We start from the raw sequence: 115343 nt of genomic DNA on the forward strand, positions 1-115343 counted from the left end.
CCGTGGCGGGCCACGACAGCATGCTCATGAACCTGAGCGGCGCGCACGGCCCGTTCTTCACGCGCAACCTGCTCATCCTGCGCGACAGCGCGGGCAACACCGGGGTGGGCGAGGTACCTGGCGGCGAGAAGATCCGCCAGACCATCGAGGATGCGCGACCGCTCATCGTGGGCCAGCCCATCGGCCACCACAATGCCGTGCTCAACGCCATGCGCGCACAGTTTGCCGACCGCGACGCGGGCGGGCGCGGCCTGCAGACCTTTGACCTGCGCATCACCATCCATGCCGTGACGGCGGTGGAGTCGGCGTTTCTCGATCTGTTAGGCCAGCACCTGAACGTGCCCGTGGCCGCGCTGCTGGGCGAAGGGGTGCAGCGCACCTCGGTGCAAATGCTGGGTTATCTGTTCTACGTGGGCGACCGCGAAAAGACCGACCTGGCCTACCGCACCGAGCCCGGTGCCGATAACGACTGGTTCCGCCTGCGCAACGAAAAGGCTATGACGGCCGAGGGCATCGTGCGCCTGGCCGAGGCTGCATACCAGCGCTATGGCTTTGCCGACTTCAAGCTCAAGGGCGGTGTGCTGCGCGGCGAGGAGGAGGTCGAGGCCATCCGCGCGCTGCACGAGCGCTTTCCTGAAGCGCGCGTGACGCTGGACCCCAACGGCGGCTGGCTGCTGAAGGATGCCATCCGCCTCACGCGCGACCTGCATGGCGTGATGGCGTATGCCGAAGACCCTTGCGGCGCCGAAGGCGTGTTCTCGGGCCGCGAGGTGATGGCCGAGTTCCGCCGTGCGACCGGACTGCCGACTGCAACGAACATGGTGGCCACCGACTGGCGCGAAATGGCGCACAGCCTGGCGCTGCAGTCGGTGGACATTCCGCTGGCCGACCCGCACTTCTGGACCATGGCCGGCTCGGTGCGCGTGGCGCAGATGTGCCAGGCCTTTGGACTGACCTGGGGCTCGCATTCCAACAACCACTTCGATGTCTCGCTGGCCATGTTCACCCATGTGGGCGCTGCCGCGCCGGGGCGCGTCACGGCCATCGACACGCACTGGATCTGGCAGGACGGTGAGCGACTGACCCAGCAGCCGTTTCAGATCAAGAATGGTTTCATCGACCTGCCCGAGAAGCCTGGTCTGGGTGTGGAGCTGGATATGGACGAAGTGGAGCGCGCCCACCGCCTGTACCTGCAGCATGGCCTGGGCGCACGCGACGATGCCATCGCCATGCAGTACCTGATCCCTGGCTGGAAGTTCAACAACAAGTCGCCTTGTATGGTGCGCTGAGGTGGGTGAAAAACACAAAGCCCTCCAATGGAGGGCTTTGTTGTTGATGCAGGGCAGGGGCTCAAGCCATCCGGTCTTCCGCCCGTCGCCGAGGCAACTGGCGCTTGACGGACGGGCGCTGCAGGCGCTGTTTGGGGTCCACCCCCTCGGGCAGGCTGGTGGCGCGCTGCAGTTGCAGGTGGGCCACCAGGCCGCCGGTGCTGGAGTTGGCCAGTGCAAAGATGCCTCCCATGCGCTGCACCGTCTTGTCCACAATCGACAGCCCCAGGCCCGCGCCCGCCGCCGCCGTGCGTGCCGAGTCACCCCGGAAGAACGGCTTGGTGAGGTTGGACAGTTGCTCGGGCGGCACGCCCGGGCCATGGTCGCGCAGCTTGATCAGCACCCAGTTTTCGCGGCTCTTGGCGGCGATGTCCACGTTGGTGATGCCCGTGTCCTCGTTCTTGCCGTAGCGCCGGGCGTTTTCCAGCAGGTTGGAGATCACACGAGCCAGTTCCACCTCATCGGCCAGCACGTTCAGGTCTTCCGGCACCGCCATGGTGATCTGCAGCTCGCGGTGGTCCTGCACGGCATACACACACGATGACACCACCGCATGCAGGTTCACGGGCGTGAGCGTCACGTGGTCGGGCCGTGCGTAGTCCAAGAACTTGTCGATGGTGGCGTCGAGCTGCACGATATCGGCGACCATGTGCTCACGGGCCACTTCGTCGGTCACGCTCATTTCCGTCTCCAGCCGCAGGCGCGCCAGGGGCGTGCGCAGGTCGTGCGAAATGCCTGCCAGCATCACGGCGCGGTCCTGTTCCAGCTTGGCCAGCTTTTGGGCCATGCGGTTGAAGCCGATGTTCACCTCGCGGATTTCGCTGGTCACCACTTCTTCGTCCAGGTGGCTGGCAGCAAAGTCACCGTCTTTGACCCGGTTGGCCGCGTACGACAGCTGCTTGAGCGGGCGGTTGATGAGCCGTGCAATCGCAGCGGCACCGGCCAGCGACAGCGCGGCGGCCGTGATCAGCCAGATCAGCCAGGTGCGCCCGCCTGCCGGGCTGAAGCGCGAGCGGTCCATCAGCAGCCAGTTGGGGTCGCCGTTGATGTTGAAGCCGACCCACAGGCCGTTTTCGCCGTTCACGCTTTGCGCGACGATGGTGTCGGGGCCCAGGCGCATGGTTAGCTCGTCGGTTAGGCGGTTGCCCAAGGCGGTGGGGTCGAGCAGCGCGTACTTGTCCGTGGGCTCGCGCGGCAGGATGCGCACCCCCTCCTGGTCGGCCATGGTCTTGATGAGCGACACGCGCGCGATGGCGTCGGAGTGCACCAGCGCCGCGCGGCTCAGGTTGACCAGCGATGCAATCTGCTGCGCGGTCTGCAGCGTGCGCGGTTCAAACTCCAGCGCGCGCAGGGTCTGCAACCACGCCAGGATGCTGCCCACCAGCAGCAGGGCCAGCAGAAAAAACGTGCGCCAGAAAAGGTTCAGACCGACGCGCGCACGCTGTTCCCGCGCCCGCCGAATGGCCTCCAGCGGGGCAGGGCTGGTGGCGTCGGAGGGGGCGGTGACATGCTTGCGGGACGAAGATCTCGGCTTGCCCTCAGTGTTGGCCATGAACTATCAGCTCGTTCCGTCCGGTACGAACACGTAGCCCACGCCCCAGACGGTCTGGATGTAGCGGGGCGCTGCGGCGTCTACTTCCACCAGCTTGCGCAGACGCGATACCTGCACGTCCAGGCTGCGGTCAAAGGGCTCGAACTCGCGGCCGCGGGCCAGCAGTGCCAGCTTTTCGCGCGACAGGGGCTGGCGCGGGTGGCGCACCAGGGCTTTGAGCATGGCGAATTCGCCGGTGGTCAGTGGCAGCTCTTCGCCGTTGCGCTGCAGGGCGCGGGTGCCCAGGTCGAAGGTGAAGGGGCCAAAGGTAACGACTTCGTTGTCGCCCGAGGGGGCGCCCGGGGCTTCCTGCGCAGGGCGGCGGCGCAGCACGGCGTGGATGCGGGCGAGCAGTTCGCGGGGGTTGAAGGGCTTGCCCAGGTAATCGTCGGCGCCCACTTCCAGGCCCACGATGCGGTCCACGTCCTCGCCCTTGGCGGTGAGCATGATGATGGGGGTGCGGTCGTTGGCGGCGCGCAGGCGGCGGCAGATCGACAGACCGTCTTCGCCGGGCATCATCAGGTCCAGCACGATGATGTCCACCGTTTCGCGCAGCAGCAGGCGGTTGAGGGCCTTGCCGTCTTCGGCAACCATGACTTCAAAACCCTCTTGGGTGAGGTAGCGACGCAGCAGGTCGCGGATGCGCGCGTCGTCGTCCACTACCAGAACTTTGTCGGTGCGATTGGGTGTTGTGGCCATGTTGATCTCAAGTCCAATTTGTAACAGAGCCAATTCTGACCAGTTGGAACGCCGAAGTTCGGGTTTGAAGGCCAGGTTTGACCAACTGTTACAAGTTTTGCCCAGCTTCGCACCTCGTGCGACATGGCTTTGTCAAGGGCGTCGCGCACAGCGGTTAAGGTGGTGTCCCGCACTCCTGGCAGCCAGGACGTGCACCGATGACAAGGACCGCGTGATGATGAAAAACACTACCAAATTGATAGCTGCCAGTGCATTGATTGCTTGCGCTAGCGCCGCTTTTGCCCAAAATACACCCACCCCAGAGCTGCGCAATGTTGTGCAGTTGTCGGCCACAGGCACGGTGGAGGTGCAGCAGGATCTGCTGGTGCTCAACCTCGCTACCAGCAAGGAGGCCGCCGATGCGGCCACCGTGCAGACCCAGCTCAAGCAGGCGCTGGACGCGGCTCTGACGGAGGCCAAGCGCAATGCGCAGCCCGGCCAGCTGGATGTGCGCACTGGCCCGTTCGGGTTGTACCCGCGCTACGGCAAGGACGGCAAGATCAACGGCTGGCAGGGACGTGCCGAACTGGTGCTGGAGGGGCGTGACTTTGCACGCATCACGGCCACTGCCGGCAAGATCCAGACCCTTGCGATCAGCCAGGTCGCGTTTGGCCTGTCGCGCGAAGCCCGCGCCAAGGTGGAATCCGAGGCCCAGACCCAGGCCATCGAGCAGTTCAAGGCCCGGGCCGCCGAGCTGGCCAAGGGCTTTGGATTTGCCAACTACAGCCTGCGCGAAGTGGCCGTGAACAGCAATGAAATGTCGCCCGGCCCCCGGCCCCGCATGATGGCCGCCGAGGCCAAGGTGGCGTCGTTCTCGGACTCTGCTGTGCCGGTGGAAGCGGGCAAGGCCCAGGTCACGGTGAACGTGTCGGGCTCAGTGCAGATGCGCTGAGGGCACCCGGGCCGCTGATTTGCCCTGTTTGAGGTGAAAATGGCTGTAAGCGCTCGTGTAATAAGCGCTGGCAGCTATCAAAAATAGAGCTAAATGCTCTGTGCAGGCTCCGCGCAGGCTTACTGCGCAGCCCAGCCACCGTCCATGTTCCACGCCACGCCACGCACGTTGTTGGCGGCGGGGGAGCAGAAGAAGACGGCCAGTTCGCCCAGCTCTTCGGGTGTGGTGAACTGCATGGAAGGCTCCTTCTCGCCCAGCAGCAGCTTCTTGGCCTCTTCGTTCGAGATGCCATGTTCAACAGCCTTCGCATCTACCTGCTTTTGCACCAGCGGCGTCAGCACCCAGCCGGGGCAGATGGCATTGCAGGTCACGCCCGTGGTGGCGTTTTCCAGCGCGGTGACCTTGGTCAGGCCGACGATGCCGTGCTTGGCGGCCACGTAAGCAGACTTCTGAGCCGAGCCCACCAGGCCGTGCACCGACGCCACATTGATGATGCGGCCCCAGTTGGCGCTCTTCATTGCGGGCAAGGCCAAGCGCGAGGTGTGGAAGGCACTGGTCAGGTTGATGGCGATGATGGAGTCCCAGCGCTCAACGGGGAAGTTCTCCACATTGGCCACATGCTGGATGCCTGCGTTGTTGACCAGGATGTCCACGCGGCCGAACTGGCTGGCGCTGTACTTCATCATGTCTTCGATGTCAGCCACACGGCTCATGTCGGCGCCGTGATACGCCACCTGGGCACCCGCGGCCTCACCGGCGGCCAGCACTTCGGCACGCGGGCCATCCACATCGCCAAAGCCGTTGAGCACGATGTTGGCACCCTGGCGCGCCAGGGCCTTGGCGATGCCAAGACCAATGCCGCTGGTGGAGCCGGTGACGAGGGCAGTTTTGCCTTTCAGCATGGGAGTCTCTCCGAATGAATTACGATGCAACGCAAGAAAAAGTCGGTACCCAAGGGCAAGCAATGGGTGCCAACGACCACGGCATTATCGAGCGCTGCCCCCGGATTTCACACCCATGATTGAACCTACGCTGAACTACGTACTGTGCCCAGGCCCCGCGGCCGCGCCGGAGACTCCAGACCGCGCACCCGCTCCCGCACAGCAGCACCGCATGGCGTACTGGGAGTGGAATGCCACCGGCAACCCGGCGCACCCGCACGTCATCGCCTGCGTGCATGGCCTGTCGCGCCAGGGGCGGGATTTTGATGCGCTGGCCCGGGTGCTCAGCCAGCATGCACGGGTGGTCTGCCCCGACGTGGTGGGCCGGGGCCGCAGCGACTGGCTGGCCGACCCCATGGGCTACCAGATTCCCCAATACGCGGCGGACATGCTGGCATTGCTGGCGCAGTTGCACCAGCAAGCCCCCATTACCACTCTGGACTGGGTGGGCACGAGCATGGGTGGGCTCATCGGTATGGGCATCACCGGCCAGCCGGGCCTGCCTTTGCCGGTGCCCGTGCGCCGGTTGGTGCTGAACGATGTGGGGCCCGTCATCCAGTGGCAGGCGCTGCAGCGCATCGGGCAGTATCTGGGGCAGCCCGCGCGGTTTGCATCGTTGCAGCAGGCGGCCGACGCGATGTGGGCCATCTCCACCAGCTTTGGCCCCCACACGCCGGCCCAGTGGCTGGAGCTGTCGCGTGCCATGGTGCGTGAGCTGCCGCAGTCCGCCGGAGGCGGCTTGGCGCTGCACTATGACCCGGCGATTGCCGTGCCTTTCAAAACGCTGACGCAGGAGGTTGCAGTGGCGGGCGAGGCGGCGCTGTGGCAGCTGTATGACCACATCACGGCCCGGACGTTGCTGTTGCGCGGTGCGCAGTCCGACCTGCTGTCGCGCGAGACGGCGCAGGCCATGGCGCAGCGCGGGCCCCATGCCCGTGTGGTGGAGTTTGAAGGCGTGGGTCACGCGCCCACGCTGGTGGCTGCTGACCAAGTCGCCGCAGTCGCGGATTTCCTGCTGGCGGCAGAAGGTGCTGTGGCCGGATGAAAACCAACCCTCCTGCACCAGCGTCTCTCACCCCCCAGACCGACGCTGTCCCTCAGCTCATCGCAGCCACGGCGCACACCCTGCCGGAGCAGGTGAACGCACTGGCGCGTGCGCGCGCGTTTGCCGAACCGCTGATGGCGGGCGAAACGCTCGACTCCGGCGAGAACACGCTGGCCCACGCCGATGCGGTGGCCGCCATCCTCAAGGGCATTGGCGGCTCTGAAGCCATGCAGGCGGCCAGCTATCTGGTGCATGCCTGCATCCACCTGAACAAGCCCGAAGAAGTGATCGCCAAGGCGTTTGGCGCCAACTTTGCCGCGCTGGCCGTGGAGACCACCAAGCTGATGCGCGTGCAGCAGCAGGCCCGCGCGGCCGCGCCGCTGGACGACCCGGCCGTGCAGACAGAGAACGTGCGCAAGATGCTGCTGGCCTTCTCGCGCGACCTGCGTGTGGTGATGCTGCGCCTGGCCTCGCGCTTGCAAACGCTGCGCTTCCACGCGGCCAGCAAGCGCCCCGTGTCGCCCAGCCTGGCGCGCGAGTCGCTGCAGGTGTTTGCGCCGCTGGCCAACCGCCTGGGCATCTGGCAGGTGAAGTGGGAGCTGGAAGACTTGTCCTTCCGCTTTCTGGAGCCCGACACCTACAAGGAGGTGGCCCGCCTGCTCGACGAAAAGCGCGGCGAGCGCGAGGTCTACATGGAGCAGCTGCGCGCGCGGCTCGAATCCGATTTGCGCGCCCGCAGCATCAGCGCCACCGTCGCGGGCCGGCCCAAGCACATCTACAGCATCGTCAAGAAGATGCGCGGCAAGTCGCTCAACTTCGACCAGGTGTTCGACATCCGCGCGCTGCGCGTGGTGGTGCCCACAGTGAAGGACTGCTACGCCGCTCTGAGCTGGGTGCACGAGCAGTTCAAGCCCATCGTGGAGGAGTTTGACGACTACATCGCCAAGCCCAAACCGAACGGCTACCAGTCGCTGCACACCATCGTGCGGGACGACAACGGCAAGCCCATCGAGATCCAGATCCGCACCCAGGCCATGCACGAACACGCTGAGCATGGTGTGGCGGCGCACTGGGCCTACAAGGAGGCAGGCGCCAAAGGCTATGCGGGCGTGTCTGCGACGGGCGAGTACGACGCCAAGATCGCCGTGCTGCGCCAGTTGCTGGCATGGGAACGGGACCTAGCCGGCGCGTTGCCCAACCGGGGCCTGTTCGAGGACCGCATCTACGTGCTGACGCCCGATGCGGCCGTGGTGGAGCTGCCTCAGGGCGCCACCCCGGTGGACTTTGCCTACTCGGTGCACACCAGCCTGGGCCACCGTTGCCGGGGGGCCAAGGTCGATGGCGTGATGGTGCCGCTCAACACGCCGCTGCAGAACGGGCAGACGGTGGAAATCTCCACCGTCAAGGAAGGGCGCCCCTCGCGCGACTGGCTCAATGCCGAGCTGGGCTATCTCACCAGCAACCGCGCCAAGGCCAAGGTGCGCGCCTGGTTCAACGCCCAGGCCACGCACGAGACCATCGCCCGGGGCCGCGAGGCGGTCGAGAAGCTGCTGCAGCGCGAGGGCAAAACTGCCGTCAAGCTCGACGACTTGGCGGTGCAGCTGGGCTTCAAGTCGGCCGATGCGCTGTTTGAAGTGGTGGGCAAGGACGAGTTTTCGCTGCGCAACATCGAAACGGTGCTGCGCCCGCCCGAGCCCGTGCTGCAGCCCGACGACTACCTGCTGCTCAAGAAAACCCGCACCAACGATTCGGCCCCCAAGGGCGGTGTGCTGGTGGTGGGCATCGACTCGTTGATGACGCAACTGGCCAAGTGCTGCAAGCCGGCACCGCCCGACACCATCCGTGGCTTTGTCACGCGCGGCAAGGGGGTCAGCGTGCACCGTGCCGACTGCAGCAACTTTCGCGAGATGGCGGCACGCAATGCCGAACGCGTGATCGATGTGGAATGGGGAGCGCCCAAGCCTTCAGCATCGACCGCTGTCTACCCGGTGGACGTGGCGGTGGAAGCCGCCGACCGCCAGGGCCTGTTGCGCGATATCTCGGAAGTGTTTGCGCGCGAAAAAACCAATGTGATCGGCGTGCAGACCCAGTCCGTCAAAGGCACGGCCTGGATGACCTTCACGGTGGAAGTGTCGGACTCGGGCCGTCTGAACAAGGTGCTGGGCATTGTGGCGGGCGTGCAGGGCGTCCGCTCTGCCCGCCGCCGTTGAAGTAAGGCGCGCGCGGGCTTGCCTGTGAGCCCGTTCCCCGCGCATTGTGTGATTTGTAGCGCGTCGAGCCCGAAAGGCTGTTTTTATGGCTATAATTGTGGTCTTGATAACGACAGGCGCGTAGCTCAGCTGGTTAGAGCACCACCTTGACATGGTGGGGGTCGTTGGTTCGAGTCCAATCGCGCCTACCAAGTTTTTTCTGAAAGAGACCAGCTTTCAGTCTGACAAAAACTTGGCACAGCACCGCAGCCGGTGTTCACGCAGCAAGCCACCGCAAGGTGGCTTTTTCGTTTCTGCTTCTAGCTTCTTGCGCCCTGGGCTTTTGTTGGGGCACGGAGCGCAAAAGGCTGCACGTCATACGGCGCCTCGCGCATCAGTCGCCCACGCGACACATTGGTGCCCGACATCATCAGGGTATTCCTTTGCCGTTGCCGCGCAGCAGTCTCCCTAGAATGTGCTGCACTGCAATACATGGGTTTTGAGCCCGAGGAGTTCGTTGTGTCCGAACCGAAAAGCGCTGCGTCCAAATCGACCCAGCGTGTCATCAAAAAGTACCCCAACCGCCGTCTGTACGACACAGACACCTCCACCTACATCACGCTGGCCGAGGTGCGCCAGCTGGTGATGGACCACCAGAACGTGGTGGTGCGCGACGCCAAGACGGGCGAAGACCTCACGCGCAGCATCCTGCTGCAGATCATTCTGGAAGAGGAGGCGGGCGGCGCCCCGATGTTCACCGAGGCGGTTCTGGCCAACATCATCCGCTTTTACGGCCATGCCATGCAGGGGTTCATGGGCGCGTATCTGGAGAAGAACGTCCAGGCCTTCACCGACGTGCAGGCCAAGCTAGCTGAGCAGTCGCAAAGCGTGACGCCCGAGATGTGGTCGCAATTCATGAGCCTGCAGTCGCCCATGCTCAAAGGCATGATGGGCAACTACGTCGAGCAATCGCAGACCATGCTGGCCCAGATGCAGGAGCAGATGCAAAAGCAGACGGAGCAGATGCTGGGAGCATTTGGCATCAAGCGCTGACCCTCTGAGCCGCCGACCCGCAGGGGCAATCTTTCCGGGGTCGCCGCCGCGATTTGACGGGTGTCCGGCCCACGCTCCTACGGTGGTCAGCAGGGAACTGAATGGGTCACCTTACCGGCCTTGCGCGGGAACTGGGACAATACGGGGATATGAGCGAAGCAATTGCCCCCACCAAAACACCCAAAGTCGGATTCGTCAGCCTGGGCTGCCCCAAGGCTTTGACTGATTCCGAACTGATCCTCACGCAATTGAGCGCCGAGGGTTACGAAACTTCCAAGACTTTCCAGGGCGCGGACCTGGTCATCGTCAACACCTGCGGTTTCATTGACGATGCCGTGAAAGAAAGCCTGGACACCATTGGCGAAGCCCTGGCCGAGAACGGCAAGGTCATCGTGACGGGCTGCCTGGGCGCGCGCGCTGGCGAGGATGGCGGCAACATGGTGCGGCAGATGCACCCCAGTGTGCTGGCCGTGACGGGCCCGCATGCGACGCAAGAAGTGATGGACGCCGTCCACCTGAACCTGCCCAAGCCGCACGATCCGTTCGTGGACCTGGTGCCCGGCGGCTTTGGTGTGGCGGGCATCAAGCTCACACCCAAGCACTACGCCTACCTCAAAATCAGCGAGGGCTGCAACCACCGCTGCACCTTCTGCATCATCCCGTCGATGCGAGGCGACTTGGTATCGCGCCCGGTTGGCGACGTGCTCAGCGAGGGCAAGGCCTTGTTCGAGGGCGGCGTGAAGGAGCTGCTGGTCATCAGCCAGGACACCTCGGCCTACGGCGTGGACGTGAAGTACCGCACGGGCTTCTGGGAGGGCAAGCCCGTCAAGACCCGCATGCTGGAGCTGGTGCAGACGCTGGGCGAGATTGCCGAACCCTATGGCGCCTGGGTGCGCCTGCATTATGTGTACCCCTATCCCAGCGTGGACGAAGTGATCCCGCTCATGGCCACGGGCAAGGTGCTGCCGTACCTGGACGTGCCTTTCCAGCACAGCCACCCCGATGTGCTCAAGCGCATGAAGCGGCCCGCCAGCGGCGAACGCAACTTGGAGCGCATCTTGCGCTGGCGCGAGGCCTGCCCCGAGCTGGTCATCCGCAGCACCTTCATTGCAGGCTTTCCGGGTGAGACTGAGGAAGAGTTCCAGCACCTGCTCGACTTTGTGCGTGAGGCGCAGATCGACCGTGCCGGCTGCTTTGCCTACAGCGACGTGAACGGCGCCGCTGCCAATGAGCTGCCGGGCATGCTGCCCATGGAAGTGCGCGAAGAGCGCCGCGCCCGCTTCATGGCGGTGGCCGAGGAAGTCTCGATTGCCAAGCTGCAGCGCCGCGTGGGCGCGACCATGCAGGTGCTTGTGGACCATGCGCCTGCTATGGGCAAGAAGGGCGGCCGGGGCCGCAGCTATGCCGATGCGCCCGAGATCGATGGCGTGGTGCACCTGCTGCCGCCCGAAAAGATCAGCAAGCAGCTCAAGGTGGGCGAGTTCACCAAGGTGCGCGTCGTGGGCACGCAAGGGCACGACTTGGTCGCCGTGCCGGTGTGACGGTGCTGCAGGGGCTGAATGCTACTTTTTTGATAGCTTAAGGCGCTTGAACGTCAGGCGCCAGACCCCAAAAATCACCCATAAAAAAGGCTTCCTGAAGGAAGCCTTTTTTGTGGCTGGGGCAGAAGGAGCCTCAGACGCGCTTGCGGTATTCGCCGGTACGCGTGTCGATTTCGATCTTGTCGCCCTGGTTCACGAACAGGGGCACGGCCACTTCGAAGCCGGTAGCGATCTTGGCGGGCTTGAGCACCTTGCCGGACGTGTCGCCCTTGACGGCAGGTTCCGTCCAGGTGATTTCACGTTCGATGCTGGTGGGCAGTTCCACGGAGATGGCCTTGCCGTCGTAGAACACCACTTCCAGCGCCATGCCGTCTTCCAGGTAGTTCAGCGAGTCGCCCATGTTTTCGGCTTCCACTTCGTACTGGTTGTACTCGGTGTCCATGCACACGTACATGGGGTCGGCGAAGTAGGAGTAGGTGCACTCCTTCTTGTCCAAGATCACGTTGTCGATCTTGTCGTCGGCCTTGAACACGACTTCGGTGCCGAAGTTGCCGATCAGGCTCTTGAGCTTCATGCGCACGGTGGCTGCACCGCGGCCGCCGCGGGCGTATTCGGTCTTCAGGACCACCATGGGGTCCTTGCCGTGCATGATGACGTTGCCGGCGCGGATTTCTTGAGCGATTTTCATAGCAAGTTGCTTGGGTTGGGGCCGCTCAACGCGCGGGCTGGCAAACCGCCTGGTTTGCGCGCCGGTGCATGTTCTGCGGCGAAAGTGCGCAGGGCGTGGGCACTGACATGCCGCGCCTGATTTGCGCAAAGCCTCGGATTTTACCGTTTTTCGGCGACAAAGCCCAAAAGTTGCGCTACAAGGTTGTCCTGCGTCAGCAGGCGCGCACGGGCTGCGCGGGTGCAGGCGGCCCACTCGGCCAGGGTGTCGTCATCGGGCCATTGCAGGGGCGCAGCGTCCAGCCCGTTCCAGGTGGCATGGAATCGCCGCAGCGACTCTGGTGCCTGCAGCCAGTCCAGAAACGCCCAGAGCTTGTCGTGGTGGGCGTTGTCGTGCTGCGGATAGATGTGCCACACAAAGGCCTGGCCCGCCCACAGCGCGCGCACCAGGGAGTCCTCGCCCCGCACTGCGTTGAAGTCGCAGGCCCACAGCATCTCGTCAAACTCTGGCTGAGGCCGGTGGGGCAGGTAAGACAAGGAAAGTTGCCCCCGCTTTTCATGTTGGCGTGGTGCCGTTGCGCTGTTCACGGGTTCGGCCAAGGCAGCCCGCACTGCGGCGGCCGGGCGGCCGGGCGTGACCAATAGCTGGGTGGGCCGCTGCGCGCATTGCTGCAGCAGGTCGGCCAGCGCGGGAGGCTCGTAACAGAACAGCGACACCCAGCGCGTGCCCGGCGCTTCGTCCCCCGCCCCGAACAGAGCCCGGTGCTCTGCACGCCAGGCGCTGCGGTCAAACGCCTCGCGCTGCTCCATCAGATGGTGCTCGCGCAGCAGGCCGCCGGTGCCGGCGGTAAAGCCGGGATAGAAAAACCAGCGCGTCCACCCCGACGCCGGGCCCGACAGGATGGGCGAAGGCAGGCGGTGGGTGCGCTCCACGTAAGCCTCGGCAGACAAGTATTCCAGGTTGATCCAGACCGGTTTGGGACGTTTTTGCCTAGAAGCGCTAGTAGAACTTGCGCTATATGCTATGAATTCAGGAGCGATATCGCAGCCGAACGCCTCCACCATCACATCGGGGGGGGGCTCGTGCGGGCCCGGCGGCGGCGCGCCCCATGGGCGTACTTCCACGCCAGGGCTTCCTGCAGGGGCCATCCATTCCAGCGCCGAGGCATCGTCCACCCACAGGCGCACGCGGTGCCCCAGGCCCGCCAACTGCGCCACCAGGCGCCAGCACACGCCAATGTCGCCAAAGTTGTCGATCACGCGGCAGAACACGTCCCATTGCAGGGCAGGGAGAGGGCGGGGCGTGGTCATGGGGCGGAATTCGGTGGTTGCGCGCGCAGGTGGTCCACCAGCAGCCGCGCCACGCTGGAGAGGGATTCTTCCGAGCGCACGCACAGCACCAGCTGCCGGTGCGCCCAGGGCTCGCTCAGCGTGACCACGCGGATGGGCTGCGAGCCCTTGTACAGCGCGGCGCTGCCACGCGGCATCACACCCACGCCCAGGCCGGCGGCCACCATCAGGCACAGCGCGTCATAGCTGGTGACCTGCATGCGCAGGCGCAGCGGCAAGCCGGCTTCCGAGGCCGCGCGGGTCAGCTGGTTGTTGATGGCGCTGCCCGGGTGCGCGCCCACAAAGTCGTAGGGCAGGGCGTCGGCCAGGCGGGCCGACTTGCGGCGGGTCAGCGCATGGCCCGTGGGCACCACCAGCACCAGCTCGTCGGTGCGGTAGGGCAGCTGCACTACGCGGTCGCCGTATTGGCCCTGGTTGAGGATGCCCACGTCAGCCGCGTTCTCGGCCACGGACTGGGCGATGGCCGTGCTGATTTGCTCCTGCAGCCGCACGTCCACCTGCGGGTGTAGCGCCATGAAGCTCTGCAGCTGCGCGGGCAAAAACTGGGTAATGGCCGAGATGTTGGCCACCACCCGCACATGGCCGCGCACGCCCGCTCCGTAGTCGCGCATCTGGCTGGCAATGCCGTCCAGGTCGTTGAGCACACCACGCGCCAGATTCAGCAGCGCATAAGCGGCAGCCGTGGGCTCGGTGCCCTTGTTGCTGCGGGTGAACAGCGCCACACGCAGCGCGTCTTCCAGGTCGGCCAGGCGGCGGCTCACAGCCGATGCGGCGATGTGCTCGCGCGCAGCAGCGGCGGCGATGGTGCTTTCTTCCATCACGGCCACAAACAGGCGCAGGGAGACGGGGTCGAGTTTCATGGGGGCCTGATGGTAACAAGCGCAGCCGCTGCCATGCCGGTTTGCGATGGCATCTTGTTGCTTGAGCGATTTACGGCCCCGCGCGCCCTGCGCATCATTCGCCCCGAGCCGCCCCAGCGTGGGGCTGGCCTCAGGAGACAACCCCACCCATGGATTCCATTGCTTCCCCCGCCGCACTGCAAGGCGTGCGTGTTATCGAAATGGGCCAGCTCATTGCCGGGCCGTTCTGCGGCAAGACGCTGGGCGAGTTTGGCGCCGACGTGATCAAGATCGAAGCGCCCGAGACTGGCGACCCGCTGCGCAACTGGCGTTTGATCAAGGAAGGCACCTCCGTCTGGTGGCAGGTGCAGTCGCGCAATAAGCGTTCGGTGGCGCTGGATCTGCGCCAGAAGGAAGGCCAGGACATCGCCCGCCAACTGATTGCCGAGGCCGATGTGCTGGTCGAGAACTTCCGCCCCGGCACGCTGGAGGGCTGGGGCATGTCGCCCGAGGAGTTGCACCAACTCAACCCCGGCCTGGTGATGCTGCGCATCTCCGGCTACGGCCAGACCGGGCCGTACCGCGACCTGCCAGGCTTTGGCGCGATTGGTGAAGCCATGGGCGGCCTGCGCCACCTGACGGGTGAGCCCGGCCGCGTGCCGGTGCGGGTGGGGGTGTCCATTGGCGACACGCTGGCAGCGCTGCACGGCACCATCGGCGTGCTCACGGCGCTGTACCACCGCAAGGTCAACGGTGGCCAAGGCCAAGTGATTGACGTGGCGCTGCACGAGGCGGTGTTCAACGTGATGGAAAGCCTGATCCCCGAATACAGCGCCTTTGGTGTGGTGCGCGAGGCGGCGGGCAGTGCGCTGCCAGGCATTGCCCCCAGCAACGCCTACCCCTGCACCGACGGCTGGGTGCTGGTGGCGGGCAATGGCGACAGCATTTTCAAGCGCCTGATGGACGCGATTGGCAGACCTGACCTGGGCGCCGCGCCGGACCTGGCGAACAACACCGGCCGCGTGGCACGTGTGGAAGAGATCGACGCGGCGATTGGCGCCTGGAGCGCGCAGCGCACTGTGCAGCAGCTGCTGGACGCGCTGGGCGCTGCGCGCGTGCCCGCTGGCAAGGTCTACACCGCCAAGGACATTGCCGAAGACCCCCACTACCGCGCCCGCGATATGTTGTTGACCCAGCAGACGCGCGACGGCTACAGCGTGGAGGTGCCGGGTATCGTGCCCAAGCTCTCGGCGACGCCGGGCACCATCCGCAGCAGCGCGCCGCACCTGGGCGATGACACCGATACGGTGCTGGCAGAAATGGGGCTCAATGCCGAGCAGATTGCGTTGCTGCGCAGCAAAGGAGTGGTGCAATGAACGCGCCCAGCACCGTTTGGCAAGGCGCAGGCCGCCGCATCCACATGCAGGAAGTGGGGCTGCGCGATGGCCTGCAGATGGAGAAGACCTTCGTTCCCACCGAAGACAAGATCGCGCTGTGCAATGCGCTGTCGGCCGCAGGCCTGTCCAAGATCGAGGTGACATCGTTCACATCGCCCACCGCCATCCCCGCGCTGCGCGACGCCGAAGTCGTGATGCGCGAGATCACGCGCCGCCCGGGCACGGTCTACACCGCGCTGGTGCCCAACCTGCGCGGGGCAGAGCGCGCCATCGAGTCGCGCACGGACGAACTGAATCTGGTCATGTCCGTCAGCGCCACCCACAACCTCGCCAACCTGCGCATGACGCAGGAACAGTCGTTCGCGGCGCTGGCGCAGGTGGTGGCCCTGGCGCAGGGCGCCAACGTGGCGGTGAATGTGTCGCTGTCATGTGTGTTCGGCTGCCCCATGGAAGGCGATGTGGCCCAGGCCAATGTGTTTGGCTGGGTGCAGCGTTTTGTGGACCTGGGCGTGCGCGGCATCACGCTGTGCGACACCACCGGCATGGCCTACCCCACGCAGGTGCACCAGCTCACGGCGGCAGCCCGCGCGCGCTGGCCGGGGGTGGAGTTCACCCTGCATTTCCACAACACGCGCGGCATGGGGCTGGCCAATGTGCTGGCGGCCATCGACGCGGGTGCTGACCGGTTTGATGCGTCCTTGGGCGGCCTGGGCGGTTGCCCCTACGCGCCGGGCGCCAGCGGCAATGTGTGCAGCGAAGAGATCGTGCATGCGCTGGCGCTGATGGGTTATGAAACGGGCTTGGACCTGGCCCGACTGGTGGCCGCCGCGCAGCAGTTGCCTGCGCTCATCGGCCACGACATTCCGAGCCAGATCGCCAAGGCGGGCCCCCGGTTGACGCTGCACCCGGTGCCTGCCGATTTCGATGCCATCCGCGAAAGAGCGCTGTCCCGCTGAACGCAGGCACGCCTGCATTCCCCATCACCACAGGAGACAAAAACCATGAGCTTCCCCGCCCCACTGTCCCGCCGCCTCTTCACGGCTGCCGTGTTGTGCTCTGCCGCCTTCGCGGCGGGCGCGCAGGACAAGTACCCCTCCAAGCCCATCACCGTGGTCGTGCCCCAGGCCGCAGGCGGTGCCAACGACGCCATTGCGCGCGTGGTGGCGCAAAAGCTGGGTGAGCAACTGGGCCAGAGCGTGATCGTGGAGAACCGCCCTGGTGCGGGCGGCACGCTGGCCACGGGCGCCACGGCCCGGGCGCGCAACGACGGCTACACGCTGCTGCTCACGGCCGATAGCGCCCATGTGATCGGCCCTGCGCTGTACAAGAACCCCGGCTTCGATCCCGTGAAGGACTTTGCCCCCGTGGCACCCGTGGCGACAGCGGGCTATGTGCTGGTGGCGCACCCTTCGTTCCCCGCCAACACCGTGGCCGAGATGGTGGCCTTGGCCAAGGCCAACCCCGGCAAGTATTCGATTGCCTCGGCGGGCAACGGCACGCTGAACCATCTGATTGGCGAAATGCTGCAAAAGGCCGCAGGCATCCAGTTGCAGCACATCCCCTACAAGGGCTCCGCCGCTGCCGCCACCGACGTGGTGGGCGGGCAGGTGCCGCTGTCGGTGCAAAGCCTGCCGTCGGCCATCGCGTTCATCAAGGCGGGCAAGCTCAAGGTGTTGGGCGTGGTCAATGAAAAGCGCGTGGCGGCGCTGCCCGACGCTCCCACCATTGGCGAGACGATCAAGGGCTTTGGCCAGGCGCCCTGGTATGCGCTGTTTGCCCCGGCCGGCACACCCGCGCCCATCGTCGCGCAACTGCAGGCCGAGGTGGCCCGCGCGCTGGAGCACAAGGATGTGGTCGAGAAACTGGCCACCGTGGGTTGTGAGCCCTTCAAGGGCACGGCGGCGCAACTGGCGGCGCTGGTGCAGTCCGACCTGCCCAAGTGGAGCCGCGTGGTCAAGGAAACGGGCGCCACGGTCGATTGACCGCGCTTCTTTCTTTGCACCCAACGGTTCCTCGCTTTTCAGATTTTTGACAACAACGACAACGGAGACATCGCTTTCATGACAACCACCCGCAAGCAGTTCACCACCCTGGCCCTCGCCGCGCTGGCCACGGGCTTTATCGGCCACGCAGCGGCGCAGGGCGCCTACCCCTCCAAGAACGTGACCCTGGTGGTGCCCACCGCCGCAGGCGGCACCACCGACCTGTCGGCCCGCATGCTGGCGCAGGCCCTGGCGCCGGTGCTGGGCCAGTCGGTCATCGCAGACAACAAGGGCGGGGGCAACGGCAACATTGCGGCCAGCGCCGTCAAGCGGGCTGAGGCCGATGGGTACACGCTGCTCATGCAGTACTCGGGCTACCACGTCATCTCGCCCCACATCACCAAGCAAAAGCAGTGGGAGCAGAGCGACTTCCAGCCCGTGGCCAACGTCATCTCCGCCCCGCAGATCATTGTGGTGCGGGCCGACCTGCCAGTGAAGACGCTGCCCGAGCTGATCGCCTACGCCAAGGCCAACCCCGGCAAGCTCAACTACGCCTCGTCGGGCAACGGCTCGCTGCAGCACGTCACGGGTGCGATGCTGGAGCAGCAGGGCGGCATCAAGATGGTCCACGTGCCCTACAAAGGCACGGGCCCCGCGCTGCAGGACCTGCTGGGCGGCCAGGTAGACCTGACCTTTGGCACTGCACCGCCGTTCATGCCCCACATCGCCAGCGGCAAGCTGCGCGTGCTGGCCGTGACGGGCAAGCAGCGCCTGCCCAGCCTGCCCGATGTGCCCACCACGGCCGAGGCGGGCTACCCCAAGGTCGATGCCACCTCGTGGTTTGCGGTGTTTGCCCCGGCCGCCGTGCCCAAGGCCGTGGTGGACAAGCTCACGGCCGATATCCGCACCGTGGTGCAGAACCCAGCCTTCCAGCAAAAGGCGCAAGAGCAGGGCGCCACGGCCGACTACCAGACCCCGACGCAGCTGGGCGACAAGGTGAAGGCCGATCTGGCCAACTGGGCACAGGTGGTGAAGACCTCGAAGATCGAGGCGGAGTGACCGAGGGGCAGCGTTTTTGATCAAAATGGCTGCAAGCGCTAGTTGAATATGCGCTGGCAGCTATTTTTTTGATAGTGAATGGGGCAGGCGGCGCCCGAGGCCACAATACGCGCCATGTCTGATGTGCATTCCGAAGAACTCCTCGCGCAGGTGGCTGCGCTGCCCGCGCTGCCGGGCGTGTACCGCTATTTCGACGCGCAGGATGCGCTGCTGTATGTGGGCAAGGCGCTCAACCTCAAGCGCCGGGTGTCCAGCTATTTCCAGAAGAACCATGGCGGCACCCGCATCGGCCACATGGTCAGCAAGATCGCGCGCATGGAGACCACCGTGGTGCGCTCCGAGGCCGAGGCGTTGCTGCTGGAAAACAACCTCATTAAGACGTTGAACCCCAAGTTCAACATCCTGTTCCGCGACGACAAGAGCTACCCCTATCTCAAGATCACCGGCACGCCGGGCGCGCACACACGGGGCGATGCGCCGGGGCAGGTGTTTCCGCGCATGGCGTACTACCGGGGCGCGGTCGATAAAAAGCACCGCTACTTCGGCCCGTACCCCAGCGCCTGGGCCGTCAAGGAAACCATCCAGCTGCTGCAAAAGGTCTTCCGGCTGCGCACCTGCGAAGACACCGTGTTTGCCAACCGCACGCGGCCCTGTCTGCTGTACCAGATCAAGCGATGCACTGGGCCCTGCGTGGACCTGATTTCGCCCGAGGCCTATGCGGCTGATGTGCAGCATGCCGAGGCACTGCTGCGTGGTGAAACGCAGGAGCTGCTGCAGGCGCTGGAGGTGCGCATGATGGCGCACTCCGACAAGCTCGAATTCGAGCAGGCGGCCGAGGTGCGCAACCAGATCCAGGCGCTGTCGCGCGTGCTGCACCAGCAGTCCATCGAGACGGTGGATGACAAGGATGTGGACATCCTGGCTGTGCGTGTGCAAGGCGGCCGCGCCTGCGTCAACCTGGCCATGGTGCGCGGTGGCCGCCACCTGGGGGATAGGCCGTACTTTCCGGTGCACGTCGAGGACGCTGCGGCGGTGTTTGAAGAAGAAGGCGGGGAGGGCGCGGATGAAACCGTGGCCACCCCGTCTCGCCCGGTTCGCCCTGTGGAGGCCCTGGTGCTGGAGGCCTTCATTGCCCAGCACTACATCGGTGTGCCCGTGCCACCGCTGCTGGTGACCAGTGTGCCGGTGGACAAGGCCTTGCTGGACGCGCTGACCGAACAAAGTGGCTTGCGCGTGAACGCTATCCACCAGCCGCGCGAACAGCGCCGCGCATGGCTGGACATGGCGCAGAAAAACGCCGATCTGCAACTGGCCCGTCTGCTGGCCGAGGAGGGCTCGCAGCAGGCCCGCACGCGGGCGCTGGCCGAGGCGCTGGATTTGCCGCCCGAAGATTTGGACCAGCTCACCATCGAGTGTTTCGACATCTCGCACACGGCGGGCGAATCCACGCAGGCGTCGTGTGTGGTGTTCCACCACCACAAGATGCAGAGCAGCGAATACCGCCGCTACAAGATCGAGGGCATCACCGGCGGCGATGACTACGCCGCCATGCGCCAGGTGCTCACACGCCGCTACAGCAAGGTGGTGGAGGCGCAGCGCGAGGAGCGGGGCATCGACTTTACCGCACCCGACGCGGAAGCTGGCGCGCCCACCCGCAAAGGGGCTGCGCGCCTGCCCGACCTGGTGCTCATCGACGGCGGCAAGGGCCAGGTGGGCGTGGCGCGCGAGGTGTTCACCGCGCTGGGGCTGGATCTGACCCGTATCGTGGGCGTGGAGAAGGGCGAGGGCCGCAAGGTGGGGCTGGAAGAGCTGGTGTTTGCCGATGGGCGCGAGAAGGTGTACCTGGGCAAGGACTCGGCCGCGCTGATGCTGGTGGCGCAGATCCGCGATGAGGCGCACCGCTTTGCCATTACCGGCATGCGCGCGGCGCGCGCCAAGGTGCGGGTGGGTGGCGGGCAGCTCGAAGAAATTGCGGGGGTTGGCCCCAAGAAGCGCGCGCGGCTGCTGCAGCGGTTTGGCGGGGTGCGCGGCGTGGCGGCCGCCAGTGTCGAGGACCTGGCGACCGTCGATGGCATCTCACGCGAGTTGGCAGAAGAAATTTACAAGGCCCTGAGATAGGCTCCGCACCGTTCCACGGCTGCGCCGTGACACAATCGCCGCCATGTTCTGGACTATCCCCACCTTGATGACCTGGACGCGCATCGTCGCGATACCTTTGATCGTGGGGGTGTTCTACGCGCCGCTGGAGCCAGCCACGCGCAATCTCATCGCCACGGTGATGTTCATCGTGTTTGCCGCCACGGACTGGCTGGACGGCTACTTGGCTCGCAAGCTTAACCAGACCTCGTCGTTTGGCGCGTTCCTGGACCCGGTGGCCGACAAGTTTTTGGTGTGCGCATCGCTGCTGGTGCTGGTGCATCTGCAGCGTGCCGATGTGTTCGTGGCGCTCATCATCATCGGCCGTGAGATTGCGATCTCGGCCCTGCGCGAATGGATGGCGCAGATCGGTGCGAGCAAGAGTGTGGCCGTGCACATGATCGGCAAGGTGAAGACCACGGTGCAGATGCTGGCCATTCCCTTCCTGCTGTACGACGGGCGCCTGTTCGGCGTGATCGACACGGGCGTGTGGGGCACCTGGCTTATCTGGGCCTCGGCGGTGCTCACCGTCTGGTCGATGGTGTACTACCTGCAGAAGGCGTTGCCCGAGATCCGGGCGCGCGTCAAATAATTTTCAAGTCTTTGATGTCTGAAGCGCTAGTGAGATAAGCGCAGGCAGCTATATTTTCAGGAGCATCTGAATGGCGAAGCATCGCATTGCAGTCATTGCCGGTGATGGCATTGGCAAAGAGGTCATGCCCGAGGGGCTGCGTGTGCTGGACGAGGCAGCGCGCAAGTTTGGCATCGATCTGCACTTCGACCACTTCGACTTTTCGAGCTGGGACTACTACGAAAAGCACGGCAAGATGCTGCCCGACAACTGGAAGGACCAGATCGGCGGCCACGAGGCCATCTACTTCGGCGCCGTGGGATGGCCCGAGAAGATCGCCGACCACGTCTCGCTCTGGGGTTCGCTGCTGCTATTCCGCCGCGAGTTCGACCAATACATCAACCTGCGCCCCGCGCGCCTCATGCCCGGCGTGATCGCCCCCGTGGTGCGCCGCGACGGCAGCCCGCGCCTGCCCGGCGAGATCGACATGCTGATCGTGCGTGAGAACACCGAGGGCGAATACTCCAGCATCGGCGGCCGCATGTACGAAGGCACGCCGCGCGAGATCGTGATGCAGGAGACGGTGATGTCGCGCCACGGCGTGGACCGCGTGGTCAAGTTCGCGTTTGAACTGGCCCAGTCGCGCCCCAAGAAGCACCTGACCAGCGCCACCAAGTCCAACGGCATCGCCATCACCATGCCCTACTGGGACGAGCGCGTGGCCGAGATGGCCAAGGCCTATCCCGATGTGAAGGTGGACAAGTTCCACATCGACATCCTCACGGCCCACTTCGTGCAGCGCCCCGACTTCTTTGATGTGGTGGTGGCCAGCAACCTGTTTGGCGACATCCTTTCCGACCTGGGACCGGCCTGCACAGGCACCATCGGCATCGCGCCCAGCGCCAACCTCAACCCCACACGCACCATGCCGTCGCTGTTCGAGCCCGTGCACGGCTCGGCGCCTGACATCGCAGGCAAGGGCATCGCCAACCCCATCGGGCAGATCTGGTGCGGCGCCATGATGTTGGACTTCCTGGGGTACCGCGCTGCGCACGACGCTGTGCGGGCCGCGATTGAGGCCGTTTTGCAACCCGGTAGTGGTGCTCCTCGCACCCCTGATCTGGGCGGCACGGGCAGCACGCAGGATGTGGGCAAAGCCATCGCGCAGGCGCTCGCAGCCCGTTGAGTACGGCTGGCTGCGGGGTGTCAATACGGAATGCTGCCCATACGGCGTGTTTGAGACAAAAACGCCCGCCAAGCCCTGTCGCAGCGTGAAATACGACTAGAATTCAAAACATCGCTGACGCAAAACAGCGTGTTGTATTGACACTCTGAAACTCGATGGCTTTAATCTGATGCAGCAGCCACTGCTGTGTATGCCAGTCATTCCCCCGCTTGTTCTCCACCAGCCCCCGGCTGTGCTTGCAAGCGTGTGAAGACCAGATATCCGCGAGACATTCCGTTAACTCTTTTCCGAGAGGCTTCTTGTGAACAAAACCGAATTGATTGAGCACATCGCTACCAACGCCGACATCTCCAAGGCCGCTGCTGCGCGTGCCCTGGAATCCACGATCGAGGCCGTCAAGAAGACTCTCAAGAAGGGCGGTACCGTGTCGCTCGTCGGTTTCGGTACTTTCGCCGTGGGCAAGCGTGCTGCCCGCACCGGTCGCAATCCCCGCACTGGCGCTACGATTAAAATCAAAGCTGCTAAAGTTCCAAAGTTCCGTCCTGGCAAGGCATTGAAAGACGCCTTGAACTGAGGATCAGTTTAGGTAGGGTCCTTAGCTCAGTTGGTAGAGCGGCTCCTTTACACGGAGTAGGTCGGCGGTTCGAGACCGTCAGGACCCACCACCACCGAACAAAGGCGAACGCAAGTTCGCCTTTTGTTTTTTGTCTTCTGAAAGATCGACCATGTTTGAATCCATCCGCAAGCACTCCAAGATCGTGATGATCTTCTTGTTCTTGCTGATCATTCCTTCGTTTGTGCTGGTAGGCATCGACCGCAACTATTTCTCTGAAAAGAGTCCCGTAGTGGCCCGTGTCGATGGCAACAACATCAACCAGACGGACTGGGACAATGCCCATCGCATGGAGACCGACCGCATCCGTGCCCAGTCTCCTTCGGTCGATCCCAAGTTGCTGGACTCTCCCAGTGCCCGCTATGCCACGCTGGAGCGCCTGGTGCGTGACCGCGTGCTGGCAGCTGCGGCGCAAAAGATGCACCTTGTGACCAGCGATGCCCGTCTGGCCCGCAGCCTGCAGGAAATCCCTGCGATTGCAGGGCTCAAGCGCCCGGACGGCACGCTCGATGCCGACGCCTACCGCGCCCTGGTGGCCGCGCAAGGCCTGACACCCGAAGGTTTTGAAGCCAATGTGCGTCGCGACATCTCGGTGAACCAGGTGATGGGGGGGGTGATGAGCACTGCTTTTGGCACCGATGCCCAGGTCAAGCTCGCGCTCGACGCTTTGTACGAGCGCCGCGAGATTCAGGTTGCGCGCTTCAATGCCACCGATTTCGCCAGCAAGGTCACCCCCACGGATGCGGATCTGGAGGCTTACTACAAAGCCCATCCTGCCCAGTTCCAGCAACTGGAACAGGCAGCCATCGAGTACGTGGTGCTCGATCTCGACAGCGTGCGTGCTTCCATCACCCTGGGCGAAGACGACCTGCGCACCTACTACAAAGAGAACGTGGCTCGCATGACGGCGAAGGAAGAGCGCCGAGCCAGCCACATTCTGGTGAATGCTCCCAAGGATGCATCCGCGGCAGACCGCGAGAAGGCCAAGGCCCGTGCTACCGAGTTGCTGGCCCAGGTTCGCAAGGCGCCAGGCACCTTTGCCGAAGTTGCGAAGAAGTCCTCTGACGACAAGGGCTCTGCCACTGCGGGCGGCGACCTGAATTTCTTTGCCCGGGGTGCCATGGTCAAACCCTTCGAAGAGGCTGCTTTTGCGCTGAAGAAAGGTGAAATCAGCGACCTGGTGGAGACCGAGTTTGGGTACCACATCATCCAGCTCACCGATATCAAGACACCTCGTCAGCCCACGTTTGAAGAACTGCGCCCCACCATGGAGGCAGAGCTCAAACAGCAGCAGGCGCAGCGCAAGTTTGCCGAGGTGGCAGAAGCCTTCACCAACGGTGTGTATGAGCAGGCGGACAGCCTCCAGCCCGTGGCGGACAAGCTCAAGCTCAAAATCCAGACGGCCAAGGGCGTGACGCGGACCCCTGCCGCAGGTGCCAAGGGCCCGCTGGCCAATGCCAAGTTCCTCGAAGCACTTTTCGCCACCGACTCGCTGCAGAACAAGCGCAACACCGAGGCGGTGGAAGTGGGCCCCAGCCAGATGGCTGCTGGCCGTGTGACCGCGTACACCCCTGCGCTGACACTGCCGTATGACGAAGTGAAGGCCCGTGTACGGACCTTGTATGTGGCTGAGAAATCTGCCGAACTCGCACGCAAGGAAGGCGAGGCCAAGCTTGCCGCATGGAAGGCGGCCCCGTCTTCTGCCACTGGCCTGGCTGCAGCGACCGAGGTTTCTCGTGAACAAACCCAGAACCTGCCGCGCGCCCTCATCGACGCCGCGCTGCGAGCCCCCGCCGAGACACTCCCCGGCTGGACGGGCGTGGATTTGGGGACTGCCGGTTACGCCGTGGTCAAGGTCAACCGCGTGGTGCCGCGCCAGGCGCCGGATGCACAGCGTGCGCAGCAGGAGCGCCAACAATACGTGCAGTGGTTGGCCACGGCCGAGGGCTTGGCGTACTATGAACTGCTCAAGCAGCGCTTCAAGGTGCAGATCAAGGCGCCGCGCCCTGAGGCTGTGACGGCAGTCACTGCAGAAAATTAAGCGATTTGATGTCCGGGGCCAAAATCCCGGGCTATAATACAAAGCTACGGTGGCTGTAGCTCAGTTGGTAGAGTCCAGGATTGTGATTCCTGTTGTCGTGGGTTCGAGCCCCATCAGCCACCCCAAAACAGCAAAGCGCTGCAACAGAAATGTTGCAGCGCTTTTTGCTTTGGGGCTCAGGTTGTTGTCGTGCGCTTATCTATTTGCAGCCTCGCGGACTAAATAGGTTTTCTCCATCAATAACCCAGCCTTCAGCGCACCACAGTCCCGCACGGCGCATACTGCGTGCTTAACCTTTCGGGAGTTTCTGATGAGCCTTGTGATTCGCGACGCGTCGCCCAGTGAAAAACGCGGCAACGCCATGTCTGCGGCCTTGGCCAAAGAGCAACTTCAATACGCAGTCCAGATCGTGCGCGACGTGTTGCCGCAAAGCGCCGGCGATACGGCTCTGATCGGCGCCGTGGTCCAGGCCATCGCCATGAATTACGCTGCTGTGCCGCAGCCCAATCGCTAGGGTTGGGGCTGAGCGCGACGAAGTGTTTGATCCGCATCCGTCATCCAGCGGACGCGGGCATTGCCCGGCCGTTCCACGCTCGTCAGAACGGCTTGATTGGTACGCAAGAGAGCTTGAAAGCTGCCAGCCAAGAGGCTGGCCTGCCCGGAGGGACTCGAACCCCCGACCTATAGCTTAGAAGGCTATTGCTCTATCCAGTTGAGCTACGGGCAGATGGATGTGGTCGGTTGTGTGGCCGACCGGCTTGCGGAGTGTCCGCAACTGCTTGGCGCAGGGCGCTAATCATACCCGCCCTGACCGGTGCTCCTGGCGCTGCCGCCGGGGCGATTTTGCTGCCGGGACGGTGATGCGGTTATAACCGGGTCATCCCCCCGTTTTGCCTGCCCTCTGGAGCATTTGCCCATGCCACACAGCGTCACGCTGATTCACACCATTGCTGCCGCCTTGGGCTTAGCGCTGGTGCTGGGCTTTCTGGCCGCCCGTTTGCGGCTGCCAGCCCTGGTGGGGTATTTGCTGGCGGGGGTGGCCATCGGCCCGTTCACTCCTGGTTTTGTTGCCGATGCAGCCTTGGCCAGCCAGTTGGCGGAGATCGGCGTGATGCTGCTGATGTTTGGCGTAGGGCTGCATTTTTCTTGGGGCGACCTTCTGGCGGTGCGCAAGATTGCCGTGCCGGGCGCCGTGGTGCAGATGATGGTGGCGACGTCGCTCGGTATGGCATTGGCCCTGTGGTGGGGCTGGGGCATGGGGGGGGCTCTGGTGTTTGGTTTGGCGCTGTCGGTGGCCAGCACGGTGGTGCTGCTGCGTGGGCTGGAGACGCTGGGGATTCTGGACAGCTACACCGGACGCATTGCGGTGGGGTGGCTGGTGGTGGAGGACCTGGCCATGGTGCTGGTGCTGGTGCTGCTACCACCGCTGGGGGGATGGCTGGGAGGCGGCTCCGGGGCCGACCTGGATGCCGCGCAGCTCTGGCGCACGCTCGGGTGGACGCTGCTGCAGGTGGGCGGGTTTGTGGCGCTGATGCTATTGGTGGGGCGCAGGTTGTTTCCTTGGCTGTTATGGCAGGTGGCACGCACCGGGTCGCGTGAACTGTTCACGCTGTGTGTGGTGGCTGCGGCGGTGGGCATTGCGTTCGGCTCGGCGGCACTCTTTGGCGTGTCATTTGCGCTTGGGGCTTTCTTTGCAGGCATGGTGATGCGGGAGTCCGAGTTCAGCCACCGTGCTGCGCACGAATCACTGCCGCTGCGCGATGCGTTTGCCGTGCTTTTTTTCGTGTCCGTCGGCATGCTGTTCAACCCGGCGGTCTTGTGGGAGCGTCCGCTGCAGGTGCTGGCGGTGGTTGCCATCATCATGCTGGGCAAGACCGTGGCCGCAGCGGGTCTGGTGCTGGCGTTCCGGTATCCGCTCAACACGGCGCTCACCGTGTCGGCCAGTCTGGCGCAGATCGGGGAGTTCTCATTCATTCTGGTCGCACTGGGGTCTTCATTGGGCCTGTTGCCGCCGGAAGGAGCTAGTCTGGTGCTGGCCGGCGCGTTGTTCTCCATGGCGCTCAATCCGCTGTTGTTCCGTGCCATTGCACCGTTGCAAGACTGGCTGCGCGCCCGGTCCGCGTGGGCCAGACGGCTGGAGCAGCGTGATGACCCCCTGGCCGAGCTACCCATGACCACCGACTCGCGCTACCTCGCGCGGCAGGTGGTGCTGGTTGGCTACGGCCGGGTGGGGCGGCGCGTGGCGGCGACGCTGGCGGCCAACGATATTCCGTTTGTGGTGGCGGAGCAGAACCGGGAGCTGGTGGAGGCCTTGCGTGCCGATGGCGTGGCCGCCGTGTTTGGCGACGCGGCGGAGCCCGCAGTCCTGATCCAGGCGCACATCGCGCGGGCCGCGATGCTGGTGGTGGCCACCCCGGACGCATTGCAGGTGCGTCAGATGATCGAGACCGCGCAGACTTTGAACCCGGGCGTGGACATCGTGGTGCGCAGCCACAATGAGGACGAGGCCCAACGACTGGTGCAGGAATGCAGCCACGCCCAGGTGTTCCTGGCAGAAGATGCCTTGGCGCAGACCATGACCCGCCACGTGCTGGAGCGTGCCCGGGAGCGTCAGGCCCGCGCCACGCGGCCTGCGCCACTACATGGACCGGCATGATGTGAGTCAAATCTGCCGGTAGCGCCAGAAGAATATGCCTGAGCAGCTATCTGATTGATAGCAAAGTGGGGATAGCCCACAGGGGGGCGCAGCCTCCGGACGGCGTATTCGCGGAGTGCCCCATCTGCTCCCGTCCAAGCAACAAACCCCAGTCTCGGGCCCTGAACAGGTCTGCCTCAGGCGAGGGTCAATCCGTTTCTTCAAACACCAGAGAGGGCACAGCCATCACGCGTGCGCTCTGGCCCAGCTCCTGGATCAGGTGGTTGGCAAAGTAGCTGTTTTGCGTGTCGGGCTCCAGCGCAGCCACGGCCAGGTTGGCACGCGGCTGATTCAGCGGCACATAGAAGCTGCCAGCGGGCGCGTCGATGGCGCTGCGTAGGGTGGACACCTGCACGCGAACGATGTCGCCGCTGCCAGCAATGGTGCCGATCACATCCTGGCGGTTGCCGGCTTCGCGCGCGGTTTCGCGGTAGCTCTCGGCCAGCACGGAGCCAGGCTCTGCCACCCGCATGACCTGGATGCCCAGTTGGCGCAGGCGTTCCACGGCCGCGCTGGCATCCGCCGACAGCCAGTAACCGCAGGGCCGCGCACGCACCTTGGTGTTGCGCAGCGTCAGCGATGAGTTCCAGTCCACGCGAATACTGCGGTCGGCGCCGGTCTCGGGGTCCAGAAAGTCCAGGTCGCGCTGGGTGGGGGTGGCCTCGGCCTCGATGACCACCTGGTCACGGCAGGCCAGGGCACTCACGTCGCGAGCCACGAACGAGCGCACCTGCTCCAGGTTGGCGGCGCGTTCGGCGGTGGTGCGCAGGGCGCTGGTGATGGCGGTGACCTGCGCATGCACGCGGCGCTGGATGTGCATGCGGCCAATGCCCACGCCCCGGGTCTCGATCAGCAGGCTGACCGTGTTCTTCAGGCCGTGGACGTTGCGCCCCGTGTCGGGCTGGGTGCCGCCCATGGAGATGCGCTTGTCCTGCAGGTTGGTCGAGGTGGTGTAGTACCAGTCACTCGTCAGACCCTGGGCCTTGAGGGCGGCCACCATGGGCTGGTGAAACCACTCCTGCGACGCCTTGGTGAGGAACTCGGGGTAGTTGGCGGTGGTGGTGTATTGCAGCAGCGCGTCGTAGCGCTGGATGGCGTTGAACTTCTGCAGATAGCGGCCCACCACGGTGTATTCGTGGGCGTCCACGACGAGGATGGGGCGGTAGTCGTTGATGACCTGCGCCAAGGCGCGGGCTTCGGGGGTATTGAGCAACAGGTGGTCGCGGTTCATGTCCACGCCGTTGGCAGTAACGCGCGTGCCCACCTCGGCGCCATCAGGGTTGGCGCGGGGCACCACCACCACGTTGATGCGGTCCAGCAGCGGTTCAAGAAGGCCCTGGGCCAGTTCGCGGCTGATGACCAGCAGGGCTTCACTGCCGGCGGGTTCGTCGCCATGCTGCTGCCCGATCAGTACGACGGTGGGGCGGCCGCTCTTGTCCAGGCTGGCAGGGTCTGTGCCGGCAGCACGTGTGACCAGCAGGCCCTGGATGGGCTCGCCGCGCTGCGAGGTGCCGATCTGCAGCAACTGGGTGCGCGTGCCGCCACGGGGCACGCTGTCGCTCAGGCTGCGCAGCCATTGGCCCACCTCCGCATTGGTCGTGAAGGCCCTGCGGTCGGCCCCCAGACCGGGGGTGCTGTAGACCACCGACGGGTTGGGGAACCGCGCGGCCACTGCATCGCCATAGGGCGGCGCCATGGGCGCTTCGTCGCGCACCAGAAGCGGTGCGGATTGGGGCAGGGGGCTGGCCACCACGGCGGCGCGCTGCGGTGGCACCTGCGCGGGTGTCTGTTGTCCCAGCGGCGCGGGGACCACGGTGCCTTGCTGGACGCGCGGCAGAGGCGCAGGGGCGCTGCGCTGCTGGGCTGTTGGCGTGGAGGGCCAGGGCGGCAGCGGGGTGCTGCCGCAGGCTGTCAGCAGCAGCGCAGCCAGTGTGGCCGGGGCGGCCCAGCGCGTGATCCGTGGTTCAGGACGTGAAAGCGGGGTGGCATCGGCGCGGCCGCGCTGGAAATGGTGCTGGGTCATGGTGTGGGCTGCCAGAGAGAGCCCCGGATGTGGGGCGAGTAGGGCGCTTTGTACGTGGATGTTACCTGCGCGCACCCGCCTCTCCTTGTCAGCGTACATCCCGTTGCAAACGCGTGGCGGCTTGGGCGGACCCCACGATCAGCGGGGGAAGTCGCTGGGGACAGTGGCGTCGGCGGGCGGCAGGGATGCGCTCTGAGCCGGAGGCGGACTGGGCAGCTTCAGCCGTAACAGGGCGCGCACAAAGCCGTGGTCCGAGCGCGTGCGGTCGCGCCCTTCATGCAGGTGGTCGTTGAAATAATCCACCCGGCGCACATCACCCACGCTGTTGCGCCCGTTGGGCAGGAACTCCTCGCTGACCAGGATCTGGTCCAGCACATAGGGGGCGCCCTGGTGGATGTGGGAGTAGGCCACGTCCTTTTTCAAGGCGAAATCTCCCTGCAGGTCGTACGCATTGAACAGTGCCACGTCGCGGGCCGTCCTGTCGTAGGCAATGTCGTTGGTCGCGCAGATCAGTTGCGTGGTGACGCTGTCGGGGGTGTCGTTGAAGTCGCCCAGGACCACCAGGGGCACGCTGGTGCGGTGCAGCAGATCGATCACCAGGCAACGCAGGGCCATGGCCTCGGCGCCACGCATGATCAGTGAGCGCAGTGAGGCCAGGGCGACCACCTTGCGGTCGTCCCGGTCCTCGGTCGGCTGGCCCAGGGCATCCTGCAGAAACTTGGGGCGCTTGGATTTGAGGTGGGCGGTGAGGACGTTGAGGGTCTGGCCATGCTTCATCCGCAAGGTGGCCACAAGGGGCGGACGCTCAAAGCGCGTGTGTTGGCCAATGCCGGGCACGTCCACCTGAAAACCCGGGGGGAAGTCGGCGAAGGACTGCACAGCCTCCACCTTGAGCCGCGTAGCCAGGCCCACCCGGGGTGTGCCCTGCGCACCTTGCTGGGTGTCGTTGTTCTCGGCTCCAGGTACGGCGACGAAGTCGTAGCGCATGCCGCCCCGGCCCAACGCCCCCTTGAAAGCCGCATCGTCCCAGACCTCCTGCACGGCCAGCACATCGGCGTTCAGTGCCCGAAAGCGCTCCCCCAGCCAGGTGATCTTGCGCTCAAACTCGGTCTGGCTGTACGGGTCCTGGTTCTCGTAGAACAGGCGACCCGGGTTGGCCAGGTTGAGCACATTGCAGGTGGCCACCATCAGGGTGTCCAGCGGTTGGGGGAATTCGGTGGGGCGCATGGAGGGCGGGCAGCGTCGTTGTGGTCACACGGGCTGCAGCCGCCTGTCAGCGAGGCTGCAGCGCACGGCCGGACAGCACTTGCAGGCCGGGCCGGCCCGACTGTACGGCATGGACCAGCGCCCGGGCCACATCGGCGCCCGGGCGGGCGCGGTAGTTGGCGGGCAGGAGGGGGTTCAGCCACTGAAACAGCTTGAGCGACAGCGACTCAGCGGGCCGGTGGGCCTGCTGCAGCGCCCGGCGCTCGCCCATGAGCAGGGAGGGGCGCGCGATGACCAGGGTCTCGAAACCCAGTTGCTGCAGGTCGCGCTCCACCTCGCCTTTGACGCGGTTGTAAAAAATGCGCGACTGCGCGTTGGCTCCCATGGCGGTGACAACTCCGCAACGGGTCGCGCCGGCCGCACGCGCAGCGCGGGCCGTGGCCATCACGGCGTCATAGTCCACCGCGCGGAACGCGCTTTGGCTGCCTGCTGCAGCCATGGTGGTGCCCAGGGTGATGTAGACGTCATCCACCGGGGGCAAAGCAGGCATCGCCGCAAAATCCACCGCATGCAGTTGCAGGCGGGGATGGGCCAGCGCGGGGGCTCGCCGCCCCTTGGCATGCAGCACATGGACTGTCGTGCCCGAGGTCTCGGGCGCGCCCGCTGCGGGGGCAGAAGGCGCCTTGCGTGACTCAGCGGTTAAAAGAGCCGCGAGGACCGCCTGGCCCACGAGACCCGTTGCCCCGGCCACCACCGCCACCCGCGCCTGATCCGCCGCCATAGCCACCACCTCCAGAGTTGCGATACCCACCGCCACCACCACGGCGACCGCGTTCAGCCATGCTGTCCACGCTGGTGCGCATGGGGTCGGGCTGACCGCCCGCACCATGGCCCGAGCTGCGATGGCCTGGATTGCTGTGACCCAGGTGGGTGCCCAGGTGCGCATTGGCGCGGGGGGGTTGTGCGTCATCGTAGCGATGGCCGCCACCGCCCTCTGGGCGTGGGCCCCGGCTGCGTGCTGGTGCCTGGGATGCGCCGTCACGCGGGCCGCCGCGACCACCGCCTTGTCCGCCACGGCCGCCACCGGCCGGGCCCTGGGCGTTGCGGGGCGCGCCGCCGCCGGAGCGGCCACCGCCGCCATTGCCGGCACGAGGGCCGCGCTCGCCGCCGCCACCCTGGCCGCCGCCTTGGCTGGCCTTGTTGGTGCGGATGCGTTCCATCATTTCGGTACGGGCGGCCTTGGCGGCAGCCTGCATCACGTCACGGCTCGGGGGCTTGCCTGCGCCGCCCCAGATGGTCTGGCGGCCCATGGCGATGGGCTCGGCCTTTTCACCAGGCTCGGGGCCAAAGCCTTCGATGACTTGCACGGGGATCTGCTGCTTGGTGAAGCGCTCGATGTCCATCATGAAGCCTTCTTCGTCCATGCAGACCAGGCTCACGGCCTCGCCGGTAGCGCCAGCACGGCCCGTGCGGCCAATGCGGTGCACGTAGTCTTCAGGGACGTTGGGGATTTCGTAGTTGACGACGTGCGGCAGGTCATCAATGTCGATGCCGCGCGCAGCGATATCGGTGGCCACCAGGGCGCGGATCTCGCCGCTCTTGAAGCCTGCCAAGGCCTGCGTGCGGGCGCTCTGGCTCTTGTTGCCGTGCAGTGCCATCGCCTGCACACCGTTCTTGGTCAGGAACTCGGCTACGTTGTTGGCGCCGAACTTGGTGCGCGTGAACACCAGCACCTGGCTCCAGTTGTGCTGCTGGATGATGTGCAGCAGCACCTGCTTTTTCTTGCCGCGGCCCACGGGGTGGATCACCTGCGAGATGCGCTGCACCGTGGTGTTGCGCGGGGTGACCTGAATGCTCTGGGGGTTCTTGAGCAGGGTGTTGGCCAGCTCGCGGATCTCATCGCTGAAAGTGGCCGAGAACAGCAGACTTTGCTTGTCCTTGGGCACCAGGGCCAACACCTTCTTCACATCGTGGATGAAACCCATGTCCAGCATGCGGTCGGCTTCGTCCAGCACCAGCACTTCTACCGTGGACAGGTCCAGGAAGCCCTGTTGCTGCAGGTCCAGCAGGCGGCCGGGAGTGGCCACCAGGATGTCCACGCCACGCTTGATGCGGTCGATCTGCGGGTTCATGCCCACGCCGCCGAAGACCACCGTGGAGTTGATGTCCAGGTACTTGCCGTATTCGCGCACAGATTCTTCGACCTGGGCGGCGAGTTCACGGGTGGGGGTCAGCACCAGGGCGCGGATGCCCTTGCCACCAAACTTGTTCTTGGGTGCCGTGCCTTGCGAGAGGCGGTGCAGCATGGGCAGGGTGAACGCGGCGGTCTTGCCGGTGCCAGTCTGCGCGCCGGCCAGAAGGTCGTGGCCTTCCAGAACAGCGGGAATGGCCTGGGCCTGAATGGGCGTGGGGGTTTCATAGCCCGTTTCGTGCACGGCCTTCAGGATGGCAGGAGCCAGGTTCAGTTCGTCAAATGTCATGTCATTGGATGCGCCCGTCCGGGGCGCTGGGTATCCGCCTGTCGTGCAACCGGGAGGTTGCCGAGCCAGTCTCAGGCTGATGAGGTTCAGGATTGGGAGCCCGGAAGCGTGGCTTCCTTCGTCCCCAGCAGTGTGCTGATGTGGCGGGCAACTGGAGCCCACAACGGGGGTATTGTCGCATGGACCGATAATCCAAGGTTTGAGAGCGCGTTCGGTGCCTTTTTGGATTGCTCCAAATGGTCCTCCAAACCCGCTCGGATGCAGACTTCCTGCCCACTTTCGCGAGCTAGAACCCTCCATGGCCCAATACGTTTATTCGATGAATCGCGTCTCCAAGACCGTGCCGCCCAAGCGGCAGATCTTGAAGGACATCTCCCTGAGCTTTTTCCCGGGCGCCAAGATCGGCGTGCTGGGTCTGAACGGCTCGGGCAAATCCACGCTGCTGAAGATCATGGCAGGTGTGGACAAGGAGATTGAGGGCGAGGCCATCCCGATGCCGGGCATCAAGATCGGCTACCTGCCCCAGGAGCCGCAGCTCAACAACGAGCACACGGTGCGCGAAAGCGTGGAAGAGGCCATGGGCGAAGTGTTTGCCGCCAAGGCCAAGCTCGAAGAGGTGTACGCAGCCTACGCCGAGCCCGATGCCGACTTTGACGCCCTTGCTGCAGAGCAGGCGCGCCTGGAAGCCATCATCGCCACGGCCGGTACGGACTCCGAACACCAGCTCGAAATCGCGGCCGACGCACTGCGCCTACCCCCATGGGATGCCAAGGTCGGCCTGCTGTCGGGTGGCGAAAAGCGCCGCATCGCGCTGTGCCGGCTCCTGCTGTCCAAGCCCGACATGCTGCTGCTGGACGAGCCCACCAACCACTTGGACGCCGAGTCGGTGGACTGGCTGGAGCAGTTCCTGCACCGTTTCCCCGGCACCGTGGTGGCTATCACCCACGATCGCTACTTCCTGGACAACGCCGCCGAGTGGATTCTGGAACTGGACCGGGGCTACGGCATCCCCTACAAGGGCAACTACAGCACTTGGCTGGACCAGAAGCAGGCCCGCCTGGAGTCCGAGCAAAAGGGCGAAGAGGCCCGAGCCAAGGCCCTGAAGAAGGAACTGGAGTGGGTGCGCCAGAACGCCAAGGGCCGCCAAGCCAAGAGCAAGGCGCGTATCGCACGCTTCGAGGAACTGAGCGATTACGAATACCAAAAGCGCAACGAAACGCAGGAAATCTTCATTCCTGTGGCCGAGCGCCTGGGCACACAGGTCATCGAGTTCAAGAATGTCACCAAGTCGTTCGGTGACCGCGTGCTCATCGACAACCTGTCCATGAACATTCCGGCCGGCGCCATCGTCGGCATCATCGGCCCCAACGGTGCCGGTAAGTCGACCCTGTTCAAGCTCATCGCGGGCCGCGAACAGCCGGACAGCGGCGAGGTCGTGATCGGCTCGACCGTGAAGATGGCCTTTGTGGACCAGCACCGCGACGCCCTGTCGGACGACAAGACCGTGTGGGAAGACATCTCCGGCGGCCTGGACATGATCAATATCGGCAAGTTCACCATGGCCAGCCGTGCCTACGCTGGGCGCTTCAACTTCAACGGCGGCGACCAGCAAAAGAAGGTGGGCATGCTGTCGGGCGGTGAGCGCGGCCGACTGCACCTGGCCAAGACGCTGATCGCAGGCGGCAACGTGCTGCTGCTGGACGAACCCTCGAACGACCTGGACGTGGAAACGCTGCGCGCGCTGGAAGACGCTTTGCTTGAATACGCGGGCACAGTGTTGGTTATCAGCCACGATCGCTGGTTCCTGGACCGTATTGCCACGCACATCCTGGCCGCCGAAGGTGACAGCCAGTGGACGTTCTTTGACGGCAATTACCAGGAGTACGAGGCCGACAAGAAGAAGCGACTCGGTGAAGAGGGTGCGAAGCCCAAGCGGATGCGTTTCAAGGCCCTCAAATAAAGGCCGAGGTCAAGTAGGATTGCATCTGGAAACCTCTTGCCCGATTCCTCCCTCCCACCATGTCCCTGCCCGCATCGCGTCTGAGAACCGTTTTCCGCGCCTGCGTTGTCAACGCCGTTCGCGGGGGCGAGGCACTGATGGGGCAGCTCGTCAAGGTCACCCAGAGTGCCTTGACCAGCGAGGAGTCGGCTAGCCGCAACATCCAGCAGCGCAATTTGCTCAGCGATGCGCTGCGCCTGCTCAACGAGCACGAGGCAGCGCTGGTCAAGGGCTATCCCATGGCCCTGCTCGAAATCTTTGCCGAAGGCCCTGCGGTTGCCAAGGGGCGCAGTTCGGCCGACGACACCGGCATGGACTTTGGCGAGCTTTCGCTCATGGACGAAAGCGAGATGCAGGCCCAGGTGGAGCTGTCCAAGGCCCAGCAGTCTGCGCTCCATGCCACAGACGCCGTGCTGGCGGAACTCAACACCCTGGTGAGTGCTGCCCAAGGTTTGCGCAGTGTGCAGCCTGAACGCAACCCGCTGCGGCCCGAGAGCTACATCCGCGCGCTGCAGAAGGTGGTGGGTGAGACCGGCGTTTCCGCAGAGGTCCGCCAGCTGTGGATGCAGCACATGCGCGACCTGTTGGGCAAACTGCTGGCCGAGGAATACAAAAAAACCGCCCAGAGCCTGCGCGAGCATGGCGTGCAGCCGGTGGGCTACGCGGTGCTCGGCACGCCTTCGGGCGGCGGACGCGGCGCAGGCCCGGGCACCGGTTACGGCGGGTCTGGCTACGGTGGCCCTGGTACGGGATACGGAGGCGGCTATTCGGGCTTTGGCCCGTCAATGAATGCGCCCATGGGCGACTACGGCAACACCGGCTACGGGCGTGGCATGGGCCCCAGCACGGGCTGGAGCGGCGACTCGCAGCAAGGTGCCATGGTGCCCATGCCTGTAGATGCTGCTGAAGAGGCGCTGCTCACTGTCGGCATCCTGCGTCAGATGCTGGCGGGGGGTGATCCGTTTGCCCCGGCTCCGGTCTACGGAGCCGTGCCCGCACAGGCAGTGGTGGTGCCCAGCGGCGCGGGGCAGCCAGGCCGGGTGGACCCCCGTGCGGGAGCCGTCAGCGCCCAGTCATCGCTGGCAGGGGGCTACTACCCGTCAGGCGCAGCCGCCGAAGCGATTGAAGACATGGCCCAGCTGGAGCGGCTGGTGGGCCGACTGGCCGGGGGCGGCACGGTCAGCCAGCCCGGGTCCTTGCCCGTGCCTTTGGTCGGCTGGCGGGGGCCTGGTGTGGCACCGGTGGTCTATGCCGCCATGCCCATGGAGGCCGCAACCCAGTCCACCGCCATGGCGGTGGAGGTGGTGGGGCGCATGATGGCCAACATCGCGCAGGACGCCCGCTTGTTGCCTCCCGTGCAGCAGGCGGTCAAGAGCCTGGAGCCCGCGCTCAAGCAACTGGTGCACCACGACGGACGGTTTTTTACCGATAGCAATCACCCTGCGCGCCGCCTGCTCGACGAGCTGACGCAACGCAGCCTGGCATTCACTGCAGAGACGGAGCCTGGTTTCAGTCGTTTCATGCGGCTGGTGACGGAGGCGGTGGGCCACCTGTCCGCCCATGAGGTCAAGGACGCCGGGCCCTTCGATACCGTGCTCAAGGCGCTGCAGTCGGCCTGGGACACTCAGGAACAAAAGATCAAGGCCCATCAGGAGGCCGAACAGAAAGCCAAATTGCAGGCCGAGCAGCGCGAACTGCTGGCCGAGAAGATCGCAGCCGATATCCGCAAACTGCCCGATGTGGACAAAGTGCCGTCGGACGTGCTGGATTTTGCGGCGGGCCCCTGGGCTGACGTGGTGGCGCTGGCGCAGGTGATGCGCGGTGACGATAGCCAGGACGATGACCCCAGCGGTTACCTGGCGCTGGTCCCGGTGCTGCTGTGGACGGCGCAGCCGGACCTCACCCGCCAGGAGACGGACCGCCTCAATGAGGCCATCCCTGGCCTGCTGGCCAAACTGCGCAAGGGCCTCAAGACCATCAACTACCCAGCGGTGCAGACCAGCGCGTTCTTGCAGCGGCTGGTGGCGTTGCACCAGGCCGCTTTTGAAAAGCCGGCGCCTGCTGCCCCCGCACCGGCCCCTGCGGCCGAGCCCGAAGCGGTCTCCGAGGTGGCAGAACTGGCTGAACCGCCCGAGGCGTCCGCTGCTGCTCCTGCCCCGCAGGACAGCGCCCAGGCTCCGCTGGACACGCCGGACCCTTATGCTGACTTTGTCATCGGGGCGTGGGTGGAACTGGTGACCAATGGCCGGGTGGTGCGCACCCAACTCACCTGGGCCAGCCCGCACGGCACCCTGTTTCTGTTCACTGCGCCCGATGCCAGCACCCAGTCCATGACCCGCCGCATGCGAGACAAGCTGGCGGCTGAAGGCTCGCTGCGCGTGGTGCCGGCCCAGCTTCCCAAACCCGCCAAGCCGGCGGCCCGCGCTTCGGGCGTTGCGGAGACGGGTGGGGCAGACCGCAAGTCGTCTGAGGGTCGTACGGGCTCTAGCTCCCGAATGGCGCCGCTGTCCAAGTCCGCTCCCCTGGCCCCGGCTTCGGGTGCCAAGACCCCCAAGAATCGCTGAGCGGAAAGACGCCTGCGCTGCGGGCGGCGCTTTGAGTGCTGCCAGCGCCTCGTGCCGCTGAAGCCTGAGTCAATACCCAGTTCCTGTTGCGCTCCCTGTTCCCTTCATGCTGTTTTCAGTCATCCCCTCGCCCGGAGTGCTGTGGTCAGCCGATCCGCCAGCCCCTCCCGACGCGCGCAGCAGCTTTTTGCGCACCAGGTGGATGTGGTTGCGCAGGGCATACAGCTCGTCCGCATACGACAAAGGCACGCTCACCTTTTCGGCCTGGGCTTCCAGGCTGTCCAGGGTGCGCAGCAGGCTTGCAGGGTCGCTCTTGCCCATCTCCAGGTCATTCTCGATTTCGCGCAGGCGGCCATACCAGCGGAATACCCGTGATCGCACCCGGAACTGGTAGAGCGGCGGGACGATGCGCGACAGCGGCAGCATGATGGCCAGCAAGATGCCCAGCACCAGCCACATGCGCTCGATCAGGTTGGCCAGCCAGAACGGCAGGTAGCGTTGCAGCATGGGCACTGGCTCGTTCATGGCCCGGTCGCCCTCCTTGGCAATCGGCAGCTCGCTACCGCGCGTGTTGGGGAACTCACGCGCCCGGTTGAACCAGCCTGCGCCGCTGTGCAGCTTTTGGGCGTTCTGGGCAAACAGGGTGAGCAGGGCGGGGTGTGTGCCGTCGCGCGCCAGCAGGGACGTGGTGGTGGCCACAAGCCGGACATCGCGCTGGGGCACGTTGGCTGCAAGGTCCACCACGCCGCGTGGCAGCGTCACGGGGGTGAGGAACGGAAAACGCCGCGCGTAAGCCTCGTGCTGCGCAAAATCCAGCAGTTGCACACCAGGTGTCTGCAGCAGCATCTGCACCATCAGCGATTCGGGCGCCGAGGCAAATACCAGGGCATCGAGCCGGCCCGCGAGGAACTCCACCGTGGCAGGCGTCTGCTCCAGTCTCGACAGCTTGACCGACCCTGGCTCCACCTTGTTGGCCTGCAACAGGCGCTCAATCAGCGTGGGAACGCCGCTGCCCTCTGATCCCACATTGACCCGCCAGCCGCGCAGCTGCCTCAGGCTGTCGAGCCTGGGGGCGTTGTGCATGCGCTCTGCTGCGTCGGTGCGGTAGAAAAGCCACAGCGGCTCCACAAACAGGCTGCCCAGGGACACGAGGTTGTCCGGGTCATCGGGCTGCAGCTCAGCCGTACCGCCCTGCACAAAGGCCACGTCAGCCTGGCCGTCCCTCAGCAGCTGCAGGTTGTGCGACGAGCCCTCGCTGGGCAGCAGTACCACATCAATCCCGTCGACAGCCAGTGCCTTCTGGTAGCGCTTGCCAAACTCTTCATAGGCACTTTGGGCAGGGCCGGTGGCCAGGGTCACCGTCTTGGGGGGATTGGGGTTGAGCCACCAATAGGCCAGCACCAGCAGCCCGACCGCCAAGAAGGCGAGGGGGCCCGCCGACACAATCAGATCGCGCAGGGTGAGAAAGGTGTTGCGAAAGGCCTGGGGCATGGGGGATGGACCAACGGAGCGAAAACAGGGCGAAAGTGGCGCGGCAGCCAACAGGGATGACCCGCCAGCGCAACAGGGTCGTTCCGGAGCCCTGTCGCGCAATCAGCAAGCCGGTGGATTATCCGGGCAGGAGCTATAGCGCCGCGTATCAGCACTTGTCTTCACGTTTCACGCCCCAGGAGTTGCTCCGGCTTGGATTGGCGGGAGAGTTGAAATCGTCGGCGCAGCCTTCTACTGCGGCAAGCGCCTGCGCTGGCGCTCGTAGGCCATGCATTCCTGCAGCGAGAGCATATCGTTCTGGTCCACATCTGCCGCTTCGAAGTAGGCCATGCGAGCCTGCACCACCTCGGTGAACGACAGCCTTCCGTCCCCATCCTTGTCAGCTGCAGCCAGCCGCCTCAGCTGGCCTTTGCCAATGCGGGGCAACTGGCTGAGGTGGGCGAGATGGACGTAGCCCTCTGCATCGGGCCCCAGGCTGTGCCAGCCCTGCACGATGTCCTGGTGAAACTCGTCCAGCGACACGTTGCCGTCGTGGTTGAGATCGGCTGCCGAGCAGATGGCTTGCAGCCTGTGGGTGAGGGTTGGGGCCACCGGTTTGTGGGCCTTGGCAGGGCGGGGTGGCGTGGTGGGTGACGATACCGCCGTATCGGCTGCGTTGGCTGTGTGGGCCGCCAGTGCCAGCACGAGGGCACAGGCGCTTGCAGAGATCCGTTGCAGATTTTTTTGCATGGGGGCTCCTTACCACCACCAGCGTTGGCTGGGGCTGCGGTTGCAGGGCCACACCATCGTGTGCGCCCCGGGGCGGACCTGGCCGGCATCCACATCCAGGCATTTGCCGGTGAGCTGGCTCACAATCTGCCCACCCCGTGTCGACCAGCTCTGGCTGCGCGAGCCCGAGCAGGACCACAGCACCACCCGGGCGCCATCCCGTGGGTCGCCACGGTCCACATCGACGCACAGGTCGCGTACGCGGATCTCGCCGCCGCGCCCCACTGCAAAACGCTGGGATGCCGTACCGTTGCATTCGTACACCTGCAGGGTGGTGCCAGGCTGGAACTTGCCACCCCGCACATCGAGGCACAGGCGGCCGTCCACGCGGATCTCGCGCCCCCAGTCGCCACCCTGGCCGGGGTAGCCCGGGTACTCGGGGCGTCGGTCGTCGTCATGACGGTTGTGGTTGGCCAACAGGGCAATGCCTGCAATGGCGGCCACGGCCGCTACCGCCGCACCGGCATTGGAGCCGCTGTTGTTGCCGGAGGCATAGGTCCGCGTAATCTTGAAGCGGCCGCCGCAACCACCGTTAGTCCACAGCTCGCGGTTGGTCAGGTCATAGCCCCAGGTGCGGTTGAAGCGGCACGCTCCCTGGGTTTGTTCCACCAGGTCCACCTGGGTCACATCGTCCGCCAGACGGTAGGAGGTGTAGCCGCCGCTGGACTGCAAATCCACCAGCTGGTCCTGCGCCAGTGCGGGCGGTGTGCCCACGAGCAAGGGCAGGCACAGCAGCCATGCACGTTTCTGCAACGTATGGTCTCTCATGGGTTGACTCTCCTTGTTCCGATCCGGAGCCTTATGAATAAGTGCGGGGTACCAGGGGCCAATCCCCACGCACCTCTCACCAGTCGCATCATAGGGCGGTCAATCGTTCAAGAGGTTGGTCACAGGTCGCCGACTCCTCGCGTCATTACGATGGCCTGAACGCTCCGATTGGCACTGCTTGCTCACGGGAGCTGACGAAGAATCAGGTTGGACCTTCTGATAACGGGAGGTATGCGCCAGGCCCATGGCTGTGAACACGCCAGCCGTTGGGGAGTCTGCTGGCGCAGTACCTTCGCCGCTGTCACGCCTCCAGAATCTATTCCTTCTATTCCTGTCTGCGCCGGTACTTCAGTGACTTCAGCTCACTTGATTAGCAAAGCAGACCCGCTGCCGTGAATCCGAAAGACTGCCACTGCATTGACGAGGTCGTCGGCCTGACCGCGAAGGCTGGCCGCTGCGGCCGCCATCTCCTCCACTAGAGCAGCGTTCTGCTGAGTGGCTTGGTCCATCAGCGTGATCGCTTCGCCCACCTGCGTGACCCCCGCACTTTGTTCGGAGCTGGCGGCGCTGATCTCGCCCATGATGTGCGTGACGTTACGGATGCTGGCCACGACCTCGGTCATGGTTTGGCCTGCTTTGTCGACAAGGGCGGTGCCGTGCTCCACGCGGCCTACGCTTTCGGTGATCAGTTGCTTGATCTCCTTGGCAGCGGCGGCACTGCGTTGGGCCAGGTTGCGCACCTCGCTGGCCACTACAGCAAAACCTCGGCCCTGCTCGCCGGCGCGGGCGGCTTCCACCGCAGCATTCAGCGCAAGGATGTTGGTCTGGAACGCAATGCCGTCAATCACGCTGATGATGTCGTTGATCTTTCGGCTGGAGTCGTTGATGTCCTTCATGGTGGCGACCACCATGGCCACCACTTCGCCCCCTTGCTGTGCGACGGTTGAGGCCGAATGCGCGAGCCGATTTGCATTGACCGCGTTGTCCGCGTTCTGCTTCACGGTCGAGCCCAGCTGTTCCATCGATGCCGCAGTTTGCTGCAGGGCACTGGCCTGCTGCTCGGTACGCATTGACAGGTTCTGGTTGCCTTGCGCGATTTCTGCGCTGGCGGTGGATACGCTCTCCGATCCCTGGCGCACTCCTGCCACCAGGTTGGACAGGCTCCGTCGCATGGCTTCCATGGAGGCAACGACCGAAGCGATCTCGTCTTTGCCATGCGCTACCAGCGGGTTGGCCAGGTTGCCCCGCGCAAACTCCTGCGTCGCCTGGCTTGCCTCGCTCAGGGGCCGGACGATGGAACGGGTGGTGGCAACGCCCAGCACACAGGCAAACACCACCATGGTGATGCTGAGCAGGATCAGCTGAAACCGCAACGATTCAAACTGATGCATCGATTCCTGGCTGGCGCGTTTGCTGATGGCGTCGCTCTCGGCCAGGAAGGCTTCGATGTCTGCCACCAGCTTGTTCAGCAGGGGGCGGCATTCTTCGTTAATTTTCTTGATGGCCGCATCTTTTTCTCCCAGGCTCCCCAGCCGGGTGATCTCCAGCGCCACGGGGCCATAGGCCGCCTCGGTTTTCTTGATCTCGGCCAGCAGCTTGTTCAGAGGAGCGGTTTCCGGGGGGCCTGTCTTGAGGGCATCTTCCACTCCCTGTAGTGCTTTACCCATGCCTTCGTGGGCCACCCCTATGCGCCGGGTTTCTGCCTCAGCATCCTCCTTGGAGCCGGCGATCACCAAGTTGCGCGCAGACACGGCCCTCGCATTGGCCATATCAAGAACTCGGTTGCCCAGACTTTTGATCACGTTCAGGCGATTGACCTGGTTGTCCAGGCTCTCCTGCGTCATGGACTCTCCACGGATGCCCATGACGGCCACCAGAATCAGTGCGCAGGTCAGGACAACATAGCCAATGCCAAGACGCGTCTTGATGCTCAGGTTTTGCAGGACATTCATGCGATGGGTCCTCCAGCTGGTGGCAATGATGATGCACTTTTATGGACTAATGCACCATGTTTTCCATCTTTTGTGAGCACGTAGACACATGCGCGCGGGCGGAGCAGGTCGCCGCGGCGCGTCACAGCCTCTGATGCTGAGCCACTTTTTCGCCCCGTCAAGGTTTTTTTGACCGCGCACGGCAGGGCCTTGCGCGCCGTCCGCGGGGTTCCTGGAGTTCTTTCAGCGCATCGGGGGCGTCCAGCGCCGCCCTGTGGGTGTCAGCCCAGCTCCGCCGCCGATGGCAGGTACAACCCCTCGGCGGTGGTGATCGCGCGCGCAGCGCGTGCCGCCCGCGCGGTGGCGATGGCCGTGGCCTCGGCCGCCATGGTGGCCAGCACCATCATGCCCAGGCTCTTGCCGCTGCGGGCCGTACCCAGGCTGAAGAGGGTGTCGCCGTCGGACATGGTGTGCACCGGGTTGATGCTGCGCGCCAGGCCGTCGTGTGCGGCCACGGCGAGGCGGTGGGCCTGTACCTTGGTGATCACGGCGTCGGTGGCGACCACGCCGATGGTGGTGTTGGTGCCCGCCAGCAGGGGCTGGGGCGGGTCGCCGCGCAGCAAGGCGCGGCGTGTGTCGCGCAGGCGCAGGCCGTCGTCGGTACGGGCTCCGGCAATGACCTGGGCGGTGTCGGGGTCGATCACGTCGCCCAGCGCATTGCAGGCGATGAGCGCGCCCACTGTGACCCCGTCCACGGTGACCGAGGCGGTGCCGATGCCGCCCTTCATGGCACGCTGGATGCCGAAGATCTTGCCCAGCGCCGCGCCGGTGCCCGCGCCCACGTTGCCTTCGGCCGGGTCGGCGGTGGAGGCTGCCTCGCACGCCGCGTAGCCCGCTGCCGCATCGGGGCGGATGCGCATGTCGCCCACCAGCAGATCGAACAGCACGGCGGCAGGCACGATGGGCAGGCGGCCCACGGCCACATCAAAGCCCACGCCGCGCTCTTCAAGCCAGCGCACGGCGCCGGTGGCGGCGTCCAGCCCCCAGGCGCTGCCGCCCGCGAGCATGATGGCGTGCACCTTGTCCACCAGGTTGGAGGGGTGGAGCAAATCCGTCTCGCGCGTGCCGGGGGCGGCACCCCGCACATCCACCCCGGCCACGGCGCCCTCGCGGGTGATGATGACGGTGCAGCCCGTGGGGCGGCGGGTTTCGGTGAAGTGGCCGACCTCGATGCCGGCCACGCGGGTGATGCTGCCAGCGTCGCCAGCCAGTGTGTTGGAGGAACTCATGGCCGTTGATTATGGTGCCCATGCGTCGTCCGACAGTTGCGCAGCATCAGGGCCCCGGCGCTGCGCGTGGAGTCGCTTCAGGGCGCTTTCTCGATCCGCTGGACGTGGTATGCGCCGCTGATCTGCTCGGCCCGAAAACGCACCTTGTCGCCGGGTTTCAGATCGCCCACCACGCTGGCGTCGGCCACGCGGAACACCATGGTCATGGGCGGCATCTCCAGGTTCTTGATCTCGCCGTGCTTGAGGGTGAGGCGCAGGGTGCGTGGGTCCCACCGGGTGATTTCGCCTTCGCTCAGCTCCGCCTGGGGCGCGGGCGATGCGGCGGCTGCGGGGTGGTGGCTGCTGTGGCTGTCTGCGGCGGCTGCTGCGGGGGCTTGGGCCAGGGCAGACCCCGTGCCCAAGACAAGCAGGCTGGCAGCCAGCGGGATGCAGAAGAGGTGCTTTTTCATGTCGATGCCTTTTTGTTGTAGCTGTTGAACACGCGCGTGCTGCCGTCGTGTGCCACCAGCAACACGTCGTATGGGTCGCGCCGGTCGCCGTACACGGCGCCGTCCATGCCTGGCGAGCCCACCGGCATGCCGGGCACGGTCAGGCCCAGGGCCTTGGGCTTTTGCTGCAGCAGCTTGCGCACGTCGCTGGCGGGCACATGGCCTTCCACCAGGTAGCCGCCCACCAGCGCGGTGTGGCACGAGCCCAGCTTTTGCGGCAGGCCCAGGCGGGCGCGCACGGCGTTGTTGCCGGTGGCGTGCACCTTCACGGCAAAGCCGTTGGCTTGCATGTGGTCCACCCAGTCCTGGCAGCAGCCGCAGTTGGGGTCTTTCCACACTTCCAGAGGCGTGGGTGGGCGGTTGCCGGCGCGGGACCCACCCGGCAGCAAAGCGACAGCCAAACCCGCGCCCAGCAGGGGCAGGGTGGTGGCGAGCCATTGGCGGCGGGCAGGGCTGGGGAGCGCGGTCATGGATGCGGATGCAGCCCGAGGGCGTTGGAGGGGCATGGTGTTTCTCCTGGCGTTATGGATGGCGGGGCAGCACGGTGATGGTGCCGGTCATGCCGGCCTGGTAATGGCCGGGGATGAGGCAGGCAAAGTCAAAGCTGCCTGCTCGGTTGAAGTGCCACACGATGTCGCCGGCCTTGCCCGCCGCCACATGGGCCATGTAAGGCTCGTCGTGTTCCATGCCCGGGTGCTTTTTCATCATCTCGGCGTGCTGGTCCAGCTCCGTCTTGGTGCCGATCACGATCTCGTGCAGCACCTGGCCTTTGTTCTGGGCGCGCAGCCGCACGGTGTCGCCCTCGCGCACTTCGATGTGGCGGGGGCTGAACCGCATGTCGTCGCCCATGCGCACGGTGATCGTGCGGCGCACCTGCTGGGCGTCGCCTGCAATGCCCCAGTCTTTTTGCTCTTTGACCACGGGGGCTGTGGAGGTGCGGTGGGGCATGTTTTCATGCCCATAGGCAGAAAAAGTGCCGAATGCGCTAGTGCACATTGCCCAGGCAGCTATGAATTTAATAGTGTTCATGGTGATCGTTGGCATCAATGTTGGTGGCCGCTGGCAGCGGGCTTGCGTGCATTGGCCGCGCCTGGGGCGGTGCCTGGGGTGTCGGTGCGTGCAGGGCGTGGTGTGGCGGCCGGGGCGCCTTGCCATTCAAAGGCCTGGGTGCCACGTGGCTGCCTGAAGTCGCCGGGGTCGGCATAGCTGCCTGCGGGTTGGTCGGCGCGCACCTTCAGGGTGGTGAACATGCCGCCCATCTCCAGCGGGCCGAAGGGGCCGGTGCCCGTCATCATCGGGAAGGTGTTGTCGGGCAGCGGCATCTCCATGGCGCCCATGTCGGCCATGCCGCGCTCGCCCATCACCATGTAGTCGGGCACGATCTTCTGGATCTTGCCGACCAGGCCGCGGTGGTCCACGCCGATCATGGTGGGCACGGCGTGCCCCATGGCGCCCATGGTGTGGTGGCTCTTGTGGCAGTGCAGGGCCCAGTCGCCGGGTTCGTCGGCAATGAACTCCACCTGCCGCATCTGGCCCACCGCCACGTCGGTGGTCACCTCGGGCCAGCGCGCGCTTTTGGGCACAGGACCGCCGTCGGTGCCGGTCACTTCAAACTCGTGCCCGTGCAGATGGATGGGGTGGTTGGTCATGGTGAGGTTGCCCACGCGGATGCGCACGCGCTCGCCCTGGCGCGCCACCAGCGGGCTGATGGCGGGGAACACGCGGCTGTTCCAGCACCAGATGTTGTGGTCCAGCATGGTGTTGACCTTGGGGGTCATGCTGCCGGGCTCCACGTCAAAGGCGTTGAGCAGAAACGCGTAGTCGCGCTGCACCTTGGCGATCTGTGGGTGGCTGCCCTTGGGGTGGGTGATCCACAGGCCCATCATGCCCATGGCCATCTGCACCATCTCATCGGCATGCGGGTGGTACATGAAGGTGCCGGGGCGGCGCGCCACAAACTCGTACACGAAGGTCTTGCCGGGCTGGATGGCGGGCTGGGTGAGGCCGCCGACGCCGTCCATGCCGTTGGGCAGGCGCTGGCCGTGCCAATGGATGGTGGTGTGCTCGGGCAGGCGGTTGGTGACGAAGATGCGCACGCGGTCGCCCTCGACCACCTCGATGGTGGGGCCGGGGCTCTGGCCGTTGTAGCCCCACATGTTGACCATGAAGCCGGGCGCCACCTCACGCACCACGGGCTCGGCCACCAGGTGGAACTCCTTGACGCCCGCGTTCATGCGCCAGGGGGCGGTCCAGCCGTTCAGGGTGACCACGGGGTTGTAGGGGCGGCCGGTGGGCGGGTGCAGCGGTGGCGCGGTGTCGGCGCTGGACTGTGTGGCGGGCTCGGGCAGCGCGGCCAGGGCCACGCGGCTGACGGAGGCTGCAGCCACGGCCGTGGCGGCGCCAGAAAAGAAATTGCGGCGGTTCATGTCAATGGCCTTGTGGGGTGGTGGAGGCTGCGGCGCCGGAGGTGAGGCCCTGCAGGGCACCGGGCGAGGTACCCGTCAGCGCCAATTGCAGGTCGGTCTCGGCCAGCCAGAAGTCGCGCTGCGCTTCGATGGCGTTGGCCACGGCCTGCGTGCTGTTGCGTGCTTCGGCCAGCATGTCCCACACGCTGGCCAGCATGCCGTTGTAGCGCAGCGTGGTCTCGTCGGCGATGAGCTGGCGCAGGGGTACCACTTCAGCCTGCTGCTGGCGCGCCAGGTCGAGGGCCGTGCGGTAGGTGAGCCAGGCGGCACGCACCTCGCTGCGGGCGCGCACGGCGGTGTCTTGCAGCTGGGCGGCGCTTTGCTCCACCTCGGCCTGGGCGCGGGTGCGGGCTGCACCACCCCAGTCGAACAGGGGCAGGGGCAGCTCGATCTCCCAGCCGCGCTTGATGTCGCTGCGGCCGGTGTCGCGTTCGGTCGCGGTGTTGCGGCTGTATGCCAGCCCAATGTCACCAAACACGGCGCCCGCACGGCTCCAGCCCTGGCGCGTTGCCTGGGTGTCCAGCTGGCGGCGGGCAGCTTGCACGTCCAGCCGCTCGCGCAGCGCGGTGGCTTCGATGCCATCGGCGGGTAAGGCGGTGGCGGGCAGGGGCGGCAGCTGCTGGGCCAGCTGGTATTGCGCCTGCGCGCCCCACAGGCCCATGCGGCGGTTGAGCTGCTCACGCTCGGTGGCGGCGGCCAGGCGGGCGCGGGCACGCTGGCGGGTGGCCTCGTGCAGCACGGCCTGTTCGCGGGCTTGTTGCAGGCGGCTCCAGTTGCCCACCTGCGCCATGCGGTGCGCCAGCTCGGCCCCGGCCTCGGCGGCTTCCACCATGCGGTCGTGCGTGGTGGCCACCTGCTCAGCGGCCACCGCCCGCAGCCAAGCGCGGCGGGTGTCTGCGGCCAGTTGCACCACATCCTGCGCGGCCTGCAGCGTGGCAATCTGCAGGCGCTCGGCCTCGCGCTGGGTGCGCCAGGGCAGGGTGATGAGGTCCATCAGGCCAAAGGCCAGGGTGCGTTCGATCTCGCGTTCCTGGCTGTTGGTGAAGCGCCCCAGGGTCAGGTGCGGGTTGGGCAGCGTGATGGCCTGCACCCGCTCGGCATCGGCCACGCCCAGTGCGGCCAGCCGGGCTTGCAGGCCTGGGTTGTTGAGCAGGGCAATGCGTACGGCGGCGTCTTGTGTCAGGGGTTGTGCGAGCCAGCCGTCAATGGACTGCTGGGCCTTTGCGCGAGCGCTCGGGTCTATGGCGGGCAAGGCCGCCTGGGGCGCACCGGCGGTACGGCCCGCCGTGAGGGCCGCGACATCACTGCGCAGGCCATCGGGCGACACGCTGGCGCAGCCCGCCAGCAGGGTGGCGGCAGCCAGTATGGAGAGGCGATGTGCGCTGATCATGGCTTGCCCTTCTGCTCGGGGTGGTGGGCGGGGTGGGCACTCCCTGCGCTGCCGTGGTGCATCTCATGGGCTGTGCCAGGCGGCTTTCCATGGGGCATGCCGTGTTGCATGCCCTGGTGGTGGTGTGGCATGGGGGCCGCTGCGGAGGATGCGGGCGCGGGGGGCGGTGCGGAACCGCGCTGCGCCTCCCAAGCCACGATGTCCGCATGGCCGCGCGGAAATGCGCCCACGGCCTCGTGTGCCTGGCGCCAGGCCTGGGGAGTGGGCAAGGCGTCCACCAGCGGGGGCTGCGGCGGCATGGCCGTGTAGGGCAGGGGAGCGGTGGGTGCATCGGCGCGGGTGGCGTCGGGTGCAGATGGGCTCTGGGCTTGCGCCAGCAAGGGCGACAACAGGGCGAGGCAAGCCAGTCGCATGGGCCACGATGGCCCGGGCGACGGCGAGGAGAGAAAAATAGCAGGGGCGCGCATGGCGATCTCCAGACAACGAACGAAAAACACGGCGCTGCCGCCCGATGGGCCCCGTGTCTCGGAGTCAGTCAGGCAATGGCAGACGCACTTCGGGCGTCGGAGATCAGGCGATGGGTGGTTTGATGGTCAGCGCTGCGGGGGCGCTGTCAAACTGCGCGGAGGCCAGGGGCAGCAGGGCTCTGGCCGGCAGGGGGGCGGGGGTCAGCGATGCGGGCAGGCCCAGCATGGCCGAATGGCAAATTTCGCAGGCCGAGCAGCTGGCGCTGTGGTGGTCGTGGTCGCTGTGAGTCGGGCAGCCCGTGCCGTGGTCCTGGCACGCTGCAGAGTGGCTGGCAGTAGTGTGGTCGATGGCGGGCTCGACGGCCGGACCATCATGGTGGGCGTTGGCGTTGGCGTTGGCGTTGGCGTTGGCGTTGGCGTGCGCGTGGGCAGGTGTCGAGTCCTCGGCCTGGGCAAGGGTTGCGGAATGATCGTGGACATGGCTGTGGTCGTGGGCCATGCTTTCCGCCACGGGCTGATGCGCCCCCGCGTGCTGCGCCGGGCCTGCAGGCAGCAGCGGCGCCACGATGCCCGCTGCCATGGCCGTGCCTGTCAGGCCCCGAAGGACCAGCACCACCATCAGCAGGAAGAAAAAGCCGCGACGCATGCTTCAATGATACGGCGGGGCGGCCCAAGGTTCCAAAGGCACGCCCTTTTCTGGCCCGGCGCGCCGGGGCAACCGGCCAAGGACCCTGAGGGCAAACCCGCGCAAATCGTGCATGCCTTTTTGGAACATGGGCAGTACCATGTGACGAAACACGTCGGTTCCCACCTGTCCATTTTTCCGCAGGTCCCGGCCAACGTGTTTCCAAGCGTCTTTCTCTTGCACAGAAAGGTCGGTATGCCCCCATGGGTCGCTGGAATGTGGAGCACCTTGTCCGCGCGGATTCGCTGGCTGGTGCTGTGGGCCACGCTGCCGGCGGTGCTGCTGGTGGTGTACCAGGCACGGACCCACCGCACAGACGCGATCGCCGCCGCCGAAGAGCGTGCGCTGCAGACCTTGCAGTCGGTGGCCGGCACCCAGCAACGGCTGATTCAGAACACCCGCCAGTTTCTGCAGCAACTGGCCGCCATGCCGCCGGTGCACGACCCCGCCGCCCCCCAGTGCGGGCGCTATTTGGCCGAAGTGCTGTCGCTGAACACCACCTACGTCAACATTGGCGTGCCACGGGTGGATGGCGAGCTGCTGTGCAATGCGCGGCCGCTGAAGGCGCCCGTCAATGTGGCCAACCGCCCGTATTTTCAGCAGACGATCTCGGGGCGGGACTTTGCGGTGGGCAGCTTCCAGGTGGACCGCGCCGCCCAGGTGGCCAGTGTCAACTTTGCCTACCCGGTGATTCCACCGGGCACGCAAGACGTGGTGGGAGCCGCCGTGGCGGTGGTGTCGCTGGAGTGGTGGAGCCTGCGGCTTACCGACCTGGGGCTGCCGGACGGCGCGGTGGCCCGCGTGTCCGACCCCGACGGCCGCGTGCTGGCGCGCTACCCGCCCGATGCCAGCGAGCTGGGGGCTCCGTTTGCCGATGGCGAGTTCCGCGCCCTGGTGCTGCAGACCCCGCAGGGCCAGCGCCAGCGCACGCGCGCGGATGGCACCCCTGAGCTGGTGGTGTTCCAGCCACTCATCGAGGCGGGCGGGAAGCCCGTGGCCACCATGAGCCTGGCCGTGCCGCTGGACAACCTGTACGCCACAGCCAACCGCCGCATGTGGACCGAGATGGCGTTCTTGCTGGGTGGCCTGGTGCTGTCCTTTGCCGTGGCGCAGGTGGGGGTGCGGCGCGGCGTGATGCGGCCCCTGCGGCGCCTGCTGCACGCCACGGACGAGTTGGCCGAGGGGCGCTATGTGTCGCGCGTGCCCGCCACGGGCCTGCAGGAGCTGACCGAGCTGGGCCGCCGGTTTGACCGCATGGCGCTGACCCGCCAGAAAGCCGAGGCCGAACTGCGCCAGAGTGAGGAAAACCTGGCCATCACGCTGCACTCCATCGGCGATGGCGTGATCGCCACCGATGCGCAGGGCCGCATCACCCGCATGAACGCGGTGGCCGAGCGCCTGACGGGCTGGCCCCTGGCCCAGGCCACGGGGCAGCCCTTGCCCGAGGTGTTTCGCATCGTCAACACCGGCACCCGCGAGCCGCAGATAGACCCGGTGCAGCTGGTGATGGACCGGGGCCAGGTGGTGGCATTGAGCAACCACACCACCTTGCTGGCCCGGCATGGCGCCGAGTACCACATTGCCGACAGCGCTGCCCCCATACGCAACGCGCAGGGGCAGATCGTGGGCGTGGTGCTGGTGTTCAGCGACGTGAGCGAGTCCTACCGGGTGCGTCGCAAGCTGGAGGACAACGAGGCGCGCTTTCGCACCCTTACGGCGCTGTCATCCGACTGGTACTGGGAGCAGGACGCGCAGTTTCGCCTCACTCATGTCGAGGGCCGGGCCGATGACCGGCTGGTGCAGGAGGCCGCGCTGCACATGGGCAAGACCCGCTGGGAGCTGGCCGCACCGGGCATGAGCGATGCGCTGTGGGAAGAACACCGCGCGCTGCTGGAGCGCCACCAGGAGTTCCGCGACTTCGAGTTCGAGCGCCGCGACCAGCAGGGCTGCTCGTACTGGGTGTCCATCAGCGGCACGCCCGTGTTTGATGACGACGGTGTGTTTTGCGGCTACCGGGGTGTGGGCAAGGACATCTCGGCCCGCAAGCGCGACGAGAACGAGCTGCGCATTGCAGCCATTGCGTTCGAGTCGCAAGAGGGCATGATCGTCACCGACGCGGACACCCTCATTCTGCGCACCAACCGCGCGTTCAGCCGCATCACCGGCTACAGCGCCGATGAGGTGGTGGGCCGCCGCACCAGCCTGCTGGCCTCGGGCCACCACGACAAGGCGTTTTTTGATGCCATGTGGGCCAGCCTGGCCAGCACCGGCGAGTGGAAGGGCGAGCTGTGGAACCGCTGCAAGAGTGGCGAGGTGAACCTGCACTTCATGGCCATCACCGCCGTCACGGACCAGCACGGGGTGCTGACGCACTACGTGGCCACCCTCAGCGACATCACCCAGCGCGCGGCGGCAGCGCGCGAGATCGAGCACCTGGCGTTCTACGACCCGCTCACCCACCTGCCCAACCGCCGCCTGATGATGGACCGCCTGCAACAGGCGTTTGCCACCAGTGCGCGCGCGGGCCTGCAAGGGGCTCTGCTGTGCCTGGACCTGGACCACTTCAAGACCCTGAACGACACCCTGGGCCACGACATGGGCGACGTGCTGCTGCAGCAGGTGGCCCAGCGGCTCACGGCCTGCGTGCGAGAGGGCGACACCGTGGCGCGGCTGGGCGGCGACGAGTTTCTGGTGCTGCTGGAAGACCTGGGCGCCCTTGCCACCGATGCGGCCGAGCAGGCGCAGGCGGTGGGCGAAAAGATTCTGGCCGCGCTCAACCAGCCCTACCAGCTCGCATCGCACCATGTGCACAGCACCACCAGTGTGGGCGCCGTGCTGTTCAGCGGCCAGGGGCAGACGGTGGAAGATGTGGTCAAGCATGCCGACTTGGCCATGTATGCCGCCAAGACCGCAGGGCGCAACGGCATCCGGTTTTTTGACCCCCGCATGCAGGCCGCTGTCACGGCCCGCGCGGCGCTGGAGAACGACCTGCGCACGGCGCTGGAACAGGGCCAGTTCACGCTGCACTACCAGGTGCAGGTGGGCTGCGGCAAGCACGTGGTGGGGGCCGAGGTGCTGATCCGCTGGAACCACCCGGCACGTGGCATGGTGCCGCCGTTCGAGTTCATCCCGCTGGCCGAAGAGACCGGGCTGATCCTGCCCATCGGCCTGTGGGTGCTGCAGACGGCCTGCACCCAGCTGCGCCGCTGGCAGGACGACCCGGCCACGGCCCACCTGCAACTGGCGGTGAACGTGAGCGCCCGCCAGTTCCGCCAGGCCGACTTCATGGAGCAGGTGGTGGCCGTGCTGCGGCAGACCGGGGCGCGGCCCGACCGCCTGAAGCTGGAGCTGACGGAGAGCCTGGCGCTGGACAACGTGGACGACACCATCGCCAAGATGAACGCGCTGCGCGCGCTGGGCCTGCGCTTTTCGATGGACGACTTTGGCACCGGCCAGTCGTCGCTGTCGTACCTCACGCGGCTGCCGCTGGACCAGCTCAAGATCGACCAGAGCTTTGTGCGCAACATCGGCATCCAGCACACCGACGCGCTCATCGTGCAGACCATCATCGGCATGGCGCAGAGCCTGGGCATCGACGTGATTGCCGAGGGCGTGGAGACCGAGGCGCAGCGCGCGTTTCTGGAGCGCCACGGCTGCACGCTGTGGCAGGGCTACCTGTTCAGCCGCCCGGTGCCCATCGAGGCGCTGGAGCAGCGGCTGCACAGTGGGCTGGGCTGGCAGGTGTCGTCGTAGTACTACACCACCCTAAACCGCCATGTAGCGGCCCGGCCGGTGGTTCATGGCCAGCACCAGGTTGAGCGCCACGGCACCCGCAATGGACCAGGCCACGCGCAGGGGCTCCACCGTCCACAGGGCCAGCAGCACGATGACGCAGTCCACGGCCATCTGCACCTTGCCCGCGCGCCAGCCGTAGCGGTCCTGCAGGTACAGCGCGGCAATGCCCACGCCGCCCAGGCTGCAGCGGTGGCGGAACAGCACGAGGAAGCCCGTTCCCGTAATCAGCCCGCCGGCAATGGCCGCGTACAGCGGCTGCAGCTGCGCAAATTGCAGGAACTGCGACTGCAGCTCAGTCAGCAGCGACAGCAGCAGCACCGCGATGAAGGTCTTGACCGTGAACGCCCGGCCCAGCTTGCGCAGCGCCAGCCAGTAAAACGGCAGGTTGAGCACAAAGAAGATCTTGCCAAAGCCGATGCCCGTGGCGTAGTGCAGCAAAAACGCCAGCCCCGCCGTGCCACCTGTGAGCAACCCCGCGCTGGTGAAAAACGCCACCCCCACCGAGATGAGCAACACCCCGGTGAAGATGGCCACGGCGTCTTCCGTCAGGCTGTGGGGCACGACCAGCGGGGCAGGGGTTGCGGGGGCGGCAGGGGCGCGGGAGGGCATGGGCAAAAAGCAAAAGGAATGAAGGCTGTGCCCGCGGCCCCCGGGGCAGAGGGCGGCGCACAGGCAGTGGATTGGACCATGCAAGCCCCATGCCGGGCTTGTCGTGCGTCAACTTCGGGGTGCCAGCTTGCCATCGCACCAGTCAACCGGTCACTCCTGATTTGATAGCTGCCAGCGCATATGATTCAAGCGCTAGCATCGGTTTTTGACTGAAATTGGGTGGCCGATAGGCTGGCAGCCGCCAACGCCCCGTCGATCAGCTGCGTGATGTGCGGCTGCGACGCCATGGGCGCCAGCGCACTGACCTGCGCCCGGCCCGTGTTGCCGATGGGCAGCCGCGCCAGCGCGTGGCCCAGGGGCACCAGGGCCAGTCGCAGTACCTGTCCACCGGCCTCGCGCCAGTCGCGCAACTGCAGGGCGTAGCGCAGCATGGCTGTGTGCGACCGCCAATGCAGGGACAGCGTGGTTTGCCCCAGCACATGCGCGGCCTCCAGCCAATGCCAGCGGGTGGCAGGCGGTGCGTCGGCATCGCGCGCAAACGCTGCCAGCAGGTGGTCGAATGCGCGCTCCCTGTGCAAGGGGTCAGCCATGGGTGCTGCCGCGTGGTGCGCCGCCAGCTGGCGCCAGCGCCGTTGTCGGTAGAACACCTGGGCAAACGTCGCGCTCAGGGGCGTCATCAGCCAGGGCAGGTGGCGCGCGACCACGTCAATGTCGTCGGTGTAGAGCGTGTGGCCGTCCGGTAGCGGCTGCAGCGTGATGCGGTGGTCCCAGCGCCGCATCAGCGTGCCCTCGCCGTTGTCGCGCAGCGTGGGCCATGCGTCGTCCTGCCCGGCGGGCTCGATGGAGATGCGCACGGTTTGCGAGCCAATGGGCAGCAACCCCAGCAGCCACATCTGCAACGGCAGATCCCCGGGAGACCAGTGGCTGGGCCAGGGCGCGCCGCCGGGGCGCGTGAACCGCACCAGCGGCGCCGTGATGTGGCGAAAAACGGCAGTGCTTTGCAGTTGCGCAGCCACCCATTCGGGCGGTGCGTTGAGCGGAGTGGACAGGCGTACGCGCATAGATCAGTGCCCGTGTGCTGCGGGGGCGCCGGCGGTGCTGGCCAGCTCTTGCCGTGCGTGGCGGATCACGCTCCAGCCGCCGCTGATGGCCAGGCCCGCCATGATGGCCGCCACCGCCAGGTCGGGCCAGGCCGTGCCCGTGCCCAGTACCCCCAGCGCGGCCGCCATCACGGCCAGGTTACCGAGCGCGTCGTTGCGGGTGCACAGCCACACGCCGCGCATGTTGGCGTCACCCTCGCGCCAGGCGTAGAGCAGGGCGGCCACCCCCAGGTTGGCCGCCAGCGCCAGCAGGCCCACGCCACCCATGGTGAAGGGCTCGGGCGGCACCCCTTGCCACACCCCCCACGCCACCCGGCCGATCACGAACACGCCAAAGGCCAGCATGCTGGCCCCTTTGAGCAGCGCGGCACGTGCCCGCCAGGTCAGCGCCATGGCCAGCACCCACAGCGACAGCCCGTAGTTGGCTGCATCGCCCAGAAAGTCGATCGCGTCGGCCAGCAGCGACGCCGAGCCCGACTGGGTGCCCGCGCCCAGTTCCACCACAAACATGGCGGCGTTGACGACGAGCGCAATCCACAGGATGCGGCGGTAGCGCGGGTCTGCGCTGGCGGGGGCGTCGTGACTGTGGCCGGGCGCGCCGTGCTCGTGGTGGCCGTGATGGCAATGGGCGGACATGGTGTTTTCTCCTGGCGGTTTTGGAAAGCGATGGCATCATTGGAAACCTTGAAGTCACTTGAAGGTCAAGCCCATGGATCCCCACGCTGCACAGTTCCGCATCGGCGAGGCCGCCCAGCAGTCCGGCGTGTCGGCGGCCAACATCCGGTATTACGAAAAAGAGGGGCTGCTGCTGCCCGGCGCGCGCGGCGACAACAGCTACCGCCTGTACAGCAGCGCCGACGTGCACCAGCTGCGTTTCATCCGCCTGTGCCGCGCCATGGACATGTCGCTGGACGAGGTCAGGACCTTGCTGGCGCTGGACTGGGACAGCAAGACGGCCTGCCATGCCGCCTGCGACACGCTGGATGCACATCTGGTGCATGTGCGCACCCGCCTGGCCGAGCTGCAGGCGCTGGAGGCCGACCTGCAGGCGCTGCGCAGCCGCTGCGACGGCGCTGACGCCACCTGCCACATCATCGAAGCGCTGCATGCGCGGGCCGACGCGCAGCCCGTAGGCGCCGCCGCCACGCCCAGCCAGGGCAAACGGCATGTGTGAGCAGTTGTTGTGCGGTGTGGCGGTGTGCGTGCTATTTGCTATTTAATTGATAGCTACTCAGGCATATTCTTCTAGCGCTACCGCCAGAAAATGGCCCAAATATCTCCAGCAACCTGCCATGGGCTGCCCTGGCGCATGCCCCCGCTATGATCCGCCCATGATCTCGCGCCTTCCCGGCCTCTCCCTGCCCGAACGTGTGTGGAACACGGCGCGGCGCTGGGCGGTGGCCTGGTGGCGCATCCTGTACCTGGGTGCGGTGGTGCTGGTGCTGGTGTTGTCGCCGTCCAGCTACGGCAAGGGCACCCGCCGCGCGCTGGCCCGGCACCTGTATCTGGACACGGCGCCGGTGCTGCTGGGCTTTACGGTGCTGGCCGCGCTCATCAGCCTGGTGCTCACACGCATCGTGGTGGTCACGGCGCTGAGTTACGGCCTGTCGCGCTACGCGCTGGAGATGGTGATCCGCGTGCTGGTGCTGGAGCTCATCCCGCTCACAGCCGCCTTGTTTGTGGCCATGCGCTGCACCATTCCCAACGGCTCGCAACTGGCGCACCTGCGGCTTACGGGCCGGTTCGAGGCGCTGCGCCGCCAGGGCTCCGACCCCGTGCGCATCGAACTGCTGCCCCGCGTGATTGCCGGGGTGTTTGCCTGCGTCACGCTGGCTGCGCTCAGTTGCGTGGTGGCGCTGGTGCTGGCGTACCTGGGGGTGTACGGCTTCAACATGGCGGGGCTGCCGAGCTATACGCGCATGTTCGGCCAGGTGTTTTCGCCCAGCGTGACCATGGTGTTTGTGCTCAAGACCCTGTTCTTCAGCCTGGCCGTGGCGCTGATCCCCATGGCTGCCGGGCTGTATGACAGCGGCGAACGCACCCAGCCCGACTCGGAACTGGGCGGCCTAGCCCGCATGTTTGCGGTGCTGCTGCTGATCGAGGTGGCATCGCTCATGGGCAATTACTACTGACGGCCTGCGCCAGTCGCACCCACCCGGACCCACCCGCACAACCCCACGACATGAACGACCACCCTCCCAAGCCATCGCATGGCCCCGCTGCACCTCCTGCCGGGGCTGATATTCTCCCGGTCGAGACCCTGCGCCCGGTGGCCTATCTGGAACTCAAGGCTGCAGCGCTGCTGCTGTTCACCCTGGCGCTCATCGTGGGTTCGGGCCTGTACCTGCTGTACGCGCGGGGCGCTTTCGAGCCCACACAGACGCTGGTGCTGACGGCCGATGACTCCGAAGGCGTGGTGGTGGGCATGGACATGACCTTCTCGGGCTTTCCCATTGGCCGCGTGCGGCGCATCGAGCTGGCCGAATCGGGCAACGCCCGTATCCTGGTGGACGTACCCCGCAAGGACGCACACTGGCTGCGCGAGTCCAGCGTGTTCACGCTGGTGCGCGGCCTGGTGGGGGGCACCAACATCCGGGCGTACTCCGGCATCCTCACCGACCCCGCACTGCCCGATGGCGCCGTGCGGCCGGTGTTGCGCGGCGACGCTACGGCGGAGATCCCGCAACTCATGGCCACCGCACGCGAGCTGCTGACCAACCTGAACGCCCTCACATCGCCCGACGCCGCGCTGGGCAGCACCCTGACCAACGTCAAGGCCCTCACGGAGCGGCTCAATGGCCCGGGCGGTGCCTTGGGCGTGCTGATGGGCAACGAAACCGACGCGAAAAAGATCGTGGCCACGCTGGAGCGCACCAACGCGCTGCTGGCACGGCTGGACGGCATGGCCGCTCGCGCCGATAAACAGGTGTTTGGCAGCGAGGGCAACAAGGACGCGCTGGTGCCCGAGGTGCGTGCCACCGTGGCACAGCTCAACGGCTTGCTGACCGACACCCGCACCAGCCTGAAGAGGGTGGACGCGGTGCTGGTGGAGGCCCAGGCCATCGGCGCCAATGCCCGCGAAGCCACCACCGACCTGGGCGCGCTGCGTGCCGAGGTGGAAAGCAACCTGCGCAAGGTGGAAAGCCTGGTCAACGAGATCAACCGCAAATGGCCCTTTGCACGCGACACGGAGCTGAAGCTGCCATGAACCCCTTTGCTGCATATCGTTTGCGGGCTGCCTTGCGGCTCCTGTCCGTCGGCTGCGCCTTTGCGGTGGCAGCGTGTTCCAGCCAACCCCCAGTGCCTGACTGGCAGATGAACGCCCAGGGTGCGGCCCAGAAGGCCATCGAGGCCTATCTGTCTGGCAATGCGCGCGTGGAAAAGCTTGAATGGGACCGTGCTCGCGCCGAAGTGGCGCGCACGGGCCGCCTCGATCTGCTCGCCCGCCTGGAGCTGATGCGCTGTGCGGCCCAGGTGGCGAGTCTGGTCACCGAACCCTGCGAGCGTTTTGAGGCCTTGCGGGCCGATGCCGCAGCGCCCGAGCAGGCCTACGCCGACTATCTGGCGGGCCGCGTTCAAGCCGGTCAGGTGGCTCTGTTGCCACCCGCACAGCGTGCCGTCGCTACGGCGGGCAACACTACCAGCTTGGCGGGCATTGCCGACCCTCTTTCACGCCTGGTGGCGGCGGGTGTCTTGTTGCAGACAGGGAAGGCCAGCCCCGCAGTCATCGCCACAGCCACCGAGACTGCGTCGGCACAGGGCTGGCGCAGGCCGCTGATGGCGTGGTTGCTGCTACAGGTGCAACGGGCTGAAGCCGCTGGAGACGCTGCTGCAGCCGACGCCTTGCGCCGCCGCGTGAGGGTGGTTGAGGAGTCGGCGGGCTTGCCCCGTTAGCCAGTCACGCCACGCGGGGGCGATGGGTAAGGCATTGGATACCGGACGCGAGGCGCCATCAAAGTGGCTGCTTCAACAGGCGCGCTCGCAGTGACTTTGGGCCCGTAACAGGGCTCTGGTCGCCGCCGGTAGCGGCTTCTATCAGCGCAGGCGGGCCTGCAATTGGGTCTCGATGTCGTCCCGCTCCATCGCGAACTGCTGGGGGCTGATTTCGTTGGACTCCAGCTTGCGGGCTACCGACAGCAGCAGCACGGTGTTTTCAAGGCGCGTGTCCTGCTGCAGCGAGGGGGGCAGGGCGGTCAGGCGGTCAAAGCTTTGCTTGTAAAGCTCGCTCCAGCTCATGGCCCCTGCCTGGGCCTGGGCCCTGGCACCGTCATACCAGCGCGAGAACTCGTCCAGGGCGTTGTCGCGGGGGCTGGAGCAGCCAGCCAAAACGGCCAACAGCGCCATCGATCCCCAGAATTTTGGGTAATGAATCAAGGAAAAACGGTTTGCAGAGATGCGAAAACGTGTGGTCACGATCGTCCTCCATTCCAGAATGCCACCGAAAACTCCCGGTGTGCAGCGCCGAATGGTACTCCGATGCTATGCTTTTTGCTACTGTGTTGCTCTTTGGACCCACATACTCTGCAACGCAGCGCCAACGATGCCGGCTCGCTCCGGCGCTCAGTGATCCAGAAAGCTGGTGGACAAGATCTGATCCAGCCCCGTGAGCCCGTTCGACATCGAGTCCACAGACTGCACAGCCACGTCCGGCATCAACAACGACACCGCCGCCAGCACTGCCAGCACCACGGTGCCGATGAACGCGACCAGCGCGCGCGCTCCCGGCGGTAAGGAATGGCGTTTCATGATGAAGTCCTTTTCAGCAAAAAGGGGTGAGGGGCCGCAATGACCTCCCAGGGCAACCTCAATGGCTGCTGGCTAGGATTTCAGCAAAGTGCCGCAGTTCCGCGTGTAAGACAAGTGCGATACCGGGTGTCTATCGGGAACTGTTACGGGCTGTTGCCTTTACAAAGAATCCGGAAACCTTCGGCTTCCCGTCAGCTGGGGGCGTGCACTGAATAAGCCCGCTGAGCAGCGCCTGGAGTGCGCTGTGGACGTGCTGCGGAAGATGCCATTGGAGCAACCAACTCGTGTCCTCCCCGCCGGATAGGGTTCAAGGCTTGGGCGCCTGAATCCACGCGGTAATTTGTCCAATCGCTTCCTGCTCCATGCCGATGAACCCATGCCAGTGCTGCGCCGCGCACTCGTCTCCCACCGGGTTGGAACCGCCATCCACCACCATCAGCTTTTTGACGGGTGCCCGCGTCAGCCCTTGGAGGATGGCGGACGTGCCGCTGGCCTGGCAGTGTTTGCAACCGTCCTGGGCGTGGTGGTAGACCAGCACCGGCAGCTCGATAGTCTGCAGATTTTGTGCGGGCACCGCGCCCGGTGTGCTTCGGCGCACGATGCTGGAGGTCAGCACCAGTCCTGCAATCACCGGGTCTTTGACATGAACGGCCATGGCTGTCGCGGACACCGTGCCTCGGCTGGTGCCCACCACCCACACCGGCAGGTCACTCTGGCGCTTCACAAATTCCAGCACCTTGGCGATGTCGGTCATGTGCGCCGCACCTGTGCGTTCGGTCCAGCCCAGCTCCATGTCGCTGGGCCGCCCAAAGATCGCCACGTTGTATCCATGCGCTGTGAAATACGGCGCAGACCGGACGAGAAAGTTGCCGCCGGTGGCGCGACCATCCTCCACTTTGCCGAACCCGCCCGCGCCGCCTGGAAAAAGAAGTACCGTGGCCTTGGCTTTCGGCGCAGCCTCCCAGAACAGCGTGTGGGTCACCCCGTCGCGGGTGGGCACTTTGAACAGCATCCCTTCCGCCCACGCTGGCACCATCAGGGTTGCCAGCCCCCAGCAGATACCGAAGAACTTCCAACGCATCAGCATGTGCAGACCTCCAGGGGGTTCATTGACAGCACATCAACCGGAGCGCCGCGTGGGCAAGGTTCAGCGCGTAGCCGAGGCGCACAAAGCCAACGTCCGCAAAAAAGGCCCGCCAGACAACAAAAAACCCAGATGACCGAAATCATCTGGGTTGATATATGGCGGAGAGGGCGGGATTCGTCCAATCCGAAGAACTTTTTCAATAAAATCAAAGGCTTACGGAAATTGGCAGCTTCGTCACCGTATGACCTCCCGTATGACCTAGAAGATTCACGGTGAAGTTTACCGCGTCTGGTTCGCGCCAGAAGTGAATCCAACTGGTCTGACCGGACGATATTCAGTTGTTCGTGGAGGCAACTTTCAAGCGCCCACCGCCCGCGCTTTCTTCCACGCCCGCCGTGTAATCGGATGGAGCCCGGGTGGCCCCTGAAGCGTTACCCATCCTGCATGAAGTCCCACGAAAGGCTCGCATACCAGAATCCCGCGACAACCATCCCACTGTGAAGGCCAAGACATGGGGCCGACCTTGCTCCATCGACTCAATTCGGCGGCCTGAGGGGCATCGCATCCGCCGGGTTCGGTAAGAGTCGTTCTGGCTGGCCAGGGGCTTCGCTGTCCGGTGCGGGCATCTGGACCCGATGGTTATTGCGGCTCCAGAAACTGCGGGAGGTGCACCCCACCCCGTGGAGCTGTCTCAGGTGGGTACTTGCCCGCTACGGAAAATTTTGCGGCTCATTGCAAAGCCGAGAAATGAGTATCGTGTTACAGTTCAAGTCCTCATCAGCGCAATATCTCGCGCAAGAACACGACTCCACCTGCATATCGCTGCGGGCGTCGGATTGTCGTGTTCTTTAAAAAATCCCGCCGTCCAGGCAGCCATCGATAACGCGCAGACTCGCAAACTACCCTGCCACGACCGATGGTGGCGCCTATTACGCAATCCATTTCTCCTTGTTGACCTAATGTCAACAGACTTTCACACGTCCTCTTTTCAAGCCCCGCTCGCCGGGGCTTTTTTATTTCTGAATTCAAAATGCAAAACAAATTCCAAATCTCTTTTTATGAAAATTCGCAAGGCGTCACTGTCGGCTCCTTGAGCATCGGCCACCAAAAGCTGCTCGATACAACGCACCCTGCGACCATTGCCTACGCACTTCAAGCAATGAACGCAGAGTCTGTCGAAATAACACATGAATCCACGAGCTTTGAGATTCCCCTCCCCGGCGTGATGCTGATGTCCCGTCAATTGGAATCGCTGGGTAAACATGCGCACTGGGTTTCGCATTTTTTGATGTTCTCGCAGATTGATTCATTCAACCCGCCAGCGATTGATGACCGGGCAGACATTCACCTCCGGACAGCCATCCACTTTCTACCTAAGGGACTCGTCAAGCGCAAGCCGACAAGTGCAAAGCCCCAGGATTGGACGAAGAAGCTGAATTTCCGAAAGGGCTTCATCTACTTCCCCTTTTGCTGAAAGGCCTGAGGAAGGCCTGTTCGCTCAGGGATAGGCGGGTTTGACTTCCGAAGCTAAAACTAGATTCGAATCAATAAACACCTAAGAAAATAATTGTGATTAAGCTAACACCTATCAAAACGCCCCTGCTCTTTGAAAATGCCGGTGAGATTGAAAATTGGAAAAAAACTTTCTCAAATCACGGTGGATTAGATATAGAGACTGGTGCCTTCGTTCCATTGAGAAATGTCAAGAAGATGCTCGAAGAAAGCTCCTGCGCAGTCAGTTTTATTATGGATTCAATTGCGGGAGCTTCTGAATATGGAAGCATCGCGCTTTGCGACTATTCTGACTTTAAAGAGCTTTTCGCCAAACTAAAAGAAATCGGAATTTTCCTGCAGGCGCTTGCAGAATACGGGGAATGCTTTTGGCTCAATGAGCGACATCTTCACGCATTCTTTAATAATCTTATATACGACGAAATGGATTGCATCTCCTATGCCAGCATTGCCAACTGGCTCGAAGATAATGCTGAATGAGTTTGTTGTTGCTGTTAGAGCAACGTCACATTGCCCCCCATAGAGGAGACCGGGCAGCGCTCCCAACTGGCGAATAGGTCTTGAGATGTCAGGTGCAAACGCCCAAGCGTTTCCAATCTCCGAATGGCCGCAAGGCAGCGAATGCCTCGCGGTTCAGCTTCACCATTTCATACCGCCGATATCGGAGGAATCCGTGCTGCTGTACGCATCGCTGTCAGAAAGTCCAGTGCTAGCGTGATGGTCGAATGACGTACCGGTATCGCCGTAGGTTTTTCCCATCACGTCCACCATGCCTCCATCGAGCATTGGTGTGCCATCTACGTTGGCTGTCGGCCCGCCGTAGCCCGCGATACCTGCCGCAGCTAAGGCACCTCCTGCCCCCAGCTGGTCGACCACACTTTTGCGACGAAGGCGTTCTTGCTCATTTCCCGCCTCGTCCACCCAACGACGCGCAGCCCCTGCCCTACTCACACGGCGGATAACAGCTTGGATGACACCGATGGCGGCTCCGAGCCCAAAGAGCAGTTCCCCCGCACGAATCGGCCACACATAAAAAGGTTTTCCCCACACCTTGTGTTCGGGCGCAAAAAACAAGCCGATGAAATAGAGGAGCAATCCGCAGGTTACAAGAACGGACCAGATGTAAATACCACGTTTCATGGAGCTGATTCTTTCAGGTGGGATGTGGTGCTGCAACAATATGTTACATGGAGCGCATGGTGATGCCATAGAACAAATCCGCTCCGGAAGAAAGCCCTGTGAGACTTGAAATCTCACAGGGCGAATCAGTCTTGGGCTTGTTACCTGGTTACCTCCGCCGCCACAGAAGAGGGCTTGGCAATCTTTGCTGCCTCAAAGGCGATGATGAGCAGCGTGCCCGTTGGCCTGCCTTCACGTGACAGATAGAAGTCCGTCTTGAGTTTGCCCGTGACCTTCACGAAATCGCCCTTGTCGAGCAACGGCCTGCTGTCTGTCATGACCCGCACCGAGTACCAAGTGGGCTCGGTACCGACGCCGCGCTGACTCTCAGCCAGGCGAAATTCGAAGTACGCCTTGCCGCTGGCCTTGCTCTTCTTCACCTCTGGTTGGGTGGCAACGTTTCCAAAAACTTGCATGCGATGTCCTTTGTGAACGCAGGGCGGATGCCCTGTCTGGTTCGTGTAGCAACCTGGCTCGTTCCGGGTCAGTGCACGGTCTCCTGCGGTGAAGCCTCGGTAAGCGCATGACCGGAAGTGAGCATGGAGACACTCACATCAGTCACCTCATGCCCCATCACGAAGCTCGGGATGGCATCTGCGCGACCGAGCGTCAGCATCGCCATAAGCATGTCGCCAAGACCCGCTTCTGCAGGCGGCCTTTGGGCGCTTGTGCACAACCGCAGCAGTGGCTGAATGTCCTCCTCGCCGGTGGGTTGACCCGGTATCACCACCGCCTGCAGCTCTCCGGCGCGCCCCAGCGAGAAACCATGGCGTGCCTCGGGCATCGCACGGAAGAACGCTGCAGAGGCCGGTTCCCAAAGAGGCAGAACGAATCGATGTTGGTGGCCTTCGATTTGGTGCGTTACCACTCCCCAGCGGCTGCCAGGTGTCGAAGTAAATGCGCTCACGCGAAACGGAATAGCGATAGCTGGAGTGCGTGAAAAAAGCTCATAGGTTGCTGCCTTGACGTCTCCGCAGAGCATCCAGCGCTGCTCGTAGCACTCTGTCTCATGATGAGGGCGATGCCGGGTGGCCGCGGCGACTTCTGCAGGAGACATCAGGCGCCCCATGGCAAACTGCGTCTCCAGGTTGTGCTTCGATGGCTCGTATGTGAGCTGTCTCAATCTGTTCATGGTTGTCCTTACAAAGCGCGGTATCGCGCAGTTCGTATAGACACCAGTCACACTTGCCTCGAATCCAGGCGGCTGGCCGCTGCGGCCCCCACTGCGCGCATGTCATTTCTTGACCGCAGGTGGGTCGCGTGACTCGCCATGGATGCGCGTAGCGCTATCAACCGGGTGCAATAACCCGATGGGGTGTGGCCACGGGGTCATGCCCGGCGGCCTGCGGTAAGGCAAATAGTTGTCGGCAAACCAGCCTTGCGTGGAGAAGCCGCCGCGCCCATCCATGCGCACGCGCGGCAGCCAGATGGGCAACTCCTGCACCATCACATGCCCGGCGACAACGTCCACAAGCCGCAGGCGCCCATCCTTCATCCGCTCCTCAACCGTGAGCCAGACCTCGAATCGCTGACCCTCTGTGAGCACCAGCCGGCGGCGCCCCTCGGCCAGCGAGTGCCGCGTCGTCTCTGCGGCGAGGTTTGCCAGCGTCGCGAGCACGCGGTTTTTGATGCGCTCGGTGCGGGTGTAGACGACGACCCGGCGCAGCACCGGTCCGAGCGTGGTAGCCGCGCCCACCGAGAGCACCAGCGATTTGAGGGAGGCGGCACGGTCTGACCCGCGCGCGCTGCGGTCCACCTCGAACCACGTCACTCCATCGGACTCGATGGCCACCGCGTCAGGTCGAAGGTTCAGGACCCTGCGCTTCCCGGGTGATTTGGTTGCCGCCTGCAGCAGGCCTTGCGCGACAGAGCCGTCTGAGCCGAGTCTTGTGCTGAGAACCTGAAGCAACTCCTGTTCAGCCATCGCTGCCAGCCCTCGCGCCTCCGAGCAGAGTGTCAGAAACTGGGCCCACAGCCGATGCTCCGGGTTCGTCATGTCCGTGACGCGTCGCACAGACGCTGCGGCATCAACGTCACGTTCCTCCAGCCATGCCGCCCCACGTTCGGTGATGCCGTAGACAGTCATAAAGCGGCTGGTGCGGTACCTGGCAAGCAATCGTGCCTTGCACATGCCACGGACCGCTCTTTGCGCCGCACTCAGAGCCGCTTTGAACGGTCGCTCTGCAAAACAGCGCACTGCAATATCGATGGTTCGGATGACCCGAAAGCGGGTGGCCAAGGTCAGCGAGCGCAGCCAAATGGCCTCCTGCAGAGGCCATGTTCCGATGCGTGCCGTCAGCCCTCGGGGAACCTTCCGGGAGGCCTCTGCTGTCGCAGGCAGGGATTCTTGCATCTCAGGGACAGGCGCAGCTCTCCCGTGGGTGCATTGCATCTCTGCACCTGTGGCAGTCGTGGCCGGTTCTGGGGTGGAGTCGGGCGTGTCGTCGGGGTGTGTTGTCATTGTCAGGGCTCCGGTGGTTGGTTCCACCGGCCCCCTGAGCAACCGTGCGGTGCCGTCGGGCCTCGTGCCGGTGGTTCCCTCGTGTAGCGAACGCATCGCTGTCGCGCTGCCCGTTCGCACCACCCAGCACACCTCGCGAGACCCGCAAGTGCTTGGTGGCACCGATGTTCGACTGCACGGCCTCCAGCGGGCATGGGGCAGGTGTATCTCCCCGCTGGAGGTCTCGCACGCCACGGGCGCGCGTCAGCCGCGTTTTCGTCGCGACGTGCTTCCAAAGCCACTGTTCCGTCGCCCGGCTTCGCCGGTGCGAACCGCCGCCGTCCGCAGATGTTTTTTCGAGGGCGGATGTATCTCAGGACGGCTTGCGCAACTGTGCTCACGGCGTGCCCTGCGGCCCCGGCTGACCCTAAGTCCGCCAGAAGCATCCGTTCTTTCGGGCGGCCCAGGGGCCCCGGCCGGTTGAGGTGCTGTGCACCCCGTTCCTCTAATGACGGCACGCGCGGGGACGGCGGCGGTTCGCACCGCCTCACCGGCCCTGTCGCGAGCAGCTGTACTCCCACAGATGTCCACCAAAGCTATGCGTGCCTCTTGCACGCAGCAACGGCTCCACGAGGGCTCGGGCTGGACGCCCGTCCGTCCGCCCGCTGGTGTCATCGAGCGCACCCTGTAGCGCCCTCGGGCCGGGCGTTTCAGGATGCCGTTCGGACCAATGTCGAGGGAGCTCCCAACCTTCGCCCCGACCATGGTGCAGCCCGGCCGCACCCCGTGGTCAGGTCTCCAACTGTCTCGGGTGTGCAGGCCTACCTGTCCCCAGGGGCTGGCGCCCGGTGTCTATACAAGACAACCCACCTGTCCACAAAGGAGACCCCATCATGAAAATCAACCTGCGCGGCCGCCGCGCCTACTTGTACCGCCGCCGTTGGGTGCCAGCAGGCCCCGACGTTCCCCACGCTCATCCTGCCGAGGACTACCTCGGCGCCATTGATACCAACGCTGAGTCCATCCCGCCTGAGCTGCTCACAGTGCTGACAGAAGCCGAGCAGGCCCAGCTCCAAGAAAAAGTCCTTCTGCCAGCAATCCAGGCGCGTGCTGCGGCCGCAAAGCGTGAGCAAGACCCTCTGTGGCGCATCGCTGAAGCCAGCCGTTTGTTGACAGAGGCTGCGCATTGCAGCCAATCCGCCTTGGTGCCCGGCTCCACCCTCACTGCCGCCAGAAAGGCCCTCGACAATATCCGCTTGATTGACCACATGCCCACACGTCCGGTGGCTCCGCCACCTCGGACCGCTGATGACAAATTGGCTGAGGCCCTGGTTGCCATCAAAGCGGCTGTCGAAGCTGTGCGCAACGGTGACTACGGAAGAGCTCCAGTCGAGGGTGCTCGAAGCACCCGGGCTTACCGCTTGTGGTCAGAGCTCTACCGGGCTGTCGAGGGGGGTGAGCGCAGCTTGCTTAGGGCGCTGCAGGAGAAGGGGTTTGTGAAGACCCGAAAGTCTTGAATTGCGGCCCGATGAGCTCAGTACACTAATTTAAGTTAATAAAGAAGAAGAGCGACCCAATTCCAGATGCAGTTCAGCGGTTCCCCCCAACTTCTGCCAGCGCAACATGGGGCTTTGCAGTAGTCCCGCCGGATTGACATAGTCCAATTCGACCTGAGTTGTCCGTCGCCTTCTGGGGATGCCGGTCGGTTCACTAAGAATTTTTCTGGGAGGGCGTTTTGGCATTTAGTTTAGATTTCACCCGCATCCGCGAGCATCGTGGCACCCAGATGGGAGGTTTCGAAGAGCTCTGCTGCCAACTGGCTGCCCTTGAAGACCCAGTCAAGGACTCGCACTTCATCCGAAAAGGACCCGGGGCAGACCAAGGCCTGGAGTGTTATCGCGCCTATGTGGATGGGCATGAGGTGGGCTGGCAGGCTAAGTACTTCATGAACGGATTTGAGGGAACTCAGGTTTCCCAAATCACCGAATCCTTGAAGCGGGCACTTGCTGCTCACCCGAAGCTGACGAAGTTCATCTTGTGCCTGCCGGTCGACCTCCAGGACAATCGGTCTGGCAGCAAGCTTAGCCAGTTGGAGCGGTACGAGACTTGGCGTGGCAAAAGCATCGCGGAAGCTGCAACGCACGGCCGTACTCTGGCAATCGAACTCTGGAGCGCATCAAGCATCACGGAGCGGCTTGGGCGCGACACACCGGCCTACTCGGGACGAGCACGTTACTGGTTCGACACCCTACGCTTCAACTCGGCCTGGTTCCGCCAGAAGTTCGAGGTACAGCGGCAAAATCTCGGCGAGCGATACAGCCCCGAAAGCCACGTCGACCTACCTATCGAGCAAGCCTTGCAAGCGCTTGCGCGCGACTCAAAGCTTTTGGAGGAGCCAAGCGCCTGGGCGGCGGAGATTACCTACCGGATTGACGGGGCTGCACGGAGCTTGGCCCGGGAGTGTTTGACTCAGGCGGCTGACCAAGTGAAGCAAGCCTGCACGCCGTTGGTGGACGCGCTTGCCAGCTCGCCAGCTACCCTCGACGTGCCGATTCCTTTGGAAGCGTGGCTCGCGTTGTCGGCGGCAGGCACGCAGAGCGTTTCGTCCGCCCTGACCGAGCTCCAGGAGAAGGTCCCGGACAAGGACCGCGCCCTTGCTCGCAAGGACCTCTTCGACTTGTATGCATCCGTGGACCACGTGCGGCGCGAGCTCGCCAGCACAAGGTGGCGGTTGGCAAACAAGCGGGAAATTGTCATCACGGGTCCGGCCGGCATCGGCAAGTCCCACTTGGTGGCCGACTTCGGTGAGAAGCAGATTCAGCTGAACCGCCCCTTTGTGCTGGTGTTGACTGGAACCCTGACGGAAGCCGAGCCTTGGGAGCAGATTCGAAGCCAGCTGGACGTCTCGCAGGTGAGCACGAATGAGTTCCTCGGCGCATTAGATGCAGCTGCAGAGGCTGCCGGCTGCCGGTCAGTGCTTGCAATCGACGCTTTGAACGAGAGGCACGGCGTCGACCTTTGGGAGTCCCGACTGCAAGGCTTCGTTGCCCAGATGCAGCAGTTTCCGCGCCTAGCCTTGGTTCTGACCGTACGCGACACCTACCTGAACTACCTCCCCCTGAAGGGTCTTGAACGAATCGTTCACCGCGGCTTTGCTGGTCACTCAGGCGCTGCCGCCAAGGCATACCTGGACCGCCGCGGTATCGCCCGTCCCAGCTCGCCAAACCTGGCCCGCGAGTTCGAGAATCCTCTTTTTCTTCGAACTTGCTGCGCCTACTTAGATGCCGAGAATCTCAAGCAGTTACCCAAGGGGCTGGAGGGCGTCACAGCTATCTTCGATTTCTACCTTGCGGCGGTCGCCAAGAAGGTCGAGCGGCAGCTTCGGCTGGTTCCCCTGCAGAAGATTGCGCGCAAGGCACTCGACGGATTCCTTGACGCCTGCAGCGCCCATGGTGACGGGGGGAGCTTGCCGCTCGACACCACGATTGAGCTGCTAGACAGCTTCCACAACTCCGGCGGCAGTGAGGAACGAAGCCTGCTGTCAGCGTTCCTGTCCGAGGGCGTACTGACCCAGGAAGTCGAGCGCCATAACGGCAAGGTTGTGGAGACCATCAGGTTCACTTTCGAGCGACTGTCTGACCACCTGCGTGCCGAGCGCCTTGTCGCCCAAGTGGACCCAGCCGACCTCAAAAGCTCGTTCGGGCGCGTGCCGCTCTCTAGTTACTTCGGGCCCGATGCATCCTGGCGCTTCGCCGGCGTGGTCGAAGCACTCGCGGTCCAGGCCCCAGAACGTTTTGGGTGTGAGCTGTTTGATGTTCTGCCGGAAGATTCAATTGACGATACGACCCTCTGTGACGCGTTCGGTAGTTCTCTGCTTTGGCGCGCGCCGACAGCGTTCACAGAAGGCACAGTGAGCTGGATAAGCAAGGTGTGCGAGCTCACCGGGCGGTCTCCATACGGACTGCTGCTACTGGTCTGCACTGAGCCTGAAAACCAGTTCAACGCCGAGTGGCTGCACGGTGAGCTGTGGAAGCTGCCCATGCCACACCGTGATGCGCGATGGTCTGTATTCCTGGCGGAAGACGACCTGAGCGAAGGCGGCGCGGTCGAGACGCTCGTCGAATGGGCTTGGCAGGTTGAAGCCGGCGAGGTGGAAGAACAGCGTCTTCGACTTGCTTGCCTCACACTCACATGGTTTCTGTCCACCAGCAACCGAGCCGTGCGGGACCGCTCCACGAAGGCGCTAGTCAATCTCCTGGCGCCCAAGCTCACCATCGCCTCTGAACTGCTCGACAAGTTCGCCGATGTCGACGACCCCTACATCACAGAGCGCCTGCTGGCGGCCTGCTATGGAGCGATGATGCAGGGGGACGACAAGCTAGGTTGCAAAGCAGTCACGTCGGCGGTATGGCGAAACCACTTCGCGTCGGGGCGCACACCACCGGTGCACCTGCTTGCACGCGACTATGCGCTTGGCACGTTTCTTTACGCTCAATCGGCTGGCCAGCTATCTCATGAAGTGGACATAGCAGCCGCAGAGGCCAGGTTCTCCTCCCCGTGGCCCTTGGAAGAGGTGACAGAGGAGAGCTTGAAGGAGTACCGAAAAAATGGCTACGGCGACGACATCTACTCGTCGACCGAAGAGTACGGCGACTTCGGCACCTACACCTTGCGTGCTTGGCTCCACGACTTCGTCGACGTTCCTCGGAGACTGGTCGGGCAGACCACGCCGCGGCTTTATTTGCGCTGGGAAGTTGACTTCAGAGGCAAGGCAGAAGAAGCCCAGGTGCGGGCGTACGTAGACCTTCTTGAGGCGAGTTTGCGGTACCGCCAGCGGCCAGACCAGTATTGGCTCAGTGGCGAAGGCAACGACGAGTCCGAGCAGCTCTGGGAGGCGCTTGCCAATGCCAACTTCGTGTTCAAAAGCTTGCTGACTCCCGAGATGCGGGCGGAGTACGCGAACTTTGCCGAATTGCATCTGCTTGAAGCCACAAGGATGGACGACGACAACCAGCGGCCACCCGAGTTCGACCATGCAACGGTCAGGCGCTGGATTTGTGCTCGCGCGCACACGATGGGGTGGACCGAAGAACTCTTCAAGTCGTTCGATGATGGCCCTCATATCTCCCGCGAGCGCATGGGCAATCACCGCGTCGAGCGTATCGGCAAGAAGTACCAGCACATCGCACTTGCCGAAGTCACTGCTCGGTTGGCAGACAACCTGACTGTTTGCTCCTATCAGGACGAGGGAGCGCTGCGGGCCTTTGAGTACGGACCGAGAGGCCGGGACATGAAGAAGGACATCGACCCCTCGCTTCTTGTCCGCGCAACGCAAGAATCCGGCTGGTCCCCCACGCCGGTGACCTGGTGGACTCCCTCCTCCCCGCGGCTGCCAGTTGGCGACACGGAGTTGCTCTTGGCATGGCTCCCGGTGGAGGAGGACCTGTGCAATGGGATGGACCAGATTGAGGTTGTCGACCCCAAAGGTGGCAAGTGGCTTGTTGTGCGCGCCTTTAGGCACTGGAAGGTTCCAGGACAGAACAGGCGCAATCATGCCGACGCGTGGTCCCACATCACTTGCTTGCTGACGAAGCAAGGCGCTGGCGCTGCGCTAGCAGCAGACCTGCTGAAAAATCAGCGCGGAGACTCTTCACGCCTCTCAGGAGACGGCGGCACAGACAGCTTCTTGGGGGAGCATGGTTGGCGCGACGCCAAGGACATCGAGCTTTCGGGCAACGCGTATGCAGGCATCGGTACTCCATACGCCGGAATAGTTGAATCGCTTAGAGCTGAAGGAAACACCGAAGACAACTCGGTCCAAGAGTCGTTCACGCTCCAGGTTCCCTCGGCGGCCGCCATGAAGCTACTCGGCCTGCACCTGCGTAGCGGGAAGAAACCGGAGTATGCCGACTCCTCAGGGGTCGTTCGGTGGCAGGACCCCTCCTTACACACATGTGGCTCTGGGGCCGGCGTGGTTTCGCGGGAATATTTCCTGCAGTGCCTGGCGCAGGCTGGGCTTGAGCCCGTCTGGGTGATAGCTGGTGAAAAGAATGTCTACGGGGGTCAGGATGTTGGGCTCAGCAATGGGTTCGGAGGCTGTCTGTACCACACCACAGTTTTCACCATGAGTGGAAGTGACGTGAAGCAGTTCGGGAAGAGAACGAAGTATCGCCCGGGCAACAAGGAGCAGTTGGCCGCGCTACGAGCTATTTCGAGTGTTTTCGTGCGGAGCTCCGGCACTTGATTTCTTGCCCGCACTGGAGGGGGACGCGCCGGTGGGGTGCCCCTTGCAGCCGTCGTTTTGACAGGTTCAGCCACATCAAAAAATGATGGCCCGCAGGTCGCCACTGGCCACGAGCTGGATTGCTCGGCTTCGTCAATTTCAACGTCAACTCAATTTCAAAGACTCGTGTGCCTTGGGCACAAACCCTGCAGAAAACGTACGCACAATCGAGGCAGGCGTCAGCACATCGACCGTGGTATTGCTATCCAGCGCTACGGCAGGACCATAGCCTGCGAACGACCAAGGCTGGACGCCATCAAAACCAACAGCATAACGAAGGCACGTACGTGTGTGCATCGTGGTTCACTGCGACGCTCGACCCTATAACCTCAGCTGCGACTGCAGAAGCTTGGCACTCACTGCTGCCTCAAAAGTGTTGATGAGTAACGTCTTTGTGCGGATTCGCTTAGCGATGGGTACGCAGAATCCTTCATGAAGACACCCAAAGCCAAGCACCGGTGACTACACGTAAGGCATGCATGTGCATGCGCTACAGGACACTCACCGATGAATTCCAATATTTGCTTGCAAGTCAACCCAGCCGCTTCTCAAAGGGAATACACCCCGTCTCCCGCTGCGGCGGAGGAATCCAGAGAAGAGCGAGTCAGTCGTTTGTACGCATCGCCTGGCGGCCCGCTCATCGGCTGGCTGTTTGATGAATGTCGCCGACGCCGACAGGAGTACCGCGAGATGGCCGCCTGCCTGGGTGTGACCTACGGCTACGTCAACCAGTTGCGCAGCGGCCTGCGGCAGGCACGGCACATCAGCGATGAATTTGCCGTCAGTTGTGCTCACTACCTTGGTGTACCGCCCGTCGTCGTCAAGATGGTTGCCGGTCGCATTCCAATGTCGGACTTTGTGACGCCACGGGAGCCTGAGGAGGACGCATTGGACCGCGCCATGGCGCAAATGCTCGACGACCCGGTCGCGCGCAGGAACTTGCCAGCGGACATGAGCGAGCTCTCCCTGTCTGCGAAGCGTGCGTTGGTGGCTATGTACATCGAAGCTTCTGGCCGCGATGTTTTTGGCTTGCACCAACTGCCCGAGATGGTGCGCTGGCTGCAGCGAGCTGCAATGATTCATGACGAGTCAGAGGCGGAGTTTCTGAGAGGACATCGCGATATTGCTGACTGACATGGATGGGCGTTGGACTCACCGGCATTGAGGCGATGGACGTGATTGATTGACCAAAAGGGGCAAGCCATGGCTTGCCCCTTCTTTTTTGCCGGCAGGGAATAAACAACCGACCTAGACGTGCCAGCTGGAGCCGTTTTGTGGCGCCAGCGGGCACGAGAGGGCGCCGCCGGTCGCTCTCGTGCTCCGACCATCGGCGTGGAGCAAATTAATGTCAGAAACGAAGTCGGTCCTCGCACTGCGAGACCTCGCAAGCCTCTTGGGCCGGAGCCCGGAAACCATCCGCAAGGACCTGCGCCGCAGCCCGGCAGCGGTGCCGCCGCGACTGCGCATCGAAGGAACCCGACTGCTGCGCTGGCGCGTGGCCGATGTGGAGGCCTGGCTTGCTCAGCGTGTGGAGGGCCTGAGCCATGACTGAGGCAATGAAGAACGTGTTTTCTCGACCACTCAACATCGGGTACATGCTGCGCCATGAGCCACCGGCGTTGGACCATGTCCTTCCCGGACTGCTGGCGGAAACGGTGGGCCTTGTTGTCGGTCCCGGCGCGGTGAGCAAGACGACGCTGGCGTTGCAAATGGGTATTGCGATGGCAACCGGCACGCCACTGCTGGGCGGACTGGTCGGTGGTATCTCGGGACGAGCACAAAAGCCAGAGCGCGTGGTTCTGGTTCTCGCCGAAGAATCTGCCAATGTCGTCTGGCAACGCTTGCACGCCATCATGAGCGTCCAACTTGCGGCCTTGGACATCGACCCTGAACTGGCAGCGGAGCTTCTTGAAAAGAACCTGGGCATCCACGCGCTGGCAGGAAGCGACCAGGTCAACCTGCTCGGCGACAACTGGGACAAGACACCCGCCGGTGACCTGCTACGTCATGCCTGTGAAGGTGCTCGGCTGGTGGTCCTCGACCCTGTGCGGGATTTTCACAACGCCGACGAGAACGACTCGACAGCCATGAAGGCCCTTGCTCGTCATATTGCGAGCTATGCGAAGTCGACAGGTGCGGCTTGGCTGCTGGTTCACCATGCCAGCCGTGCCGCAGCCCTGAGCGGCTACGGCGGTAGTGCGGATGCGGGGCGGGGGTCCACGGCGCTGACCAACGCGGTGCGTTGGCAGCTCAATCTAAGCCGACCCACTCGAGACTCGGCCAAGCAGCATGGTCTGTCCCTGAATAGTCTGCACCGGCATGTACTGCTCGATGTACCGAAGGCGAACTACATCGAAACACCCAGCACGATGGTCGTCGCACGAGGTCCGTATGGCGTGTTGGTGCCTGCGGGGGAGGTCGCATGAGTCGAAAGCCCGTAGCCCCCATTGCAGCTGCGCCACGCGTTGTTCGTCTCGCGCAGCCCTTTGGGCTGTGCGAGCTGTTCCGGCCGCTGGCCAAAGATAGCAAGTCCCGCCCGGTGCTCAACGAGCAAGTCGAGTACGCCGGCGTGAGCCTGAGATTCAGTGCACGAGAGGCACTGGGCGCGCCAGAACAGACCTTGCTGCTGGCGCTGCTCGAAATCGCACAGGAGCAGCACCGTCGGCGCCCGGCAGAGCACATGCTGAATGAAACCGACCGCAGCGAAGTCGGAGCACAGTTGTGGTCTGGGCTGCACGTCGGTACAGCTGCACCGCTCGTGGACGCACCTTCGACCCTCAAGCTGCACTGCAGCTGGAGTGAACTGCACCGCCGTTGCGGCGGCAAGAGCGTGGGAGGTCAGGTAACAGAAAGCCGACGACAGTCGCTGATGAGACTGTGCGAGGTGACGGTCTGGGAGCGGGTCGAATCGACGCGAAAGGTGCGCTCGTGCCGATTGGTGAGCTGGCTGCTCGGAGATGACCAGCGCGTCCATGTCGCTTTGAATCACCGACTGGCCGCTGCATTGCTGGCGCCGAGTTACGCTCAGGTGCTCCTGTCCGAGCGGCTCTGCCTGCCTTCGCAGACGGCGATGTTGGTCCATGCCTTCTTGTCGACCTGTCTTGGCGTCGGCAAGACGATGGCTATCGGGCACGAAACGCTGGTTGCTCGGCTGTGGCCTCCAGGAAGCGGACTGACGCCCGCCAGTACTCTGAGGCGCCGCCTGAGTGATGTGCGTGCTGCACTGCGGGCCATCGGTCGGCTGCAGCAGTGGCGGGTGGAGTTGGGAGCCACAGTCGCGACCGTCACCCGTACTCTTTCGAAGGCAGGCGTCGATTCTGTTGCGCCGCAAGAGTCTCCCGCTCCCACCTCAGCGCCTCGGCCGGCTGCCGGACCGCGCGCCCGCGATATGACGAGGGCAGGACATTTCGTGGTCTCCGACGCGTCATTTGGTGAGCAGCCGTTCTGGAAAAAGTGGAACGCCCACAATTACTTGCCGCGAAATGACGAGGGCAGTACTACTTCTTAATAAGGAAGACTCCCTTAGAGGCAGGGCAGAGCATTCGCTGCCCGCCCTGCCATTGCGTGTAGGGGTGCCTAGCTCATCAAAGGCGGTTGACCAATCCTTCCTTGCCCAGCCTGCTGCGCTATCTTGCCTCGAGGCTAGAGGCCCGCCGTTACCCCGTTACCTTGGTTACCGCGCACGCTTCATAGAAAGAGGGGCTGCCAGTATGACAGCCCCTCCGTGAATCAGCCGCTTCGCGGCCCTTGTGCAAGGTTTATTGAATGACCTCGTCGGCCCCGGTCGAGAGCGCTTGAGCCGCCTGAGTTGCAGCGAAAAAGGTGTTCATCAAGAGCACCGCATTTGCACCACGTCCGGCAACCATGACCCGGCTGTCCAACGGAGGCTCCTGGGTACGGGCGAATTTGCCAGATGTATCGTTCATAAGGTACAGGCCTGCATTGAGCATGTGAAACAAATGCTCTTTGCCTATCAGCTGCTTTTGCACGGTGGCCGCCCTGAGGAGCGCTTCGTCATTACGCAGCATGTCGCAAGCGGTCATCATGACCATGCTGACCGACGCATCGAAGGCGTTGAGCATCAACGTGATGTGGCCTCGTTCGACCGAGTCGCGCAACCATAGTTGCGCATCCTTTTCCCACATCGGCACAGCCCACTGGCATTGCAAGCCGTTGACTTGAGTGGTGAGGATAACGACGGGCAGGCCGCCATCGAAGTCCTGCACCACCAACCGAGCCGGTGGCTTGGGGTGCTGCGTCAGATGTTCGATATCTTCGCTTGAGAGTTCGGCATGAATGACCCAGCCTTGTGGGGTTGCTTCTAGCCCTGCATCGGCAGCCATTTCGGCCACCTCCGTGGGACTCAGCAATTCGGCGTAGCGTGCCCGATGGCACCCGAGGAGCAGGGAAGGGACGTTGCCGATTTCGCCGCTTGCTGTGTTGTTTGTGACGTTCAAATGGTTTCCTTTTATTGACCTGGAAACCTGTGTAGCGAACATGCTTCGTGAGAGATGCGTTCTGCCCCTGAGACAAAAATGAGCTTCTACGCTGGTTTATGTCCATAATGCCCGTATACATTTGATTACGTAGACTTAAAGCCGTGTTCAGGGAAAACAAGGAAAGTTGCCCGTTGGGCTCGGTAGAGAAAAGGCTACTCCCACTGAATTCGGCCTTCAAGCTCGCTGTTACACACGGTGTGCTCGCTTCCATACGCCTGCACATCAGTCGCAATGATTCTCTAGATGCACGCGATGAGGCAGGTCAGACGCCTTTGATGATTGCAGCAAGAAAAAATAAGGCAGAGGCTTGCCGCTTGCTGCTTAATGCGGGTGCGGACGAAAGTCTGGTCGATTCGAATGGCTGCACCGCGCTGGATTTGGCTCTGGCGGCAGGTGCGCACGAAACGTTGGCGGTGTTTGCTTCGCGCTGCCGTGGAAGTCAATTTCCGTCCGTTACCGAGCCAGTCCCACTGCCAGTTGCTAGCAGCCCAACGCTCGTGAAGCTGTCCTCGTGCCCCTCTACAACCACAAGCGCCGCCCTTGAAGACTCCGATGAAGGCTCATGGACTCCTGTAGAGGAAAAACCTCCGCCTGAGGATTTTCCGGCACTACGAGAGCTTGCGCGGGTGGCACAGACCAAGATGTCTGAGCATAGGCCAGAGGACACGGGTGCGGTTCAATGGGACGATGTGTCTGGCTATCTCCCGACCGACGTCGACATACCGGGTATCCCTGACCTGGTTGAGAAGGGTCTTCGCGAAATAGTGCTGATGGGTATTCGGGAGGGTGAGGTTCGGAGCGCTCACTTCAACGACCTGCTGACGGAGGTGGACACCTCGACACCGGATAGCCTGTTCAGGCTGATTGTTCAGATGTTGAACGACCTGGGTGTCGAGGTTGAAGATACATTTGGCCCCTCTGAAGAATGGGGCAGTTCACGGCCATCCATCCTGCCTGAAGCAACAGACGCAGAGGCAGAGTTGCAGGATGAGTCGCTGCAGTACCTGAAGGGTCTTTTGCAAGGTAGGAACGAACCCAGTCGCATCTTTACCAAGGAAGCGTACGTTCATCCGCTGTTGTCACAAGAGTCCGAGGTTCGGATTGCGCAGCTCATGGAGCAGTCTGTCGAGGCAGCGATTGAATACCTCTCAGTATGGCCGTCCGGGCTTCGCTCCCTGCTCACACGTTGTGAAGAGTTGAAACGTGGAGTGCGCAGTCTGCGCTCCATGCAAAGCAGCGGCACGTCAGAAGTAGGGGAGCCAGAAGTAGGGGAGTCGGAGGCCGAATCATACGAAAGCTTCGACCTTTCTTTGGCACCCTCGCCGCATAAGCACGATGCTAAAGAGGATGAAGAAGCAAGCGTCGAGACCGAGGAATCTTCTGACCATATGGAAGGGTTCATCCTGCTTGCAGGCGCTCTGCAGCAGTTGGTCAACTCATCAAATGACGGTTCGCCTGAGGTCGCTCGGAAGACTCGGCAGATTCTGTTGCAGATGCGGCTTGCCGGCTCGTTTCTCTGCTCGTTGAGCGACCCTACCGACACAGCCCCCGCAGCTAGAGGTTTTGCGATTAGCACTGGCAATTTCTTGAAATCTAGAGACCAGTTGGTGCTCTCGAATCTGAAGCTTGTCGTGCAGTTTGCAAAGCGATATGTCAGGCCGGGAGTTGACTATCTCGACCTCCTGCAGGAGGGGCATATCGGCCTCATTCGGGCAGTCGACAGGTTCGACTGGCGGCGGGGCTTCAAGTTTTCGACTATGGCGACATGGTGGATTCGGCAACAGGTGCAGAGAGCTGCGCCAGAACTAGGCTTCCACATACGACTGCCGGCCCATGCGGTAGAGAAGTCGTGGCTCATGAAAAGGTATCTGCGAGAGTTTGAGGATGAGCATGGTCATACGCCAACCACTGCTTGGTTGGCTGAAAAAATGGATATGCCCGTGCGCAAGGTTGAACCGGTTCTACGATGCATATCCGAAGCGGTCTCTCTTGATGACCTTGAAAAGCACGAGTGGCTCGTCGAAGTTCCGGAAAGCGACCCGGTCGAAGCTGCTCACACCTTAGAAACCACCGCAGGTGCAGAGAAACTGCTTCAGGCCATCGGTGCGAAAAGAGGCAGACGAATGGCTGAAAAGGTGTTACGTATGCGGTATGGAATCGGCGTTCACCAAGAGCTGACTTTGGGTGAAATCGGTAAACGATATGGGCTTACCAGAGAGCGCATCCGGCAGATTGAAAGTAAGGGCATCAAGCTTGCTCGTATTCACTTGGGGCTGCAGTCACCACAGGGAATGACAGAAAAAGTAGATGACAACCTCGATTTGTCTGAGGCCGGAGATGAACCTTACAGGACTGACAAGGGATGAGCAAAACCAGAAATGCCCCTCCTCGCGCTGGAGCACTTCTCGAATCGATGCGGGGACTGGGCTATACGACAGGTACTGCTCTGGCAGATATCGTAGACAACAGTATCTCGGCTGGTGCATCACTGGTAGATATCCAGTTCACTTGGTCGGGGGGGGGAGCTGGATATCTGTGCTTGACGATGGTTCCGGCATGTCCGATGGTGAGCTTGAAAGCGCAATGAGACTTGGAGACAAGAATCCCCTTGTCGTACGCCATACGTCGGACTTGGGGCGTTTCGGCATGGGTCTCAAGACTGCCTCGCTATCCCAATGCAGACGACTGACAGTCGCATCTGCGAAGAACGGCCAAACCTCCTGCCTGCGTTGGGACCTTGATGCGTTGGCCGATGCCCCTGATGCAGGGTGGTTGTTGTTCGAAGGTGCAGCTGAAGGCTCGGAGCAACTGCTCAAACAGTTGGCTTGTGACAAGCCCGGAACCCTGGTCCTCTGGGAACGTCTCGACAGGGTGGTCACTGCAGGATTCGCATTGGACGACTTCAATCAGTTGATTGACCGGGTGGAAGCTCACCTCGCCATGGTCTTCCATAGATTGCTGGAGGGACCCGCTCCCCGCTTTGTTCTGAAAATCAACGGGCGACAAGTTCGCCCTTGGGACCCGTTTCTCACGGGGCACCCGGGAAAGGCTTGGGCATCCCCGGTTGCTCGAACTGTGACCTCCTCAGGAGAAGTTTCAGTCGAATGTCACGTGCTCCCATACAAGGACCGGTTGACGACCCGCGAGTTCGAAATCGCAGCTGGCCCCGCAGGATGGAGTGCTCAGCAAGGGTTCTACGTCTACCGCAATCGTCGTCTGCTGGTCGCTGGCGGTTGGCTCGGTCTGGGAGCAGGCAAGGGGTGGACCCGCGAAGAGTCTCTGCGGTTGGCCAGAATTCGGTTGGACTTACCAAACACCGCGGATGCAGATTGGAAAATCGACATCCGGAAGTCGACAGCGCGACCACCGGTATCGCTACGCCCCTGGCTAACGCGACTGGCCGAGGAAACGCGAGACAGAGCACGTAGGGTGTTTGTGCATCGAGGTACTCCCGGCATTCTTCCGGGGGACAAACCGATTGGTCAGGCTTGGCGGTCAGAGAATCTGAAGGATGGCGTGAGGTATCGCATTGACCAAGACCACCCGGCCATTGCGGGTGTGCTTGACCGTGCAGGTGAACTTCTACCAGCTATCAAAGCGATGCTCAGCGTCATCGAGGCCACTGTTCCGGTGCAACGTATCTGGCTAGACACCGCTGAGCACAAAGAGCCGCCAAGGAATCGTTACGAAGGAGCTCCGTCTGCCGAAGTCCAGGAAGTCGCTGCGACACTTTTCGAAGACATGGTCACAAGGAGAGGAATGAGTGAAGAGTCTGCCAAGCGAATGCTGCTGGCAACCGACCCATTCCAGAACTTCCCGACCGTCATCAATGGATTGGGGCAACGGGACTGAATTTGAGAGCCGATGAGAGTCGGGAGGACAGATGAACGACAAAGAAAAGCAATTTGCAGATGTGGTGTCGGTCGCTCAGACACTGCTGAGAAAGCAGAAGGAGAAGGGGGACATCACCCCGTTCGTCATCAAGGACAAGGTGCTTTTGGCTGCCAGCATGTTGGCAGGTGAGTCGGAGGAGCCATTCGATGTGGACCGCGCCATCCAGGAGCTTGTCCGACGGTTCAGTCATTGGATAGGAAAAGACTCGTCACTGCAGGACGATGAGGGACACATTCAGTGGCTGAACGCTGCCAGGAAGAAGGATTGGCGCTATTGGCAGAGGTATCAGACCTTCCTCGAGAAGAAGATGGCGGTTGAGGTCGTCGGGGCTCTTGACGAGTCGACCGACAACATTTTGGGCCGTCTCGAGGACCCTACCCGTCAGGGGATATGGGACAGGAGAGGTCTGGTTGTAGGGCATGTGCAATCAGGCAAGACGGCGAGCTACACCGGGCTGGTTTGCAAGGCAGCAGATGCCGGCTACAAAATCATCATCGTTCTGGCTGGTCTGCATAACAACCTGAGAGCCCAGACACAGATTCGACTTGAAGAAGGCTTTCTCGGGTACGAAACCTCCGCCAGTCGAGACCCCGGAAAACCCATTGGCGTCGCTGAAATCGACAGTGACCCATCCATCCATCCGCATTGTGCAACCACGCGGGCCGACAACGGGGATTTCAAGCAGGCTGTAGCAGCCCATTTCGCCATCTCCCCCGAAGAGCGACCATGGCTATTCGTAGTCAAGAAACAGAAGACGGTCCTGACGCAGTTGTTCAAGTGGATTCAGCACCATGTTGCCGACACGGTAGACAAAGACACGAAGCGCAGACTGGTCTCCAGGTTGCCCTTGTTGGTCATCGATGACGAGGCAGACAACGCATCGGTGGATACGGGTGAACAGCTGTTTGACGACAACGGCAACCCTGATGAGGAGCATCAGCCTAAGACCATTAATAGCCTGATTCGAAAAATTCTTCACGCCTTCGAACGTAAAGCCTATGTCGGCTACACGGCTACGCCATTCGCAAACATCTTCATCCACAGACAGGGAGAGACCAAGGACGAGGGACCGGACCTCTACCCGAAGGCCTTCATCATCAATCTTGCTGCGCCGTCAAATTATGTTGGTCCCGCGAAGATATTTGGACTTTCTACGCCAGAAGGGCGTACCGAGGGCCTCCCCCTCATGCGTCCCATTGATGACCACATCAACAAGGAGACGCCCGGCGGTTGGATGCCGTTGAAACACAGCAAGGAGCATGTGCCCCACTTCAATGGGCAGGAAACTGTTCCGACCTCGCTCAGAAAGGCCTTACAGGCCTTTGCCCTTGCCTGTGCGGCGCGAGAGCTTAGGGGGCAGGGGAATGAGCATTCGTCCATGCTGGTGCATGTCACGCGCTTGGTTCAGGTCCAGAAACATGTCACCGCCCAGGTCGAGAATGCGCTCAGAAAACTCAAACAGGGCGTCACGCGAGGTACGGACCCGTCTCTCCTTCTTGAGCTTCAGGAGCTGTGGGAAGCCGATTTTGCGCCTACCACGCGGGCAGTGAATGAGCTGTCGGCGGACACAGATGGCTCCCTGCCTGCTCTCTCTTGGTCGGACATTGCTGTCAAGCTGCCAGATGTGCTTGAAGACATCGTAGTCAGGATGATTAACGGTTCAGCGAAGGATGCACTCGACTATGCGCAAGAAACAAGTCACGGCCTAAAAGTCATCGCTGTCGGTGGCGACAAGTTGTCACGTGGGCTGACGCTAGAAGGCCTCTGCACCAGCTACTTTGTCCGGACCACCAAGATGTATGACACACTGATGCAGATGGGGCGTTGGTTTGGTTACAGGCCTGGATATGTAGACCTATGCCGTCTCTACACAACGCCCGACCTCGTGGAGTGGTTTGGTCACATTGCAGACGCCTCGGAGGAACTGCGCGCCGAGTTCGACAACATGGCGGAGCGGGGTGCCACGCCGATGGACTACGGATTGAAGGTGCAGTCCCACCCTGTCATGCTGGTCACTTCGCCGCTGAAGATGCGGACCTCAAAGCCTCTTTTGCTCTCGTTCAGCGGCGAGGTGCTGGAAACTGTTTCACTTCACACCGATGCCAAGATTCTGGACAAGAATCTAGATGCCACAAACCGGTTGATTGAGCGAATGGGTGCCCCGGCCAAAGGTCCCAGCTTTCCGCTCGACCGCGGTGAGCTGAAGCAACAACACAAGGGATGGCTGTGGGATTCCGTTCCTGTGGACCACGTAGTTGACTTTTTCGACGACTATCAGACACATCCCGAAGCTCGCAAGGTCAACAGCAAACTACTGTCCCGATTCATCAAGGACATGGCGACCAAAGGCGAGCTGACGACATGGACGGTCTATCTGGCTTCCAGTTCTGGAGGGAATCCCGCCACCTTCCATGGTGGTCTGGGCATCGAAAGCATGCTGACTCGAAAGTCGAACACGGGTAAGCTAGACCGATATTCGTTCGGACGCCTGCTTTCTCCAAGAGACGAGGCCGTAGACATGGGCCTTCCAGCCTGGGAAGCTGCGCTCGCTCTCACTAAGGCGAAGTCGGCAAATGCAACCATACCAGCGCAGCAACAAGGGGACTCCAAGACGCCCGAACACCCCAGCGGCCCCGCCATCCGAAAAATCAAGGGCGATGGCGCAGCAGGGGTACCTCCATGCCGCAACCGCGGCCTACTGCTCCTCTATCCACTTGACCCGACGGAGTCGGGTAGTGAGAACTCTGCGTTTGTCACAAGGACTACTCCGGCGATGGGTATCGGCGTGAGCTTCCCGGTTAGTGATTCGGGGGTGAAGGTTGAGTATCTCGTGGACCATAAACTCTGGAGCGAATATGGCGCGAGCGAGTGAAGAGTTTCTCCTTGCCTGGCAATCGCTCCCTTGGTCCGGAGCAGAGAGTGGTTGGCAAACCATTCCCGTGACTGCTCCATCCGCTGGTTGCGCCATTCGCGCCGGTCGAAAGCACCCTGCAGGGCAAGAGGCTGTGCTGGCAGGGTTTAACCAAGCGCTGTTACCCGCCTCCGAGAAGCTGCCGGATGGGCAGGGCTTTTTTGTCGAACAGGTGGCAATGGACGACGGCTGGACATGGCTCGCGATGACGCGTAGCGAGTCTGGACAGTTCGACCTCTTTGTTGCGATGGTTTGTGATGTCGTGGGCCTGCTTGATGCTGCAGGCCAAACTGACCAGCAAACCCAGATGCGACTATTCATCGAACGTGTGCGGGCTTGGCAGGAGTTTATGAGAAAGGGCGTGACCGCCATGGGGCCGGAACGAGAGGTAGGTCTCATCGGAGAGTTGACCGTGCTTGGCAGACTGCTGGACGAAGGCCTTGGTTGTGGCTTGGTCATCGACGCTTGGAAAGGGCCTCTAGACGGGGAGCAGGACTTCGAACTTGGCATGGGGGCTATCGAGGTCAAGTCGACCGTTTCTCAGACCGGTTTCCCGGCAAGGGTGGGGTCCCTGCAACAACTGGATGACTACATTCGTCAGCCTCTTTTCTTGGCGGGTGTGAAGTTGCGGTTGAACTCGGAGGGCTTCAACCTCCCTTCGCTGGTCGCCCAAACGAGGGAGCGGCTCAGAGAGGCGCCCGCGGCAGCAGTCACATTCGACCGGCTGCTGCGCGATGCAGGTCACTACGACGGTCACGCATCGCAATACACAAGGCGCTTCGAGCTGGCAGAGTTTCGCGTGTGCGAGGTAACCGGTAACTTCCCTCGACTTACAACCGGGAATGTGCCAGCAGGGGTGACCGCTGCGAGCTACAGCATCGACCTCGACCACACCAATGAAGCTCGTCTGTCGCTAGAAAAGGCGCTTGAAAAACTAGGAATGAAATCGAAATGACACTGCAAGAGTTTCTTCAGGAAACACAGGCTCAAGTCCGTGCACAAATGGTGGACGGCTCCCCCTTCGAGGAGAGCGTCTTTACCGAAATCGTGATGAAGCACATGTCGGAGGTTGGCATGACCGTCGAGCCTGTTTCTTGCGACTACCGGGGCAAGGTTGGCAATGGTGTCCTTAGGCTGAGCGGCTACTCAGTTTCGGAGGATGGCGACCAAGTTGACCTCTTCGTCAGTCTTTATGACGGCGCCAGTGACATCACGTTCATTTCCGACACTGACACCAAGAACGCAGCCGAGCAATGCATCCGATTTCTCCGGTTGTGCGCTGAGGGTAGGGCAATTGACACACTTGACCCGTCGCACGATGCAAGTTCGCTTGGGGGAATCCTGCATTCCATCTACAAGGATTTGGACCAAATTCGCATCTTTGTCCTCACCGACCGGGTAGCCAAGTCAAGGCAGTTTGCAGCTCGAGAAATTGGCGGCAAGCTAGTCCACCTTGAAGTTATGGACATTGAGCGCCTACATCGACATCTGTCGGAGGGGAAGCCCCGCGACGAACTCATGGCAGATTTCACGGAGTTGGCAGGCTCAGCGCTGCCTTGCATCTTCGTTCCTGGTAGCAAGGATGACTACGGCTACGCACTGACTGCCATGCCTGGGGAGGTCTTGAGGATGCTCTACGAGAAGTTTGGAGCGCGACTGCTGGAGGCCAATGTCCGTTCTTTCCTAAGCGCCAAGGGGAAGGGGGTCAATGCCGGAATTCAGAACACGCTTCGTAACGAGCCCAGCCGCTTCATGGCGTACAACAACGGCATTGTTGTCGTCGCTGATGAGGTGCATCTTGGAAAGGCAGAAGACGGCTCAATTGGCATCTCGTGGCTAAAGGGCCTCCAGATAGTCAACGGAGGACAGACCACCGCATCCATTTTCTTTACCAAGCGCAAGTACCCGGAGGTGAACCTTTCCAGAGTCCGGGTGCCCGCAAAAATCATTGTGATGAATCAGCAGGACCCTGCTGATGAAGAGGCTCTTATTTCTGATATCTCGCGTTTTGCAAACAGTCAAAACGCCGTCAAGCAATCGGACCTCTCTGCCAACAAGCCATTTCATATTGAAGTCGAGCGTCTATCCATGTCCGTCTATTGTCCGGACGGAGTATCTCGCTGGTTTTATGAGCGTGCGGCTGGCAGCTACAACACAATGCTTACCCGCTTGGGTACGACACCAGCTCGTCTGAAGGCTTTGAAAGATGAGATGCCTGTATCGAGAAAGATTACCAAAACGGACCTCGCGAAGTACCTAATGGCATGGGAGCAGAATCCGGATTTGGTCAGTCTTGGTTCGCAGAAGAACTTTGACCGCTTCATGGAGCGTGTCTCAGAGCAGTGCCAGAATGGCTGGCTTCCCAGTGTGGATGACTACAAGGCTATGGTTGCCAAGGTCAAGCTTTACCGAGACATGGAGAAGCTCATCCGTCCAATGTTTCCGGCTTTTAAGGCGAACGTGGCAGCTTATCTTGTCGCTCTGCTATCGAGGAAGCTTGGAGACCGAATCAACCTCGAGAGAATTTGGCTGAAGCAGGGCATTTCTCCAGAGCTTTCACAGCAGCTCAAGGTATGGGCAGATGAGGTTAATAACATATTGCACGCCACGGCAAACGGCAGGATGGTCTCGGAATGGGCCAAGAAAGCGGATTGCAAAGAAGCTGTGCTTGATGCAGCTTACTCCGCTCCGATGGCCGGCATACCCGAAATCGGGTAACCGTGGGTTTACCGCCTGCTCAGGCGTTTTCCAGTGCCATGCTCGTCTTCCTGCTCGACGGCTGAGCCTTTCCCGTAAGGATGGAGTACACCACGTGTGCAATCTTATTAGCCAGCAGTGATGGGACTGCGTTGCCTACTTGATGGAACTGCTGTGTGCGGTTTCCCTGGAAAAAGTAGTTATCCGGAAAGGTCTGTAGTCGGGCGGCTTCGCGCACGGTCAGACTTCGACACTGGGCTGCGTCGTAGTGTATGAAGTAGTGCCCATCCTTGGCGATGTGGCTCGTTACGGTTGAGCTCGGATGTTCCCGAAGTTGAACCCTGAAGCGGTCGATAAACTTTCCCGATTCCCAGTTTGCGTGCTCGGGCGCTAATCCCGTCAGCGCAAACTCAAGATGACCTTTGGGTGTCCGCCCATTCGCCTCGCCATACGCCGAAGTGTAGAAGTAACGACCGAGGTCGCTCGCCATGTGAGACCTAGATTCGTGATTGAGCCAGACCTCGAGCTTTGGGTCCTTGACCCACTGCAGGTAAGCCGTGAGGGCCTTCTCTTCTACAGGCATCCGATATCTGAGCTTCCCTGTTTCCATGGATTTCCCGACATCCCCAAGGGCTCGCAGCATAGCTTCGCCTAGGGTGAACATTTCCTTGTCCAAGGCTTCTGCAATCAGGCGCAATCCTCGAGTTGTGACTTCATTGCGCCAAGCATTAGGGCTGTCATCCTTGCTCAGCCTGCTGCGGAGTTTGGGGAGAGCACCGATGGCATGTTCGACGCTCAAGGCGGTGCTTGGTTTCAGATACTTGCCACCATCGTAAGCAATGTCTGCCCTGACACCGAGAAGGATGACTCGATGCCTTGCCTGGGGAATGCCATACCTTTCTGATTCAATAATGAACGCATTTGCATCAATTGCTCCCGGGTCGTCTCCATGAGAGAAGCACACAGGCTCGACGAGTGAGTGGATGACATATCGCTCCCCGTCAGAGCTACGCAGTGCAGCTCCTGGGTTCGAAAGGTCTCTCAGGATGTCGTGGAAAACCTTTTGCCCTCCTACTTTGGAAGACAGAATGCCTTTGACGTTCTCCATGACGAAAACGGCCGGCTGCGTCTTGTGTACGATTCGCAGATATTCTCGGTAGAGAAAGTGACGGTGGTCGTCTTCGGCCTTGTAGTCTTTCTCGCCTTTGTTTCGTGCTCTACCAACCAGTGAATAAGCCTGACACGGTGGGCCTCCGATGAGCACGGTCCGGTCAGCATCCAGCGTTGATTTTTCGAGCAACTCATCCAGTTTTAGATTGTCCTCTGGCGCTCCCAGAGTGAGCTTCCAAGCCTCGCGCGTCGCGTCAGCCCATGCAGACCTTATGACGGTGGATGGATGTGGAGCATCCTCCGAGTGGCAGAAGTTGTAGTAAGCGGCGAGGGCCTTTTGGTCGCCCTGGATGCGACGAAAAAAGCTGCGCATGGTGAGTGTTCTGTGGGCGCTATCTTCCATCTCGGCAGAGATGGCAATCTCGAACTTGTCGCCGCCTCCGTACCTAGCAAAACCTTCGCCGAGTCCCCCCGGCCCTGCGAACAGGTCAACTACCCTAAAGTTCATTTCTTACCTGTTCGAAACACTGCGGGTGCACCAACGTCACCTTGCAAAAAGTCTGCATTTGCGAATTCGCCCAGTCCCTGCTTACCTTCAACCCAGGCTGCCAAACTTGCTGCGAGAGCCGCATCATCTTTATTCTCTCGCAGGAAACACTCCCAGACCAGTAGCACTCTCCATCCCGCTTCCCGCAGGGCTAATACAACGGCGGCATCACGTTTCCGATTGCCAAGCAACTTTGGTTCCCAAAACTCTTTGCGCGAGCGGGGCATCTTGGCCAGGCGACATCCTTGGTGGAAATGCCAGAAACATCCGTGGACAAAGATGACTACTTTGTGCCTCGGTAGTACCACGTCAGGAGAGCCAGGTAAGTCCTTGCGGTGCAGTCTGAATCTGTACCCAAGCCTGTGAAGAACCCGTCTGACCCTCAATTCGGGGCCAGTGTCGCGGCTACGAATACCCGACATCATCAGGCTGCGCTTGTGCGTGGAGACGATGTCGTTCATTCGGTGGAAGCAGTGTGTTGTCCAGCGAAAAAATCGACTGCACCATGGCACTAAATTGAGACAGGTGTGTATGGTACCAGGACAGGAGAAATACCTCGCTCCTACTGTGTAGGGAGCGAGGGATGGCGCGCTTTTGGTCTTTTCTGTTACCGTCAAGGAGCATACGCCCCATGCCACCTTAGCGTAGTCGGCCCCTTGCCTGAGGGCTCGGCTGATAGCTGGGGCCTGATGGACCGGAAAACTCCAGGCTTGTGTAGGCCGGGTCCAAATCCAACGAGTCCGTGGTCGTTCACCCCTTGGACATGGTGATGAACCCTTTCCCGGGGTCAAAGCCACTTTCCAGATTGAAGGCATCGATGACCTTCTCGATGGTGGACAGCACATCAGAGGCGCCTTCACTGAGTAGGTCGAGCTGGCACATCACTTCCTGATATTGCTCTGACTCGGCCGTGAGGCTCTCGAGTTCTTCCCAGAGTTTGGAGCGTTCCGAGGCGACCAAGCGCAGCTGCCGAAAACCTTCCTCAAGCGCCTCGCATGCTCGTTCATCACCTTCTAGGCGACTGAAGTGCGATGCTGCGCCAATGAAATCATTGGCGGCCATGGCGTGGAGCTGTGGCAGCGAATCTTCAGCCAACGTCCTCATCTCGACATAGTCGAAAGACTCGTCGCTGATTCGTACCGTGCGCCGGCAGTACATCGCTGCGTTGGTGTAGCTGTAGTGCAGACCTGCGTTGAGGTCAGCAGCAAACGGCATGAAATGTGTCGCGTTCGGGAGCAGGTTGTACTTAGATGTCATGGCTTGATTCCTGATTGGTTGTGGAAAGGTTGCAGTGAAAGCACTGGTCCTTGATGTAGTCCGGTGTTTTAGCCATCCGAACATGAGCCAGATGCAAAAGAATAATGTTTCGTTACTTACATAACGTTACATTTGGCCCTGTCCCCTCAAAAAGCGCAACGGAAAGCTTTCTTCCTGTAAGTGCAACCTCGAGCGCTGCCTGCGAGCTGCGTGAACCCAACCACAAGGACAACCTAAAAATGATGTTTTTGTTCAATGGCATCCGTGCCCAAGTCGAGCCCGTTCCTGCGAAGACAGGCTGGTACCAACTCACGGGTAAGCACATCGAACGCTGGACGATGGATGTAGGGGACACCTTGAGCGACTTGGAAAATGGCGGTGCCCAGGTCGACTACCAGGCAAAAATTCTGGGCATCCACGACCGCGATGCAGAGATTGCTGAGCGGGACCCGCGTTTCAACGAGGAGAACAACCCGGAAGATGGCGCCACTTTCGGGGTCTACACAGAAGCTGGCCGCACTTACATGCTGCTCGCAGTCAACCAAGCGGAGTACGCTCTTTTCCGGTTCCTGTGCCCGCATGAATCCGGCGACGACGACGCGTTCGACCCCATCAGCGATTACCGCCTCGACGCTGCTGCAGCGAACGCTACAGACGCCGCCTGACGCTCAGCTTTTCTGTTGTGCCATTTCCTGGGGTTGGGCACATAAGCTCTCCCGTGTTCACATGGACCTGACTTGATGCGAAAACCAGATGCACTTGAAGCTACGAGCGCTCGAACTCCGCCCAAGGCTTGGGCCAGACCACGTTGGCAAAGGAAATTTGGTCCAGGTAGGGCTTCATCAGACTGGGGGGCAATTCGCCGCCGTAAGCGGCCGATGACCCCTCCACTTTCTCGAGGTGAGCCTGCGAGCGGCCACTGATTCGCTCGACCATACCCTTCGGCCAAGGGTGGCCACTTCGCGAATCGGAAGCCACGGTTTTGCGAACCGCGTCCTCCCAGTAGTGCCTGAAACTGTGAAAGGTGTAGCCACTCTCGAATGCCAGGTCTTCGCGCAGGAAATCGTTGAAGCGCTGCAGGAGGGTGTTGGACTTCCGCTCGAATTTGGTGTGGAGCTCTGGGAAGAGGGCGCCAGCCTTCTTGGGACGAACATACCGTTTACCGGGGCCCAGTTCCACAAACATATCCGCCGCTTCAGGCACTTGCTGCTTTTTGCGCTGCGACTCGACGTATTCGGCGAAACCAAGGTCCAGCAGAACTTTGTGAACTGGCACCCAGCGCTGACTGTCTTCGTTTTTCACACGACCGGACTCGACGGTGATGTGAATCGAAAAAACACCAGATTGCATACCTACATCGACCAGAGTGAGTTGGCATACTTCCTCGGCGCGAAGCCCCTGGCAGCAGGCGATGAGCGGTACCCAATACCGAGCGTTGCCTGCAAGGACGGTTTCCGTCCTTAGCTTGCCAACGGGCTGATTGCGACCGCTGTACCAGACGGATGCAAATATCTCGCGGATGTAGATGGAATTGAAGGTTTCGCGCGGCTTCTTCCGCGCAGCTGCTTCCACTTTGTCCAGCTTGGGCGCCTGAATGCCGAGGGCCGGGCTCTGCTTGATGCCAAATTTACCCGACAGAACCGCATAGTCGAACAGGGAGCGCAGAGCTGGAAGGTAGCCATCTGTGATGGTCTTTTCGGCGAGCTTGTCCACGCGCAGGAGCTTGTTCAACCAGTCCCACACGTCCTTCTTCTCCACGGCTACCACGAGCTTATCGTTGGTAAATTCGATGAAGTTCTTGATGCGGCTCGTGTAGCTGCTGCGCGTCTTTGGGTCTGTCGGCGCATGTTCTTTTTCCCAGCCTTGCAGAAGTTCGCCGAGCCAGGGACCGGACTCACCTTCAGCCAAGTCAGCAAATTCGCCTTGGCTGCGCCGCTGCATCAGCTCGTAGGCGCGTTTCTCCACCTTGACCATGGCATCGATGAACTCCGCCAGCATAGGGTCTTGCTTGTCGATGTCGTAGCCCATCATGTGCGCGAACTCGATGACCGTTTCCACGAAGCGTTCGTACCCGGGGGCCGACTTGCGACGGGCAATGAGCTTCTTCAGGTCGTCCAGGCTGAGCTCGATGAGCTCGTCATGCTCATCCCACTGCTCGGGCTCATCAATCAAGCTCCGTTCTTCATCGTCGAAGCGCACGAGGCTTGCAAGGCGAATGTGCGCGATTTTCTGAATGAGGGATGCATCGAGCACGACCGTCTGAGGCTGCTCGGTTGTGTACCCCTTCAGCAACTCCCGTTTGGAAAGAAACTCGCGACTTTTTTCAAGCACGAACGCAGCTGCCCGTGCTTCGGCGAGCACGCGGTCAGTGGTTCGGGTTGATTGCTTGAAATCTGACTTCTTGTAGAACTCAAGAAGTTCGGCTGGCACATAGACGCGAACATACCAATTCTTCGTCTTGCCGCCTGGGGGCACAAACAGGTTCATTTTTACCTCGCCGTATGACGTTTCCGTACGACTTGGCTGCTGTAACCTGTTGATTCTCATGAAAGTCCTTGGAAATCAAGGACTTATTTTAAGTTGGCGGAGAGGGCGGGATTCGAACCCGCGGTGGGGATTAGCCCACACACGCTTTCCAGGCGTGCGACTTAAACCGCTCATCCACCTCTCCGAAGCCCTCGATTATAGCCACAGGATTGGGGCATTCCGGTCAGAGGTCGGGATCGCCTGAAAATTTCCGCTGACCGATGCGCCGTCAGCCTGCCTTTTGGGATGTCTGCACCATCTTCATGGCCGAGCCGATCAGCGCTGACACTTCGGTCATGTTGCTGGGCACGATGAGGGTGGTGGTGGCATCCGACGCGACCTGGCTATAAGCATCCACGGCTCTTTCGGCCACCTTGAGCTGCACGGCCTGTTCGCCGCCGGGCTGGCGGATGGCTGCAGCCACGCGCTCGATGGCCTGGGCGTTGGCCTCGGCCACGGCCTTGATGGATTCGGCCTCGCCCTGGGCCTTGTTGATGACCGCCTGTTTTTCGCCCTCGGAGCGGGCGATGAAGGCCTCGCGTTCGCCCGTGGCGATGTTGATCTGTTCCTGGCGGCGGCCTTCGGAGGCGGCGATCAGTGCACGTTTTTCACGCTCCGCAGTGATCTGGGCCTGCATGGCGTGCAGGATTTCCTTGGGTGGCGTCAGGTCCTTGATTTCGTAGCGAAGCACCTTCACGCCCCAGTTCAGGGCAGCTTCGTCGATGGCCTGCACCACCTGCGCGTTGATGATGTCGCGCTCCTCAAAGGTTTTGTCCAGCTCCAGCTTGCCGATGACCGAGCGCAGCGAGGTCTGCGCCAGCTGGGTCACGGCCATGATGTAGTTGCTCGACCCGTAGCTGGCGCGCATCGGGTCGGTGACCTGAAAGTACAGGATGCCGTCCACCTGCAGCTGCGTGTTGTCGCGCGTGATGCACACCTGGCTGGGCACATCGAGCGGGATTTCCTTCAGGCTGTGCTTGTAGGCGACCTTGTCCACGAAGGGGATCAGAAAGTTCAGGCCCGGGGTCAGCGTGCCCGCATATTTACCCAGGCGTTCCTTGACCCAGGCGTTTTGCTGGGGCACGACCTTGACCGAGCGGGCGATGAAGATCACGGCAATGATCAGGAGGACGATGGCAATTTCCATGAGAAGCCTTTCTTGACGGTTCGGTGAAGGATTTGCAGTGCTTACAGCGGGTCAACCAGCAGGCGGTTGCCCACCAATTCGGCGACCCGGTGCATGCCGGTCGAGGGGGTGACCCCGGGGCGGTGGATGGCCGTCCATTGGGCGCCCCGGTACTTCACGGTGGTGGTGCCGTCGGGGCTCCAGCTTTCGATGAGGATGGTTTCGCCCACATCCATGTTCACGCTGCGGTCCGCGCGTGCCGACGGGTCGCCAGGTCGCTTTTTGCGCACCAGGTAGCAGGCCACAACGGCCCCGCCGCCCACAATGGCGGCCGACACCATCTGCAATGCCGACGCCAGACCGAGGTGGGCGGCCAGGGCGGCGGCCACCAGCCCCAGCGCCACCATCAGTAAATAGAACGTACCGGTCAGCAGCTCTGCCACGACCACGGCCCCCGCTGCCAGCCACCAGATGGTGGATGCCTCCATGTCGAACCTCCTCGTGTGGTTGTGTTTGTTGCACCACATTCTGGGTCAAAAGAATGGCAGTTCAAAGGCGCGTCAACGTTATTCCTTACACTTCGCGCCTATTTCGTTTTTTGGCCGGGCAGGCCACGGCTCCCTGGAGGCTGCGCATGAAGTTTCGCTTTCCCATCATCATCATCGATGAAGACTACCGTTCCGAGAACACCTCGGGGCTTGGCATTCGTGCGCTCGCGCAGGCCATCGAGGCCGAGGGCTTCGAAGTGGTTGGTGTCACCAGCTATGGCGATCTGTCGCAGTTTGCCCAGCAACAAAGCCGTGCCAGTGCGTTCATTCTGTCCATCGACGATGAAGAGTTCACGGTGGGCGAGGGGCTGGACCCCATCGTGCTGAGCCTGCGCAACTTCATTGGCGAAGTGCGCCGCAAGAACGCCGATGTGCCCATCTATGTGCATGGTGAGACCAAGACCAGCCGCCACCTGCCCAACGACATCCTGCGCGAGCTGCACGGCTTCATCCACATGTTCGAGGACACCCCCGAATTTGTGGCGCGCCACATCATTCGTGAGGCTAAGAGCTACCTCGAAAGCGTGCAGCCGCCGTTCTTCAAGGCGTTGCTGGACTACGCCGAAGACGGCTCGTACAGCTGGCACTGCCCCGGCCACTCGGGCGGCGTGGCCTTCTTGAAAAGCCCCGTGGGCCAGATGTACCACCAGTTCTATGGCGAAAACATGCTGCGCGCCGACGTGTGCAACGCGGTGGAAGAACTGGGCCAGCTGCTGGACCACAACGGCGCCATTGGGGAATCGGAGCGCAATGCGGCACGCATCTTCAATGCCGACCACTGCTTCTTCGTGACCAACGGCACGTCCACGTCCAACAAGATGGTGTGGCACCACACCGTGGCCCCCGGCGATGTGGTGGTGGTGGACCGCAACTGCCACAAGTCCATCCTGCACAGCATCATCATGACCGGCGCCATCCCGGTGTTCATGAAGCCCACGCGCAACCATTTCGGCATCATCGGGCCCATCCCCCAAAGCGAGTTCGAGCCCAAGGCCATTGAGGCCAAGATCAAGGCCAACCCCTTGCTCAAGGGCGTGGACGCCAAGAAGGTCAAGCCACGCGTGCTGACCCTCACGCAATCGACCTATGACGGTGTTCTGTACAACACCGAGACCATCAAGGGCATGCTCGACGGCTATGTGGACAACCTGCACTTCGACGAGGCCTGGCTGCCGCACGCGGCGTTCCACCCGTTCTATGGCAGCTACCACGCCATGGGCAAGAAGCGCACGCGGCCCAAGCATTCGGTGACGTACGCCACGCAGTCCATCCACAAGCTGCTGGCCGGCATCAGCCAGGCATCGCATGTGCTGGTGCAGGACTCGCAGACCACCAAGCTCGACCGCCACCTGTTCAACGAGGCGTACCTGATGCACACCAGCACCAGCCCTCAGTACAGCATCATCGCCAGCTGCGATGTGGCCGCCGCCATGATGGAGCCGCCCGGTGGCACCGCGCTGGTGGAAGAAAGCATCCTGGAGGCGCTGGACTTCCGCCGCGCCATGCGCCAGGTGGAGGACGAGTTCGGCAAGAACGACTGGTGGTTCAAGGTCTGGGGTCCTGAAAAGCTCACCGACGAGGGCATCGGCCGTGCAGAAGACTGGATCATCCGCAGCGACAGCAAGAGCAAGAAGGGCAGCAAGTGGCACGGCTTCGGCCAACTGGCCGACGGCTTCAACATGCTGGACCCGATCAAGTCCACCATCGTCACGCCTGGCCTGAGTCTGGACGGCAAGTTTGACAAGACCGGTATCCCTGCGTCCATCGTGACCAAGTACCTTGCTGAGCACGGCGTGGTGGTGGAGAAGACGGGCCTGTACAGCTTCTTCATCATGTTCACCATCGGCATCACCAAGGGCCGCTGGAACACGCTGCTGACGGCGCTGCAGCAGTTCAAGGACGACTACGAGAAGAACCAGCCGATGTGGCGCATCCTTCCCGAGTTCTGCCAGCAGCACAAGCGCTACGAGCGCATGGGCCTCAAGGACCTGTGCCAGCACGTACATGAGATGTACGCCAAGTACGACATTGCACGCCTGACCACCGAGATGTACCTGTCGGACCTCACGCCCGCCATGAAGCCTTCGGACGCGTACGCGCACATCGCGCACCGCACCACCGAGCGTGTGGAGATCGACCACCTGGAAGGCCGCATCACTGTGGGCCTGGTCACGCCGTACCCGCCGGGCATTCCGCTGCTGATTCCGGGCGAAGTGTTCAACAAGAAGATCGTGGACTACCTCAAGTTCGCGCGCGAATTCGCCAAGCTGTGCCCCGGTTTCGAGACCGACATCCACGGCCTGGTGGAAGTGGAAGACGAGAACGGCCAGGTGCGCTATTACGCCGACTGCGTGGCAGAACAAGGCAAGCCCGGCAAGAACCCCAAGCCGCTGGCAACTGCCAAGAACCTGGTGCAGGTGGGCGACGACGGCCCGTACGGACGCAACGTGTAAGCGCCCGTCTTGGCGCAGGTGCATCGGTGCACCAGCTCTTCAAAAATCGCTCCCCCGGCTTGGCTGGTGGAGCGATTTTTTTATGCGCTTGAATCCGTTGTGGCGTTGGGGGCGTATTGACTATCAGCCGCGTGACTCTCACACGGTGACTGTCTTCACAACACCCTCAGGAGATTTTCATGCCCCTTCGATTCAACGCCCGCTTGGCCACCATCGCTCTGACGGCTGCCATGGCAGCTGCCGCAATGCCTGCCATGGCGCAGGTCATGGTGGGCGGCGCGCCCATGCTGGCCAGCAAGGACATCATCGACAACGCTGTGAACTCCAAGGACCACACCACCTTGGTGGCTGCGGTCAAGGCGGCTGGCCTGGTGGAGACGCTCAAGGGCCCTGGCCCGTTCACCGTGTTTGCTCCCACCAATGCGGCATTTGCCGCACTGCCCGCCGGCACGGTGGACACGCTGCTCAAGCCCGAGAGCAAGCCCACATTGACCAAGGTGCTCACCTACCACGTGGTCGCAGGCAAGTACGATGCTGCCGCGTTGTCCAAGATGATTGCCGATGGCAAAGGCATGGCCAGCCTCAAGACCGTGGCGGGCGGTACGCTCACCGCCAAGGCCAGCGGCAATGCCGTCATGGTGACGGACGAAAAGGGCGGTACGGCTACGGTGACGATTGCCGACGTGTACCAGTCCAACGGCGTGATCCACGTGGTGGACAAGGTGTTGTTGCCCAACTGATTGGGCAACGGATAGGAGCGAGGCGGCATGCGCTGCCGCGCTCAGCTCGCGTATCGCCACCTCGTCGAAATCAGCTCGGGTTTGCGGTGGCCCCGTCAGCGGGTGGGCGGCATGTCGTCGCGCACCCGCACAAAACTCGCGAAGCGTGGCACGCCGCTGTCGTGGGTGCCTCTGAAGCGGTAGGTCACCCAGCTACCCACGGGCGGCGGGTGGTCGCGCTCCGCGTCGGTCAACCCTGCGCCCAGTCGAAACCGCTGGCCCGAAGGCATCTCCACCACCAGGGCGCCCAGCCGCCCGGCGTGGCGGCCTTGGCCGGGCAGATGGGCGACCACCTTGGCCTCGGTGTCTTCGTGGGTCTTGACCTTGATGAGATCGTCACTGCGACCTGCGCGGTACATCGATGCGCCCCGGTGCAGCATCAGCCCTTCGCCGCCCGCGCGCACAGTGCGCAGCAGCAGCTTTTGCAAAGCGGCGTCGCTGGCTACGCGCTGCTGGGGCACCGCCTGCACCCATGGCTGGTCCAGCGACTCTACGAGCTTGTTCAATGCGGGCAGGCGCTGGTCAAACGTGCCGCCGTGCGCAGGCAGGTCAAACACCATAAAGTGCATCTCGCGCCAGGCGGCATCGTCCGGCTGCTGCTGGCGCACGGTGGACTGGGCGTGGCTGAATCGGCCGCGTCCTGCCCACAGCTCGCCGTCCATGGGCGTGTCGGGCCAGCCGGCGGTGAACCATGCCGGGGCCGCCACGGTCTCTCCACCCCGCGTGCGCAGCGTGTGGCCGTCCCAGTAGCCGCGCACGCCGTCGTATTTTTCGCTCACCCAGTAGTCCGCGAGGCGCATGCCGGGGCGGTACACATTGGCCAGCAACAGGGCGGGTGCGTCGGCGGCCCAGGCCTGGGGGGTGGTCAGTGCGGCCAGGGGCGCGAGGCCCAGCCAAGCCAGGCAGTGTCTGCGGAGCATTCGATTTGCTATCAAAAAAATAGCTTCTAGCGCATGTTCTATCAGCGCTAGAAGCCTGTTTGGTTCAAAAATGCGGTGAGCCCGCTTGGCGGATTACACCTGGTCGGCGCTCAGGCCAGCGGTCTGGCTGAAGCCGCCGTCCACATAGGTGATCTCGGCCGTCATGCCCGATGCCAGGTCCGACAGCAGGAAGGCCGCCACATTGCCCACGTCTTCAATCGTCACGTTGCGGCGCAGGGGCGAGGCGTCGGCCACACGGCTCAGCAGCTTGCCAAAGTCCTTGATGCCGCTGGCAGCCAGGGTCTTGATGGGGCCCGCGCTGATGCCGTTGGCGCGGATGCTGCGGCCGTCTTCGGTGCGGCCCACGGCTTCGGCCAGGTAGCGCACGCTGGCTTCCAGGCTGGCCTTGGCCAGGCCCATGGTGTTGTAGTTGGGGATGGAGCGCAGCGCGCCCAGGTAGCTCAGGGTCAGAAGCGACGACTTGTCGTTCAGGTAGGGCAGGGCCGCCTTGGCCATGGCCGGGAAGCTGTAGGCGCTGATGTCGTGCGCAATGCGGAAGCCTTCGCGGCTCAGGCCGTCCAGAAAGTTGCCCGCAATCGCTTCGCGCGGTGCAAAGCCGATGCTGTGCACAAAGCCGTCAAACTTCGGCCAGGTCTGCGACAGGTCTGCAAACATGCGCGCGATCTGCTCATCGCTGGCCACGTCGCAGTCGAACACCAGCTTGGAGTTGAACTCGGCCGCAAAGTCGGTGATGCGGTCCTTGAAGCGCTCGCCCACGTAGCTGAACGCCAGCTCGGCACCTTGCACGTGGCAAGCCTTGGCAATGCCGTAGGCAATGGAGCGGTTGGACAGCACGCCCGTGATGAGCAGCTTCTTGCCGGTCAGAAAACCCATGTGAAATCTCCTTGTGGAATAGCGGAATGCAGGCTTGGCGCCCGGTGCATGTGGATATGCGGCTTTGGCTGCAAGCCCCTGCGAACGTAGTGCAGAATTGTCGCATGCGGTTTTGGCTGGCTTTGTTGCTGATGGGGAGTGCTGTTCCAGCGTGGGCAGCGCATGCGTATGCCTTGTGGGGCGCGCCGCGCTATCCGGCGGGCTTTGCGCATTTCGACTATGTGAATCCCGAGGCCCCCAAGGGCGGTGAGTTGCGGCTGGTGAGCAACCTGCGCACGTCCACCTTTGACAAGTACAACCCGTTCACCATCAAGGGCAACGCACCGGCCTACCTGTCGTCGCTGATGTTCGACTCGCTGCTGGTGGGCTCCATGGACGAGACCGCAACCGGCTATGGCCTGCTGGCCGAAGATGTGGAAGTCGCCCCCGATGGACTGTCGGCCACCTTCCGGCTGCGGCCCGAGGCGCGCTTTCACAACGGCAAGCCGGTGCTGGCCCAGGACGTGAAGCACAGCTACGAAACGCTGGTGGGCCCCTTCACCTCACCCTCTTACAAGACCTTGCTGATCGAAGTGGCGGGCGTGGATGTGATCAACGACCGCACCGTGCGCTACCGCTTCAAGCAACCCAACCGCGAGCTTCCCATCACCGTGGGTGGCTTGCCGGTGTTCAGCCGCGACTGGGGCGTGGAAAACGGCAAGGCCAAGCCCTTTGACCAGGTGGTGATGGACATCCCCATCGGCAGCGGCCCCTACAAGATCGGGCCCGTGCGCTTCGGCAAGGACATCACCTATGTGCGCGACCCCCAGTACTGGGCACGCGACCTCAACGTGCGCAAGGGCACGGCCAACTTCGACCGCATCCTGGTCAAGATTTACAAGGACAACACCGCGCGGCTGGAGGCGCTGAAAGCGGGCGAGTTCGACCTGATGCGGTTCTTCAGCGCGGGCGATTGGGCCCGCCGCGTCACGGGCAAGAAGTTCGATAGCGGCGAGCTGGTCAAGGGCGAGTTCAAGCACAAGCTGCCGTCGGGCTTTCAGAGCTACGTGCTCAACACCCGCCGCCCGCTGCTGCAGGACGCGCGGGTGCGGGAGGCCCTAGGCCTGGCGATGGACTACGAGTGGATGAACCGCCAGATGTTCTACGGCGCCTACCAGCGTGTGAACGGCCTGTTTGGTAACACGGCCTGCGAAACCAAAGGCAGCCCGTCGCCCGAAGAGCTTGCGCTGATGGAGCCCTATCGCAAAGACATTCCTGCGGCCGCCTTCGGTCCCATGACCGTGCCCCCGCGCACCGACGGCGATTCGTCACTGCGGGCCAACCTGCGCCGGGCACAGTCACTGCTCAAAGAGGCAGGCTGGGAGGTGCGCGATGGCGCCCTGCGCAACGCGAAGGGCGAGGCCATGGTGCTGGAGTACATGGACAGCAACGAAGGCGGCGTGCGCACCATCACCCCCTGGATCCGCAATCTCGAAAAGATCGGCGTCACGCTGCGCTTCCGCTCGGTGGACTTTGCGCTGTACCAGCAGCGCCTCCAGAAGTTCGACTTTGACATCACCACGATTGCCTTCCAGGGCACCAACAACCCTGGCCAGGAGTTTGCCGATATGTTCGGCAGCCAGGCCGCCGACACGGAAGACTCCGGCAACTTCGCGGGTGTCAAGAACCCGGCGGTGGACGCCATGATCAAGGCCATGACCTCTGCCAAAACCGAGGCGCAACTGCTGCCTGCCTGCCATGCGCTGGAGCGCATCATTGCGCACAGCCACTACCTGATTCCGCAGTGGACGGCGGGCACCCATCGCATGGCGTACAACGCCTGGCGCCTGGCCAAGCCCGCCACGGTGCCACCGTACTCCAGCGGTGAAAGCTGGGTCATTGACACCTGGTGGGCACGCATTCCACCGCAGACCGCGCCCGACAAAAAATAACCACCCGCCAGCCCACCCATGTTTGCCTACATCCTCAAACGCGTGTTGCTGATGCTGCCCACCCTGCTGGGCGTGCTGCTGCTGACCTTTGTGGTGATCCAGTTCGTGCCGGGCGGCCCCGTGGAGCAGTACATGGCCGAGGCCAAGGCTGGCGTGGGCGGCGGCGGTGCCGAAAGCGGTGGCCTGAGCTACCGGGGCGCTCAGGGCGTGGACCCCAAGCGGCTGGAGCAGATCAAGGCCCTGTACGGCTTTGACAAGCCGGCGCATGAACGTTTTTTTCAGATGCTGGGCCAGTTCGCGCGTTTTGATCTGGGCAAGAGCTTCTTCCAGAACAAGGACGTGTGGCAGCTGGTGGTCGAGAAGCTCCCGGTCTCCATCAGCCTGGGCCTCTGGACCTTCTTCATCAGCTACCTCGTCGCCGTGCCGCTGGGCGTGGCCAAGGCGGTGCGTGCCGGGTCGCGGTTTGACCTGGTGACCACGCTGCTCATCCTGCTGGGTTATGCCATCCCGGGCTTTGTGCTGGGCGTGGCGCTGCTGGTCATTTTTGGCGGGCAGCTGCAGTGGTTTCCGCTGCGGGGGCTCACGTCGGCCAACTGGGACGAGCTGAGCTGGGGCGCGCGCATCGTGGACTATCTTTGGCACATCACGCTGCCCGTCACGGCCATGGTGCTGGGCAGTTTTGCCGTCACCGCGATGCTGACCAAGAACGCCTTCCTCGAAGAGATCCGCAAGCAGTACGTGCTCACGGCCCGTGCCAAGGGGCTGAGCGAGCGGCAGGTGCTGTGGAAGCATGTGTTCCGCAATGCGCTGATCCCCATCATCACGGGGTTTCCCGCCGCCTTCATCGGCGCGTTCTTTGCGGGCTCGCTGCTCATCGAGACCCTGTTCTCGCTCGACGGCCTGGGCCTGCTCAGCTACGAGAGCGTGATCCGCCGCGACTACCCCGTGGTGCTGGGCACGCTGTATTTGTTCACGCTGATCGGGCTGGTCACCAAGCTCATCAGCGACCTTTGTTATGTGTGGGTGGACCCGCGCGTGAAGTTTGACTAGCCCGAACGCACCGATGGCCCCGATGAGTCCTGCTGCTACCCCGATTTCACTCTCCCCGTCCCGCCGTGCCTGGCTGCGCTTCAAGCGCAACCGCCTGGGGTACTGGAGCCTGCTGATCTTCAGCGCCCTGGTGCTGGTGAGCCTGTGCGCCGAGCTGGTCAGCAATGACAAGCCACTCATCGTGCGCTATGAGGGGCAGACCTACTTCCCCCTGCTGAAGGACTACCCCGAGAAGACTTTCGGCGGTGACTTCGAGACCCCGACTGACTATCTGGACCCCTTCATCCAGCAGCGGCTGAGCACGGGCAGCAACTGGGCGCTTTACACCCTCAACCGCTACGGCCCCAACACGCTCAACTACTTTGCCAAGGCGCCCAACCCCTCGGCCCCCACGGGCGACAACTGGCTGGGCACGGACGACCGGGGGCGCGACTTGCTGGCGCAGTTGCTGTACGGCTTTCGGGTGAGCGTGCTGTTTGGCCTGGCGCTCACCACCACGGGCGTGCTGCTGGGCGTTATCACAGGGGCCATCCAGGGCTTTTTTGGCGGCAAGACCGACCTGGCGTTCCAGCGCTTTATCGAGATCTGGGGCTCCATGCCCGAGCTGTACCTGCTCATCATCTTCAGCGCGGTGTTTGCGCCCAGCATTGCGCTGCTGCTCATCTTGCTGAGCCTGTTTGGCTGGATGGGCCTCTCGGACTATGTGCGTGCTGAGTTCCTTCGCAACCGCCAGCTCGATTACGTGAAGGCAGCCCGTGCGCTGGGCGTGAGCAACAGCCAGATCATCTGGCGCCACATCCTGCCCAACAGCCTCACGCCCGTGGTCACGTTCCTGCCGTTTCGCATGAGCGGCGCGATTCTGGCGCTGACCTCGCTCGATTTTCTCGGCTTGGGGGTGCCACCGGGCACGCCCTCGCTGGGGGAACTACTGAGCCAGGGCAAGAACAGCATTGATGCGTGGTGGATCTCGCTGTCCACCTTTGGCGTGCTGGTGGTCACCCTGTTGCTGCTGACCTTCATGGGCGATGCGCTGCGCGATGCGCTCGATCCCAGAAAGGCGGACCTGTGACCATGACCGCATCGGCCATGAAACCCGTGCTGCTCGAAGTCCACGACCTGCATGTGCGTTTTGGCGCCAAAGAGGTGGTGCGTGGCGTCAACTTCACGTTGGCCGCAGGCGAAAAGCTGGCACTGGTGGGGGAGTCCGGCTCGGGCAAAACCATCACCGCCCTGAGCCTGCTGCGGCTGGCGGGCAATGCCGCCATCACCGGCCAGGCCCTGCTGCAAGGGCGGGGCGACCTGCTGGCGATGACCGAGCGCGAGATGCGCGGCGTGCGCGGGGGCGAGATCGCCATGGTGTTCCAGGAGCCCATGACCGCGCTCAACCCGTTGATGACAATTGGCCAGCAGATCGCCGAGATCCTGCTGCTCAAGAAAGGCCTCACCGGTGCCCAGTGCGCGCAGGCCGCCATCGATCTGCTGGCGCAAACCGGCATCCCCGAGCCTGCGCGTCGCGCCAACAGCTTTCCGCACCAGCTCAGCGGCGGCCAACGCCAGCGCGCCATGATCGCCATGGCCCTCGCCAGTTCGCCCAAGCTGCTACTGGCCGACGAGCCCACCACCGCGCTCGACGTGACCTTGCGCGGCCAGATCCTGGACCTGCTGAGCGACCTGCAGCGCCAGACCGGCATGGCGGTGCTGCTGATCACGCACGACCTGAACCTGGTGCGCCGCTTTGCCGACCGCGTGGCGGTGATGGAGCAAGGCGTGCTGGTAGAGCAGGGGCCGGTGGCCGAAGTCTTCGGCGCACCCCAGCATGCCTATACCCGCCGTCTGATCGCCAGCCAGCCACGCCGCGATGTGATCGAGGCCGACCCGCCCGCAGGCACCGCGCCCGTGGTGCGGACGCAAGACCTGCGCGTGGTCTACCCCACGCCGCTGCCGGGCATCAAGGGCTGGTTCAAAAAAGGCGAGTTTGTGGCGGTGCAGGGCGCCACCTTGCAATTGCTGCCCGGTCAGACGCTGGGCGTGGTGGGCGAATCCGGCTCGGGCAAGTCCACGCTGGCCCAGGCCATCCTGGGGCTGTTGCCCTCGACGGGACAACTGCAGGTGGGTGGGCAGGCGTGGCAGCAGCCCGCCATGCGCAACACGCCCACCAACCAGCAGTTGCGCCGCCGGGTGCAGGTGGTGTTTCAGGACCCGTTCTCGTCCCTGTCCCCCCGCCTCACGGTCGAAGAAATTGTGGGCGAGGGCCTAAAGGTGCACGAGCCCTCACTCAGCGTGGCCGAACGCCGTGCGCGCGTGGAGGCGGTGTTGGCCGAGGTGGGCCTGGCCGAAGCGCAATACCCGCGCCTGCTGGAGCGCTACCCGCATGAATTTTCGGGCGGCCAGCGCCAGCGCCTGGCCGTGGCGCGCGCCCTCATCGTGCAGCCGCAGGTGCTGGTGCTCGACGAGCCCACCAGCGCGCTCGATGTCACCATCCAGCAGCAGGTGCTGGGCCTGCTGCAACGCCTGCAAAAAGAAAAGGGCCTGAGCTACCTGCTCATCACCCACGACGTGGACGTGATCCGCGCCATGGCGCACGATGTACTGGTCATGAAGGACGGCGTGGTGCTCGAAAGCGGCAGCGTGACGGAAGTGCTGGATGCGCCGCAGCATCCCTACACCCAACGCTTGGTGGCAGCCGCCACAGTGCCTGGCGGATAGTTTTTGGGCTCTATGGGCTACAGGCGCCAGTGGAATATACGCTGGCTGCTATCAAATTTGAGTATTTTGCGTCCGTGTAGCGTGGCGCAGCGTAGAGCGGCTAACAAAACTCAGCGAAGCGGTTCTGGCTAGGCGCTGTGTCGCAGGCAGTACGAGCAGTACGACAAGACACAGCAACGACGCCAGAAGAGTTTTGTTGGCCGCTCTTAGTGTCCGCACCCCGCATGGGGCCATGTCCCTTTTCCTGCGTACGGTGATCAGGTTCTGACCGCTGGGCGCCGCGCATGTTGCTCCACGCCGGGCTGGGCCCAGACGAGCTTGCGCATATCCACGCCCAGGGCCTGTGCCCGCTCCATCAGGTGCTCGCGCACATGCCAGGGCAGGGTGGGTGTGCGGGACAGCACCCACACATACTCGGTGCTGGAACCCACCACCAGGGCCCACTGGTAGTTCTCATCCAGCGCCACCACGTTGTAGCCGCCGTAAAACGGCCCGAAGAACGACACTTTGAGCGCTGCGCGGTCGGGGCTGTCCACAAACTCGGCGCGGCCCTCCGCTTCCTTCCACTGCTTGCGCACCGGGTCGTAGCCCCGGTTCACCACCTTGATGGTGTTGTCTGCGCTGCGGCTGTAGGTGGCGGTGGCCTGCGTCAGGCCGCGTTCAAACGAGTTTTCGATGCGGGCTACCTCGTGCCATTGCCCTGTGTAGCGGTCCACGTCAAAGCCCGAGACGGGCTGCACGCCTTCGGGTGTGCGCGGGGTGGAGCAGGCCGACAACATCATCACCCCCATCAACGCGGCGGCACCCACGATCCAGGGCCAGGGGGAGCGGCGGGGCGTGGTGCGGATGGCTGGCATGGCGAGTTCTCCTGAGGGCTGTTGTTGTGGGGGAGGGGCGCTGGCTGCAGCGCCTGCCTGGCAACCGACTGTAGGTACGGCGCCTGATGCCCGGTGTAGGAAGGCGCTGGCGCGTGGTGTCGGCGGCGCGGCGGACCTTGCTCGGCAGGCGCGTCCCTCTGTACCCTTTGAGCGGTCACGCGTGCTGCCTGAACCGTGCGGGGTTAGAGTGCAGCAGGGCAATCGCGGGGTGCCTCTGCACCCTGGCGCGTTTGGCCGTCCAGCCGTTTAGGAGTCCCGTGAACCATTCCAGCTTTCCATACACCTCTGCATCGGCCTCGGTGCAGGCGTCGCGACAAGACCTGCCCGGCGAGGACCCGGCAACGCGCAGCTATTTGCAGGCGCGGCGCCATGCAGCGCCCGGCGCATGGAGCAGCGGGTTGCATCTGGGGGCGCAACAGGTGCTCTGGGCGGCGGGTGCCGATGCGCCCGCACCTTCCGTGAAGCTGAGCCTGCCCTTGGGCGGCGCGCGCACAGCACACCAGTTCTTCCGCCATGCCGTGCCCACTCCCCTGGAACTGGAAAACGCCATTGCGGTCGTGGAGGATGAGGTCTACGTGGCCCATCGGCAGCTACAAGGCTTGTTGCCCGGCGGGCAGGGGTGGGCACCATGGTCTGCAGATGCAGCACTGCATGAACTGGCCACCTTGGCGGGCGTGCCGCCCGGGGCTCAACGCGTGCTGACGCTGGAGGCCATGGAGCGCCTGTTCAATCGGCTCGCCGCTGTGGCCGAGCGGCGCCCCGCGGCGCACGAGGGCCTGCCGGAAGACCCCGTCTTTGCCGGCACGCTGCTGGTGCAGCGCGAGCTGATGCACCACCTGCCGTTCGCCACCATGACATTGGTGGAGACGCCGTAGTCGCCATTCGGAAATTCGCCTGATGTGCGAGGCGCTTTCGCATGGGCTCTTGCACGGTGCCAGGGCATACAGCGAAGGTATCGGCGGGCCCTTGCAACCCAGGCAGGCGCCGTGACGCGTCAACGCGATTGGCAAAGGCAGCCGGGCCTGCCGTCGGTCATGTACGCGGCAGTGCGGCGAACCAGTCCCGCAGAAAGTCAGCCAGCGCCCGCGTCTTGGCCGACAGGTCGCTGCGCGTGGGGTAGACCAGCGTCACATCGGCGGCGGGCAGCGACCAAGCCGGCAGCACGCGCACCAGGCGGCCCGCAGCCAGGTGGGCCGCCACGTCCCATTCGGAGCGCATCAGCACCCCGTGGCCTTCCAGCGCCCAGGTGGTGGCGGCCGCGCCGTCGTTGGTGCTGAGCATGCCGCGCACCTTCACGGTCTCCTGCCGCTCGCCCTGGTGCAGGTGCCAGGTGCCATAGGTCTCGTCGCTCTCGCGGATCACGATGCACTGGTGGGCCAGCAGGTCGGACGGTTGCTCGGGCTCGCCGGCCTGGGCCAAGTAGGCGGGCGATGCGCACAGCACGCGCCGGTTGGCCAGCAGCCGCCGGGCCGTGAGGCGCGAGTCCGGCAGGTCGCCAAAGCGCACGGCCGCGTCAAAGCCTTGCTCCACCAGGTTCACGGGGCGGTCCGTCAGGTGCAGCTGGACCTCCACCTCGGGGTAGGCACGGGCAAACGCCGACAGCGCGGGCGCGATGTGCACACGGCCAAAGCCCAGCGTGGCGGCCAGCTTGATCAGCCCCCGGGGCGAGCTGCGAGCGCCGGCCACCGTGCGCTCCAGCGCCTCCAGGTCACCGAGGATGCGGGCACCGTCCAGCAGATAGGTCTCTCCCTCGGGCGTGAGGCGGATGCGCCGGGTCGTGCGGTGCAGCAGGCGCACGCCCAGCCGGTGTTCCAGCTGCGCCAGGCGCCGGCTGACCGCAGGCGGGGTGATGCCCATCTGCTGCGCGGCTGCGGCCAGGCTGCCCTCCTTCATCAGCAGGGCGAAAAAGCGCAGGTCCGAAAAACCGTCCATGAAGATACCTGATTCGTGCTTTGAATTTATGAATGAAGTAATTTTGACGGTATTTATGGCTTTGAACATCACTCCTAAGATCACATCCACAACAAGTATCCGCAGGAGACAAACCCATGACCGTCGCTTTCACCACCACCGTCCCGTCCCGTTCGCACCGTCTGTCCCGTCGCCTGGCGGCTGCCGCAGCGGCACTGGCCGCGCTGGCCCTGCTATCGCCGGCTCCAGCCCTGGCGCAAGCGGCCGGTTATCCCAACAAGGCCATCAAGCTCGTGGTTCCGTACGCACCGGGCGGCAGCGCCGACATCGCGGCGCGCCTGGTGACGGACGAATGGGGCAAGGCCCTGGGCGGATCGCTGTTCATCGAGAACAAGGGCGGCGCGGGCGGCAACATCGGCGTGGACATGGTCGCCAAGGCCCAGCCCGACGGCTACACCATCGGCCTGCAGACGGTGTCGCTGGCCATCAACCCCGCCCTCACGGCCCGGATGCCCTACGACACCTTGAAGGACCTGGCGCCCATCGGCATGGTGGCCAGCTCGCAGCATGTGCTGGTGGTCAACAACGCGGTGCCTGCCAAGAACCTCAAGGAGCTGCTTGCGCTGCTCAAGGCCAAGCCAGGGCACTACTCCTACGGCTCGGCGGGCCCGGGCAGCACCTTCCACATGTCGGCCGAGCTGTTCAAGGCTGTGGCGGGAACACCCATCGTGCACATCCCCTACCGTGGCGGCGGCCCGGCCATGATCGACACCATGTCGGGCCAGGTGGCCATGAGCTTCCCGGTGCTGTCGGCCGCGCAGCCGCACGTGCAGGCCGGCAAGCTGCGCGCCCTGGGCGTGACCGGCACGAAGCGCTCGGCGCTGATGCCCGATGTGCCCACCATTGCCGAGGCAGGCCTGCCGGGCTATGCGTTTGAAACCTGGTTCATCGTGTTCGCGCCGGCCGGCACGCCCAAGCCCATCATCGACAAGCTCAACGCCACGCTGAACCAGGCACTGGGTACCCCCGCGCTCAAGGAGCGCATGGCCAAGGACGGGTTCGACCCCATCCCCTCCACCCCCGAGCAGGCCCGCGCACGGCTGGAGCAGGAAATGCCCCAGTGGGCCAAACTGATCAAAGAGCGCGGCATCACTGCAGAGTGAGCGGGTTCGCCTTCCACTTCGCCCCACGGCCAGGACCACCTCGCCCATGACCACTTCACTTTTCCCCGGTTTCATCCCTCACCGCGTGCCCACGCCCGACGGCCAGCACATTCACGCGCTGGTCGGCGGCACGGGCCCGGCCTTGCTGCTGCTGCACGGCCACCCGCAGACCTCGGCCATCTGGCACAAGGTGGCGCCTGTGCTGGCGCAGCACTTCACGCTGGTGCTGGCGGATCTGCGGGGCTACGGCGACTCGGCCAAGCCCACCGGCGATGCCGAACACCTGCTCTACAGCAAGCGCACCATGGCCGACGACATGCTGGCCGTGATGCAGCACCTGGGCCACCCGCGCTTTGCCGTGCTGGCCCACGACCGGGGCGCGCGCGTAGCGCACCGCCTGGCGGCCGATCACCCGGATGCGGTGCAGCGCATGGTGCTGCTGGACATCGCGCCCACCCTGGCCATGTACGAGCAGACCAGCAACGCGTTCGCCCGCGCCTACTGGCACTGGTTCTTCCTGATCCAGCCCGCGCCGCTGCCCGAGCGCCTGATCGAGGCCGACCCCGCTGCTTATGTGCGCGACGTGATGGGCCGGCGCAGTGCAGGCCTGGCCCCGTTCGACCCGCGTGCCCTGGCCGAGTACGTGCGCTGCCTGGCCCTGCCGGGCACGGCCCACGGCATCTGCGAGGACTACCGCGCCGCCGCTGGTATCGACCTAGTGCACGACCGCGCCGACCGCGATGCGGGTCGCCAACTCGCCATGCCTCTGCTGGCCCTGTGGGGTGAGCAGGGTGTGGTGCATCAGTGCTTTGAGCCGCTCAAGGAGTGGCAGCGCGTGGCGACTGACGTGCGCGGCCATGCGCTGCCCTGCGGCCACTACATCGCCGAAGAAGTGCCCGACGCGCTGCTGGAAGCTGCCCTGCCTTTCCTGCTGGCAGGTCAATAGCCCATTCCCCTCACCCCCATCACGATGACCATGACCACACCCGCAACGCTCTACCAGAAGCTGGTGGCATCGCACACCGTGGCCGTTCTGGACGAACAGAACGTGCTGCTCTTTTGCGACCTGCACCTGATGAACGAATACACCAGCCCCCAGGCCTTCGCCGGCCTGCACGAGGCCGGGCGCGGCGTGCCCGTGCCGGGGCAGAACGTGGCGGTGGTAAGTCACATCATCCCCACGCACCCGGTGCGCCACCGGGTCATTCAAGACACCCCTTCAGCGCTGCAGGCCAGCAACCTCAAGGCCAATTGCGACCGCCACGGCATCCCGCTGTTCGACACCAACGACCCGCTGCAGGGCATCGAACACGTGATCGCGCCCGAGCACGGCATGGTGCGCCCTGGCATGGTCATCATCTGCGGCGACAGCCACACCACCACCTATGGCGCGCTGGGCGCTTTAGGCTTCGGCATCGGCACGTCCGAGGTCGAGCATGTGCTGGCCACGCAGACCCTGGTCTACCGCCTTGCCAAAGACATGCGCATCCGCGTGGACGGCGCGCTGCCGCCGGGCACCACCGCCAAGGACCTGATCCTTCTCATCATCAGCCGCATCGGCGCGCAGGGCGCGCGCGGCTATGTGGTCGAGTTCTGCGGCAGCGCCATCGGCGCCCTGTCGGTGGAGGCGCGCTTCACGCTGTGCAACATGGCGGTGGAAGCGGGAGCGCGCGGCGCGCTGATCGCGCCCGACGCCAGCGCCATCGACTACGTGCTGGCGAAGGCCCCCGACATCGGCGGCGACGTGCGCACGCAGGCCCTGGCCCACTGGGCCACGCTGCGCAGCGACGACGGCGCCGTGTTCGATGAGGAGCACGTGTTCGACGCGGCCGAGGTGGCCCCCTTCGTCACCTGGGGCACCAGCCCCGACCAGGCCATGGCCATCAACGCCACCGTGCCCCGGCCCGAAGACATGGCCGATGCCGTGCAGCGCGGCAGTGCCGAGCAGGCCTTGCGCTACACGGCATTGGCGGCGGGCCAGCCGCTGGCGGGCGTGCCCGTGCAGCATGTGTTCATCGGCTCGTGCACCAACGCCCGCATCGAGGACCTGCGCGAGGTGGACCGCGTCGTTGGCAGCCGCCGCGTGGCCCCGGGCGTGCGCGCGATGGTTGTGCCCGGCTCGGGCGCGGTGAAGGCCCAGGCCGAGGCCGAGGGCATTGCCGCGCGCCTGGTGGCGGCCGGCTTCGAGTGGCGCCAGCCCGGCTGTTCCATGTGCCTGGCCATGAACGACGACGTGCTGGCCCCTGGCCAGCGCTGCGCATCCACCACCAACCGCAATTTCGAAGGCCGCCAGGGCAGGGGGGCGATCACGCACCTGATGAGCCCGGCCATGGCCGCCGCCGCGGCCGTCACGGGTTGCATCACTGACGTCAGAACCCTGGAGGGGACCGCATGAGTGCCGACCACAACACCAGCTTGCGCGGCAGGGCCGCACTGCTCGACATCGCCAACCTGGACACCGACCAGATCATGCCCAAGCAGTTCCTGCGCGGCATCGACAAATCGGGCCTGGCGCCGGGCCTGCTGTACGACCTGCGCTTTGACGGCGCCGGGCAGCCGCGCGAAGACTTCGTGCTGAACCAGCCAGCCTTTGCCGGCACCGATGTACTGCTGGCGGGCAGCAACTTCGGCTGTGGCTCCAGCCGCGAGCATGCGGTGTGGGGCATGCAGCAGTACGGCTTCAAGGCGGTGGTGGCGTCGAGCTTTGGCGAGATCTTCTACTCCAACGCCATGAACAACCGCCTGTTGCTGGCGATGGTGAGCGAGGACGATGCCCAGGCCTTCATGCGCGAGGCCCGTGCCCACCAAGGGCCGATGGCGATAGAGATCGATGTGGAGCAGCGCCAGGTGCGCACGGCAGGGCACAGCGCGCCCTTCACCGTCTCCGAGCGCCACAGGCGCATGTTCATCGACGGCCTGGATGTGATCGGTGCCTCGTTGACTTACCGGGACCAGATCACGGCGTTCGCCCAGCGCCACTGGGAGGCCCAGCCGTGGGTGAAGGATGTCGCGCGGCGCACGCGCGATCGGCTCAGCGCCGCATCCTCGCAGCCTTGACCGGTCGGCGCCTCGGCGCAGTGGGGGCGCCTACTTGGCGGCAGCCTTGGCCGCCTGCGCAGCCTTCTGCGTCTTGTTGTAGACCTCCATCACCGTCGCAAAGTCGCGCTCAAAGTTGATGGGCAAAAAGGTGTCGTTGCCCGGCAGCAGCTGCCGCAGCTTGGGCGAAAAGCTGTAGCTAAAGGAGCACTTCTTCACACGCGCCTGCAGCTCGGGCGAGACATCCTTGCCCATTGTCCAGGTCTCGGTCATGAAGGGTGGGCTCTCCCACAGCGTGCGGATGCTGGAGCCTTTCACGTCGCCCTTCACCACCATGCGCTGGTACAGGTCGCTGGCCACGGCCGCCGCGGGGTAGAAGCCATGCATCACGCCCGTGACCGAGCGCTCATGGCCGTTGGAGAACACCACTTCGTAGTTCTGGTCTGGCACCAGCCCGATGGCCGGGAAGAGTGCGCGCGGCGCCAGGTTGCCCGAGTTGGACGTGGGCGTGGTGTGCGCAATCTTCTTGCCCACCAGGTCCTGCGGCTTGGTGAAAGGGCTGTCCACGCGTGCGATGAGGATCAGCTTGTACGAATTGCGTTGCCCGCTGGCCTTGTTGCCCGGCACGCCGAACGGCGCGGGCTGGCCTGCAGCCACCAGTTGCGGCACCAGGCCGGGGTTGACCTGGGCCAGCTGGGCCTTGCCAGACACCAGGCTGTCGATGAGTTCCTTTTCAGCCAGCACGTCGATGTTGGTGCTCTTGTCCAGCGACTCGCCCTGCTGGTTCTGCAAGTCGATGTTGCCGCAGCGCGCCAGGTGGTTGAAGTAGTCGCCCCACAGCAACATGGTCTCGGCCTTGGCATAGGTCTTGGGCATGGCCACCACCAGCTTTTCGCGCGGGCTGTTGGTGAACTGGTTGGCGGCTTGCGCAGCGGCAGCAGGCTTGGCAGCGGCGGCACGCTCCGTCTGTGCAGCCACTGGGCCCAGGGTCAGGGCAGCGCCAGACAGCAGTGCATACAAGCGGGTATCGAATCGCATGGTTAAGGTCCCTCCGGTGTGTTGCTTTGGATCGGGCCGAGCCCGAGGGCGGAGAGTATGCAGGCGCTTTGGGTGATGATCGGGCACCCATGCGACTGCGTGCGGGCTCTCGGCGCAGCCGCCAAGGCACTGGACGGTTTGTCAACCGACCGTCTGGTGCGCTGGACAAGGCCGCGAGGGACAGGCGTGGCAACGCCCGACACAATGCCTGCACGCCATCACGCAATACCCTTCATACGTTCACCACCGTTCCAGTCCCATGTCGCAAAACACCCTCACGCTGCAGCTGTTCTTTGAAGACCCGATCAAGCTCAAGACCTGCCAGCTGGTCTACCAGTACCTGTGCGCAGACAACACCGAGCAGGCCCAGCGCTGGGCCGGCAAGCTGGGCGCACCTAGCCTGGAGGCCTTGTGGGATGGGGAATGGTTCAACCAGTCGGTCACTGCAGCGCCATCGCACCTGGTGCTGCAATTTGATACCGGCACCAGTGGCGACCTGCCTTTGCTGCAGATCGAAACCCTGTTCCGCCACGGCCTGCGGGCGGCGGTGATGGAGGTCTTCTACGACCAGGTGGGCGAAACCGAACGCATGCACTTCGACCAGGGCCGCTGGGTGTCGCGCCAGGCATTCATGGACGCCAACCCGCAGTGGCGCGCGGTGGTCGAGCCTGTGCCACAGGTCGGTGAGGGCGGCGAAGACGGCGATGCCGATGACCGCTACGCCTGCTCCAAAGACCCGGCCAAGCCGCTGGCCGTGGCCAAGCTGCGCCAGCAGGAAGAAAAGCGCAAGCGTGAGGCCCGTGAGGCGGCCGAGGCGTTTGTCGAAATGGCGCGGGCCATGGGCAAAAGCGGCAAATCACCCGTGCAGGGGCTGATGGCTGTGCTGCTGTTGCGGTCCGGGTTCAAAGGGCTGGTGCATGCGGTGGTCTTCACGGTGGTCACCGTGCTGCTGTTCAAGGGCTTCTGGCTGTGGATGGGCCTGGGGCTGGTGCTGGCCGTGGCGCTGCCGCTGTACTACATGGCCACCGAACACAAAGCGATGCGAGGGGACGACGGCAACGATGACGCCGACAAGCCTGGCGACGATGGCCCCGCCACGGTGATGGCAGTGCAGTAAAAGCATCTCAGGAGAAGAACAACATGCTGACGCAAATCGAATGGTGGGGCGGGGTGATTTTTGTGCTGGGGGCGCTGACTTACCGCATGGTCATGGGGGCGCTGGAGCGGCCGGTGGATGGCATCCCCTGGTACCGGCTCATGATGCACGTGTTCTTTCTGGCGCCGGCCGCGCTGCTGGTGGGCTATTTCTATCCGCTCACGCAGCCCGCGCTGCAATACGGCTACCTGGCGCTATTGGCCGTGTCGCTGCTGGTGGTGGCCGTGATACTGATGCAGGAGATGACTGGCGATTCGGGTGAGAGCGAAGAAATGCGCCGCAGCAAAGAGCCCTTGAAGGAGGACGCAAAAGCCGAGGCCGAAGACCACGAAGAGCCCGGCTGGCTGATGTCGGTGGTCGGCGCCGTCGTGTTGTACAGCCCGGTGCTCACGGCCTGTGGCCTGGCCTGCACCAAGGCCTGGCCCATGGTGCAGCCGTTGCTCTGACGCATCGGCAATACCGACCCCTTGCGGCCGGATGGCTTGGCAGCAATGACAATGCCCGCCAGCCACCTGCCGTTTATTGGCAGCAGGGGCCCTCTTTAAGTTTCAGCGCGTTATCCCGCCACCGCCGCACCACACATGTCTGCCGATTCTTTTGCCGACCTCTTGTCGATCTACATGCGCCGCATTCGCGCCAGCGCCTCGGGCGTGGCCACCGAGATCGGCCTGAGCCGCGAGGCCGTCAACAACTGGCGCAACGGCATCTCGGTGCCCAACCCGCGCTCGCGCGACAAGCTGGTGGCCTGCACGCGCTATCTGCGCCTGACCGAGAGCGAGGCCAACCGGCTGCTCAGCGCCGCAGGGTTCGCGCCCGAGTTTCCGTTGCAAGCCGAGTCCACCGGCGCGCAGCCGTTTGCCGCGTTCCAGGACAAGGTGTTTGCGCAACTGGCCCAGGCGGTGCCATACCCCATCTCGCTGCTGCTGTCGCCCGCGCACTGGGGCCAGCCGCCGTTCCGGCACGAGCTGCTGCAGCGCGCCCGCGCGCAATACGGCGAAGGCTCGGTGCTGCACATCCAGCCGCCCTACAGCGTGAGCACCGTGCCCGCCGAATACTTCGCCGCCATCGGCCGCCAATGTGGCCTGGGCGATGTGGCGTCGGACTACGAGTTTGAATCCGCGCTGGAGCGCCGCCTGATGGCGGGTGAGCGCATCTTCTGCCTGGTCAGCCGCTTTGAGCAGGGCACGTCCGCGCTGCGCGAAACCCTGGCGGGCATCCTGCGCAGCCTGAGCGAGATGCACAGCGGCCGCCTGCACCTGCTGCTGTGCGGAGGGCAGGCGCTGGCCGACCTCAAGTACCGCAGTGGCGACCTGTCGCTGCTCAACATCGCCCAGGTCCACCACTGGCCCGACCCGTCGCTTGCCGACCTGCTGCAACTGGCCCGCCACCGCTGGCCCGAGCAGCCCTGGTCCGAGCCGGTGGTGGCTGCACTGCAGGCCCTGAGCGGCGGCCATCCCGCGCTGTTTGAAGAAGGCCTGCAATGGCTGGTGGACCACCCCGGCGCGGGTGCCAGCCTGCACGAAGGCCAGCCCGCCTTCAGCGCCCTGCGCACCCACCTGGCCAGCAGCCCGCGCCTGTGGCAAACGTTTCTGCCGCTGGCGCAGGTGCCAGCCAGCCGGGCGCGCCTGCAGCAGTTGCTGGGCGCGGACGACCTCGGCCGCGCACGACCCTACCTGCAGGACGACGACCTGCGCA

Annotated in this window: 96 protein-coding genes and 5 tRNA genes (2 of these 101 cut by a window edge); 55 read left to right on the forward strand and 46 right to left on the reverse strand. The window is 63.5% G+C overall.

The features are described 5' to 3' along the window. Positions 1–1289 carry the 3' portion of a glucarate dehydratase gene (gene gudD, locus ACODSU_RS10950; RefSeq protein ID WP_488842310.1) on the forward strand. It extends 64 nt beyond the left edge of the window, so only the last 1289 of its 1353 coding nucleotides appear in the window; its start codon lies off the left edge, out of view; the stop codon is at positions 1287–1289. A gap of 61 nt (positions 1290–1350) precedes the next feature. Here the strand turns inward: gudD and ACODSU_RS10955 are convergent, their stop codons facing one another. Both ACODSU_RS10955 and ompR read right to left on the reverse strand, forming a co-directional pair. Continuing rightward, on the reverse strand, positions 1351–2880 hold the full coding sequence (locus tag ACODSU_RS10955; RefSeq protein WP_295944438.1) for a sensor histidine kinase: 1530 nt from the start codon (positions 2878–2880) through the stop codon (positions 1351–1353). A gap of 6 nt (positions 2881–2886) precedes the next feature. After that, on the reverse strand, positions 2887–3618 hold the full coding sequence (gene ompR / locus ACODSU_RS10960) for an osmolarity response regulator transcription factor OmpR (RefSeq protein ID WP_015014739.1): 732 nt from the start codon (positions 3616–3618) through the stop codon (positions 2887–2889). Positions 3619–3835: 217 nt separating this feature from the next. Between ompR and ACODSU_RS10965 the strand changes: the two genes are divergently transcribed. Then, on the forward strand, positions 3836–4549 hold the full coding sequence (locus tag ACODSU_RS10965; protein WP_488842442.1) for an SIMPL domain-containing protein: 714 nt from the start codon (positions 3836–3838) through the stop codon (positions 4547–4549). Between the two features lie 119 nt (positions 4550–4668). On the opposite strand, the gene ACODSU_RS10970 is transcribed toward ACODSU_RS10965, so the two are convergent. Then, a complete protein-coding gene (locus tag ACODSU_RS10970) occupies positions 4669–5451 on the reverse strand; it encodes a 3-hydroxybutyrate dehydrogenase (protein ID WP_488842312.1) in 783 nt (260 codons plus the stop codon). A 115-nt stretch (positions 5452–5566) separates the two neighbouring features. On the opposite strand from ACODSU_RS10970, the gene ACODSU_RS10975 reads away from it, so the two are divergent. The 5 genes from ACODSU_RS10975 (at position 5567) to rimO (ending at position 11318) form a co-directional block, all read left to right on the forward strand. Then, complete coding sequence (locus ACODSU_RS10975) at positions 5567–6535, forward strand: alpha/beta fold hydrolase (protein ID WP_488842314.1); 969 nt, start codon at positions 5567–5569, stop codon at positions 6533–6535. Continuing rightward, entirely contained in the window at positions 6532–8745 is a 2214-nt protein-coding gene (locus tag ACODSU_RS10980; protein WP_015014735.1) for a RelA/SpoT family protein, read from the forward strand. The genes ACODSU_RS10975 and ACODSU_RS10980 overlap by 4 nt, the downstream gene beginning before the upstream one ends. Positions 8746–8859: 114 nt before the next feature. After that, a tRNA-Val gene (locus tag ACODSU_RS10985) sits at positions 8860–8936 on the forward strand. Between the two features lie 280 nt (positions 8937–9216). Continuing rightward, on the forward strand, positions 9217–9777 hold the full coding sequence (phaR, locus tag ACODSU_RS10990) for a polyhydroxyalkanoate synthesis repressor PhaR (protein ID WP_015014734.1): 561 nt from the start codon (positions 9217–9219) through the stop codon (positions 9775–9777). 149 nt (positions 9778–9926) lie between these two features. Then, entirely contained in the window at positions 9927–11318 is a 1392-nt protein-coding gene (gene rimO, locus ACODSU_RS10995) for a 30S ribosomal protein S12 methylthiotransferase RimO (RefSeq protein WP_488842317.1), read from the forward strand. Positions 11319–11451: 133 nt separating this feature from the next. Here rimO and efp read toward each other — a convergent pair whose 3' ends face one another. The 3 genes from efp to ACODSU_RS11010 form a co-directional block, all read right to left on the reverse strand. Then, a complete protein-coding gene (gene efp, locus ACODSU_RS11000; RefSeq protein WP_015014732.1) occupies positions 11452–12006 on the reverse strand; it encodes an elongation factor P in 555 nt (184 codons plus the stop codon). Positions 12007–12146: 140 nt separating this feature from the next. Then, positions 12147–13295, reverse strand: a complete 1149-nt coding sequence (gene earP / locus ACODSU_RS11005) for an elongation factor P maturation arginine rhamnosyltransferase EarP (RefSeq protein WP_488842319.1) — start codon at positions 13293–13295, stop codon at positions 12147–12149. Further along, positions 13292–14194, reverse strand: a complete 903-nt coding sequence (locus tag ACODSU_RS11010) for a LysR family transcriptional regulator (protein ID WP_488842321.1) — start codon at positions 14192–14194, stop codon at positions 13292–13294. The genes earP and ACODSU_RS11010 overlap by 4 nt, the downstream gene beginning before the upstream one ends. A 149-nt stretch (positions 14195–14343) precedes the next feature. On the opposite strand from ACODSU_RS11010, the gene ACODSU_RS11015 reads away from it, so the two are divergent. The 12 genes from ACODSU_RS11015 to ACODSU_RS11070 all read left to right on the forward strand — a co-directional run bounded on the left by ACODSU_RS11015 (position 14344) and on the right by ACODSU_RS11070 (position 25672). Then, positions 14344–15549, forward strand: a complete 1206-nt coding sequence (locus tag ACODSU_RS11015; RefSeq protein ID WP_488842324.1) for a CaiB/BaiF CoA transferase family protein — start codon at positions 14344–14346, stop codon at positions 15547–15549. Continuing rightward, positions 15546–16526: a hydroxymethylglutaryl-CoA lyase gene (locus ACODSU_RS11020; protein WP_488842326.1), complete on the forward strand. Its 981-nt coding sequence runs from the start codon at positions 15546–15548 to the stop codon at positions 16524–16526. The genes ACODSU_RS11015 and ACODSU_RS11020 overlap by 4 nt, the downstream gene beginning before the upstream one ends. Positions 16527–16571: 45 nt before the next feature. Beyond that, a complete protein-coding gene (locus ACODSU_RS11025; protein WP_422847119.1) occupies positions 16572–17552 on the forward strand; it encodes a Bug family tripartite tricarboxylate transporter substrate binding protein in 981 nt (326 codons plus the stop codon). Between the two features lie 78 nt (positions 17553–17630). Further along, on the forward strand, positions 17631–18611 hold the full coding sequence (locus ACODSU_RS11030; RefSeq protein ID WP_488842328.1) for a Bug family tripartite tricarboxylate transporter substrate binding protein: 981 nt from the start codon (positions 17631–17633) through the stop codon (positions 18609–18611). A 114-nt stretch (positions 18612–18725) separates the two neighbouring features. Then, positions 18726–20729 (forward strand): excinuclease ABC subunit UvrC, encoded by a 2004-nt coding sequence (gene uvrC, locus ACODSU_RS11035; protein WP_488842330.1) that lies wholly within the window; start codon positions 18726–18728, stop codon positions 20727–20729. Positions 20730–20772: 43 nt separating this feature from the next. Beyond that, a complete protein-coding gene (gene pgsA / locus ACODSU_RS11040; RefSeq protein ID WP_015014722.1) occupies positions 20773–21339 on the forward strand; it encodes a CDP-diacylglycerol--glycerol-3-phosphate 3-phosphatidyltransferase in 567 nt (188 codons plus the stop codon). A gap of 70 nt (positions 21340–21409) precedes the next feature. Further along, positions 21410–22504, forward strand: a complete 1095-nt coding sequence (locus tag ACODSU_RS11045; RefSeq protein ID WP_488842333.1) for a tartrate dehydrogenase — start codon at positions 21410–21412, stop codon at positions 22502–22504. Between the two features lie 301 nt (positions 22505–22805). Next, on the forward strand, positions 22806–23078 hold the full coding sequence (locus tag ACODSU_RS11050; RefSeq protein ID WP_008906675.1) for an HU family DNA-binding protein: 273 nt from the start codon (positions 22806–22808) through the stop codon (positions 23076–23078). A gap of 15 nt (positions 23079–23093) precedes the next feature. After that, positions 23094–23169, forward strand: a tRNA-Val gene (locus ACODSU_RS11055). Between the two features lie 60 nt (positions 23170–23229). Continuing rightward, positions 23230–25158: a SurA N-terminal domain-containing protein gene (locus ACODSU_RS11060; RefSeq protein ID WP_060985364.1), complete on the forward strand. Its 1929-nt coding sequence runs from the start codon at positions 23230–23232 to the stop codon at positions 25156–25158. Positions 25159–25207: 49 nt separating this feature from the next. Continuing rightward, positions 25208–25283 (forward strand) — tRNA-His (locus tag ACODSU_RS11065). A gap of 185 nt (positions 25284–25468) precedes the next feature. Further along, on the forward strand, positions 25469–25672 hold the full coding sequence (locus ACODSU_RS11070) for a hypothetical protein (protein ID WP_291447646.1): 204 nt from the start codon (positions 25469–25471) through the stop codon (positions 25670–25672). 136 nt (positions 25673–25808) lie between these two features. On the opposite strand, the gene ACODSU_RS11075 is transcribed toward ACODSU_RS11070, so the two are convergent. Next, positions 25809–25885: transfer RNA gene (locus ACODSU_RS11075), tRNA-Arg, on the reverse strand. A gap of 189 nt (positions 25886–26074) precedes the next feature. On the opposite strand from ACODSU_RS11075, the gene ACODSU_RS11080 reads away from it, so the two are divergent. Then, positions 26075–27814, forward strand: a complete 1740-nt coding sequence (locus tag ACODSU_RS11080; protein ID WP_488842335.1) for a cation:proton antiporter — start codon at positions 26075–26077, stop codon at positions 27812–27814. A 187-nt stretch (positions 27815–28001) separates the two neighbouring features. Here ACODSU_RS11080 and ACODSU_RS11085 read toward each other — a convergent pair whose 3' ends face one another. The 4 genes from ACODSU_RS11085 to ACODSU_RS11100 all read right to left on the reverse strand — a co-directional run bounded on the left by ACODSU_RS11085 (position 28002) and on the right by ACODSU_RS11100 (position 33562). After that, positions 28002–29876, reverse strand: a complete 1875-nt coding sequence (locus tag ACODSU_RS11085; RefSeq protein WP_488842337.1) for a M14 family metallopeptidase — start codon at positions 29874–29876, stop codon at positions 28002–28004. Between the two features lie 138 nt (positions 29877–30014). Beyond that, positions 30015–31103 carry an endonuclease/exonuclease/phosphatase family protein gene (locus tag ACODSU_RS11090; RefSeq protein WP_488842339.1) on the reverse strand — a complete coding sequence of 363 codons (1089 nt, stop codon included), beginning with the start codon at positions 31101–31103 and terminating at the stop codon, positions 30015–30017. A gap of 46 nt (positions 31104–31149) precedes the next feature. Further along, positions 31150–31863, reverse strand: coding sequence for a Rossmann-fold NAD(P)-binding domain-containing protein (locus ACODSU_RS11095; RefSeq protein ID WP_488842340.1), 714 nt, complete (start codon positions 31861–31863; stop codon positions 31150–31152). Beyond that, positions 31775–33562, reverse strand: coding sequence for a DEAD/DEAH box helicase (locus ACODSU_RS11100; RefSeq protein ID WP_110961182.1), 1788 nt, complete (start codon positions 33560–33562; stop codon positions 31775–31777). The genes ACODSU_RS11095 and ACODSU_RS11100 overlap by 89 nt, the downstream gene beginning before the upstream one ends. 298 nt (positions 33563–33860) lie before the next feature. Here ACODSU_RS11100 and ettA point away from each other — a divergent pair, with 298 nt between their 5' ends. Both ettA and ACODSU_RS11110 read left to right on the forward strand, forming a co-directional pair. Continuing rightward, positions 33861–35522 (forward strand): energy-dependent translational throttle protein EttA, encoded by a 1662-nt coding sequence (gene ettA / locus ACODSU_RS11105; RefSeq protein ID WP_015014713.1) that lies wholly within the window; start codon positions 33861–33863, stop codon positions 35520–35522. Between the two features lie 59 nt (positions 35523–35581). Further along, a complete protein-coding gene (locus ACODSU_RS11110) occupies positions 35582–38125 on the forward strand; it encodes a DUF1631 family protein (protein WP_488842341.1) in 2544 nt (847 codons plus the stop codon). 69 nt (positions 38126–38194) lie between these two features. Here the strand turns inward: ACODSU_RS11110 and ACODSU_RS11115 are convergent, their stop codons facing one another. From ACODSU_RS11115 to ACODSU_RS11170, 12 genes are all read right to left on the reverse strand, one after another. Then, positions 38195–39616 carry a TAXI family TRAP transporter solute-binding subunit gene (locus tag ACODSU_RS11115; RefSeq protein WP_488842342.1) on the reverse strand — a complete coding sequence of 474 codons (1422 nt, stop codon included), beginning with the start codon at positions 39614–39616 and terminating at the stop codon, positions 38195–38197. Between the two features lie 231 nt (positions 39617–39847). After that, positions 39848–40345 (reverse strand): EF-hand domain-containing protein, encoded by a 498-nt coding sequence (locus ACODSU_RS11120; RefSeq protein ID WP_343735358.1) that lies wholly within the window; start codon positions 40343–40345, stop codon positions 39848–39850. A gap of 9 nt (positions 40346–40354) precedes the next feature. Continuing rightward, the gene (locus ACODSU_RS11125) at positions 40355–41152 is read right to left on the reverse strand and encodes a lectin (protein WP_488842343.1); all 798 of its coding nucleotides are present in this window, start codon (positions 41150–41152) and stop codon (positions 40355–40357) included. Between the two features lie 362 nt (positions 41153–41514). Beyond that, positions 41515–43104 (reverse strand): methyl-accepting chemotaxis protein, encoded by a 1590-nt coding sequence (locus ACODSU_RS11130; RefSeq protein ID WP_488842344.1) that lies wholly within the window; start codon positions 43102–43104, stop codon positions 41515–41517. A gap of 260 nt (positions 43105–43364) precedes the next feature. Further along, the gene (locus ACODSU_RS11135) at positions 43365–44372 is read right to left on the reverse strand and encodes a P1 family peptidase (RefSeq protein WP_488842345.1); all 1008 of its coding nucleotides are present in this window, start codon (positions 44370–44372) and stop codon (positions 43365–43367) included. 77 nt (positions 44373–44449) lie between these two features. Next, positions 44450–44821, reverse strand: coding sequence for a copper-binding protein (locus ACODSU_RS11140; RefSeq protein WP_488842346.1), 372 nt, complete (start codon positions 44819–44821; stop codon positions 44450–44452). Further along, the gene (locus ACODSU_RS11145; RefSeq protein WP_488842347.1) at positions 44818–45366 is read right to left on the reverse strand and encodes a DUF411 domain-containing protein; all 549 of its coding nucleotides are present in this window, start codon (positions 45364–45366) and stop codon (positions 44818–44820) included. Before ACODSU_RS11145 ends, ACODSU_RS11140 begins: the two co-directional genes overlap by 4 nt. A gap of 16 nt (positions 45367–45382) precedes the next feature. Next, positions 45383–45889 (reverse strand): cupredoxin domain-containing protein, encoded by a 507-nt coding sequence (locus ACODSU_RS11150; protein WP_488842348.1) that lies wholly within the window; start codon positions 45887–45889, stop codon positions 45383–45385. Positions 45890–45903: 14 nt separating this feature from the next. Beyond that, entirely contained in the window at positions 45904–47286 is a 1383-nt protein-coding gene (locus tag ACODSU_RS11155) for a multicopper oxidase family protein (protein ID WP_488842349.1), read from the reverse strand. Position 47287: 1 nt separating this feature from the next. Continuing rightward, a complete protein-coding gene (locus ACODSU_RS11160) occupies positions 47288–48715 on the reverse strand; it encodes a TolC family protein (RefSeq protein WP_488842350.1) in 1428 nt (475 codons plus the stop codon). Further along, positions 48712–49128 carry a hypothetical protein gene (locus tag ACODSU_RS11165; RefSeq protein WP_488842351.1) on the reverse strand — a complete coding sequence of 139 codons (417 nt, stop codon included), beginning with the start codon at positions 49126–49128 and terminating at the stop codon, positions 48712–48714. Before ACODSU_RS11165 ends, ACODSU_RS11160 begins: the two co-directional genes overlap by 4 nt. A 157-nt stretch (positions 49129–49285) precedes the next feature. Beyond that, a complete protein-coding gene (locus ACODSU_RS11170) occupies positions 49286–49828 on the reverse strand; it encodes a hypothetical protein (protein ID WP_488842352.1) in 543 nt (180 codons plus the stop codon). 267 nt (positions 49829–50095) lie between these two features. Between ACODSU_RS11170 and ACODSU_RS11175 the strand changes: the two genes are divergently transcribed. After that, complete coding sequence (locus tag ACODSU_RS11175) at positions 50096–53620, forward strand: EAL domain-containing protein (protein WP_488842353.1); 3525 nt, start codon at positions 50096–50098, stop codon at positions 53618–53620. A gap of 12 nt (positions 53621–53632) precedes the next feature. Here ACODSU_RS11175 and ACODSU_RS11180 read toward each other — a convergent pair whose 3' ends face one another. The 3 genes from ACODSU_RS11180 to ACODSU_RS11190 all read right to left on the reverse strand — a co-directional run bounded on the left by ACODSU_RS11180 (position 53633) and on the right by ACODSU_RS11190 (position 56007). Then, the gene (locus tag ACODSU_RS11180; protein WP_422847097.1) at positions 53633–54271 is read right to left on the reverse strand and encodes a YitT family protein; all 639 of its coding nucleotides are present in this window, start codon (positions 54269–54271) and stop codon (positions 53633–53635) included. Between the two features lie 185 nt (positions 54272–54456). Then, complete coding sequence (locus tag ACODSU_RS11185; protein WP_488842354.1) at positions 54457–55332, reverse strand: DUF3703 domain-containing protein; 876 nt, start codon at positions 55330–55332, stop codon at positions 54457–54459. A gap of 3 nt (positions 55333–55335) precedes the next feature. After that, the gene (locus ACODSU_RS11190; RefSeq protein ID WP_488842355.1) at positions 55336–56007 is read right to left on the reverse strand and encodes a cation efflux transmembrane domain-containing protein; all 672 of its coding nucleotides are present in this window, start codon (positions 56005–56007) and stop codon (positions 55336–55338) included. 73 nt (positions 56008–56080) lie between these two features. Between ACODSU_RS11190 and ACODSU_RS11195 the strand changes: the two genes are divergently transcribed. The 4 genes from ACODSU_RS11195 to ACODSU_RS11210 all read left to right on the forward strand — a co-directional run bounded on the left by ACODSU_RS11195 (position 56081) and on the right by ACODSU_RS11210 (position 59265). After that, on the forward strand, positions 56081–56545 hold the full coding sequence (locus tag ACODSU_RS11195; protein WP_488842356.1) for a Cd(II)/Pb(II)-responsive transcriptional regulator: 465 nt from the start codon (positions 56081–56083) through the stop codon (positions 56543–56545). Between the two features lie 157 nt (positions 56546–56702). Beyond that, entirely contained in the window at positions 56703–57503 is an 801-nt protein-coding gene (locus ACODSU_RS11200; RefSeq protein ID WP_015014693.1) for an MlaE family ABC transporter permease, read from the forward strand. Between the two features lie 50 nt (positions 57504–57553). Beyond that, complete coding sequence (locus ACODSU_RS11205; protein WP_488842357.1) at positions 57554–58579, forward strand: MlaD family protein; 1026 nt, start codon at positions 57554–57556, stop codon at positions 58577–58579. After that, positions 58576–59265, forward strand: coding sequence for a hypothetical protein (locus ACODSU_RS11210; RefSeq protein ID WP_488842358.1), 690 nt, complete (start codon positions 58576–58578; stop codon positions 59263–59265). Before ACODSU_RS11205 ends, ACODSU_RS11210 begins: the two co-directional genes overlap by 4 nt. Positions 59266–59406: 141 nt before the next feature. On the opposite strand, the gene ACODSU_RS11215 is transcribed toward ACODSU_RS11210, so the two are convergent. The 3 genes from ACODSU_RS11215 to ACODSU_RS11225 form a co-directional block, all read right to left on the reverse strand. Next, on the reverse strand, positions 59407–59715 hold the full coding sequence (locus ACODSU_RS11215; RefSeq protein WP_060986203.1) for a hypothetical protein: 309 nt from the start codon (positions 59713–59715) through the stop codon (positions 59407–59409). Positions 59716–59931: 216 nt separating this feature from the next. Further along, positions 59932–60117: a hypothetical protein gene (locus ACODSU_RS11220; RefSeq protein WP_015014689.1), complete on the reverse strand. Its 186-nt coding sequence runs from the start codon at positions 60115–60117 to the stop codon at positions 59932–59934. Between the two features lie 307 nt (positions 60118–60424). Next, a complete protein-coding gene (locus ACODSU_RS11225; protein ID WP_488842359.1) occupies positions 60425–61204 on the reverse strand; it encodes an alpha/beta hydrolase in 780 nt (259 codons plus the stop codon). Between the two features lie 1030 nt (positions 61205–62234). Between ACODSU_RS11225 and ACODSU_RS11230 the strand changes: the two genes are divergently transcribed. After that, a complete protein-coding gene (locus ACODSU_RS11230) occupies positions 62235–62678 on the forward strand; it encodes a hypothetical protein (protein ID WP_488842360.1) in 444 nt (147 codons plus the stop codon). A gap of 95 nt (positions 62679–62773) precedes the next feature. Beyond that, positions 62774–63196 (forward strand): hypothetical protein, encoded by a 423-nt coding sequence (locus tag ACODSU_RS11235; RefSeq protein ID WP_488842361.1) that lies wholly within the window; start codon positions 62774–62776, stop codon positions 63194–63196. A 159-nt stretch (positions 63197–63355) separates the two neighbouring features. Here ACODSU_RS11235 and ACODSU_RS11240 read toward each other — a convergent pair whose 3' ends face one another. The 4 genes from ACODSU_RS11240 to ACODSU_RS11255 all read right to left on the reverse strand — a co-directional run bounded on the left by ACODSU_RS11240 (position 63356) and on the right by ACODSU_RS11255 (position 66134). After that, positions 63356–63856 (reverse strand): hypothetical protein, encoded by a 501-nt coding sequence (locus ACODSU_RS11240; RefSeq protein ID WP_488842362.1) that lies wholly within the window; start codon positions 63854–63856, stop codon positions 63356–63358. 140 nt (positions 63857–63996) lie between these two features. Continuing rightward, positions 63997–64311, reverse strand: a complete 315-nt coding sequence (locus tag ACODSU_RS11245; protein ID WP_488842363.1) for a single-stranded DNA-binding protein — start codon at positions 64309–64311, stop codon at positions 63997–63999. Positions 64312–64379: 68 nt separating this feature from the next. After that, positions 64380–65027, reverse strand: a complete 648-nt coding sequence (locus ACODSU_RS11250; RefSeq protein WP_459263431.1) for a hypothetical protein — start codon at positions 65025–65027, stop codon at positions 64380–64382. A gap of 102 nt (positions 65028–65129) precedes the next feature. Continuing rightward, positions 65130–66134, reverse strand: a complete 1005-nt coding sequence (locus ACODSU_RS11255; RefSeq protein ID WP_488842364.1) for a hypothetical protein — start codon at positions 66132–66134, stop codon at positions 65130–65132. Between the two features lie 1094 nt (positions 66135–67228). Here ACODSU_RS11255 and ACODSU_RS11260 point away from each other — a divergent pair. The 6 genes from ACODSU_RS11260 (at position 67229) to repC (ending at position 76126) form a co-directional block, all read left to right on the forward strand. Next, a complete protein-coding gene (locus ACODSU_RS11260) occupies positions 67229–67852 on the forward strand; it encodes a hypothetical protein (RefSeq protein ID WP_488842365.1) in 624 nt (207 codons plus the stop codon). A 218-nt stretch (positions 67853–68070) separates the two neighbouring features. Continuing rightward, positions 68071–72579: an NACHT domain-containing protein gene (locus ACODSU_RS11265; RefSeq protein ID WP_488842366.1), complete on the forward strand. Its 4509-nt coding sequence runs from the start codon at positions 68071–68073 to the stop codon at positions 72577–72579. 546 nt (positions 72580–73125) lie between these two features. Then, positions 73126–73752, forward strand: a complete 627-nt coding sequence (locus ACODSU_RS11270; RefSeq protein WP_488842367.1) for a hypothetical protein — start codon at positions 73126–73128, stop codon at positions 73750–73752. 211 nt (positions 73753–73963) lie between these two features. Further along, positions 73964–74170 (forward strand): helix-turn-helix transcriptional regulator, encoded by a 207-nt coding sequence (locus tag ACODSU_RS11275; protein WP_488842368.1) that lies wholly within the window; start codon positions 73964–73966, stop codon positions 74168–74170. 4 nt (positions 74171–74174) lie between these two features. Next, positions 74175–75044, forward strand: coding sequence for an AAA family ATPase (locus ACODSU_RS11280; protein ID WP_488842369.1), 870 nt, complete (start codon positions 74175–74177; stop codon positions 75042–75044). After that, on the forward strand, positions 75041–76126 hold the full coding sequence (gene repC / locus ACODSU_RS11285) for a replication protein C, IncQ-type (RefSeq protein WP_488842370.1): 1086 nt from the start codon (positions 75041–75043) through the stop codon (positions 76124–76126). The genes ACODSU_RS11280 and repC overlap by 4 nt, the downstream gene beginning before the upstream one ends. A 250-nt stretch (positions 76127–76376) precedes the next feature. Here repC and ACODSU_RS11290 read toward each other — a convergent pair whose 3' ends face one another. After that, the gene (locus tag ACODSU_RS11290) at positions 76377–77075 is read right to left on the reverse strand and encodes a hypothetical protein (RefSeq protein WP_488842371.1); all 699 of its coding nucleotides are present in this window, start codon (positions 77073–77075) and stop codon (positions 76377–76379) included. Positions 77076–77218: 143 nt separating this feature from the next. Between ACODSU_RS11290 and ACODSU_RS11295 the strand changes: the two genes are divergently transcribed. The 5 genes from ACODSU_RS11295 (at position 77219) to ACODSU_RS11315 (ending at position 86640) form a co-directional block, all read left to right on the forward strand. Beyond that, positions 77219–79483, forward strand: coding sequence for a sigma-70 family RNA polymerase sigma factor (locus tag ACODSU_RS11295; protein WP_488842372.1), 2265 nt, complete (start codon positions 77219–77221; stop codon positions 79481–79483). A 190-nt stretch (positions 79484–79673) separates the two neighbouring features. Next, positions 79674–80969 (forward strand): ATP-binding protein, encoded by a 1296-nt coding sequence (locus ACODSU_RS11300; RefSeq protein ID WP_488842373.1) that lies wholly within the window; start codon positions 79674–79676, stop codon positions 80967–80969. A gap of 31 nt (positions 80970–81000) precedes the next feature. Next, on the forward strand, positions 81001–83883 hold the full coding sequence (locus ACODSU_RS11305; RefSeq protein ID WP_488842374.1) for a Z1 domain-containing protein: 2883 nt from the start codon (positions 81001–81003) through the stop codon (positions 83881–83883). Then, positions 83867–84877, forward strand: a complete 1011-nt coding sequence (locus tag ACODSU_RS11310) for a PD-(D/E)XK motif protein (RefSeq protein ID WP_488842375.1) — start codon at positions 83867–83869, stop codon at positions 84875–84877. The genes ACODSU_RS11305 and ACODSU_RS11310 overlap by 17 nt, the downstream gene beginning before the upstream one ends. Further along, the gene (locus ACODSU_RS11315; RefSeq protein ID WP_488842376.1) at positions 84874–86640 is read left to right on the forward strand and encodes an AIPR family protein; all 1767 of its coding nucleotides are present in this window, start codon (positions 84874–84876) and stop codon (positions 86638–86640) included. The genes ACODSU_RS11310 and ACODSU_RS11315 overlap by 4 nt, the downstream gene beginning before the upstream one ends. 19 nt (positions 86641–86659) lie before the next feature. Here the strand turns inward: ACODSU_RS11315 and ACODSU_RS11320 are convergent, their stop codons facing one another. From ACODSU_RS11320 to ACODSU_RS11330, 3 genes are all read right to left on the reverse strand, one after another. Next, entirely contained in the window at positions 86660–88237 is a 1578-nt protein-coding gene (locus ACODSU_RS11320) for a DNA cytosine methyltransferase (RefSeq protein ID WP_488842377.1), read from the reverse strand. After that, positions 88234–88737, reverse strand: coding sequence for a very short patch repair endonuclease (locus tag ACODSU_RS11325; protein WP_488842378.1), 504 nt, complete (start codon positions 88735–88737; stop codon positions 88234–88236). Before ACODSU_RS11325 ends, ACODSU_RS11320 begins: the two co-directional genes overlap by 4 nt. A 289-nt stretch (positions 88738–89026) precedes the next feature. After that, positions 89027–89533 carry a hypothetical protein gene (locus ACODSU_RS11330; RefSeq protein ID WP_488842379.1) on the reverse strand — a complete coding sequence of 169 codons (507 nt, stop codon included), beginning with the start codon at positions 89531–89533 and terminating at the stop codon, positions 89027–89029. A gap of 239 nt (positions 89534–89772) precedes the next feature. On the opposite strand from ACODSU_RS11330, the gene ACODSU_RS11335 reads away from it, so the two are divergent. Continuing rightward, a complete protein-coding gene (locus ACODSU_RS11335; protein ID WP_488842380.1) occupies positions 89773–90198 on the forward strand; it encodes a hypothetical protein in 426 nt (141 codons plus the stop codon). 100 nt (positions 90199–90298) lie between these two features. On the opposite strand, the gene ACODSU_RS11340 is transcribed toward ACODSU_RS11335, so the two are convergent. From ACODSU_RS11340 to ACODSU_RS11355, 4 genes are all read right to left on the reverse strand, one after another. Further along, a complete protein-coding gene (locus ACODSU_RS11340) occupies positions 90299–92020 on the reverse strand; it encodes a DUF6538 domain-containing protein (protein ID WP_488842381.1) in 1722 nt (573 codons plus the stop codon). 94 nt (positions 92021–92114) lie between these two features. Continuing rightward, a tRNA-Ser gene (locus ACODSU_RS11345) sits at positions 92115–92204 on the reverse strand. 84 nt (positions 92205–92288) lie between these two features. Further along, positions 92289–93206 (reverse strand): SPFH domain-containing protein, encoded by a 918-nt coding sequence (locus ACODSU_RS11350; protein ID WP_015014685.1) that lies wholly within the window; start codon positions 93204–93206, stop codon positions 92289–92291. Positions 93207–93247: 41 nt separating this feature from the next. Continuing rightward, entirely contained in the window at positions 93248–93673 is a 426-nt protein-coding gene (locus ACODSU_RS11355; RefSeq protein ID WP_060984862.1) for an NfeD family protein, read from the reverse strand. A gap of 146 nt (positions 93674–93819) precedes the next feature. Between ACODSU_RS11355 and ACODSU_RS11360 the strand changes: the two genes are divergently transcribed. Both ACODSU_RS11360 and ACODSU_RS11365 read left to right on the forward strand, forming a co-directional pair. Beyond that, positions 93820–96186: an Orn/Lys/Arg family decarboxylase gene (locus tag ACODSU_RS11360; RefSeq protein ID WP_343735374.1), complete on the forward strand. Its 2367-nt coding sequence runs from the start codon at positions 93820–93822 to the stop codon at positions 96184–96186. A gap of 179 nt (positions 96187–96365) precedes the next feature. Then, a complete protein-coding gene (locus tag ACODSU_RS11365; protein ID WP_488842382.1) occupies positions 96366–96926 on the forward strand; it encodes a fasciclin domain-containing protein in 561 nt (186 codons plus the stop codon). A gap of 95 nt (positions 96927–97021) precedes the next feature. Here the strand turns inward: ACODSU_RS11365 and ACODSU_RS11370 are convergent, their stop codons facing one another. After that, complete coding sequence (locus ACODSU_RS11370; protein WP_488842383.1) at positions 97022–97885, reverse strand: DNA ligase; 864 nt, start codon at positions 97883–97885, stop codon at positions 97022–97024. A gap of 93 nt (positions 97886–97978) precedes the next feature. Further along, a complete protein-coding gene (gene fabI, locus ACODSU_RS11375) occupies positions 97979–98779 on the reverse strand; it encodes an enoyl-ACP reductase FabI (protein ID WP_488842384.1) in 801 nt (266 codons plus the stop codon). Between the two features lie 104 nt (positions 98780–98883). On the opposite strand from fabI, the gene ACODSU_RS11380 reads away from it, so the two are divergent. The 4 genes from ACODSU_RS11380 to ACODSU_RS11395 are packed head-to-tail and all read left to right on the forward strand — an operon-like array spanning position 98884 to position 104466. Then, positions 98884–100710, forward strand: coding sequence for an extracellular solute-binding protein (locus ACODSU_RS11380; RefSeq protein ID WP_488842385.1), 1827 nt, complete (start codon positions 98884–98886; stop codon positions 100708–100710). 18 nt (positions 100711–100728) lie between these two features. After that, entirely contained in the window at positions 100729–101760 is a 1032-nt protein-coding gene (locus ACODSU_RS11385; RefSeq protein ID WP_488842386.1) for a microcin C ABC transporter permease YejB, read from the forward strand. Between the two features lie 13 nt (positions 101761–101773). Next, complete coding sequence (locus tag ACODSU_RS11390) at positions 101774–102829, forward strand: ABC transporter permease (protein WP_488842387.1); 1056 nt, start codon at positions 101774–101776, stop codon at positions 102827–102829. A gap of 2 nt (positions 102830–102831) precedes the next feature. After that, positions 102832–104466: an ABC transporter ATP-binding protein gene (locus ACODSU_RS11395; RefSeq protein ID WP_488842388.1), complete on the forward strand. Its 1635-nt coding sequence runs from the start codon at positions 102832–102834 to the stop codon at positions 104464–104466. Positions 104467–104723: 257 nt separating this feature from the next. On the opposite strand, the gene ACODSU_RS11400 is transcribed toward ACODSU_RS11395, so the two are convergent. After that, complete coding sequence (locus ACODSU_RS11400) at positions 104724–105323, reverse strand: lipocalin family protein (protein WP_488842389.1); 600 nt, start codon at positions 105321–105323, stop codon at positions 104724–104726. 278 nt (positions 105324–105601) lie between these two features. Between ACODSU_RS11400 and ACODSU_RS11405 the strand changes: the two genes are divergently transcribed. Further along, positions 105602–106219: a hypothetical protein gene (locus ACODSU_RS11405; RefSeq protein WP_488842390.1), complete on the forward strand. Its 618-nt coding sequence runs from the start codon at positions 105602–105604 to the stop codon at positions 106217–106219. Between the two features lie 157 nt (positions 106220–106376). Here the strand turns inward: ACODSU_RS11405 and ACODSU_RS11410 are convergent, their stop codons facing one another. After that, positions 106377–107276, reverse strand: a complete 900-nt coding sequence (locus ACODSU_RS11410) for a LysR family transcriptional regulator (protein ID WP_488842391.1) — start codon at positions 107274–107276, stop codon at positions 106377–106379. Between the two features lie 116 nt (positions 107277–107392). On the opposite strand from ACODSU_RS11410, the gene ACODSU_RS11415 reads away from it, so the two are divergent. Genes ACODSU_RS11415 through leuD form a run of 4 tightly spaced genes read left to right on the forward strand, consistent with a single transcriptional unit; the run spans position 107393 to position 111475 of the window. Then, a complete protein-coding gene (locus ACODSU_RS11415) occupies positions 107393–108418 on the forward strand; it encodes a tripartite tricarboxylate transporter substrate binding protein (RefSeq protein ID WP_488842392.1) in 1026 nt (341 codons plus the stop codon). A 46-nt stretch (positions 108419–108464) separates the two neighbouring features. After that, the gene (locus ACODSU_RS11420; protein ID WP_309824796.1) at positions 108465–109364 is read left to right on the forward strand and encodes an alpha/beta fold hydrolase; all 900 of its coding nucleotides are present in this window, start codon (positions 108465–108467) and stop codon (positions 109362–109364) included. Positions 109365–109394: 30 nt separating this feature from the next. Further along, a complete protein-coding gene (gene leuC / locus ACODSU_RS11425; protein ID WP_488842393.1) occupies positions 109395–110813 on the forward strand; it encodes a 3-isopropylmalate dehydratase large subunit in 1419 nt (472 codons plus the stop codon). Continuing rightward, the gene (leuD, locus tag ACODSU_RS11430) at positions 110810–111475 is read left to right on the forward strand and encodes a 3-isopropylmalate dehydratase small subunit (RefSeq protein ID WP_488842394.1); all 666 of its coding nucleotides are present in this window, start codon (positions 110810–110812) and stop codon (positions 111473–111475) included. The genes leuC and leuD overlap by 4 nt, the downstream gene beginning before the upstream one ends. 30 nt (positions 111476–111505) lie before the next feature. On the opposite strand, the gene ACODSU_RS11435 is transcribed toward leuD, so the two are convergent. After that, a complete protein-coding gene (locus ACODSU_RS11435; protein WP_476016947.1) occupies positions 111506–112492 on the reverse strand; it encodes a PhnD/SsuA/transferrin family substrate-binding protein in 987 nt (328 codons plus the stop codon). 259 nt (positions 112493–112751) lie between these two features. Between ACODSU_RS11435 and ACODSU_RS11440 the strand changes: the two genes are divergently transcribed. The 3 genes from ACODSU_RS11440 to ACODSU_RS11450 form a co-directional block, all read left to right on the forward strand. Further along, complete coding sequence (locus ACODSU_RS11440) at positions 112752–113609, forward strand: hypothetical protein (protein WP_488842395.1); 858 nt, start codon at positions 112752–112754, stop codon at positions 113607–113609. 23 nt (positions 113610–113632) lie between these two features. Beyond that, a complete protein-coding gene (locus ACODSU_RS11445) occupies positions 113633–114094 on the forward strand; it encodes a hypothetical protein (RefSeq protein WP_488842396.1) in 462 nt (153 codons plus the stop codon). Positions 114095–114229: 135 nt separating this feature from the next. Continuing rightward, a protein-coding gene (locus tag ACODSU_RS11450) for a hypothetical protein (RefSeq protein WP_488842397.1) crosses the window boundary here: on the forward strand, positions 114230–115343 show its 5' portion. The gene runs 122 nt beyond the window's last position; only the first 1114 of its 1236 coding nucleotides appear in the window; its start codon is at positions 114230–114232; the stop codon falls past the right edge of the window.

Source organism: Acidovorax sp. FG48 (assembly GCF_057809085.1).

What these genes read in the sequence shown, in the direction of transcription:
- ACODSU_RS10955 (WP_295944438.1), bottom strand. Translation starts at nt 2,880, where the DNA reads ATGGCCAACACTGAGGGCAAGCCGAGATCTTCGTCCCGCAAGCATGTC.
- ompR (WP_015014739.1), bottom strand. Translation starts at nt 3,618, where the DNA reads ATGGCCACAACACCCAATCGCACCGACAAAGTTCTGGTAGTGGACGAC.
- ACODSU_RS10965 (WP_488842442.1), top strand. Translation starts at nt 3,836, where the DNA reads ATGAAAAACACTACCAAATTGATAGCTGCCAGTGCATTGATTGCTTGC.
- ACODSU_RS10970 (WP_488842312.1), bottom strand. Translation starts at nt 5,451, where the DNA reads ATGCTGAAAGGCAAAACTGCCCTCGTCACCGGCTCCACCAGCGGCATT.
- ACODSU_RS10975 (WP_488842314.1), top strand. Translation starts at nt 5,567, where the DNA reads ATGATTGAACCTACGCTGAACTACGTACTGTGCCCAGGCCCCGCGGCC.
- ACODSU_RS10980 (WP_015014735.1), top strand. Translation starts at nt 6,532, where the DNA reads ATGAAAACCAACCCTCCTGCACCAGCGTCTCTCACCCCCCAGACCGAC.
- phaR (WP_015014734.1), top strand. Translation starts at nt 9,217, where the DNA reads ATGGGTTTTGAGCCCGAGGAGTTCGTTGTGTCCGAACCGAAAAGCGCT.
- rimO (WP_488842317.1), top strand. Translation starts at nt 9,927, where the DNA reads ATGAGCGAAGCAATTGCCCCCACCAAAACACCCAAAGTCGGATTCGTC.
- efp (WP_015014732.1), bottom strand. Translation starts at nt 12,006, where the DNA reads ATGAAAATCGCTCAAGAAATCCGCGCCGGCAACGTCATCATGCACGGC.
- earP (WP_488842319.1), bottom strand. Translation starts at nt 13,295, where the DNA reads ATGACCACGCCCCGCCCTCTCCCTGCCCTGCAATGGGACGTGTTCTGC.
- ACODSU_RS11010 (WP_488842321.1), bottom strand. Translation starts at nt 14,194, where the DNA reads ATGAAACTCGACCCCGTCTCCCTGCGCCTGTTTGTGGCCGTGATGGAA.
- ACODSU_RS11015 (WP_488842324.1), top strand. Translation starts at nt 14,344, where the DNA reads ATGGATTCCATTGCTTCCCCCGCCGCACTGCAAGGCGTGCGTGTTATC.
- ACODSU_RS11020 (WP_488842326.1), top strand. Translation starts at nt 15,546, where the DNA reads ATGAACGCGCCCAGCACCGTTTGGCAAGGCGCAGGCCGCCGCATCCAC.
- ACODSU_RS11025 (WP_422847119.1), top strand. Translation starts at nt 16,572, where the DNA reads ATGAGCTTCCCCGCCCCACTGTCCCGCCGCCTCTTCACGGCTGCCGTG.
- ACODSU_RS11030 (WP_488842328.1), top strand. Translation starts at nt 17,631, where the DNA reads ATGACAACCACCCGCAAGCAGTTCACCACCCTGGCCCTCGCCGCGCTG.
- uvrC (WP_488842330.1), top strand. Translation starts at nt 18,726, where the DNA reads ATGTCTGATGTGCATTCCGAAGAACTCCTCGCGCAGGTGGCTGCGCTG.
- pgsA (WP_015014722.1), top strand. Translation starts at nt 20,773, where the DNA reads ATGTTCTGGACTATCCCCACCTTGATGACCTGGACGCGCATCGTCGCG.
- ACODSU_RS11045 (WP_488842333.1), top strand. Translation starts at nt 21,410, where the DNA reads ATGGCGAAGCATCGCATTGCAGTCATTGCCGGTGATGGCATTGGCAAA.
- ACODSU_RS11060 (WP_060985364.1), top strand. Translation starts at nt 23,230, where the DNA reads ATGTTTGAATCCATCCGCAAGCACTCCAAGATCGTGATGATCTTCTTG.
- ACODSU_RS11070 (WP_291447646.1), top strand. Translation starts at nt 25,469, where the DNA reads ATGAGCCTTGTGATTCGCGACGCGTCGCCCAGTGAAAAACGCGGCAAC.
- ACODSU_RS11080 (WP_488842335.1), top strand. Translation starts at nt 26,075, where the DNA reads ATGCCACACAGCGTCACGCTGATTCACACCATTGCTGCCGCCTTGGGC.
- ACODSU_RS11085 (WP_488842337.1), bottom strand. Translation starts at nt 29,876, where the DNA reads ATGACCCAGCACCATTTCCAGCGCGGCCGCGCCGATGCCACCCCGCTT.
- ACODSU_RS11090 (WP_488842339.1), bottom strand. Translation starts at nt 31,103, where the DNA reads ATGCGCCCCACCGAATTCCCCCAACCGCTGGACACCCTGATGGTGGCC.
- ACODSU_RS11095 (WP_488842340.1), bottom strand. Translation starts at nt 31,863, where the DNA reads ATGGCGGCGGATCAGGCGCGGGTGGCGGTGGTGGCCGGGGCAACGGGT.
- ACODSU_RS11100 (WP_110961182.1), bottom strand. Translation starts at nt 33,562, where the DNA reads ATGACATTTGACGAACTGAACCTGGCTCCTGCCATCCTGAAGGCCGTG.
- ettA (WP_015014713.1), top strand. Translation starts at nt 33,861, where the DNA reads ATGGCCCAATACGTTTATTCGATGAATCGCGTCTCCAAGACCGTGCCG.
- ACODSU_RS11110 (WP_488842341.1), top strand. Translation starts at nt 35,582, where the DNA reads ATGTCCCTGCCCGCATCGCGTCTGAGAACCGTTTTCCGCGCCTGCGTT.
- ACODSU_RS11115 (WP_488842342.1), bottom strand. Translation starts at nt 39,616, where the DNA reads ATGCCCCAGGCCTTTCGCAACACCTTTCTCACCCTGCGCGATCTGATT.
- ACODSU_RS11120 (WP_343735358.1), bottom strand. Translation starts at nt 40,345, where the DNA reads ATGCAAAAAAATCTGCAACGGATCTCTGCAAGCGCCTGTGCCCTCGTG.
- ACODSU_RS11125 (WP_488842343.1), bottom strand. Translation starts at nt 41,152, where the DNA reads ATGAGAGACCATACGTTGCAGAAACGTGCATGGCTGCTGTGCCTGCCC.
- ACODSU_RS11130 (WP_488842344.1), bottom strand. Translation starts at nt 43,104, where the DNA reads ATGAATGTCCTGCAAAACCTGAGCATCAAGACGCGTCTTGGCATTGGC.
- ACODSU_RS11135 (WP_488842345.1), bottom strand. Translation starts at nt 44,372, where the DNA reads ATGAGTTCCTCCAACACACTGGCTGGCGACGCTGGCAGCATCACCCGC.
- ACODSU_RS11140 (WP_488842346.1), bottom strand. Translation starts at nt 44,821, where the DNA reads ATGAAAAAGCACCTCTTCTGCATCCCGCTGGCTGCCAGCCTGCTTGTC.
- ACODSU_RS11145 (WP_488842347.1), bottom strand. Translation starts at nt 45,366, where the DNA reads ATGCCCCTCCAACGCCCTCGGGCTGCATCCGCATCCATGACCGCGCTC.
- ACODSU_RS11150 (WP_488842348.1), bottom strand. Translation starts at nt 45,889, where the DNA reads ATGAACACTATTAAATTCATAGCTGCCTGGGCAATGTGCACTAGCGCA.
- ACODSU_RS11155 (WP_488842349.1), bottom strand. Translation starts at nt 47,286, where the DNA reads ATGAACCGCCGCAATTTCTTTTCTGGCGCCGCCACGGCCGTGGCTGCA.
- ACODSU_RS11160 (WP_488842350.1), bottom strand. Translation starts at nt 48,715, where the DNA reads ATGATCAGCGCACATCGCCTCTCCATACTGGCTGCCGCCACCCTGCTG.
- ACODSU_RS11165 (WP_488842351.1), bottom strand. Translation starts at nt 49,128, where the DNA reads ATGCGACTGGCTTGCCTCGCCCTGTTGTCGCCCTTGCTGGCGCAAGCC.
- ACODSU_RS11170 (WP_488842352.1), bottom strand. Translation starts at nt 49,828, where the DNA reads ATGCGTCGCGGCTTTTTCTTCCTGCTGATGGTGGTGCTGGTCCTTCGG.
- ACODSU_RS11180 (WP_422847097.1), bottom strand. Translation starts at nt 54,271, where the DNA reads ATGCCCTCCCGCGCCCCTGCCGCCCCCGCAACCCCTGCCCCGCTGGTC.
- ACODSU_RS11185 (WP_488842354.1), bottom strand. Translation starts at nt 55,332, where the DNA reads ATGCGCGTACGCCTGTCCACTCCGCTCAACGCACCGCCCGAATGGGTG.
- ACODSU_RS11190 (WP_488842355.1), bottom strand. Translation starts at nt 56,007, where the DNA reads ATGTCCGCCCATTGCCATCACGGCCACCACGAGCACGGCGCGCCCGGC.
- ACODSU_RS11195 (WP_488842356.1), top strand. Translation starts at nt 56,081, where the DNA reads ATGGATCCCCACGCTGCACAGTTCCGCATCGGCGAGGCCGCCCAGCAG.
- ACODSU_RS11200 (WP_015014693.1), top strand. Translation starts at nt 56,703, where the DNA reads ATGATCTCGCGCCTTCCCGGCCTCTCCCTGCCCGAACGTGTGTGGAAC.
- ACODSU_RS11205 (WP_488842357.1), top strand. Translation starts at nt 57,554, where the DNA reads ATGAACGACCACCCTCCCAAGCCATCGCATGGCCCCGCTGCACCTCCT.
- ACODSU_RS11210 (WP_488842358.1), top strand. Translation starts at nt 58,576, where the DNA reads ATGAACCCCTTTGCTGCATATCGTTTGCGGGCTGCCTTGCGGCTCCTG.
- ACODSU_RS11215 (WP_060986203.1), bottom strand. Translation starts at nt 59,715, where the DNA reads ATGGCGCTGTTGGCCGTTTTGGCTGGCTGCTCCAGCCCCCGCGACAAC.
- ACODSU_RS11220 (WP_015014689.1), bottom strand. Translation starts at nt 60,117, where the DNA reads ATGAAACGCCATTCCTTACCGCCGGGAGCGCGCGCGCTGGTCGCGTTC.
- ACODSU_RS11225 (WP_488842359.1), bottom strand. Translation starts at nt 61,204, where the DNA reads ATGCTGATGCGTTGGAAGTTCTTCGGTATCTGCTGGGGGCTGGCAACC.
- ACODSU_RS11230 (WP_488842360.1), top strand. Translation starts at nt 62,235, where the DNA reads ATGCAAAACAAATTCCAAATCTCTTTTTATGAAAATTCGCAAGGCGTC.
- ACODSU_RS11240 (WP_488842362.1), bottom strand. Translation starts at nt 63,856, where the DNA reads ATGAAACGTGGTATTTACATCTGGTCCGTTCTTGTAACCTGCGGATTG.
- ACODSU_RS11245 (WP_488842363.1), bottom strand. Translation starts at nt 64,311, where the DNA reads ATGCAAGTTTTTGGAAACGTTGCCACCCAACCAGAGGTGAAGAAGAGC.
- ACODSU_RS11250 (WP_459263431.1), bottom strand. Translation starts at nt 65,027, where the DNA reads ATGAACAGATTGAGACAGCTCACATACGAGCCATCGAAGCACAACCTG.
- ACODSU_RS11260 (WP_488842365.1), top strand. Translation starts at nt 67,229, where the DNA reads ATGAAAATCAACCTGCGCGGCCGCCGCGCCTACTTGTACCGCCGCCGT.
- ACODSU_RS11270 (WP_488842367.1), top strand. Translation starts at nt 73,126, where the DNA reads ATGAATTCCAATATTTGCTTGCAAGTCAACCCAGCCGCTTCTCAAAGG.
- ACODSU_RS11275 (WP_488842368.1), top strand. Translation starts at nt 73,964, where the DNA reads ATGTCAGAAACGAAGTCGGTCCTCGCACTGCGAGACCTCGCAAGCCTC.
- ACODSU_RS11280 (WP_488842369.1), top strand. Translation starts at nt 74,175, where the DNA reads ATGAAGAACGTGTTTTCTCGACCACTCAACATCGGGTACATGCTGCGC.
- repC (WP_488842370.1), top strand. Translation starts at nt 75,041, where the DNA reads ATGAGTCGAAAGCCCGTAGCCCCCATTGCAGCTGCGCCACGCGTTGTT.
- ACODSU_RS11300 (WP_488842373.1), top strand. Translation starts at nt 79,674, where the DNA reads ATGTCCGATGGTGAGCTTGAAAGCGCAATGAGACTTGGAGACAAGAAT.
- ACODSU_RS11305 (WP_488842374.1), top strand. Translation starts at nt 81,001, where the DNA reads ATGAACGACAAAGAAAAGCAATTTGCAGATGTGGTGTCGGTCGCTCAG.
- ACODSU_RS11310 (WP_488842375.1), top strand. Translation starts at nt 83,867, where the DNA reads ATGGCGCGAGCGAGTGAAGAGTTTCTCCTTGCCTGGCAATCGCTCCCT.
- ACODSU_RS11315 (WP_488842376.1), top strand. Translation starts at nt 84,874, where the DNA reads ATGACACTGCAAGAGTTTCTTCAGGAAACACAGGCTCAAGTCCGTGCA.
- ACODSU_RS11320 (WP_488842377.1), bottom strand. Translation starts at nt 88,237, where the DNA reads ATGAACTTTAGGGTAGTTGACCTGTTCGCAGGGCCGGGGGGACTCGGC.
- ACODSU_RS11325 (WP_488842378.1), bottom strand. Translation starts at nt 88,737, where the DNA reads ATGAACGACATCGTCTCCACGCACAAGCGCAGCCTGATGATGTCGGGT.
- ACODSU_RS11330 (WP_488842379.1), bottom strand. Translation starts at nt 89,533, where the DNA reads ATGACATCTAAGTACAACCTGCTCCCGAACGCGACACATTTCATGCCG.
- ACODSU_RS11335 (WP_488842380.1), top strand. Translation starts at nt 89,773, where the DNA reads ATGATGTTTTTGTTCAATGGCATCCGTGCCCAAGTCGAGCCCGTTCCT.
- ACODSU_RS11340 (WP_488842381.1), bottom strand. Translation starts at nt 92,020, where the DNA reads ATGAACCTGTTTGTGCCCCCAGGCGGCAAGACGAAGAATTGGTATGTT.
- ACODSU_RS11350 (WP_015014685.1), bottom strand. Translation starts at nt 93,206, where the DNA reads ATGGAAATTGCCATCGTCCTCCTGATCATTGCCGTGATCTTCATCGCC.
- ACODSU_RS11355 (WP_060984862.1), bottom strand. Translation starts at nt 93,673, where the DNA reads ATGGAGGCATCCACCATCTGGTGGCTGGCAGCGGGGGCCGTGGTCGTG.
- ACODSU_RS11360 (WP_343735374.1), top strand. Translation starts at nt 93,820, where the DNA reads ATGAAGTTTCGCTTTCCCATCATCATCATCGATGAAGACTACCGTTCC.
- ACODSU_RS11365 (WP_488842382.1), top strand. Translation starts at nt 96,366, where the DNA reads ATGCCCCTTCGATTCAACGCCCGCTTGGCCACCATCGCTCTGACGGCT.
- ACODSU_RS11370 (WP_488842383.1), bottom strand. Translation starts at nt 97,885, where the DNA reads ATGCTCCGCAGACACTGCCTGGCTTGGCTGGGCCTCGCGCCCCTGGCC.
- fabI (WP_488842384.1), bottom strand. Translation starts at nt 98,779, where the DNA reads ATGGGTTTTCTGACCGGCAAGAAGCTGCTCATCACGGGCGTGCTGTCC.
- ACODSU_RS11380 (WP_488842385.1), top strand. Translation starts at nt 98,884, where the DNA reads ATGCGGTTTTGGCTGGCTTTGTTGCTGATGGGGAGTGCTGTTCCAGCG.
- ACODSU_RS11385 (WP_488842386.1), top strand. Translation starts at nt 100,729, where the DNA reads ATGTTTGCCTACATCCTCAAACGCGTGTTGCTGATGCTGCCCACCCTG.
- ACODSU_RS11390 (WP_488842387.1), top strand. Translation starts at nt 101,774, where the DNA reads ATGGCCCCGATGAGTCCTGCTGCTACCCCGATTTCACTCTCCCCGTCC.
- ACODSU_RS11395 (WP_488842388.1), top strand. Translation starts at nt 102,832, where the DNA reads ATGACCGCATCGGCCATGAAACCCGTGCTGCTCGAAGTCCACGACCTG.
- ACODSU_RS11400 (WP_488842389.1), bottom strand. Translation starts at nt 105,323, where the DNA reads ATGCCAGCCATCCGCACCACGCCCCGCCGCTCCCCCTGGCCCTGGATC.
- ACODSU_RS11410 (WP_488842391.1), bottom strand. Translation starts at nt 107,276, where the DNA reads ATGGACGGTTTTTCGGACCTGCGCTTTTTCGCCCTGCTGATGAAGGAG.
- ACODSU_RS11415 (WP_488842392.1), top strand. Translation starts at nt 107,393, where the DNA reads ATGACCGTCGCTTTCACCACCACCGTCCCGTCCCGTTCGCACCGTCTG.
- ACODSU_RS11420 (WP_309824796.1), top strand. Translation starts at nt 108,465, where the DNA reads ATGACCACTTCACTTTTCCCCGGTTTCATCCCTCACCGCGTGCCCACG.
- leuC (WP_488842393.1), top strand. Translation starts at nt 109,395, where the DNA reads ATGACCACACCCGCAACGCTCTACCAGAAGCTGGTGGCATCGCACACC.
- leuD (WP_488842394.1), top strand. Translation starts at nt 110,810, where the DNA reads ATGAGTGCCGACCACAACACCAGCTTGCGCGGCAGGGCCGCACTGCTC.
- ACODSU_RS11435 (WP_476016947.1), bottom strand. Translation starts at nt 112,492, where the DNA reads ATGCGATTCGATACCCGCTTGTATGCACTGCTGTCTGGCGCTGCCCTG.
- ACODSU_RS11440 (WP_488842395.1), top strand. Translation starts at nt 112,752, where the DNA reads ATGTCGCAAAACACCCTCACGCTGCAGCTGTTCTTTGAAGACCCGATC.
- ACODSU_RS11445 (WP_488842396.1), top strand. Translation starts at nt 113,633, where the DNA reads ATGCTGACGCAAATCGAATGGTGGGGCGGGGTGATTTTTGTGCTGGGG.